Annotated in this window: 67 protein-coding genes, 12 tRNA genes and 1 other RNA gene; 28 read left to right on the forward strand and 52 right to left on the reverse strand. The window is 66.0% G+C overall.

Annotated elements, in window-relative coordinates:
* Positions 1 to 221, forward strand: a 221-nt coding sequence (locus AC5O77_RS11955) for an IS3 family transposase (RefSeq protein ID WP_494506876.1), incomplete at its 5' end; no start/stop codon positions are given.
* Here AC5O77_RS11955 and AC5O77_RS11960 read toward each other — a convergent pair.
* Positions 176 to 802, reverse strand: a complete 627-nt coding sequence (locus tag AC5O77_RS11960; protein WP_494506882.1) for an RHS repeat-associated core domain-containing protein — start codon at positions 800 to 802, stop codon at positions 176 to 178. The genes AC5O77_RS11955 and AC5O77_RS11960 overlap by 46 nt on opposite strands.
* An 803-nt stretch (positions 803 to 1,605) precedes the next feature.
* Here AC5O77_RS11960 and AC5O77_RS11965 point away from each other — a divergent pair.
* The 3 genes from AC5O77_RS11965 to AC5O77_RS11975 all read left to right on the forward strand — a co-directional run bounded on the left by AC5O77_RS11965 (position 1,606) and on the right by AC5O77_RS11975 (position 3,706).
* Positions 1,606 to 2,712 carry a DUF3667 domain-containing protein gene (locus tag AC5O77_RS11965; RefSeq protein ID WP_478058214.1) on the forward strand — a complete coding sequence of 369 codons (1,107 nt, stop codon included), beginning with the start codon at positions 1,606 to 1,608 and terminating at the stop codon, positions 2,710 to 2,712.
* A gap of 68 nt (positions 2,713 to 2,780) precedes the next feature.
* Positions 2,781 to 3,224 carry a hypothetical protein gene (locus tag AC5O77_RS11970; RefSeq protein ID WP_478058213.1) on the forward strand — a complete coding sequence of 148 codons (444 nt, stop codon included), beginning with the start codon at positions 2,781 to 2,783 and terminating at the stop codon, positions 3,222 to 3,224.
* A 38-nt stretch (positions 3,225 to 3,262) separates the two neighbouring features.
* Positions 3,263 to 3,706 (forward strand): GNAT family N-acetyltransferase, encoded by a 444-nt coding sequence (locus tag AC5O77_RS11975; RefSeq protein ID WP_478058212.1) that lies wholly within the window; start codon positions 3,263 to 3,265, stop codon positions 3,704 to 3,706.
* Between the two features lie 56 nt (positions 3,707 to 3,762).
* Here AC5O77_RS11975 and AC5O77_RS11980 read toward each other — a convergent pair whose 3' ends face one another.
* Positions 3,763 to 14,643, reverse strand: a complete 10,881-nt coding sequence (locus AC5O77_RS11980; RefSeq protein ID WP_494506877.1) for an autotransporter-associated beta strand repeat-containing protein — start codon at positions 14,641 to 14,643, stop codon at positions 3,763 to 3,765.
* A gap of 357 nt (positions 14,644 to 15,000) precedes the next feature.
* On the reverse strand, positions 15,001 to 15,318 hold the full coding sequence (locus tag AC5O77_RS11985) for a DMT family transporter (protein ID WP_010483859.1): 318 nt from the start codon (positions 15,316 to 15,318) through the stop codon (positions 15,001 to 15,003).
* Positions 15,319 to 15,618: 300 nt separating this feature from the next.
* On the opposite strand from AC5O77_RS11985, the gene ffs reads away from it, so the two are divergent.
* Positions 15,619 to 15,715: signal recognition particle sRNA small type (gene ffs, locus AC5O77_RS11990), an RNA gene on the forward strand.
* Between the two features lie 78 nt (positions 15,716 to 15,793).
* Here ffs and AC5O77_RS11995 read toward each other — a convergent pair.
* Genes AC5O77_RS11995 through AC5O77_RS12005 form a run of 3 tightly spaced genes read right to left on the reverse strand, consistent with a single transcriptional unit; the run spans position 15,794 to position 17,696 of the window.
* Positions 15,794 to 16,183 carry a nuclear transport factor 2 family protein gene (locus tag AC5O77_RS11995; protein ID WP_134951058.1) on the reverse strand — a complete coding sequence of 130 codons (390 nt, stop codon included), beginning with the start codon at positions 16,181 to 16,183 and terminating at the stop codon, positions 15,794 to 15,796.
* The gene (locus AC5O77_RS12000) at positions 16,180 to 16,947 is read right to left on the reverse strand and encodes an MBL fold metallo-hydrolase (RefSeq protein ID WP_478058210.1); all 768 of its coding nucleotides are present in this window, start codon (positions 16,945 to 16,947) and stop codon (positions 16,180 to 16,182) included. The genes AC5O77_RS11995 and AC5O77_RS12000 overlap by 4 nt, the downstream gene beginning before the upstream one ends.
* Positions 16,947 to 17,696 carry a 3-deoxy-D-manno-octulosonic acid kinase gene (locus tag AC5O77_RS12005; protein ID WP_049400634.1) on the reverse strand — a complete coding sequence of 250 codons (750 nt, stop codon included), beginning with the start codon at positions 17,694 to 17,696 and terminating at the stop codon, positions 16,947 to 16,949. The genes AC5O77_RS12000 and AC5O77_RS12005 overlap by 1 nt, the downstream gene beginning before the upstream one ends.
* Positions 17,697 to 17,716: 20 nt before the next feature.
* Between AC5O77_RS12005 and AC5O77_RS12010 the strand changes: the two genes are divergently transcribed.
* Positions 17,717 to 18,763, forward strand: a complete 1,047-nt coding sequence (locus tag AC5O77_RS12010) for a glycosyltransferase family 9 protein (protein ID WP_478058209.1) — start codon at positions 17,717 to 17,719, stop codon at positions 18,761 to 18,763.
* 18 nt (positions 18,764 to 18,781) lie between these two features.
* Here AC5O77_RS12010 and AC5O77_RS12015 read toward each other — a convergent pair whose 3' ends face one another.
* On the reverse strand, positions 18,782 to 19,186 hold the full coding sequence (locus AC5O77_RS12015; protein ID WP_046982834.1) for a DUF6165 family protein: 405 nt from the start codon (positions 19,184 to 19,186) through the stop codon (positions 18,782 to 18,784).
* Positions 19,187 to 19,663: 477 nt separating this feature from the next.
* Positions 19,664 to 19,754 (reverse strand) — tRNA-Ser (locus AC5O77_RS12020).
* Between the two features lie 164 nt (positions 19,755 to 19,918).
* Here AC5O77_RS12020 and AC5O77_RS12025 point away from each other — a divergent pair.
* On the forward strand, positions 19,919 to 20,623 hold the full coding sequence (locus AC5O77_RS12025) for a PP2C family protein-serine/threonine phosphatase (protein WP_478058208.1): 705 nt from the start codon (positions 19,919 to 19,921) through the stop codon (positions 20,621 to 20,623).
* A gap of 69 nt (positions 20,624 to 20,692) precedes the next feature.
* Here AC5O77_RS12025 and dnaQ read toward each other — a convergent pair whose 3' ends face one another.
* The 3 genes from dnaQ to AC5O77_RS12040 are packed head-to-tail and all read right to left on the reverse strand — an operon-like array spanning position 20,693 to position 22,539.
* The gene (dnaQ, locus tag AC5O77_RS12030) at positions 20,693 to 21,424 is read right to left on the reverse strand and encodes a DNA polymerase III subunit epsilon (RefSeq protein WP_279913910.1); all 732 of its coding nucleotides are present in this window, start codon (positions 21,422 to 21,424) and stop codon (positions 20,693 to 20,695) included.
* A gap of 4 nt (positions 21,425 to 21,428) precedes the next feature.
* Positions 21,429 to 21,881, reverse strand: coding sequence for a ribonuclease HI (gene rnhA, locus AC5O77_RS12035; RefSeq protein WP_032129326.1), 453 nt, complete (start codon positions 21,879 to 21,881; stop codon positions 21,429 to 21,431).
* Between the two features lie 13 nt (positions 21,882 to 21,894).
* Positions 21,895 to 22,539, reverse strand: coding sequence for a methyltransferase domain-containing protein (locus tag AC5O77_RS12040; RefSeq protein WP_049400387.1), 645 nt, complete (start codon positions 22,537 to 22,539; stop codon positions 21,895 to 21,897).
* 11 nt (positions 22,540 to 22,550) lie between these two features.
* Here AC5O77_RS12040 and gloB point away from each other — a divergent pair, with 11 nt between their 5' ends.
* Together gloB and AC5O77_RS12050 are read left to right on the forward strand one after the other, a co-directional pair.
* The gene (gene gloB / locus AC5O77_RS12045) at positions 22,551 to 23,315 is read left to right on the forward strand and encodes a hydroxyacylglutathione hydrolase (RefSeq protein ID WP_478058206.1); all 765 of its coding nucleotides are present in this window, start codon (positions 22,551 to 22,553) and stop codon (positions 23,313 to 23,315) included.
* Positions 23,312 to 24,511 (forward strand): lytic transglycosylase domain-containing protein, encoded by a 1,200-nt coding sequence (locus AC5O77_RS12050; RefSeq protein ID WP_494506878.1) that lies wholly within the window; start codon positions 23,312 to 23,314, stop codon positions 24,509 to 24,511. Before gloB ends, AC5O77_RS12050 begins: the two co-directional genes overlap by 4 nt.
* A gap of 190 nt (positions 24,512 to 24,701) precedes the next feature.
* Here the strand turns inward: AC5O77_RS12050 and AC5O77_RS12055 are convergent, their stop codons facing one another.
* From AC5O77_RS12055 to AC5O77_RS12135, 17 genes are all read right to left on the reverse strand, one after another.
* A complete protein-coding gene (locus AC5O77_RS12055) occupies positions 24,702 to 26,657 on the reverse strand; it encodes a peptidyl-prolyl cis-trans isomerase (protein ID WP_100437402.1) in 1,956 nt (651 codons plus the stop codon).
* 182 nt (positions 26,658 to 26,839) lie between these two features.
* Positions 26,840 to 26,916 (reverse strand) — tRNA-Asp (locus AC5O77_RS12060).
* Between the two features lie 106 nt (positions 26,917 to 27,022).
* Positions 27,023 to 27,099, reverse strand: a tRNA-Asp gene (locus AC5O77_RS12065).
* Between the two features lie 87 nt (positions 27,100 to 27,186).
* A tRNA-Asp gene (locus AC5O77_RS12070) sits at positions 27,187 to 27,263 on the reverse strand.
* Between the two features lie 85 nt (positions 27,264 to 27,348).
* Positions 27,349 to 27,425 (reverse strand) — tRNA-Asp (locus tag AC5O77_RS12075).
* Between the two features lie 26 nt (positions 27,426 to 27,451).
* Positions 27,452 to 27,526: transfer RNA gene (locus AC5O77_RS12080), tRNA-Val, on the reverse strand.
* Positions 27,527 to 27,537: 11 nt separating this feature from the next.
* Positions 27,538 to 27,810, reverse strand: coding sequence for an HU family DNA-binding protein (locus AC5O77_RS12085; protein WP_004146343.1), 273 nt, complete (start codon positions 27,808 to 27,810; stop codon positions 27,538 to 27,540).
* Between the two features lie 217 nt (positions 27,811 to 28,027).
* Entirely contained in the window at positions 28,028 to 30,478 is a 2,451-nt protein-coding gene (gene lon / locus AC5O77_RS12090) for an endopeptidase La (RefSeq protein WP_032129321.1), read from the reverse strand.
* 142 nt (positions 30,479 to 30,620) lie between these two features.
* A complete protein-coding gene (gene clpX / locus AC5O77_RS12095; protein ID WP_019336555.1) occupies positions 30,621 to 31,910 on the reverse strand; it encodes an ATP-dependent Clp protease ATP-binding subunit ClpX in 1,290 nt (429 codons plus the stop codon).
* A gap of 126 nt (positions 31,911 to 32,036) precedes the next feature.
* The gene (gene clpP, locus AC5O77_RS12100; protein ID WP_004146318.1) at positions 32,037 to 32,663 is read right to left on the reverse strand and encodes an ATP-dependent Clp endopeptidase proteolytic subunit ClpP; all 627 of its coding nucleotides are present in this window, start codon (positions 32,661 to 32,663) and stop codon (positions 32,037 to 32,039) included.
* 77 nt (positions 32,664 to 32,740) lie between these two features.
* The gene (gene tig / locus AC5O77_RS12105) at positions 32,741 to 34,036 is read right to left on the reverse strand and encodes a trigger factor (RefSeq protein WP_049400909.1); all 1,296 of its coding nucleotides are present in this window, start codon (positions 34,034 to 34,036) and stop codon (positions 32,741 to 32,743) included.
* A gap of 189 nt (positions 34,037 to 34,225) precedes the next feature.
* Positions 34,226 to 34,310: transfer RNA gene (locus AC5O77_RS12110), tRNA-Leu, on the reverse strand.
* Between the two features lie 139 nt (positions 34,311 to 34,449).
* Positions 34,450 to 34,815 carry a hypothetical protein gene (locus AC5O77_RS12115; protein ID WP_478058845.1) on the reverse strand — a complete coding sequence of 122 codons (366 nt, stop codon included), beginning with the start codon at positions 34,813 to 34,815 and terminating at the stop codon, positions 34,450 to 34,452.
* A 246-nt stretch (positions 34,816 to 35,061) separates the two neighbouring features.
* Positions 35,062 to 35,137, reverse strand: a tRNA-Lys gene (locus AC5O77_RS12120).
* Positions 35,138 to 35,336: 199 nt separating this feature from the next.
* Positions 35,337 to 35,412: transfer RNA gene (locus AC5O77_RS12125), tRNA-Lys, on the reverse strand.
* A 79-nt stretch (positions 35,413 to 35,491) separates the two neighbouring features.
* Positions 35,492 to 35,568, reverse strand: a tRNA-His gene (locus tag AC5O77_RS12130).
* A gap of 168 nt (positions 35,569 to 35,736) precedes the next feature.
* Entirely contained in the window at positions 35,737 to 35,961 is a 225-nt protein-coding gene (locus AC5O77_RS12135; RefSeq protein WP_149908921.1) for a hypothetical protein, read from the reverse strand.
* Positions 35,962 to 36,397: 436 nt separating this feature from the next.
* On the opposite strand from AC5O77_RS12135, the gene AC5O77_RS12140 reads away from it, so the two are divergent.
* Positions 36,398 to 37,318, forward strand: a complete 921-nt coding sequence (locus AC5O77_RS12140) for a hypothetical protein (protein ID WP_032129316.1) — start codon at positions 36,398 to 36,400, stop codon at positions 37,316 to 37,318.
* A gap of 9 nt (positions 37,319 to 37,327) precedes the next feature.
* Positions 37,328 to 37,819, forward strand: coding sequence for a hypothetical protein (locus AC5O77_RS12145; protein ID WP_162292252.1), 492 nt, complete (start codon positions 37,328 to 37,330; stop codon positions 37,817 to 37,819).
* 318 nt (positions 37,820 to 38,137) lie between these two features.
* Here the strand turns inward: AC5O77_RS12145 and AC5O77_RS12150 are convergent.
* Positions 38,138 to 38,214, reverse strand: a tRNA-Arg gene (locus tag AC5O77_RS12150).
* Between the two features lie 39 nt (positions 38,215 to 38,253).
* Positions 38,254 to 38,330: transfer RNA gene (locus AC5O77_RS12155), tRNA-Pro, on the reverse strand.
* A gap of 181 nt (positions 38,331 to 38,511) precedes the next feature.
* Here AC5O77_RS12155 and AC5O77_RS12160 point away from each other — a divergent pair.
* Positions 38,512 to 39,270: a Bax inhibitor-1/YccA family protein gene (locus tag AC5O77_RS12160; RefSeq protein WP_478058839.1), complete on the forward strand. Its 759-nt coding sequence runs from the start codon at positions 38,512 to 38,514 to the stop codon at positions 39,268 to 39,270.
* Between the two features lie 60 nt (positions 39,271 to 39,330).
* Here the strand turns inward: AC5O77_RS12160 and AC5O77_RS12165 are convergent, their stop codons facing one another.
* From AC5O77_RS12165 to grxC, 7 genes are all read right to left on the reverse strand, one after another.
* A complete protein-coding gene (locus AC5O77_RS12165; RefSeq protein ID WP_478058841.1) occupies positions 39,331 to 40,080 on the reverse strand; it encodes a sulfite exporter TauE/SafE family protein in 750 nt (249 codons plus the stop codon).
* A 25-nt stretch (positions 40,081 to 40,105) separates the two neighbouring features.
* The gene (locus AC5O77_RS12170) at positions 40,106 to 41,014 is read right to left on the reverse strand and encodes a LysR family transcriptional regulator (RefSeq protein WP_132809327.1); all 909 of its coding nucleotides are present in this window, start codon (positions 41,012 to 41,014) and stop codon (positions 40,106 to 40,108) included.
* A 53-nt stretch (positions 41,015 to 41,067) separates the two neighbouring features.
* A complete protein-coding gene (locus tag AC5O77_RS12175; protein WP_032129083.1) occupies positions 41,068 to 41,811 on the reverse strand; it encodes a cysteine hydrolase family protein in 744 nt (247 codons plus the stop codon).
* Positions 41,812 to 41,972: 161 nt separating this feature from the next.
* A complete protein-coding gene (locus AC5O77_RS12180; RefSeq protein ID WP_494506879.1) occupies positions 41,973 to 42,383 on the reverse strand; it encodes a hypothetical protein in 411 nt (136 codons plus the stop codon).
* A gap of 131 nt (positions 42,384 to 42,514) precedes the next feature.
* Positions 42,515 to 43,519 carry an isocitrate dehydrogenase gene (locus AC5O77_RS12185; protein WP_032129081.1) on the reverse strand — a complete coding sequence of 335 codons (1,005 nt, stop codon included), beginning with the start codon at positions 43,517 to 43,519 and terminating at the stop codon, positions 42,515 to 42,517.
* Positions 43,520 to 43,865: 346 nt separating this feature from the next.
* A complete protein-coding gene (locus AC5O77_RS12190) occupies positions 43,866 to 44,258 on the reverse strand; it encodes a carboxymuconolactone decarboxylase family protein (protein ID WP_004146041.1) in 393 nt (130 codons plus the stop codon).
* Positions 44,255 to 44,545, reverse strand: a complete 291-nt coding sequence (gene grxC / locus AC5O77_RS12195) for a glutaredoxin 3 (RefSeq protein WP_010483913.1) — start codon at positions 44,543 to 44,545, stop codon at positions 44,255 to 44,257. Before grxC ends, AC5O77_RS12190 begins: the two co-directional genes overlap by 4 nt.
* A gap of 142 nt (positions 44,546 to 44,687) precedes the next feature.
* On the opposite strand from grxC, the gene AC5O77_RS12200 reads away from it, so the two are divergent.
* The 8 genes from AC5O77_RS12200 (at position 44,688) to lpxH (ending at position 55,256) form a co-directional block, all read left to right on the forward strand.
* Positions 44,688 to 46,334: a M48 family metalloprotease gene (locus AC5O77_RS12200; RefSeq protein ID WP_032129079.1), complete on the forward strand. Its 1,647-nt coding sequence runs from the start codon at positions 44,688 to 44,690 to the stop codon at positions 46,332 to 46,334.
* A gap of 116 nt (positions 46,335 to 46,450) precedes the next feature.
* Positions 46,451 to 47,140, forward strand: coding sequence for a phosphate regulon transcriptional regulator PhoB (gene phoB, locus AC5O77_RS12205; protein ID WP_005408258.1), 690 nt, complete (start codon positions 46,451 to 46,453; stop codon positions 47,138 to 47,140).
* 106 nt (positions 47,141 to 47,246) lie between these two features.
* A complete protein-coding gene (phoR, locus tag AC5O77_RS12210; protein WP_494506880.1) occupies positions 47,247 to 48,578 on the forward strand; it encodes a phosphate regulon sensor histidine kinase PhoR in 1,332 nt (443 codons plus the stop codon).
* A gap of 4 nt (positions 48,579 to 48,582) precedes the next feature.
* Positions 48,583 to 50,670 (forward strand): polyphosphate kinase 1, encoded by a 2,088-nt coding sequence (gene ppk1, locus AC5O77_RS12215; RefSeq protein WP_032129077.1) that lies wholly within the window; start codon positions 48,583 to 48,585, stop codon positions 50,668 to 50,670.
* Between the two features lie 356 nt (positions 50,671 to 51,026).
* Positions 51,027 to 52,553 (forward strand): exopolyphosphatase, encoded by a 1,527-nt coding sequence (gene ppx / locus AC5O77_RS12220; protein ID WP_010483920.1) that lies wholly within the window; start codon positions 51,027 to 51,029, stop codon positions 52,551 to 52,553.
* Between the two features lie 223 nt (positions 52,554 to 52,776).
* Entirely contained in the window at positions 52,777 to 53,922 is a 1,146-nt protein-coding gene (locus AC5O77_RS12225; RefSeq protein ID WP_032129074.1) for a glycosyltransferase family 4 protein, read from the forward strand.
* On the forward strand, positions 53,903 to 54,442 hold the full coding sequence (locus AC5O77_RS12230) for a phosphatase PAP2 family protein (RefSeq protein ID WP_180838314.1): 540 nt from the start codon (positions 53,903 to 53,905) through the stop codon (positions 54,440 to 54,442). Before AC5O77_RS12225 ends, AC5O77_RS12230 begins: the two co-directional genes overlap by 20 nt.
* A 67-nt stretch (positions 54,443 to 54,509) precedes the next feature.
* Positions 54,510 to 55,256, forward strand: coding sequence for a UDP-2,3-diacylglucosamine diphosphatase (lpxH, locus tag AC5O77_RS12235; RefSeq protein ID WP_032129072.1), 747 nt, complete (start codon positions 54,510 to 54,512; stop codon positions 55,254 to 55,256).
* Positions 55,257 to 55,343: 87 nt separating this feature from the next.
* Here the strand turns inward: lpxH and AC5O77_RS12240 are convergent, their stop codons facing one another.
* Positions 55,344 to 56,597, reverse strand: a complete 1,254-nt coding sequence (locus tag AC5O77_RS12240; RefSeq protein WP_032129071.1) for a zinc-dependent metalloprotease — start codon at positions 56,595 to 56,597, stop codon at positions 55,344 to 55,346.
* A gap of 225 nt (positions 56,598 to 56,822) precedes the next feature.
* Here AC5O77_RS12240 and AC5O77_RS12245 point away from each other — a divergent pair, with 225 nt between their 5' ends.
* Positions 56,823 to 58,280, forward strand: a complete 1,458-nt coding sequence (locus AC5O77_RS12245; RefSeq protein ID WP_478058692.1) for a T6SS phospholipase effector Tle1-like catalytic domain-containing protein — start codon at positions 56,823 to 56,825, stop codon at positions 58,278 to 58,280.
* Positions 58,281 to 58,347: 67 nt separating this feature from the next.
* Here AC5O77_RS12245 and AC5O77_RS12250 read toward each other — a convergent pair whose 3' ends face one another.
* From AC5O77_RS12250 to AC5O77_RS12280, 7 genes are all read right to left on the reverse strand, one after another.
* Positions 58,348 to 59,172, reverse strand: a complete 825-nt coding sequence (locus tag AC5O77_RS12250) for a ferritin-like domain-containing protein (RefSeq protein ID WP_478058690.1) — start codon at positions 59,170 to 59,172, stop codon at positions 58,348 to 58,350.
* Positions 59,173 to 59,181: 9 nt separating this feature from the next.
* A complete protein-coding gene (purF, locus tag AC5O77_RS12255) occupies positions 59,182 to 60,648 on the reverse strand; it encodes an amidophosphoribosyltransferase (RefSeq protein ID WP_032129068.1) in 1,467 nt (488 codons plus the stop codon).
* Between the two features lie 30 nt (positions 60,649 to 60,678).
* Positions 60,679 to 61,458, reverse strand: coding sequence for a CvpA family protein (locus AC5O77_RS12260; RefSeq protein ID WP_049400926.1), 780 nt, complete (start codon positions 61,456 to 61,458; stop codon positions 60,679 to 60,681).
* Between the two features lie 46 nt (positions 61,459 to 61,504).
* Complete coding sequence (locus AC5O77_RS12265) at positions 61,505 to 62,533, reverse strand: SPOR domain-containing protein (protein ID WP_049400927.1); 1,029 nt, start codon at positions 62,531 to 62,533, stop codon at positions 61,505 to 61,507.
* An 81-nt stretch (positions 62,534 to 62,614) separates the two neighbouring features.
* The gene (gene folC / locus AC5O77_RS12270; protein ID WP_049400928.1) at positions 62,615 to 63,886 is read right to left on the reverse strand and encodes a bifunctional tetrahydrofolate synthase/dihydrofolate synthase; all 1,272 of its coding nucleotides are present in this window, start codon (positions 63,884 to 63,886) and stop codon (positions 62,615 to 62,617) included.
* A 41-nt stretch (positions 63,887 to 63,927) separates the two neighbouring features.
* Positions 63,928 to 64,572, reverse strand: coding sequence for a histidine phosphatase family protein (locus AC5O77_RS12275; protein ID WP_010483945.1), 645 nt, complete (start codon positions 64,570 to 64,572; stop codon positions 63,928 to 63,930).
* Between the two features lie 249 nt (positions 64,573 to 64,821).
* Positions 64,822 to 66,984: a S46 family peptidase gene (locus tag AC5O77_RS12280; RefSeq protein WP_049400929.1), complete on the reverse strand. Its 2,163-nt coding sequence runs from the start codon at positions 66,982 to 66,984 to the stop codon at positions 64,822 to 64,824.
* Between the two features lie 399 nt (positions 66,985 to 67,383).
* On the opposite strand from AC5O77_RS12280, the gene tdh reads away from it, so the two are divergent.
* Entirely contained in the window at positions 67,384 to 68,406 is a 1,023-nt protein-coding gene (gene tdh / locus AC5O77_RS12285; protein ID WP_478058686.1) for an L-threonine 3-dehydrogenase, read from the forward strand.
* A gap of 160 nt (positions 68,407 to 68,566) precedes the next feature.
* On the opposite strand, the gene AC5O77_RS12290 is transcribed toward tdh, so the two are convergent.
* Positions 68,567 to 69,262, reverse strand: coding sequence for a TorF family putative porin (locus AC5O77_RS12290; RefSeq protein ID WP_032129063.1), 696 nt, complete (start codon positions 69,260 to 69,262; stop codon positions 68,567 to 68,569).
* 206 nt (positions 69,263 to 69,468) lie between these two features.
* Here AC5O77_RS12290 and kbl point away from each other — a divergent pair, with 206 nt between their 5' ends.
* A complete protein-coding gene (gene kbl / locus AC5O77_RS12295; RefSeq protein ID WP_005408238.1) occupies positions 69,469 to 70,677 on the forward strand; it encodes a glycine C-acetyltransferase in 1,209 nt (402 codons plus the stop codon).
* Positions 70,678 to 70,761: 84 nt separating this feature from the next.
* Here the strand turns inward: kbl and AC5O77_RS12300 are convergent, their stop codons facing one another.
* The 4 genes from AC5O77_RS12300 to AC5O77_RS12315 all read right to left on the reverse strand — a co-directional run bounded on the left by AC5O77_RS12300 (position 70,762) and on the right by AC5O77_RS12315 (position 73,831).
* Positions 70,762 to 71,097, reverse strand: coding sequence for a hypothetical protein (locus tag AC5O77_RS12300; RefSeq protein ID WP_005412356.1), 336 nt, complete (start codon positions 71,095 to 71,097; stop codon positions 70,762 to 70,764).
* An 85-nt stretch (positions 71,098 to 71,182) separates the two neighbouring features.
* Entirely contained in the window at positions 71,183 to 71,992 is an 810-nt protein-coding gene (locus AC5O77_RS12305; protein WP_197616478.1) for a pseudouridine synthase, read from the reverse strand.
* A 20-nt stretch (positions 71,993 to 72,012) separates the two neighbouring features.
* Complete coding sequence (locus AC5O77_RS12310; protein ID WP_010483956.1) at positions 72,013 to 72,519, reverse strand: hypothetical protein; 507 nt, start codon at positions 72,517 to 72,519, stop codon at positions 72,013 to 72,015.
* 220 nt (positions 72,520 to 72,739) lie between these two features.
* Positions 72,740 to 73,831, reverse strand: coding sequence for an OmpA family protein (locus AC5O77_RS12315; RefSeq protein ID WP_010483958.1), 1,092 nt, complete (start codon positions 73,829 to 73,831; stop codon positions 72,740 to 72,742).
* 357 nt (positions 73,832 to 74,188) lie between these two features.
* On the opposite strand from AC5O77_RS12315, the gene AC5O77_RS12320 reads away from it, so the two are divergent.
* The 5 genes from AC5O77_RS12320 to AC5O77_RS12340 all read left to right on the forward strand — a co-directional run bounded on the left by AC5O77_RS12320 (position 74,189) and on the right by AC5O77_RS12340 (position 79,735).
* A complete protein-coding gene (locus AC5O77_RS12320) occupies positions 74,189 to 75,208 on the forward strand; it encodes a zinc-binding alcohol dehydrogenase family protein (protein WP_071229155.1) in 1,020 nt (339 codons plus the stop codon).
* A gap of 171 nt (positions 75,209 to 75,379) precedes the next feature.
* Complete coding sequence (gene yczE / locus AC5O77_RS12325; protein ID WP_494506881.1) at positions 75,380 to 76,009, forward strand: membrane protein YczE; 630 nt, start codon at positions 75,380 to 75,382, stop codon at positions 76,007 to 76,009.
* Positions 76,010 to 76,251: 242 nt separating this feature from the next.
* A complete protein-coding gene (locus AC5O77_RS12330; RefSeq protein WP_478058682.1) occupies positions 76,252 to 78,282 on the forward strand; it encodes an FAD-dependent oxidoreductase in 2,031 nt (676 codons plus the stop codon).
* Between the two features lie 298 nt (positions 78,283 to 78,580).
* Positions 78,581 to 79,039, forward strand: a complete 459-nt coding sequence (locus tag AC5O77_RS12335; protein ID WP_004154513.1) for a cell wall hydrolase — start codon at positions 78,581 to 78,583, stop codon at positions 79,037 to 79,039.
* A gap of 84 nt (positions 79,040 to 79,123) precedes the next feature.
* Entirely contained in the window at positions 79,124 to 79,735 is a 612-nt protein-coding gene (locus AC5O77_RS12340) for a glutathione S-transferase N-terminal domain-containing protein (protein WP_032130478.1), read from the forward strand.
* Positions 79,736 to 79,802: 67 nt separating this feature from the next.
* On the opposite strand, the gene AC5O77_RS12345 is transcribed toward AC5O77_RS12340, so the two are convergent.
* The gene (locus tag AC5O77_RS12345; protein ID WP_478058680.1) at positions 79,803 to 80,858 is read right to left on the reverse strand and encodes a suppressor of fused domain protein; all 1,056 of its coding nucleotides are present in this window, start codon (positions 80,856 to 80,858) and stop codon (positions 79,803 to 79,805) included.
* Between the two features lie 46 nt (positions 80,859 to 80,904).
* Positions 80,905 to 81,408, reverse strand: coding sequence for a hypothetical protein (locus tag AC5O77_RS12350; RefSeq protein WP_478058678.1), 504 nt, complete (start codon positions 81,406 to 81,408; stop codon positions 80,905 to 80,907).
* Between the last annotated feature and the right edge of the window lie 288 nt (positions 81,409 to 81,696).

Below are 81,696 nucleotides of genomic sequence, written 5' to 3' on the forward strand. Positions count from 1 at the left end.
GCGCCGTTGGACATTGCGGCGACAACGCCGCCTGCGAAGGCTTTTTTGGGCTGCTCAAGCGTGAGCGAGTCTATCGAACGAGCTACCCGACACTGGATGCAGCAAGAGCGGATGTGTTTGACTACATCGAGCGACGCCACAACCCAAGGATGCGGCGAAGGGTCGCCAGGCAGGATCAGAAGGTTGCAGCTCTTTTAGAACCGTCCGTGATATCGGGGTAGAACCCGGCTACAGCCTTTTCAGCCCGAGCGCCTTGCGCCGCGTTCTCGGCCATCCTGACGGCCTTGATCGTTGCCCCGGCGCCGCCTGGCACAAATGGGACAGCAGCTGCCAGAGAATCGACGGCCACGCCAATCGAATCAACGACACCTGCACCAATATTGCCTTCGCTAAAGTTTGAGTAGGCGCTGGTTGCCCCCAAGGTAATGTTCGCAACATCCCACACGGTTTCGACGATGCGACCGTCCGGATCTTTGAATTTGTATGGATTTCCGTTCGCATACCGATACCGATTGAACTGCCCCACAGGCTGCTCATACGCCGTCACCGGGTCTACGGACAGGAAGACACCCAACTGCGGATCCATATACCGCTGCTGCATGTAACTTAGCCCGGTAGCCGCATCACTCACATGTCCTGTGTATCCAGGCCCATCCGTGACCTGCCCACCGACCACCGCCCCATAGGGCTCATAGTCATAGCGCTTGATCACCTTGCCACTGGCATCGCTCTCTGCAACAACAGAACCGAGCGCATCGGTATGAATGTAAGTGACGGTCTGCGCGCTTACGGGCGGCACCATGGACAGCCCCACCAACAGCACACAGCAAAGCCAAGCACCAAGGGCCGTCAGCTGCCGAAAAGACCTCTTCCATTCCCTGAAGTGGGTAAGCCCCCCACCTGCCGCTCCGAACCTGCGCATCCTTCCTCTCCCTGAAAGAGCCTTCCAGCAAGGCTTTGCATTGATAGCACAGGAATGGGCTGGCCAGGTATCGCTGGACCACTGATGGCACAGTCGTTATCTGTGTTCCCTGCGCACCTCGAGAAGGCCCGTCCGACCTGAATGCCCTCAAAGATTCACTGCCGCCGTAGGGCACAGAATTCAATGTGCCATTCGACAGAGCGAACGGCTACAATGCCCGGGGCACAAAACAGGGCACACTCCCGGTTTGTGAATGCCAAGCGGTTCAAGGGGTTGGGTCGGACTCAACTGGATCCCCCTCTCTCCGCCAGACAAACGCAAAAGGGCCGCCCACAGGGTGGCCCTTTTGCGTTTGTCTGACGGATGGGATGGGTGGTGAGAAGCCACGCCGGGGTTCGACGGTTCTGCAGGAGCAGAACCGGACCGCCGCAGGCGGGTCCCGAGGCGCAACGCGCATCGGGATCGGGTGCATGGATGCACACGACAATCCCCCTCTCTCCGCCCCTGTCGGGGCAGCCCCTCAACAGAGGGACTTGTTCCTCCAGATCCATCAGTAGATCCACGCCACGCGTGGATGCTTTTGATCGCCTTACGCACGCTCGTTGGCACTCCAAAACAAAGCTGAACGAAACCTGAAAATTCGCTATCGTAGGCGCCTTCATCCGACGCCTGGCCCATTGCCCATGAGTTCGACCGACAGCGCTCACGCCGACTGCGAGAACTGCAACACCGCCCTGCAGGGCCACTACTGCCATCGCTGCGGGCAATCGGCGCACAACCCGCTCAAGCACGTGGGCCATGCCATCGAAGAAGTGTTCGAATCCTTCTGGCACCTGGACGGGCGCATCTTCCGCACGCTGCGCGATCTCTGGGTTCCCGGCCGCATCACGCAGAACTACCTCAAGGGCCGCCGGGTCGGATACGTGCAGCCTTTGCGGCTGTTCGTCATCCTCACCCTGTTTACGTTCTTCATCGGCAAACTGTTCGTGCACGTCGACGACATCCGCATGGGCGGAGGCAATTCGCTGTATGCCAAGTCCATCACCGTTGAACAGGTCGAGGCCGCACGCGCGAAACAGCTGACGATGATCGATCAACAGCAGGCCAGCTCACCTGCTACCGGCAACGCCGGCTTCGCCATGGCCAGAGCGGCGGTGAATGCGGCAGCCGCACAGCGCAAAGCCGAGCTCACCGGCGCCAGCAAGGAGGTCGCCACGACCGAGTCCGGCACCTTCTTCAACCACACCGTCAACGGCAAACCGTGGGACGCTGACACCAACCCCATCGTGGTGGCAGGCTGGCCCCGGTTCGCCAACAACTGGCTCAACAAGCGCCTGCACAACGGCAACGCCAACATCCAGCGCATGGGGGGCAAGACCGATCTGTACATGCAGGCGATCCTGACCGCATTGCCCGGTGCCCTGTTCTTCCTGATGCCGGTGTTCGCGCTGGTGCTGCGCATCGCCTACATCCCGCGGTCGATGGGCTATCTGGAACACCTGGTGGTGGCGCTGTACAGCCACTGCTGGCTGATGATGGTGCTGCTGGCAACCTTCCTCATCGCCGGCATCAGCAGCGCGCTCGCATCCCCTGCCTTCGCCGCCGCCAGCCAATGGCTGTATGCCCTGCTGTGGCTGGCGGTCCCGGTCTATCTGCTGTGGATGCAGCAACGCGTGTATGGCGGCAACAAGGCGCTGACCGTGTTGCGCTACCTTGCCATCGGCGGCGTCTACCTGTTCCTGGTGAGCTTCGTGGTGATGTATGCGGTGCTGGCGGGAATCTCGGCCTGAATGTCGCGAACGACCTTGAGCTACATCAGCAGCCGGTATTCAATTGCGCTCCCCTGAAGGAAGCCGCCATGAGCCAACGCCCAAACCTGATCGCAATTGAGCACGACGACTATCATGCGGAACACGTAGGACAGACCGCCGACGGAAAGCAGTTCTTCCTGACGACCCCCTTCGTCCCCAGCTCCAGCGAAGGCGGCGGCGAGTACATTGCGCTCTATTTGTTCGACAACGCTGGAAACCTGCTTGAGGCCCGCATCGACGAACTTGGCCAGCGTGCAACCATGGACCGGGCAGAACGCAGGCGCCTGTACGAGGCGCGCCTGCTTGAGCTGGGCGAGGTCACCTATCAGAGGATCAACGTCGCTCCATTTGCTCTGGAACGCTTTGGCACTACCTTCGGCCTCGTAGTGCGACAACCCGTTGAGAAGGACGACATCTGGGCGGTTGAAATGCAGCCGGGCAACTACATGGCTTTCTTCGAGCCGTGGGACAGCGGAATCTATGACACCTGATTTACGCCTTTGGGCCCCGGATTGAGAAACACAGCCCCATGAACCTCCGCCTCTACCGACCCGCAGATGCCAGCGCCTGCCTGTCGATTTTCGACAGCAACGTGCCCACCTACTTCGCGCCCGAAGAGCGCAGCGACTTTGAACGCTTCCTGCGTGAGCAGGCCATGGACTGCGCCTTCCAGGTGATCGAGCGCGACCACCACATCGTGGCCTGTGGCGGCCTGTCGCGACGCAGCGATGGTAGTGCCGGCTTCTGTTGGGGCATGGTGCAGCGCGCGCTGCACCGGCATGGACTGGGACGCGAACTGGCGCTGGCGCGCCTGCGCCAGGCCGAAGCGGATCCCTCGATCAATCGGGTCACGCTCAGCACCAGCCAGCACACCCAGGGCTTCTACGCTGGCCTGGGCTTCCAGGTGATACGTGTCGTGACCGATGGCCACGGTGCCGGGATTGACGCCGTGGAAATGGAACGGGTGCTGTAGCCTCCCGCAGCCGGTAGATCCACGCGGAGCGTGGATCTACCGCTGGCCCGCTCCCCTCAGAAACCCACGCGCAGGTTGATCTGCCCGCCGACGTCGCGGCGACCGTCGCCGTGCTGGCCCTGCACGAACATCGACAGCTGGCTGTTGCGGCCGAGCCCAACCGCCACGCCCAGCTGGCTGACCAGCGCGTTGCGTGCCATCACCGCGCTGTACACATCGAACGCATTGCCGCCGACCGCGAAGCGGTTGCGGCTGGCCACGTCGGTGTCACCCGAAGCATGCTGCCAGCCGAGGCCGACCGTCAGCTGTGCCGGGAAGCGCTCGCCGCTGCCCACGTCCCAGCGGCCCCGCACGCCCACGGTGCTGACATTGAGCGTGTCCTTGCCGCCTTCCAGCTCCAGCGCAGCAGTGCCGCCCTGCTCCACCGCGCGATCACTGTCGACCCAGTGCTTGGTGAACTGCACGTACGGCTGCAGCTGGGTCCTGCCGTGGGTCCAGGTCCAGCTGCCCTCCACCTGGGCGATGGTCACATCCGAGTCCTGGCGGCTGTACAGGGTCTGGCCCAGCAGCGGCACCTCACGCGTGGTGCGCGTGCGGTAGTCGCCGCGCGACACGCTGCCACCGACCGCAAAGCCGTTGTTCCATTGGCCCTGCGCATACAGGCCGAAGGTGTTGCCACGCAGGCGGGCGCGCGAGCTGCGATCGTACAGGCGCGTATCCAGCCGTTCGTTGCCGGCCGCTGCACCCAGCACCACGTGCTCGCCCAGCTGCCAGTCCACGCCGGCCATCAGCGCATTGCGGTTGGAGCGGATGTCGTCGCCGTTGCCATCACCATCCTGCCTGAACACCTTGCCGCTGCCGGCCAGCCAGGCCGAGGCACGCTCACCGCGCACGGTCGGCAGCTCACTGCCCAGACGCTGGCGGATACCCTCTTCCAGGTAATTGTCGTACAACAGCACCGCACGGCTGGCCGCATGCACTTCACCGGACAGCTGGTCGAAGGCCGCGCGCGCGGTACCCGCGTCATACATCAGCAGCGTGTTGTACAGGCTCAGCGCCGGACCACTCTGCGGCAGGCTGTCCAGCGCTGCGGCGGTGTTGTACTGGTTGCGCGTCTTCGCCGCCGTGGTGAAGGCTGCGGTCTGCGCCACATCGATCTGCAGATTGGCCGTGTTCGCCGTGTAGACCGGGGTGATGGTCAGGAAGGCCGACGGCGTCTTCGCCGAAGCGAACTGCCCGCTCACGCCACCGCCCGCATTGACCACGGTGTACTGCTGGCCCTGCTGGTAGCTGGTGCTCGGCGAGATGGTATTCACCTGCACGCTGCTGCCACCCACGTTGGCACTGCCACCCACCTGCACCGTGTCGCTGCCGGTGGCACCCAGATCGATGCCCAGCGTGCTGCCCGGCGACAAGGTCAGGTTGCCACCCACCGTGATCGTTCCGGTGCCATTGCCCGCACCGCTGCCATTGCCTGGGCCATTACCCGGCGACAGCACGCCGCCACTGGATACCGTCACGCCACCACCGGTACCCCCGATGGTGCCGGTGCCGGACAGCGTGGTACCGCTGCCGATGGTCCACTGGCCGCCGATGTTGCCGGTGACATTCAGGCCACCGCCGGTGACCTGGCCGGTGCCGCTGAAACCACCACTGTTGCCGCCGAGATTCAGCCCGCCCGGGCCGGCCTGCACGATGCTGCCACCTCCGCTGATGGTGCCACCCAGCGTGGTGCTGCTACCGGTGTTGATGATCAGCCCACCGTTGTTGGTGATGTTGCCGGTGATGGAACCGCCGGCCCCACCGTTGCCCACCTGCACGGTGCCGCCCGCATTGATGGTCGTGCCACCGGTATAGGTGTTGTTTCCGGTAAGCGTAATGGTGCCGTTGCCAGCCTGGGTCAGGCCACCGCTGCCACTGATGGTGCCACCCACGGTGGTGTTGCCACCGACGTTGAACACCAGGCTGCCGTTGTTGCTGACGTTGCCGGCAATCGACCCGCTCGCGCCGCCGTTGCCCACCTGCAGCGTGCCGCCGGTGTTGATGGTGGTGCCGCCGGTATAGGTGTTGTTGCCGCCCAGGATCAGCGTGCCGCTGCCGGCCTGGGTCAGGCCACCGCTGCCGCTGATGGCTCCGCCGACGGTGGTGTTGCCACCCACGTTGAAGATCAGGCTGCCGTTGTTGGTGACGCTGCCGCCAATCGCACCGGTCGCGCCGCCATCGCCCACCTGCAGGGTGCCACCGGCAGTGATGGTGGTCGGGCCGGTGTAGGTGTTGTTGCCGGTCACGGTCAGCGTGCCACTGCCGGCCTGGGTCAGGCCACCGCTGCCGCTGATGGTGCCGCCCAGCGTGGTGTTGCCCGCGACGTTGGACACAAGCGTGCCGTTGTTGGTGATGTCGCCGACGATCGAGCCGGTCGCACCACCGTTGCCCAGCTGCAGCGTGCCGCCGGCATTGATGGTGGTACCGCCGGTGTAGATGTTGGTACCGGTCAGCACCAGCGAGCCACTGCCCGCCTGGGTCAGGCCACCCGCACCACTGATGGTGCCTCCCAGCAGGGTGTTGCCAGCGACGTTGGAGATCAGCGAACCATTGTTGGTGATGTCGCCAGCGATCGAACCGGTCGCTCCACCATTGCCCACCTGCAGCGTGCCACCGGTATTGATGATGGTACCGCCGGTATAGGTGTTGTTGCCGACCAGCGTCAGCACGCCGGCACCGGCCTGGGTCAGGCCACCACTGCCACTGATCGCGCCACCGACCGTGGTATTGCCCGCCACGTCGAACACCAGGCTGCCGTTGTTGGCGACGTTGCCGGTGATCGCACCGGTCGCACCGCCATTGCCGACCTGCAGCGTGCCACCGGCATTGATGGTGGTACCGCCGGTGTAGGTGTTGTTGCCGGTCAGCACCAGTGTGCCAGCGCCGGCCTGGGTCAGGCCACCACTGCCGCTGATGGTGCCGCCCAGCGTGGTGTTGCCCGCCACGTTGGACACCAGCGCGCCGTTGTTGGTGATGTCGCCGACGATCGCGCCGGTCGCACCGCCATTGCCGACCTGCAGCGTGCCGCCTGCATTGATGGTGGTACCGCCGGTGTAGGTGTTGTTGCCGGTCAGCACCAGCGTTCCGCTGCCAGCCTGGGTCAGGCCACCGCTACCGCTGACCACACCGCCTACGGTTGCGATGGTGCCCAGGTTGTAGACCAGGCTGCCGTTGTTGGTGATGTCGCCCAGCACCGAACCGGAGCTGCCGCCGTTGCCGATCTGCAGCGTGCTGCCACCATTGATGGTGGTGCCGCCGGTATAGACATTGTCACCGCTCAGGGTCAGCGTGCCGGTGCCGCTCTGCACCAGGCCGCCGGTGCCACTGAGCACACCGCCGAAGGTGGTGCTGCCGTTGTTGCCGCCGGTGGTCAGGGTCGCACCACCCAGCACCACGCTGGATCCGGCTACGCCGGCCAGGCCACCAATGCTCTGGTTGCCACCGGCACTGATGTCCAGCGTACCGGCACCGGTCAGATTGACCGTGCTCGCACCCGACAGGGTGCCACCGGCCGCCACCGCCAGCGTGCCGCTGTTGATGGTGGTGTTACCGGTGTAGGTGCTGGCACCGCCCAGGGTGACCGTTGCTGCGCCATCCTTGAGCAGGCCGCCAGCGCCGCTGATAGGGCCGTTCAAGGTCAGCGCGTTGCTGCCGGCAAGGGTCAGCGTGCCGCTGGCCAGCTGCACGGTATTGGCCAGGGTCAGCCCGCTGGTGCCGTCCAGGCTGGCATTGCCGCCCACGGTCAGCGTGCCGGTTCCCAGTGCATTGTTGTTACCCAAGGCAAGGCCACCGGCGTTGAGTGCCACGCCACCGCTGAAGGTATTGCTGCCGGTCAGGCCCTGGATGCCAGCACCATTCTTCACCAGGCCACCGGTACCGGTAATGTCACCAGCGAAGGTCGTGTTTCCTACGCCATTGAGGGTCAGCGTGCTGCCGCCGAGCGCGACCGTACTGCCGGTAACACCGGCCAGTGATCCGATGCTCTGCGCACCACCGGCAGAAATATCGAACGCTGTTCCGGCGTTGGCCAGTGTCACCGCGCCATTCGCTGCCAGGCTTCCTCCGGCGCCAATCGCCAGCGTGCCCGCATTGATGGTGGTGCCACCAGTGAAGGTATTGGCACCGGTCAGGGTCTGGGTGCCGGTGCCTTCCTTGATCAGCCCACCGGTGCCCCCCACCGAACCACTGAACGTGCCATTGACGGGACCACCAATGGTCAAGGTGTTGCCGCCCAGGTTCACCGTGCCGTTGCCGATCAGGGTACCGAACTGCTGCGTGCCGCTGCCCGCCGACAGATCGAAGGTCGCACCACTGGCCAGGTTGACGATGCCACTGGCATTCAAGCTCGCGCCGGCGCCCAATGCCAACGTACCGGCATTGATGAAGGTGCCACCGGTATAGGTATTGGCACCGTTCAAGGTCAGCGTTGCCGCGCCCTCCTTGGTCAGCGAGCCGGTGCCACTCAGGCTGCCGTTGAGGGTGAGGTTGTTGCTGCCGAGCACGGTCAGCCCGGCGTTGAGGACGAAGTTGTTGGCCAACGTCACCGCAGTGTTCGAATCGAGCGTACCGTTGCCACCCACCGTTACCGCCCCGGTGCCCAGCGCAGCATTGTTGCCGACCACCAGGCCACCGGCATTGAGCGTTACACCGCCACTGAAGGTGCTGGCGCCGTTGAGGGTCTGCACGCCTGCGCCGTTCTTGACGAGGCCACCATTGCCGGTGATCGCACCGTTGAACGTGCTGTCTACCGTGCCACCCAGGGTCAGCGCGCTGCCACCGAGTGCCACCGTGCTGCCGGCCACGCCGGCCAGCGAACCGATGGTCTGGTTGCCCGCAGAGATATCGAGGGTACCGGTACCTGCCAGGTTCACCGCGCCGGTCGACGCCAGGCTGCCGCCAGCACCGATGGCCAGCGTGCCGCTGTTGATGGTGGTGCCTCCGGTGTAGGTATTCGCACCGGTCAGGGTCACGGTGGCCGCACCATTCTTGATCAGCTCACCGGTACCGGAAACCATGCCGCCCAGGGTCAGTGCATTGCTGCCCAGCAGGTTGAGGTTGGCACCTGATGCCAGCGTGATGTTGTTGGCCAGGTTGGCCGCGGTCGAAGCATCCAGCGTAGCGCTGGCCCCCACCGTCAGCGCACCGCTGCCGAGCGCGGCGCTGTTGCCGACCACCAGGCCACCGCCGTTGAGCGCCAGGCCGCCGTTGAACAGGTTGGCGCCGCCCAGCGTGAGGATGCCGGTGCCGTTCTTGACCAGGCCACCGGTGCCGGAAATCGCGCCGTCGAACACGCTGTTGCCGTTGCCGCCGAGGATCAGCGACTGCGCGCCCAGAGTGACCGTGGAGCCGGTCACCCCGGCCAACGAACCAATGGTCTGGCTGGCACCGGACGTCGAGATGTCGAAGCCGGTTCCCGCTGCGGTAAGTGTCACTGCACCGGTGGCCGCCAGGCTGCCGCCCGGACCGATCGCCAGTGTGCCGGCATTGATGAAGGTGCCGCCGGTGTAGGTGTTGGCACCGGTCAACGTCTCGATGCCCGCACCGACCTTGGTCAGGCCACCCGTACCTGCGATAGAGCCACTGAAGGTGCCATTGGTCGCACCGCCGACTTCGATCGAATTGGCGCCCAGGTTGACCGTACCGTTGCCGACCAGGGTGCCGAACACCTGCGTGCCACTGCCGGCCGACAGATCCAGCGTCGCGCCGGTGGCGAGGTTCACGGTACCGCTCGCCGCCAGGCTGGCACCGGCACCCAGCGCCAGTGTGCCGGCGTTGATGTTGGTACCACCGGTATAGGAGTTGATACCGTTCAAGGTCAGCGTTGCGCCACCATCCTTGGTCAGGCTGCCGGTACCGGAAATCACCCCGTTGAGCGTCAGCGCATTGGTGCCCAGTACGGTCAGGCCTGCGTTGAGCGCGATGTTGTTGGTCAGTGCTGCCAGGCCGGTGGTGTCCAGCGTGGCGGCACCGCCGACGGTCAATGCACCCGTGCCCAGCGCCGCGTCATTGCCGAGCACCAGCCCGCCAGCGTTGAGCGTCACGCCGCCGCCAAACGTGTTGGCGCCGGACAGCGTCTGCACGCCCGCGCCCACCTTGACCAGACCGCCACCACCACTGATCACGCCGTCGAAGGCGGCATTGCCGGCCGTGCCGAAGGTCAACGAATTACCGCCCAGCGCCAGCGTGCTTCCGCCCGCACCGTTGAGCGCGCCGATGGTCTGGCTGCTGCCGGCACCGGAGATATCGAAGCCAGCGCCTGCGCCCAGCGTGACATCACCCGCCGCGGCAAGGCTGCCACCTGTTCCCAGTGCCAGCGTACCGGCGTTGATGGTGGTACCGCCGGTATAGGTGTTGGCACCGGACAGCGTCAGCGTGGTGGCACCGTTCTTGATCAGGCTGCCGTTGCCATCGATCACACCCGACAGCGTCAGCGCATTGCTGCCCGGCAATGTCAGTGCGACACCCGAGCCCAGCGTGACCGCATTGCCGAGCGTCGCTGCAGCACCCGCATCCAGCGTGGTGCTGGTATTCACCGCCAGCGTGCCGGAACCGAGTGCGCCGTTCGCGCCGACCACCAGGCCACCACCGTTCAAGGTCAGGCCGCCACCGAAGGTATTGGTGTTGTTGAGCGTCAGCAGGCCTGCACCGTTCTTGATCAGGCTGCCGGCGCCCGCCACCACACCGCTGAGCGCGACATCGCTGCTACCACCCAGGGTCAGCTGGGTGCCCGCGCCGAAATTCACGGCGTTGCCCAGATTCAACGCAACCGTGCTGTCCAGGCTGACGTTGCCACCGATCCCCAGCGCGCCCGTACCCAACGCACCCGCATTGCCCAGCACCAGGCCACCCGCATTGAGTGCCACGCCACCGCTGAACGTATTGGCACCGGACAGCGTCTGCACGCCAGCACCGACCTTGATCAGCCCACCGCTGCCGTCGATGACACCGGCAAATGCGCCGTTGCTGGCCCCGCCGAAGGTGAGCGATTGCGCGCCCAGGGTCACCTGGCTGCCGGCGACGCCGTTCAACGCCCCGATGGTCTTGCCCGCCCCCGCTGCGGAGATGTCCAGTGCAGCACCGGTGCCAGCAAGATTCACCGCCCCGGCCGCGGCCAGGCTGCCACCTGCACCCAGTGCAAGCGTGCCGGCATTGACCGTAGCGCCCCCGAGGAAGGTATTCGCACCGGACAGCGTCAGCGTCGAGGCGCCGTTCTTGATCAGGCCACCGGCACCACTCACCACACCGCTCAGAGTGAGATTGCTGCTGCCCGGCAGGGTCAGCGTATTGGCGCCCAGGTTCACCGCATTGCCCAGCGAAACCGGCGCGCTCGCATCCAGCGAAACATTGCCGCCGATGTTCAGCGCCCCGGTACCGAGCGCACCGTTGGCGCCCACCGACAGGCCACCTGCATTCAATGCAAGACCACCGCTGAAGGTGTTGCTGTTGTTCAACGACAGCACACCGGTGCCGGTCTTGATCAGGCTGCCGGTACCCGACACCAGCCCGCCCAGTGCGACGTTCTGGTTGCTGGTCAGGCTCAGCTGCGCACCAGCGTCCAGGTCAATGGCGTTGGCCAGGTTCAATGCCACCGAACTGTCGAGGGTGGCGTTGGCGCCCACTGCAAGCAGACCGGTTCCCAGCGCGCCGGCGTTGCCCAGCATCAGGCCACCACCGTTGAGCACCAGCCCACCGGCGAAGTTGTTGGCGCCGTTGAGCGTGAGCGTGCTGGCGCCGTTCTTGACCAGGCCACCGGCTCCGGAAACCACCCCGCCAAGCGTGATCGCCTGCGAACCCGGCAGCGACAGCGCAGCCCCACTACCCAGAGTGACATTGTTGACCAGGTTCAACGCCGTGCTGCCATCGAGCGATGCATTGCCACCCACGCTCAATGCGCCCGTCCCGAGTGCACCGCTGTTGCCCAGCAGCAGGCTGCCGGCATTGAGGTTCAGGCCGCCGTTGAAGGCATTGGTGCCGTTCAAGGTCAGCAGCGAGGCACCGTTCTTGGTCAGGCTGCCGGTGCCGGTGATGTTGCCGCCCAGGGTGAGGTTCTGGCTGCCCGGCAGGGTCAGCACCGCGCCAAGGTTGATGGCATTGCCCAGATTCAGTGCTGCGGTTGCGTCGAGCAAGCCATTGCCGCTGACCGTCAATGCGCCGGTACCGAGTGCACTGCCGTTGCCCAGCAACAGGCCACCGGCCGCCAGGTTCAGGCCACCACTGAAGGTATTGGCGCCGCTGAGCGTCTGCGTGCCCGTTCCCTGCTTGACCAGGCCACCGGTACCGCCGATCACGCCGCCGAATGTCTGGTTGGTGGCATCACCGAAGGTGAGCGTGCTGCCGCCCAGCGAGAGGATGCTGCCTGCCGCACCGGACAGCGCACCGATGGTCTGGTTGCCGCCGAGCGAGATGTCCAGTTCGGCGCCGGCCCCCGCCAGGCTCACCGCCCCGGTGGCCGCCAGACTGCCGCCACTGGCCAGTGCCACCTTTCCTGCGTTTACGTTCAGACCGCCGGTGAATGCGTTGGCCCCACCCAGCGTGAGCGTGGAGGCGCCGTTCTTGACCAGGCTGCCGGTACCACCGATCACGCCGCCCAGCGTCAGCGCGTTGGAGCCCAGCACATTGAGCGAACCACCCACCCCCAGGTTGATGCCGTTGCCCACGGTCAGTGCCGAGCTGGCATCAAGCGTCACCGCGCCACCGACGTTCAATGCGCCGGTTCCCAGCGCACCGCCGTTGCCGAGCACCAGTCCTCCAGCCGTGAGCGACAGCCCTCCACCAAACGTGTTGGCGTTGTTGAGGGTCAAGGTGGCCGCGCCGTTCTTGACCAGGCTGCCGGAGCCACCGATCACGCCGTTGAAGGTCAATGCCTGGTTCCCGGACAGATTGAGGATGCTGCCCGCGCCCAGATTGACCGCGTTGGCGAGAGCGAGCGCCCCGGTGCCATCGAGAGACACGTTGCCGCCAACACTAAGTGTTCCAGTACCCAGCGCGCCTGCATTGCCCAGCAGCAGGCCACCGCCGTTGAGCGTGACGCCACCTGTGAAGGTATTGGCGCCCGACAGGGTCTGGGTACCCGTACCGACCTTGACCAGCGCGCCGCCGACACCGCCGATGACGCCGGAGAAGCTGGTGCTGGTGTTCAAGCCACCCAACGTGAGGCTGCGCGCGCCAAGGTTGAGCGCACCGGATCCGGCGAGTGAGCCGATGGTCTGGCTGGCCGCAACCGAGAGATCGAGGTTGGTACCTGCGCTCAGCGAGATCGCACTTGTCGGCGACAGGCTGCCACCGGCGCCCAATGCCAGCGCACCACCGGTGACCGCGAAGGAGCCCGTAAGCAGGTTGGCACCATTCAAGGTGAGGGTACCCGGACCCGCCTTGACCAGGTCGCCAGCGCCGGAGATCGAACCATTCAGGCCCAGCGCGTTGCTGCCCAGCAGGTTGAGCGTGCCGCCACCGTTGATGACGAGGTTGTTGCCCAGATTGAAGTTGGCCGAGGTATCGAGCGAAGCGTTGCCACCGACGGTCAGATTGCCGCTGCCGAGCGCACCGGCATTGCCGAGCACCAGGCCGCCGGCATTGAGGTTGACGCCACCGCTGAACAGGTTCGCACCGCCCAGGGTGACGATACCGGTGTTGTTGACCGTCAGCCCACCGGTACCGGATAGCACGCCACTCAAACCGAAGCCTTGAGCACCGCCCAGGTTCAACCCGCCATTGAGGGTGAAATTGTTGCCCAGCGACAGGCCTGCACCACTGGCCGCGATCGAGCCGCCAGTGACGGTAAACAGGCCGGAACCGAATGCGGCGTTGTTGTTGAAGTTCACCACGCCACCACCGAGGGTGATCGCGCCCGTGCCCGACCACGGCCCCTGCAGGTTCCAGGTGCCGCTGTTGACGGTGAGCTTCTGGAAGCCGATGTAGTTGGTCCAGCCGATGCTCGACGCAGGCCCGTTGTTACTGGCGTTGTCCTGCAGCACCAGGGTGTTGTTGGCGGCACCGGTGCCGATGCCTGCATCAACCGTGCCCGCCGCTGCGACCTTGACCCCGGTTACGCCGGCGAGCAGGCCTGCAGGTGCGCTACCGCCACCGGTAACCACGGTGGACCCTGCCACGGCAGTGAAAGTATTGCCGCCGGTGGAATCACCCAGATGCACACTGCCCGAGATCGTGCCCGAATTGGTGAACGTATTGCCTGTCGAAGCACCCAGGCCGACACGACCGGTGATGCTGCCACGGTTGGTCACGTTTGCCTGTGCTCCGCCATAGGTCACCACCGACGTCGCATCCGCAAGCTGCCCTATCCCCAGCAGCGACATTCCAATCGAACCATCATTGACCAGCGTGGTGGTCCCACCTGCGGCATTCTGCGCGGTGACCGCCTGGCCGCCGAAACCCAGCAAAGTGCCGATGTTGAAGATGCCCTTGATCTGGCCGCCAGTCTGGTTGTTGACCGTGATCGCGCTGCCACCGGCGGTGTTGTTGCCGACCACCAGGCCGGCCGCGGCCAGGCTGAGACCACCGGTCAGGAACGGATCGATCGTGCCGGCGTTGTTGACCGTGGTGTTGCTGCCGCTCAACGTCACCGCATTGCCGCCCAACAGCAGAGGCACGCTGAACACCGCGCCATTGGCGATGTTCAACGTCAGGCCGCTGGTCGGGTTGACGTAGTTGTTGATGTTGGTGGAGCTGTCGCAGTTGACGGTCGTGGTGCCGGTGCACGCTGCGAACGCCGAACCACTGGCCAGCGTGGCCGCCAGCGCGACCGCCAGCTGGTGCGCCCTCAATCGCGGCACCCGCCCTGCGCAGACCGCGCTTCCGCCGGGATTCTGGGTGACCTCCGAAGCAACCTGCATTACGCCGAGGGCGCGATTGAAAACCAGACGGTAAATGCGGTTCATCGGTAAATCTCCATGAAAAGACCGGATGGCACTGCAGGCAGGTTTTTTGAAGACAATGCGGCCCACCCCGGCTCCCGACACGGGAACAAGGCCTGGCGTCATTAACTTCTGAAAATCTTCACATCTTCACGCGACCGCACCTGGAGAAGGCAGGTCAACGTGTCCGTCAAGGCGAAAACTCCCCGATTTCGCATGACGAATGGCGGCACTGTGCGGCCGATGGCGCCAGCGGCATGTGAATCACGCTCGTTATTTTCATGACGCACGTCAAATAAAACGGGCGGACAAAATGGTTTTGCCGAAAATGCATACACCTGCAGCAGGCGGAGATTCCTTTCTCCGCCCAACTAAATGCATTCAGCTGCTCGAGAGTTTCATCAGCACCAGGCCGGAAACGATCAGCACCGCCGCACCGATCCGCATCGGGCTGACCTGCTCACCGAGGAAGACGATGCCGACCACGAACGCACCGACCGCGCCGATGCCGGTCCAGATCGTGTAGGCGGTGCCCAGCGGCAGGCTGCGCATGGCCACCGCCAGCAGCCAGAAGCTGGCGATCATGCCGATGATGGTGACCACGGTAGGGGTGAGCTTGGTGAAGCCTTCGGACTGCTTCATGGACACGGCCCAGACGATTTCCAGCAGGCCGGCGAACAACAGATAGATCCAGGCCATGACAGCCCTCCTCTTGGTAGGGCCAGGCCGTCCTGGTCATTGATTCCCGATGTGGGGGAGGTCGTTCCTCCTGGCCGGCATTCTAGCAACGCCGGTCGGCGCGGGGCGTTGCCGGCAGACGCGGGTTACAGCCGATTCAGTGCACGAAGCTGGCGTCGATGTACCTGCCTGCGCTATAGTTGCCGTCTGCCATCGGCCAGCCGATGTGCAGTCCGGCTGTGGTCTCCGGCGCATCGCGCGCTGCTTCCCCTGATCCGTGAACCGGCCGCCCACTGGGCGGCCAACGTCTCTATGGTGGCCCCGTCGGCCCCTCGCGACGCTAGGTCGAAAATCCCGCCAGGGCCGGAAGGCAGCAACGGTATCGATCGACGCGGGCGCCGAGGTCAGCCGGCGGGGCCATCGCCTTTTCGGGCGTGGCCCCACTTCTGGTAGCTGCCAATCTTGGTTGGCGCTTTTCGCCGGGCATGGCCCGGCGCTACCGCGCCTCAGGCGTGCCCTGGTGAAACACCACCCTCCATTCCTGCGCATGCCGTCGCCACAGCGAACTGCGCAACACCCAGCCCTGGGCCTGGCCATCAACGTGATAGCGGCTGCGGTAGCGCACCTGGGCCAGATCCTCGGCCAACAGCCACACCGCGTACTGTTCCGATTCGATCAGCACCTGCGCGCGCTCCAGCGGGATCTCCTGCAACGCCGCATCACGGCCGTAGCATTGCCCGGAACTGCCGATCTCGCTGAAATCCTCGTCCAGAAGTGCCGCCAGTTGCTCGCGATCGGCCCGCACCTGCGGCGCATGCAGCGCGCGTTCCAGCGCCTCCAGCTCGGCAGCCAGCGCCGCGTCGGCGGGCTGGCCAGCACCGCTCACGGCGGATCCTGCACCAGCACGTGCGCTGCAGTGGGGTTGGCCAGCGGCACGCACTGCCCCGGCTGCGCCACACGGTGCCCCCGCGCGGCCAGCGCCTGGCCGTCGGCCGCGCTCGCATAGTGGTAGAGCATCATCCGCGCCTGCAGTTCGACGCTGTACTCGCGCTCCAGGTCGTCCACGCCGGTGTGCGACGGGTTGCCGTGCAGGCCGCAGTCGTGCGCGATCAGTTCATTGTCGTTGGCGAAGCGGGCCAGCATCTCCGGAATCGGCCGGGTATCGCCACTCCAGGTCAGCGCACCCTGCAGGCGCAGGCCATAGGCCGTCTCCGGCCAGTGGTGGCGCACCGGGAACACTTCCAGGCGTACGCCCTCATGCCAGAACGCATCGCCCACCACGATCAGCTGGAACGCATCCCAGAAGTTGGCACCGCCCTCGGCCAACACGTTCGGGTAGTCCCCGATGCGCTTGTGCAGCAGCGGCACCACGGTGGCAGGCACATACAGGCGCACCTTGCCGCGCCGGTGCGCGTTGAAGAAGGTATCGACGAACAGGCGCTCGAAGCCCGCTACGTGGTCCAGGTGCACATGGGTGACGAACAGCGCCTCCGGCATGTGCCCGTAGTGCGCCTTGAACGCGGTCAGGCCTTCGCCGCCACAGTCGATGGTCAACCACGGCCGACCGTCCCGTTCGATCACCGACATCGGCGACCCCAGCTCGACCGCCGACGCATTGCCGACGCCGAGGAAACGCAACGACCAGTCCATCAGGTGCCCCGGTTCCAGGCCATGTCATAGGCGCGGCGCAGCCGCGCGTAATCCTTCTGCACGTCTTCCATGCTGCGCTCGCCGCGCAGCTTGATCAGCGAGCGCAGCAGGCGCTTGAGATTGCGTTCGCGCCAGGCGGTCGCCGGGATGCGGATCACCCCGCGGTCGAAGTCGATCAACCAGCCGTGGCCGTTGCCGTCGAACAGGATGTTGTGCGCATTGAGGTCGGCATGGTCCAGGCCGGCACGATGGAAGCGGGCGATCAGCCGCCCGGTCTCCTCCCACGGTGCGCCCCGGCCCGCGACCAGCGCGCGGTCGGCCAGCGAACGGACACCCTCGATCCGCTCCATCAGGATCGCAGCCCGGTAGCGCAGGCCCTCGCGCATGTAGAACGCCGCCAGTGGCCGGGGCACCGGCAGCTTTTTCTCGCGCAGCGCGCGCATCAGCCGGAATTCGGCGAAGCTGCGCGTCCGGTCCGCGCCCCGCCAGAGGTACTGGTCATGGCTGATCTTCGCCGCCAGGCCACCGCGCAGGTAGTGGCGCAGCACGCTGGCGCCGAACGGCGCATCGACGAACCAGGCGCTGCCACGACCGCCCTCGCCCACCGGCCGAGCCCTGCTGCCCCAGTGCTGGGGCGAGAACAGGCCGATCTCGGCTTGCCGCAGCCGCTCGCGGTCGAACAGAATGGCCCCGATGCCGCGACCCTCGCGGCATGGCGTCAGCGCTTCATTGGCGTCGAATGCGACCATTTCATTGAGTCTAACAACACATGGCATCAGCGTCCTCCTCCTTGTGCCTCCTGCGCCTGTCCGCACTTGGCGATGTCACCCACGTGGTGCCCCTGGTGCGCACCCTGCAGGCTGCGCGCCCGGATACGCCGATCCACTGGATCATCGACAAGGCCGGCCACAAGCTGCTCGACGGCCTGCCCGGTGTCACCTTCCATGCCTACGACAAGAAGAGCGGCATGGCCGGGGTCAAGGAACTGCGCAGGCAGCTGCCGCCGGGGCGCTTCGAAGCGCTGTTGCAGATGCAGGTGGCGTTCCGCGCCAACCTGCTGTCGGCCTTCATTCCCGCAGAGCGTCGCATCGGCTATGACCGCAGCCGCTCGAAGGACCTGCATGGTCTCTTCATCAACGAACGCATCCCCGACCGCCCCGGCATCCATGTGCTGGATGCCATCGGCAGTTTCTGTGAACCCCTTGGCCTGCGCCAGACCGAGGTCAGCTGGGACCTGGCGGTGCCACAGTCCGCGTATGAGTGGGCTGCCGCGCAATGGCAGGACGATGGCCGCCCGGTGTTGATGATCTCGCCCTGTTCCAGCCACGTGCGCCGCAACTGGTATGCAGACCGCTACGCCGCCGTGGCCAACCACGCCGCACAGCGCGGTTGGCAGGTGGTGCTGTGCGGAGGCCGCAGCGAACTGGAGCGCAGCATGGCCGATGCCATCCAGGCGCAGCTGCACACACCGGCGCTTGACCTGGTCGGCAAGGACACCTTGAAGCAGCTGCCGGCGCTGCTGGCCCGCGCCAATCTGGTGATGAGCCCGGACTCGGGCCCGATGCACATCGCCAACGCGATGGGCGCCAAGGTACTGGGCCTGCACGCGGCCAGCAACCCGAACCGCAGCGGTCCCTATTCCGACCGCCGCTACTGCGTGGACCGCTACGACGATGCTGCGCGCAAGTACCTGGCCAAGCAGGCCTCGGATCTGAAGTGGGGCACCAAGATCGAGTTCGACGATGTGATGGAACTGATCACCGTGGAAGACGGTATCGCTGCATTCGAACGCTACGTCGCCGACCACCTGGGGTGAGCGGCGGGCTGCCCCGGATTACGCGCGCTGCGCGTAATCCTGGTAGGACTTCTCTTCCACGTACGCCGAACCCAGCGCCAGGTTGATCGCCTTCTTGATGCGCGCGCGTTCGTCATTGCGCAGGTAGACGCTGCGCGCCAGATCGATGAAACCCTGGTCGAACGCCTGCGCCTTCTCTTTCAGGCGGATGTCGTCCTCGATGTCCCACAGCTGCTCGTTGACCGCCTTCAGCTCGGCACGCAGCTTGGCGATGTCCTTCACCGCCGCCGGGTGTGCCATCCAGGTCTGCTCCAGCGCCGACAGCTCTTTGCGCACATTGGCCAGCTTGCCCTCGTCACTGATGCGCTCGGACTTGATCTGCAGGATCGAGATCTTGTCCAGCAGCTCGCCGAAAGAAACGGGGACGAGGATTTCAGCGGTCATGGGAAAAAGCTCCAACAGGTGATGCAGGCAGTTTAACCCGCAGCTCGCGATGGAATGGGTAGATCCACGCCATGCGTGGATGAGCCTGCCAGCAGGAACAGCATCCACGCATGGCGTGGATCTACTGATGCACCTGCCCCGACAGCAGCGGGGAGAGGCCGGCAAAGGGAGGGGCCCACGCGTTGCGCAGCAACGTGTGGGCGATGCGCAGAGCGCGGTGCGTCCCCAGCCAGATCAGGATATGGTCACTACGGCGTGATTCCCGCCGCGCATCCACACATGGTGTGGATCTACTGATGCATCTGGAGGAACAAGCCCCTCTGTTGAGGGGCTGCCCCGACAGGGGCGGGGAGAGGCAGGCAAAGGGAGGGGCCCACAGGTTGCGCAGCAACGTGTGGGGCGACGCGCAGAGCGCGGCGCGTCCCGCGCCAGATTAAAGAAAAAGGGCTGCCTTTCGGCAGCCCTTTTTCTTTAATCTGGCGGAGAGGGGGGGATTCGAACCCCCGAGGCGCTATAAACGCCTGCCTGATTTCGAGTCAGGTACATTCAACCACTCTGCCACCTCTCCGGGTGGTCCCCGGCGGACCGGGGACGCGCATCATACGAGGAAGTGAGGCCGACGACAAGTCATTCCGGCCAACGAAGTGAAAATTTCCTGAGCGCACGCCTTGCCGGATGCGCGCAGCCACCCGATGATGCCTGTCTCCCCAGCAACACCCCGCCCCAGCGCCCATGATCGAATTCGGACACCTCACCCACCCCGGCATGCGCCGCGAGCTCAACGAGGACACCTACTACGGTGACAGCGAGCTGGCCCTGTGGCTGGTGGCCGATGGCATGGGCGGGCACGCCTGCGGTGAAGTGGCCAGCGCGCTGGCGCGCGAGACCATCGTGCGCGAGATCCGCCGCGGCGCGCTGCTGGCGCAGGCCATCCGCACCGCCGACGAAGAGATCATCCGTGCCTCGCGCCGGCGCAACGACACGTTGCCGATGGGCACCACCGTGGTCGCCGCACGGGTACAGGGCAACCGCTATGAAGTGGCGTGGGTTGGCGACAGCCGTGCCTACCTGTGGCGCGACGGACAGCTGGCCCAGCTCAGCCAGGACCACAGCGTGGTGCAGGAGCTGGTCGCGCAGGGCAACCTGACCGCCGAACAGGCGCGTGCGCATCCGCACCGCAACGTGGTCACCCAGGCGCTGGGCGTGACCGATCCGGCGCATCTGAACGTGGCCACCACCAGCGGCGAACTGCGCCCGGGCATGCAGCTGTTGCTGTGCAGTGACGGCCTGACCGAGGAAGTGGACGACCGCAGCATCGCGCGCACCCTCGCCTTCGAGGATGCCAGCGCACAGGAATGCGTGGACACGCTGGTCGCCGCCGCGCTCGATGGCGGCGGCCGCGACAACATCAGCGTGATCCTGGTGCGCTGCCACTAACCGGTAGATCCACGCCATGCGTGGATGCGGCGCTGCCGGCCTGTGGCCGGCACTACCCCATCCCAGGCATTACGCGCTGGCGGGCTCTTCCACCTTCGGACCATCCCACAGCGCGTGGCCAGCCTTCTTGCGCAGCCGCTCCAGCCGCGCCGCATGCGCTTCCAGCTCCGACGGCGTGGCCACCACGCGCGGGCGCGGCAGCAGCTTGCTGGTATCGAAGGCCTGCAGCGCCGCACCGGCACCACCGCCATCGTCATCGCCCAGACCGAAGCCGATTTCTTCCTGGCCCGAGGTCAGCGCGATATAGACGTCGCCCAGGATCTGCGCATCGAGCAGGCCGCCATGCAGCGCACGGTGCGAGTTGTCCACGCCCAGCCGCTTGCACAGCGCATCCAGCGAGTTGCGCTGGCCCGGGAAGCGCTCACGCGCCATCACCAGGGTATCGATCACGGCGCAGCGGTCGGTGATCTTCCCGTACTGCGGCCCCAGCAGCGACAACTCGTTGTCGAGGAAGCCGAGGTCGAACGCCGCGTTGTGGATGATCAGCTCGGCGCCATCGATGAAGGCCAGGAACTCGTCGGCGATCTGCGCGAAGTCCGGCTTGTCATCGAGGAACTCCAGGGTCAGGCCGGTGACTTCCTGCGCGCCCTGTTCGAACTCGCAGTCCGGCTTGATGTACTGGTGATAGTTGTTGCCGGTCGGGCGGCGCTTGAACAGCTCCACGCAGCCGATTTCGACGATGCGGTTGCCCTTCTTCCACTCCAGGCCGGTGGTTTCGGTATCGAGGATGATCTGACGCATGGGCTCAGTTTACCGGGCTGGCGTCGCGGATCTGGATCGCCGCGTTGCGGGCCAGCGTATCCACCCGCTCATTGTCCGGGTCGCCGGAGTGACCCTTCACCCAGCGCCAATCGATCTGATGCCGCAGCGTGGCCGCCTGCAGGCGCTCCCACAGCTCGCGGTTCTTTACCGGATCGCCGCCAGCCGTCTTCCAGTTCTTGCGGATCCAGCCCGGCATCCACTGGGTCAGACCCTGCCGCACATACTGCGAATCGGTATAGAGCACGATGTTGCACGGCTCGGTCAGCGACTCCAGCCCGGAAATGGCCGCCATCAGCTCCATCCGGTTGTTGGTGGTGTGCGCCTCGCCACCGCTCAGTTCGCGCTCGTGGCCCTTGTAGCGCAGCAGCGCAGCCCAGCCGCCGGGGCCGGGATTGCCAAGGCAGGAACCGTCGGTGTGGATTTCGATGGTTTTCAATACAACTCCAGAATCAGGTAGCTACGGTGCCGTGCCAGCGCACCGGCAGCGGTTTCGGCCCAGGCAGGGCCAGCGTACGTTTTTCCGCATGGAACAGGCAGGCCGCGCGCAGCGGCGCCCAACCTCCGGGACGACGGCTGCCCGCACCGCGCCAGAGCGGGCCCAGGTAACGCATATCGTCGCATTCCAGCCCATGACGGCCGAGCAGCAGGCGGATCCGCTGTGGCGTGCGCACCACCAGTCCATGCTGGCGCCATCGCGTGCGATACGGACTGAACGGATTGAGGCTGCTCAGCCACAGATGGCCGCCCGGCATCAGTACGCGCTCGCACTCGTCGAGCAGCCGGTCGGCATCGGCCGCGGTGACATGCTGCAGCACGATCGCATTGACGCTTTCATTGGCCAGCGGCAGCGGCAGCGCACAACGGGTGTCGCCGGCATAGCCCTGCCCCTGCCGGAACAGGCGCAGACCGCGTCCGCCCAGCTGTGCATCGTCCAGCCAGGCCGCACTTGGTGCGATCCACAGCCAGGGCTGCGCCGGCAGCACCGACAGCTGCGGCAGCAGCAATTGCCGCTCCAGCACGCGCAAGGCCTCCGCCGGTTCACTGTCGAACCACGGGGTCTGGCTCGCTTGACGGGTGCTCTGCAGCGCGGGCATGGTCCAATTCTATGCGACTGACTGCCCTGCCCGCATTTGCGGATAACTACATCTGGACGCTGATCGACAACGAGGGCGCTGCCGTGGTCGTCGACCCCGGCGATGCCGCGCCAGTGCTCGCGCTGGCCGATCAGGGCCTGCGCGTGGACACGATCCTGCTCACCCATCACCACGACGACCACATCGGTGGCGTGCCGGCATTGCAGGCGCGTTTCCCCGGCGTACGGGTCATCGCGCCGGTCGAGGAACGCATTCCCACGGCCACCGAGCGGGTCGGCGAAGGTGAACGCGTTCAGGCACTGGGCCGGACGTTCCACGTACTATCCGTGCCCGGGCATACCCGCAGCCACATCGCGTTTCACACTGCTGAACATCTTTTCAGCGGAGATTCGTTGTTCAGCCTGGGCTGTGGACGCCTGTTCGAAGGTACGCCGTCCCAGCTGCTGGCGTCGATGCGCAAGCTGGGTGCCCTGCCCGCGCAACTGCTGCTTTGTTGCGCTCATGAGTACACCGTGTCAAATGCCGTCTTCGCGCGGCATGTCGACCCCGCCAACGCTGCCCTGTGGCAGCGCCAAGAGGAGGCTTTGGCCATGCGCCGCGATGACCGTTCCACCCTGCCGGTAACCCTGGCCAACGAATTCGAATGCAATCCCTTCCTGCGTGTGCACGCTGCACCGATCCGTGCGACGGTGTCGGCACACCTGGGCCGTGACGTCGTGGACGACGTCGACGTGATGGCCGGTCTCCGGCACTGGAAAGACGGCTTCCGCGCATGATGCGCCGAAGTCTGCCGCTGGCCCTGGGCCTTGCCCTGGGGCTGGCCGGAACCGCGGGCGCACAGTCGCTGGGCGCCGGCATCAGCCAGAACCTGACCGCCGCTGCGGCGCTGCCGCTGGATCCGTCCGCGCTGCCTGCGCCCTCGGTGCGCAATGGCCAGGAGATCTTCACCAGCTTCCGCGACGGTCTGGCCGAGCCCAGCTGCGATGCCGAGGCTACCAGCCCGCGCTGGCAGAAGCAGTTCGCCCACGCCCCCTCGCGCCTGGCCAACCAGGATGACGATGCGCTGGTGCTGTTCGGCTATGTGGTCGAAGAGCTGCGCAAGGCGAACCTGCCCACCGAATTCGCGCTGATTCCGTTCGTGGAAAGCGGCTATCGGCCCAATGCCCGCAACGGCAGCGGCCCGACCGGCCTGTGGCAGTTCATCGCCACCACGGCGCGCAACCACCGCGTACCCATGGCCAACGGCTACGACGGCCGCCTGTCGGCGGTTGATTCCACCCAGGCCGCGGTGCGCTACCTGAAGACCCTGCACGGCATGTTCGGCGGCGACTGGCGCCTGGCCACCATGGCCTACAACGCCGGCGAGTACCGGGTACTGCAGTCCATGCGCAAGGCCGGCATGAACGCGCAGAATGCCAAGCCGGCAGCCCTGCCGGGGCTGTCGCCGGTTACCCATGCCTATGTCGAAAAGCTGCATGCCCTGGCCTGCGTGCTGGAAGACGTGGAGGACCAGCCTCGCGTGATGGCCTCGCTGGACCGCACCGTGCCGGTGTTGAAGGACCACACCCTGCCGGCCGGCACCAGCGTCCAGCAGTGGGCCGCACAGCGCGCCCTGGACCCCGCCAGGATCGCCCGCCTCAACCCGGCCCTGGCCGCCGGCAACCGCGCTTCGGGAACCACCCGGGTCCTGGCCCCGGTCTCGGCCGCCAATGCGACGGTGACGGAAGCCGCGTCCACGCTGGTGGCCAGCACCGCACCGGTTGCCACGACCACACCGACGCCGCAGATGGCCAAGACCGTGGCCGCGATCGCCGACCGCCCGCGCAGCCGCCGCCACACCGTGCGTGATGGCGAGTCGGCCTGGACCATCGCCCGCCGCTACGGCATGCCGGTAAAGGCCCTGCTGTCGCTGAACGGCCTGAGTGGCAGCAGCGTGCTGAAGCCTGGCGCAGTGCTGCGCGTCGAGGACTGACGCGCTCCAACCCCGCTGTATCTGCTCTTTGTAGAGTCGAGCGATGCTCGACTGCATCTGCACGACTCTACAAAAGGCGGTCGAGCAAGCTCGACCACTACCAAAGCTCAAGCGCGCCACAGACGACGCGAAGGCACAAAAAAAGGCCCGGCATTGCCGGGCCTTCTTCGATCCTGCCCCGCCGCGAGGCTTACAGGTTCTCTTCGGTGGTCTGGATCACGAACTTCCTGCGCATCGCCTCGACGTAGGCTTTGGCTGCGGCCATGCCGTCGATCTGGCTCAGCTGATCCTTGAGCTGCTTCTGCTGCTCGGCGGTCACTTCCTTGATGTCGCCCGGGTTGACCTTGTTCACTGCGAACAGCAGCGCGTGGCCGTTGACGTCGACCTTGCCGTAGCTCGGCTTGCCTTCCGCCGGCACCGGCGCACTGAAGATCGCGCGGTTGATTTCCGGGGTCGGCACCGGCTGGCTGCGCGGCAGGCCCGGCATCGGGCTCAACTGCAGCTTCTCGCTGGCGGCCAGCGACTGCAGGGTGGCACCGGCCTTCAGCTTGGCCAGCACGGCGTCGGCGGCCTTGTCGCTGGCCTGGCGCTGGCGGTCGGCGCGGATCGCGGCGATCACCTGTTCACGCGCCTTGTCCAGCGGCGTTGCCTGTTCCGGGGTATGCGCGGCAACGCGGATGACCACGCTGTGGTTGGTGGCACCACCCAGGGCGATCGGGTCGCTGGCAGTACCATCCTGCACCAGCACTTCGGAGAAGGCCGCACGCAGCACGGCCGGATCGGTGGCGATGCCACTGGCGGTTGCGCGGGTGATCGGGCCCAGGGTCTGCAGCGGCAGGTTCACTTCCTTGGCCGCAGCAGCCAGATCACTCGGGCTCTTGTTGATCGCATCGACCAGGTGGCCGGCCAGCTCGTTGAAGCCGCGCTCGCCGTCGGCCTTCAGCTGCTCGGCGGCCAGCGTGTCACGCACTTCCTCGAACGACTTGCCTTCGCCGCCACGCACCGCGGCGACCTTGATGACGTGGTAGCCGAAGTCGGTCTTGACCGGGCCGATCACGTCACCCGCCTTGGCGGCGAACAGGGCGTCTTCGAACGGCTTGACCATCGCGCCACGCTCGACCCAGCCCAGATCACCGCCCTGGTCCTTCGAACCCGGGTCTTCCGAATTGGCCTTGGCCAGTGCAGCGAAGTCGGCACCCGCCGCCTTGGCTTCGGTGGCGATCTTGTTCGCCTTGGCTTCGGCACCGTCACCGGTGATCAGGATGTGCGCGGCCTGGCGCTGTTCCGGCGAAGTAAACTTCGCCTTCTCGTCCTCATAGCGCTTGCGCAGGGTCGCTTCGTCGGCCGCGGTCGGTGCCGGCAGGTTGGCGCCATTGATCTCGACGTATTCCAGCGACACGCTTTCGGCCTGGCGGAAATCCTTGCCGTGGCTGTCGTACCACTGCTTGATCTGCTCATCGGTGACCGGCGCGGTATCGGCCGGAACCTCCGGCAGCGCGGCCAGTTCGACGTCGCGGGTCTCACCCAGCAGCTTCAGCAGGCGCTCGGTCTCGGCCTGGGTGACGAAGCCCGAATTCTGCAGGCCCGACGGGATCACCGACTGCTGCAGGCTCTCGCGCACCAGCTCCTGGAACTGCGTGGGGGTACGCGGCGGATTGCCACCGGCCAGAGCCAGGCGGTAGTTGTTCTCGTTGAACTTGCCGTTCGAATCGAGGAAGGCCGGGATGGTGGCGATGTACTCGCGCACCGCGCCATCGCCGATCACAACACCGGCCTGCTCGCCCACCAGGCGCACGACCTGCTCGTCGATCAGCTGATCGAGCACGGCCATCTTGTTTTCAGTGCTTTCGAACGCGCGCGGGTCGAAGTTCTCGCCCTGCTGCTGGCGCTCACGCATGCGCTCCTGCTCGAAGCGGGTGCGGAAATCCTGCGCGCTGATCTCGTGGTGCTGCCACAGCATGCGCACCGGCCACCACGACGGTGCCGAACGCCACCAGGTCGGAGGCGCGGAAACCTTGGCCACGTTCTGTGCGCCAACGCCACCCAGGTAGCTGTTGTCGATCACGAACAGGAACGGAATCATCAGCAGCCCCAGGATCACGGTGACGATCCAGCCTGAGGTCTTGTCGCGGAGTTTCTGCAGCATGGTGAGGAATCACAAGGCCTGATTGGCGAGCCCGGCAGTGTAACCCGCTTCGTCGCAGGGACCAAAAGCAGCGCCGGCGCGGCCTGCGCCGATCTCCGCGGACCTGTGCCGTCAGCACCTCGGCAGGCCTGCCGCAGGGCACAAAGAAAAAGCCCCCGGCTTGCGCCGAGGGCTTTTAAAGTTGGCGGAGCGGACGGGACTCGAACCCGCGACCTCCGGCGTGACAGGCCAGCATTCTAACCAGCTGAACTACCGCTCCGCGCTGAAACTTTGCAGGCGCCCAGTATATCCGAAGACTCCCTGGAAACCCAGCCCGATGAACACTTTTTTCAAAGTTTTTTCACAGGGACTTAAGAATTCTGCAATGGCGGAGCGGACGGGACTCGAACCCGCGACCTCCGGCGTGACAGGCCAGCATTCTAACCAGCTGAACTACCGCTCCGTTCTTGCAAAAACCTTTTCGCCTTCCTTCCGAACCTGTCGGTGAGAAGACAAGGCCCCCAGCTTTAGGCCGGGGGCCTCGATGTAGTGGCGGAGCGGACGGGACTCGAACCCGCGACCTCCGGCGTGACAGGCCAGCATTCTAACCAGCTGAACTACCGCTCCGTATTGTTGCTATTTCTTGTTTTCCCACCGGCCTGGACCGGGGAGAAAACAAAGCCTCCAGCTTTTGGCCGGAGGCCTCGTTGAATGGCGGAGCGGACGGGACTCGAACCCGCGACCTCCGGCGTGACAGGCCAGCATTCTAACCAGCTGAACTACCGCTCCACACTCAAACTTTTACCGCGGTGCTGTGGTGGGTGCTGAGGGTTTCGAACCCCCGACCCTCTCCGTGTAAAGGAGACGCTCTACCGCTGAGCTAAGCACCCCAGCGAGCCGCTTAGTTTACAGCATCCTTCAGGGCCTTACCAGCCTTGAACGACGGATTCTTCGAAGCAGCGATCTTGATGGTGTCGCCGGTCTTCGGGTTGCGGCCGGTGCGGGCAGCACGGTCGCGGACCTGGAAGGTACCGAAGCCAACCAGGGTGACCGCATCGCCGTCCTTCAGCGCCTTGGTGACGGCAGCAACGACGGCATCGACAGCGCGGCTGGACTCGGCCTTGGTCAGGTCGGCAGCTTCAGCAACGGCATCGATCAATTCGGTCTTGTTCATTCTCTACAACTCCTTTGGCGGTGGGTTCCGCTTATTCGACAGGGAAGCAACCGCACGCCTTCTGCATGCGGCCGCCATGTGGAAACGGTTCGCCGATTCAGTCATCGCTGACAGCGATCACTCATTCGCGAGTGCTGCTTTTATACCAGTGGCCCTACCCCCACGCAAGCTGGAAAGCCAGCAACGACGCGGGTTTCGGGCCATCGGACAGCGCGCGTCAATGCTTGACGCGCGCGCTTCCACTCGGTTTGGCCTTGCTGCGCACCGTGACACGCTGCGCACTCTTGCGCGCCTTCTTCGGTGCCAGCGGGCGCTCCAGCGCCAGGTCCAGGACTTCTTCGATGTACTTCACCGGCACGATCTCCAGATCGCGGGTGACGTTGGCCGGAATGTCTGCAAGGTCCTTGCGGTTCTCTTCCGGAATGATGACCGTGCGGATACCACCGCGCAGTGCGGCCAGCAGTTTCTCCTTCAAGCCACCGATGGCGGTGACACGACCACGCAGGGTGATCTCACCGGTCATCGCCACGTCGGCACGCACCGGCACCTTGGTCAGCATCGACACCAGCGAGGTGACCATTGCCGCACCGGCACTCGGTCCGTCCTTCGGCGTGGCACCATCGGGCACGTGCAGGTGCACGTCGTGCTTCTGCAGGAAGTCGCTGTCGATGCCGAAGCCGACCGCGCGCGAACGCACCACCGACAACGCCGCCGACGCCGATTCCTTCATCACGTTGCCGAGCTGGCCGGTCAGGATCAGCTGGCCCTTGCCCGGCACCAGCGTCGATTCGATCTGCAGCAGATCGCCACCGACTTCGGTCCACGCCAGGCCGGTGACCAGGCCGATCTCGTTCTCTTCCTCGGCGCGGCCGAAATCGAAGCGACGCACACCCAGGTACTTGTCCAGGTTCTTGCTGGACACGCTCACCAGCGCCTTGGACTTCTTCGCGCCCTTCTTCGCCTTCACCGGCTGCGGACCGGCCAGCGCGATCTCCTTCACCACCTTGCGGCAGATCTTGGCGATCTCGCGTTCCAGGTTGCGCACGCCCGATTCGCGCGTGTAGTAGCGCACGATGTCCTGGATCGCATCGCTGCCGATCTCCAGCTCTTCCGGCTGCAGGCCGTTGGCCTTGATCTGCTTCGGCACCAGGTAGCGGGTCGCGATGTTGAGCTTCTCGTCCTCGGTGTAGCCGGGGATGCGGATCACTTCCATGCGGTCCAGCAGCGGGCCGGGAATGTTGAGCGAGTTCGAGGTGGCCACGAACATCACTTCGGACAGGTCCAGGTCCACTTCCAGGTAGTGGTCGTTGAACGCGTTGTTCTGCTCCGGGTCGAGCACTTCCAGCAGCGCCGAAGACGGATCGCCACGGAAGTCCATCGACATCTTGTCGATCTCGTCGAGCACGAACAGCGGATTCTTGCTGCCGACCTTGTTGAGGTTCTGCACGATGCGGCCCGGCATCGAACCGACGTAGGTACGGCGGTGGCCACGGATCTCGGCCTCGTCACGCACGCCGCCCAGCGACATGCGCACGAACTTGCGGTTGGTGGCTTTGGCGATGGACTGGCCCAGCGAGGTCTTGCCCACGCCCGGCGGCCCGACCAGGCACAGGATCGGCCCCTTCATCTGCTTCACGCGCGACTGCACCGCCAGGTACTCAAGGATGCGCTCCTTGACCTTCTCCAGGCCGTAGTGATCAGCATCGAGGGTGTCCTGCGCGGCCTTCAGGTCCTTGCGCACCTTGCTGCGCTTCTTCCACGGCACGCCCAGCAACCACTCCAGGTAGTTGCGCACGACGGCGGCTTCGGCCGACATCGGCGACATCTGCTTGAGCTTGTTCAGTTCGTTGCGTGCCTTGGCTTCAACGGCCTTCGGCATGCCGGCTTCGGCGATCTTGCGGGCCAGCTCTTCCAGCTCGCCCGGTGCGTCGTCCAGGTCACCCAGTTCCTTCTGGATGGCCTTCATCTGTTCGTTGAGGTAGTACTCGCGCTGGCTCTTCTCCATCTGCGACTTCACGCGGCCGCGGATGCGCTTCTCCATCTGCTGCACGTCGATCTCGCCATCGACCAGGCCGACCAGCATCTCCAGGCGGTCACCCACGGCCAGCGTTTCCAGCAGGCGCTGCTTGTCGGCCAGGCGCACGCTGATGTGCGCAGCGATGGTGTCGGCCAGGCGTGCCGGCTCATCGATGCCCGACAACGTCTGCAGCAGCTCCGGCGGCAGCTTGCGATTGGTCTTCACGTACTGCTCGAACAGCGACATCAGCGAGCGGGCGATCGCCTCCACCTCGCGTGCTTCGCGCTCGTCGGTGGCGTCGATCTCCACGGCCTGCCCATGCAGCGAGCCGTTGCGCTCGTCGACGTGGGTGACCTGCACGCGCGACAGGCCTTCGACCAGCACCTTGATGGTGCCGTCGGGCAGCTTCAGCAGCTGCAGCACCTGCGCCAGCGTACCGACCTGGTAGAGGTCGGCCGCATGCGGGTCGTCGGTCTCGGCCGACTTCTGCGCCAGCAGCAGGATGCGCTTGTCCGATTCCATTGCCTGTTCGAGCGCGTGCATGGACTTGTCACGGCCGACGAACAGCGGGATGACCATGTGCGGGAACACCACTACGTCGCGCAGCGGCAGGACCGGCAGGTCGAGGGTTTCACTTGGGGAACGGGCCATGGGGGCTCCAGGGAAGGGGAAAACCGCCTCCGGGAGGGCATCTTCCGGAGACAAAAAAAGCCGATGGCCCCGTTATGGGGCCATCGGCTTTCAGATGCAAGGCATTCCTTGAAAATCCTTTCCAATCAACAACCTGGAAGGATCACTCGGCGCCTGCGGCCTTCTGTTCAGGGGCCGCCGGGGTCTGGTAGATCAGGTACGGCTCGGACTTGTGCTCGATCACCGACTCGTCCACCACCACCTTGCTGACGTTTTCCTGCGACGGCAGGTCGTACATGGTGTCCAGCAGGACCGATTCGACGATGGTGCGCAGGCCGCGTGCACCGGTCTTGCGCTTGAGCGCCTTCCTGGCGATGGCCGACAACGCGTCCGGACGGAACTCCAGCTCGACGCTCTCCATCTCGAACAGCTTCTTGAACTGCTTGGTGATGGCGTTCTTCGGCTCGGTCAGGATCCTGATCAGGGCCGGCTCGTCCAGCTCCTCCAGGGTCGCCACCACCGGCAGGCGGCCGACGAACTCGGGGATCAGGCCGAACTTGATCAGGTCTTCCGGCTCGACTTCGGCCAGCACCTTGCCCACTTCCTGCTTGCGCTCGCTGCTCTTCACCTTGGCGCCGAAGCCGATGCTGCCGACGTCGGTGGAACGGGCCTGGATCACCTTGTCCAGCCCGGCGAACGCGCCGCCGCAGATGAACAGGATGTTCTTGGTGTCCACCTGCAGGAATTCCTGCTGCGGGTGCTTGCGGCCACCCTGCGGCGGAACGCTGGCCACGGTGCCTTCGATCAGCTTCAGCAGGGCCTGCTGCACGCCTTCGCCGGACACATCGCGGGTGATCGACGGGTTCTCGCTCTTGCGCGAGATCTTGTCGATTTCATCGATGTAGACGATGCCCTGCTGCGCCTTCTCGACGTCGTAGTCGCACTTCTGCAGCAGCTTCTGGATGATGTTCTCCACGTCCTCGCCCACGTAACCGGCTTCGGTCAGCGTGGTGGCGTCGGCCATGGTGAACGGCACGTTGAGCAGGCGGGCCAGGGTCTCGGCCAGCAGCGTCTTGCCCGAACCGGTCGGACCGACCAGCAGGATGTTCGACTTCGCCAGTTCGACGTCGTCGTTCTTCTGCCGGCTCTCGATGCGCTTGTAGTGGTTGTACACGGCCACGGCCAGCGTGCGCTTGGCGCGGTTCTGGCCGATCACGTACTGGTCGAGGACCTCGAGGATCTCGCGCGGCTTGGGCAGCGAACTGCGCGCCGACTGCGCCTTTTCCTCAAGTTCCTCACGGATGATGTCGTTGCACAGCTCCACGCACTCATCGCAGATGAATACGCTCGGACCCGCAATCAGCTTGCGCACTTCATGCTGGCTCTTGCCGCAGAAAGAGCAGTAGAGGATCTTGCCGGTGTCCGTGGAACGACCTTGGCGGTCTTCGCTCATGCTTCGCTTACCCAGTTACCCCACCCGCTGAACGGGGGTTCGATTCGAGAATAGCACAGGGCCGAGGGGACACCAGTCCCGCCCGACCCTGCAGGAACGGGGCCTCCATGGCCCCGTGATGGCCGGTCAGCCGGCCTGGATCGACTCGTCCGGACGACGCTCCAGGACCTGGTCGACCAGACCATAGGCCTGCGCCTCGAAGGCGCTCTTGAAGTTGTCGCGCTCGGTGTCGCGGGCGATCGTCTCCAGCGACTGGCCGGTGTGCTTGGCCAGCACCTCGTTCAGGCGCGAACGCAGGGTCAGGATCTCACGCGCGTGGATGTCGATGTCGGTGGCCTGGCCCTGGTAGCCACCCAGCGGCTGGTGGATCATCACGCGCGAGTTCGGCAGCGCATAGCGCTTGCCGGCTTCGCCCGCGGCCAGCAGCAGGGCGCCCATCGAGGCGGCCTGGCCGATGCAGGTGGTGCTCACATTCGGCTTGATGTACTGCATGGTGTCGTAGATCGCCATGCCGGCGGTGACCACGCCACCCGGCGAGTTGATGTAGATGTTGATGTCCTTTTCCGGGTTCTCCGACTCCAGGAACAGCAACTGCGCCACCACCACGTTGGCCATGTGATCGTCGATCGGGCCCACGAGGAAGATCAGGCGCTCCTTCAACAGGCGCGAATAGATGTCGTAGGCACGCTCGCCGCGGCTGGTCTGCTCGACCACCATCGGAACCAGGTTCAGGGCTTTGGTTCGGTTGTCCATTACGTGAGGTACCTATCTTGGGGGGGCAACAACCCCGCGCCGGCAAAGGCGCGGGGCATCCGGTGATCCGCCCGGGCTTACTGGCGGATCGCGTCCTGGAACGACAGCTTCTCTTCGGTGTGCTGGGCACGCTCGGCGATCCAGTCGATCACCTGCTCTTCCATCACACGGTTCTGCAGGCCAGACATCAGCTGGGGGTCGTTGCGGTACATCTCAATGACCTGTTCCGGCTCTTCGTAGGTCGAAGCGATCAGACGCATCGTTTCGTTCAGGCGCTTGGCTTCCAGGCGCAGGTCGTTGATGCGGGCCACTTCACCGACCAGCAGGCCGACCAGCACGCGCTTGGCGGCCGCTTCCTTGAAGCCTTCGTGGGCATCGGCCGGGATCTCGCCGACGTTCTGGCCGTTGCGGCGGATCTGCTCGACCTGCTGGGCCAGCATGGCGCGGGCTTCGTTCTCGACCAGGCGCGGCGGCATTTCCACCGACGAGTAGGCGGCGATCAGCTGCTCGCCCACTTCGCGGCGCAGGCGGTTCATCAGAGCGCCCTTCAGCTCGCGCTCCAGGTTGGCGCGGATGTCGCTGCGGAACTGCTCGACGTCGCCGCCCTTCACGCCGAAGCTCTTGATGAAGGCTTCGTCGACCGCCGGCACGACCGGCTCGGACACTTCGGCGACCTTGACGGTGACCTGCACGGTCTTGCCTGCCAGCACCGGCACGCGCCAGTCAGCCGGGAACTCGACGTCCAGGGTCTTTTCTTCGCCCTTGGCCAGGCCGACCAGGCCCTTTTCGATGGTGTCGAACATCATGCCCTGGCCGAGCACGATCGAACCCTTCTCGGTGCCCTCGGCCGGCAGGCGCTCTTCGCCGGCCTGCGACCAGGTTTCCACCGCGACCAGGTCACCGTCCTGCGCGCCACGGCTGACCGGGGCCCAGGTACGACGCTGGTTCTGCAGGTTCTCGATCATCTGGTCGATGTCGGCGTCGGTGATCTCGGCGCTGTGGCGCACGACGGTCAGCTTGCTGACGTCGATATCGCCGAAGTCCGGCACCACTTCCACGGTGGCCACGAAGGAGAATTCACCCTCGTCGCCCTTGTCGATGCGCGGGCTGCCCACGATGCGCAGGTCGTGCTCGCGCACGGCGGCATCGAAGGTTTCGCGCAGCAGGCCGTCCAGCGCCTCGCCACGGACCTGCGCGCCGAAGCGCTGCTCGATCACCTTGGCCGGCACCTTGCCCGGACGGAAACCCTTGATGCGGGTGGTACGGGCGATTTCGCCCAGGCGGCCGACGATGTGGCTCTGCAGACGCTCTTCCGGCAGCGAGAAGCTCAGGCGGCGTTCCAGATTGCCGGTGGATTCGATCGAAGCTTGCATGTTGACTCCTGCCACCGGTGGCCCACGCCCCCGGCTCGATGATTGGGATGAAACGGTTGTAAGGACACGACGTCTGGGACGCGCCTGCTTGCCGCAGCCCTTTAGTTTCGCCCAATTCGGCCTGCACTGCCAGCGCGTGCCGGTCAAGGGGGCGCAGATGGCCCGATCAGGGCGGGGACAGGCCGGCACTGGTGCGAAAGGGGGGACTCGAACCCCCACGCCTTGCGGCACTGGAACCTAAATCCAGGGCGTCTACCAATTCCGCCACTTTCGCGTGGCCGGCTCAGGCGTTCATTGTCGCAGGCGGGGGCTGGAAGCGGAAGGCCTGCACAAAACTGAATCTGCCGCGATGCGCGCGGCCCCTGCATCGCTGCCGCCCCGGCGGGCGCACCACCCGCCAGGACGACTGCGGCTTACTGCTGCGGTACAGCGCGGGCCGGTGCCATGCCTGCATGTTCGGCGGGCGCCTCCCCCTTGCGGATCTCCACGCCCCCGTCATCGGTGCGCCGCAGAGCCACCGACTCCGGCATGGCCTTGCGCACATCCACCGAACCGTCCGCATTGCGCTGCACATCCACCGCGTCAGGCAGGACCTCCGCTTCCGCAGGCTGAGCCGGCTGCATCTGCATGGCGCCCCCCACCGGGCGCGCCGGAGTGCTCTCCGTGCCCGCATCGCGTTCAACGGTCTTCGCGGGATCATTGGCTGGTGCGCAGGCACCCAGCGCCATCAACGCGAAGGGAACCCACAGCGTGCGGTGCAATCGATTGATATCAGCCATCAACATCTTCCTTCGTGCATGCGCCATCGGCGCGGAAGATCCATTGGGTGCGATGCGGGACGCGATGCGGTGAGAAGCAGCGCACAGCATTGAAAACACTGATGACGCGTATGTCCCTGATTTCAGCATCGCTTCAGTAGATTCACGCCATGCGCCGTTTCAGCAGATCCACACCATGCGCGGATGAAGCGCAACCCGGCGTGCAGGCAAGAAAAAAGCCACTTGGCGAACCAAGTGGCTTTCGTCTGGTGGGCTGTCAAGGATTCGAACCTTGGACCTATTGATTAAGAGTCAACTGCTCTACCAACTGAGCTAACAGCCCGAAATCGGGGCGCGAATTATGACCTGATCCGCTCGGTGGGTGCAAGCACTTTTTTTCAACATCGTTGAAACCAGCACTGCGGTCCCGCTGCATTGCAGATCCACGGCCAAGCGGGGCTCTGCAACCTGTGATCCATCGAAACGATGGGAGTCACACTTATAAGAAAAAAGCCACCTGGGATACCAGGTGGCTTCTGTCTTGGTGGGCCGTCAAGGATTCGAACCTTGGACCTATTGATTAAGAGTCAACTGCTCTACCAACTGAGCTAACGGCCCGTGAAACTCAGACGCACATTGTAGCGTGCTTTCTGTTTATTGCAATACCGTTTCGGCTGCGCCGATGCGGTTGAATCAGTGGGGTGGCTGAGGGGATTCGAACCCCCGACCACCGGAATCACAATCCGGTACTCTAACCAACTGAGCTACAGCCACCACTGAAACTTTCGCTCCACCGCCGATGAGGCTGACGCTGGACCTTGATGCTTTGCTAGCGGGTGGAACCAGAAGTCCGTCCCCCGAAGCGAGTCCGGCATTTTCCGGGAGTCGCGAAGGAATTGCAAGCACTTCTTCACATTGATGTGCAGGGGCCGGAACAGGAGATCAATGCTGCTCCGCCGAGGTCACGCGCGCGATGTCCGCATGCCCATCCAGGAATGACAGCGTGGCCTCCCCTTTCGGCGTGACCTGCAGCTGCAGGCGTGGCTGGCCAGCTCCGTCGAGCAACTGAAGCATCACGTTGCGCGACTGCGTCCTGCCAAGAAGCACTCGACGGGTAATCGCTTGCACACCCTGCGCGTGCAAGCGCTCATCGTCGGCCCAGAACATCGGTCGCAACTGTCCATCGGCGACATCGTTTCGATCACATCGAACGACGTGTTGCGTTCGGCCGTCACCCCCATCAGCAGGCCAGCAAACGCCCGCAAGGCGACAGCACCGCGGCAGAAGGTAAGCCGCCGTTGGCGCCTGCGCCGCCGATGTACTTCGACCAGCACCTGCTTCACCTCACCCACGCCGTTCGAATCTGCATCCATCCCGAGCTAGAGAAGGCGCGTGCCGCACGCACCGGATGTCAGGCGCTGGCGAACAGCCCGCCCCGTCGTCGGGCACGCCCCGAGAGCATGAACGCTTAGTGAACAAATCGTGAATGAATCTCAAATAGGGATGGGGGAGATCCATTCATACAACGTTAGCTGCAGGACATGGAACGCAGGGCGCGCGTTTGCAACCATGCCGATTCCTGCAATGAAGGTGAGATCAATAGATGAGCAAGCGGCTAATCGGATTCGTCGCGCTGGCAGCCGTGCTGGCAGTGGCAGCCGTTGCAATGTCCGGCTACCGGCAGCAGGCAACTGCGGATGCCACGGCAGAGGAATCCGGGAAGAGTGGCAGCCTCGATGAACGGCCTGACCAGGGAAGGCAGCTTCCGGCGTCAGGTGCGGCGGCCGCGCAAAGGCTTGAGCGGGACAACAAAATCCCGCCGGGCTCGTACAAGGCCGTGGGCCCCAAGGCCTACGAAATCGTAAGAGGCAATGAGTTCCGGCCTCCCGGTGACGCGCTTGCCCACGTCAAGCAACTGATGCTGCGCTCCGAATCCGGAGATGCCACGGCAACCTACGAAATCTATCGAACCATCGAGCAATGCCAGACCTTCATCTCGGATCGCGCTGACAAGCTGGCGGATTCGGCCACCACGGTCGGGGCCGGCAACTGGTTCCTGGAGCGGTCGGAACGAATCCTCAAAGAGTGTGAGTCGCTGGCTCTGGATCAGGACATCTATCACGCCGATTGGCTTTCGAAGGCCGCCGCCATGGGCTCGCAGGAAGCGATGCGCGCCTACTCGCGATCGCCGGAGAAAGTCATCGGTTCGCTTGATGACGCAATCCGTGATCCCGCGGCGCTCGAGGCGTGGAAGGACACCGCCACCGGATATCTGCGCGAACTGGAATCACAAGGGAACGTCAATGTCATCAGCGACATGGCGATGGCCTACACCTATGGCGGCATCGTTCCTGCGGATCCCGTTGCGGCCCTGGCGTACACCCGCGTCCTCAACCGGCTGGACCCACGTTTTGCCACCACCAATGACATTGCCAACCATGAGAAAAACCTGAGCAGCCAAGAGAAAGAGAAAGCCCGCATTTCATCGAACGAAATCTTCAAGAACTGTTGCATCCCACGATAAGGACCTATTGTGAAAGCTAGACTGATTGGGATTATCCCTTCGCTTGGTAGAAACTCCATTCCCGCCATTGCAGGCGTGCTGCTGTTCATGGCGGCCGGGAGCCTTCAAGCGAAAAAGCTTCCTGGCGTCATCAACTGCACCGCCGGATGCACGCTGACAACCCCGTATCCCGATCCGGTGACCAACCAGCAGCTTTCCCAAGAGGTCCAGAAGCTCAATGACGGCCGGACCACGGTCTGGACTGCCCAGACGCGCGTCCAGACCGGCGATGTCCTGACCGTCTGTAACGGTATTTCCTGCGTCAACTACACGTGGCGAGGTGCAGGTTTCGACTCCGGCGAAGTGATTTCGACCGTCCTCCCGCCCAACTCCCGCGGCGGTGGTGGTGGCGGCGGCGGTGGCGGCGGTGGTGGCGGCGGCAGCGGCCCGATCAGCGGCGGCTGCCACGGCAACTGCGGCGGTGGCGGCAAGGTGCGAGTGGGCGAACTGGAACAGATGTGATCCATCCGGGGTGCACTCGACCAGAGTGCATCCATCGCGACATTGAAAAAGGCCAGCGCATAGCGCTGGCCTTTTTTCTTTGCCGGGTGCATTGCCCCATCCCAGGCGGCGCTGCTCAAGCACCTGCGGAGTGAGCCGATCGACGTCAGACGCCGGTCAACCGCAACCGGAATGACATCACGTCGTGCGACTGCACCCCATACAAAGGGCATCTTTCATCGGAAAAGAGGAAGGTGGAATGCTCGCCACCCAGGGTCGTGCAGCCATCGAATGGGAACCAATGTTCACGGATGTGAGCACTTAAACCATTGATTCCAATGGCGCGCCCGACAGGAATCGAACCTGTAACCGCCGGCTTAGAAGGCCGGTGCTCTATCCAGTTGAGCTACGGGCGCCCGAACCGGAACGGTGTCCAATCCGACGTGATGTGGGATTGGTCGGGGTAGAGGGATTCGAACCCCCGACATCCTGCTCCCAAAGCAGGCGCGCTACCAGACTGCGCTATACCCCGGTCTTGCAATCCCCCTCGGGCCATGCCCGGGGAGCTGGTTATTGTCGCCAAGCGCATTGGGAACTGTCAACGCAGGATGCGCAGATCCGGCGCCTGCCACAACGCCGAAAGCAGTCATCGGCTATGCTCACGCCCATCGGCCGGATGGCCGTCCTGACCTTCATTCGCACGGAGAACGCGTATGCGCAGCGGCAACCCGGCTCTTTCCGAGTCCACCTTCCTCGACCTCGCCAGTGGCTCGGTGGTGAGCAGCCCCGACCAGGCCATGACCCTCAACGGCACCGTCAACAAGACCGGTTTCCTGCTGCTGTTGACCGTATTAACGGCCGCTTTCGCCTGGAACCAGACCATCGGCGACTACGGCCAGGTCTTGCCCGGTGCCAGGCTGTATGCCATGGGCGGCGCCATCGGCGGCCTGGTGCTGGCGCTGATCACCGTGTTCAAGAAGGAGTGGTCGCCGGTCACCGCACCGATGTACGCGCTGGTGGAAGGCCTGTTCCTGGGCGCCATCTCGGCCGTGTTCAACGCCAAGTTCCCGGGCATCGTGTTCCAGGCGGTGCTACTGACCTTTGGCACCCTGTTCGCGCTGCTGTTCGCGTACCGCAGCGGCCTGATCAAGGCCACCGAGAACTTCAAGATGGGCGTGGTCGCCGCCACTGGCGGCATCGCCCTGCTCTACCTCGCCTCGTTCGTGCTGGGCTTCTTCAACATCGACGTGCCGGTGATCCACGACTCCGGCTGGCTGGGCATTGCTTTCAGCCTGTTCGTGGTGGTCGTGGCCGCGCTGAATCTGGTGCTGGATTTCGACTTCATCGAAACCGGTGTCGCCCAGCGTGCACCGAAGTACATGGAGTGGTATGGCGCATTCGGCCTGATGGTGACCCTGGTCTGGCTGTATGTTGAATTCCTGCGCCTGCTGTCGAAGATCCAGCAGCGCTGAGCCGAAACATGCCGTAGACGACAAAGGGCGCCCTTCGTGGCGCCCTTTGTCGTTCTTCCCTCAGCGCGCCAGCAGTACCGGCAGCGACGACGCCAGCAACGCGATGCCTGACGCGGTCAGCAGGCCCAGCACGACCTGCCGGAAGCGTGCCTCGCTGATGCCGATGTAGACCCGCGCGCCCAGCAGGGTCGGCACCAGCATGGCCGGTGCCACGATGGCGAAGTACGGCAACATCTGCCGGCTCACCAGGCCGCTGCCGACATAGGTGGCCATGGTCACCGCCAGCATCGCCAGGTTGAAGTTCTGGATGACCGCGCGCTGCTCGTCCTTGCCGAAGCCTCGCAGGGTGCTCCACAACGTCGGCACCGGCCCGGCAAAGCCGCCGATGCCACTGAGCACGCCACCGGCCATGCCAGCAATCGCATCACCGATACGGCCGCCGACGCGGACCGGAGGCAACGAGCGCGCCATCAGCATCACCGGGCACCACAGCGCCAGGAAGCCACCCAGCAGCGCCTTGAACCAGTCCATGTCCAGCCGTGGCAGCACCGTCACGCCCAGCGGAATGCCGGCCAGCCCACCCAGCACGAACGGCAGTAGCAGGCGCAGGTTGAAACCGCGGCGCACGGTGAACACTGCGACCAGCTGCCCGACCAGCGCACCAAACACCGAAAGCGTCGCCGCCAGCCGCGGCTCCAGTCCCCACGCCCAGAACGACATCGCCACCATGCCGAAGGCGAAGCCGGACAGGCCCTGCACGAATCCGGCGGCGATCGCGCCCAGCGCGACCAGCAGATACACCGACTCCATCACCACCTCGGTTGCTGCCGCGCGACTACCCCGCCGCGCCTACCTGTGCAGCGTAGTGCGCCGCAAGGTGCTCGACCAGCGCACGCACCTTCGGCGCCAGCGCCCGCGCGTGCGGATACAGCGCGAAGTAGCGCCGCTGTCCGGCGTGCCAGGCGGGCAGCACACGGATCAGGCGGCCGGCACGCAGGTCCTCCTGCACGGTCAGCGCAGTGAACAGGCTGATGCCCATGCCAGCCAACGCAGCGGCATACAACGCTGGCGTCGCATCCACCCGCAGGCGCTGCCCCGCCTCGATGCTCGCGGCGGCACCGCGTGGCCCCTGCAGCTGCCAGGGCGACATCGCCGCTGTGGGACTGAAACCCAGCAGCGTGTGCTGTGCGAGGTCCGAAGCCTGCCGGGGCAGACCGTGCCGCGCCAGATAGGCCGGTGCGGCGACCAGGATGCGTGGGCAGCTGGCCAGCTCGCGCGCGACCAGCTGGCTGTCCGGCAAGGAAGGCGCGATGCGCAGCGCCAGGTCGAAGCCGCCCCCGACCACATCAACCAGCTGGTCGTCGGCGGAAAGATCCAGCGTGACCTGTGGGTAGCGCTGCAGGAACGACGGCAACCAATGCGGCAGCTCCTGGCTGGCGACCACCTGCGGCACGCTGATCCGCACGGTGCCGCTGGGCTGTGCCTGCCCTGCGCGTGCGCGGTCATCCGCCTCCTGCAGGCGATCCAGCAGCGCTGCCGCCTCGCGGTAGTAGTCGCGACCGGCTTCCGTCAGTGACAGCCGGCGGCTGTTGCGATCGAGCAGTCGAACCTCTAGATGTTCTTCCAGCTGCCGCAGTTGCCGTGACATCGCCGAATGGGTGGTACCCAGTCGTTCGGCGGCGGCGGTGAAACTGCCTGCATCGACGATGGCGCGCAGCGCACGCAGGGCGGCGAAATGGTCCATCGGCGGGCAGCTCCAGGTGGCGGGGCCCGCGGCGTGCGGGCCCCGTCAGCTTATCAAGCGCCGTCGCCGGCCTTGCGCACCGGCAGTGCCAGGATCGCGTCAGTCGCCATGACATCGCCAAAGGTGTCCTCAATCTGCGCCAGCGAGGCGTCATGCAGCGCGCGATGACCGATGCGCTGGCCTCCGGCAAGATCCAGATCACGGCTGGCAGTTGCATCGGACGACACGATGACGCGGTAGCCACGCGGTGCCGCTGCGGCATCGCGGGCGGCACCTGCCACGCAGGCATGGGTCTGCAGGCCGGTGACGATCAGGGTGTCGATGCCGGCATCCTTCAGCACCTGGTCGAGCACTGCGGCCGAGTCACCGGCGAACACGCTGACGTTGTCCTTCTGCACCACGGTCTCGCCCTTGCGCGGCTGCAGGTCGCGATGGAAGGCGGCATTGACGCTGCCCTGCGCGAACAGCGGCGCACCAGCCGGCAACACGTGCTGCACATGGATCACGCGGATGCCGTGGGCATCGGCGAACTCGACCACCCGCTTCGCCTGCCGCAGTGCGGCCACGCCATCGGGGATGACCATGCGGCCACCGGCGAAGCCCGGCACAGCGCTGCCGTCGAAGTATTCGTTCTGGAAGTCGATCACCAGCACGGCGGTCTTCGCCGCATCCAGCGAAGCCACAACGGGTGCGCCAGCCATGTGGCGGATGGTGGGATGGGCCGGTTCGGCAGCGGTGACGGGGGTAACGGTGGCCATGCCGATCAGGCTGGCCAGACCAAAGGCGGTGAGGTTCATGTTCAAGCTCCTGTGCGGTGGAAAGTGGGCACATGATGCGGAGCGGATGGCGCACGAACCAGCCGTGTAGAAGCACATGATCTGTGCAAATTTCGCACAGAATGTCCTTGTAGCGTCGAGCCATGCTCGACTACGCAGGAGCAGTCGAGCATGGCTCGACGCTACTGGGCCAGCTTGACCCCATTGAGTCGCACGATCATCGCGTGGTCACGACCCAGCACCACTTCGGCGGTATTGCTGCCCGCGCGCACGGCACGTGCAAGGCCCGCCGGATACTTCACTGGGACGCCGGCCAGGGTCTGCACATGCTGGGCCGGAGAGATCCTGCTCCTGATCACGAACGCGGCACAGCTGCCTTCGAGCAGATACACAGGCGATCCTGCCGGAAATTCGATCAACCGCAGGATGCGCGCCTCGCCCTCCTGCATGCTGCGGAGGGGCGCCCCCTGCGTCCGCAGGCGGCGCAGCGCGCGCTGGGCGCGGGACCACGGCCAGTAGGAGATGGCGTAGATGGCCACGCCGACAGCATAGACGGCAACGGCCGCCACGACCCACACGGCCGCCTCAGGCATCTGAAAAAATCCTGTCGGTGAAAAACCGCAGTTGAAAACGCAGACGGGCCGTACAAGGACGGCCCGTCTTCAACGCATGCAGGCCCGGACTGGGCATCGCCGAGACGATCTCCAGCCGGAACGCCGGCCGCTTACAGGCGGCTGGCGATGGCCTGGGCAAAGCTCATGGTGGTGCCGGTGCCGCCCAGGTCGCCGGTCAGCGAATCCTTGGCTTCCATGGTCGCCACGATGGCCTTGCGCAGGCGCTCGGCATTTTCCGGCTGGCCGACATGGTCCAGCATCTGCGCCGCTGCCAGCAGCAGCGCGCACGGATTGGCCTTGCCCTGGCCAGCGATGTCCGGCGCAGTGCCGTGCACGGCTTCGAAGATCGCCGCGTCCTTGCCGATGTTGGCACCCGGGGCCAGGCCCAGGCCGCCGACGAGGCCGGCGCACAGGTCGGAGATGATGTCGCCGAACAGGTTGGTGGTGACGATCACGTCGAACTGTTCCGGACGCATCACCAGCTGCATGCAGCAGTTGTCGACGATCATTTCCTGGAATTCGATGTCCGGGTACTGCGCAGCCACTTCACGGGCGACATTCAGGAACAGGCCCGAGGTCGACTTGATGATGTTGGCCTTGTGTACGGCGGTGACCTTCTTGCGGCCGGTGCTCTTGGCCAGCTCGAAGGCGTAGCGCACGATGCGCTCGGAGCCCTTGCGGGTGATGCGGGTGCCGGAGAAGGCGGTCTCGCCGTCGGCCGACACTTCCTGGCCTTCGGCCAGGTAGGCGCCTTCGGTGTTCTCACGCACGGTGATCAGGTCGACGTTGTCGAAACGCGACTTGGTGTTCGGGAAGGTGTGGGCCGGTCGCACATTGGCGTACAGGTCGAAGTGACGGCGCAGGCTGACGTTGATCGAGGTGAAGCCACCACCGACCGGGGTGGTCAGCGGGCTCTTCAGCGCGACCTTGTTGCGCGCGATCGATTCCAGGGTCACCGCCGGCATCAGGTCGCCGTGCTTTTCCAGGGCCACCAGGCCGGCGTCGGCGTCTTCGTACTCCAGGCCAGTCTTGAGCTGGTCGAGCACGAACAGGGTGGCGTCCATGATTTCCGGGCCAATGCCGTCGCCGCGGATGACCGTAATTTTCTGCGTCATTGATCGATGTTCCGAACAGGGGGAAAAACGCCGTCCGGACGTGCCCGGAAACGCCGGCGCAAAGGAAGTTTCACCGGCAATTATGCCTTACCCGGCTCGGAGACCCCAAATAGGCAATTAGTCCGAGCCGGGTAAGGCAGAATTGCCCGCGCATTCTTCCTCTACCCCCGCCTGTCGGCGCGCCCCTTCAACAAGAAGGGGCTCCTGGGCTGTTGGATTGCGGGGAAGCGCTCGGTAGTGCCGGCCGCTGGCCGGCAACCTCGGCCATGTGGGGTTCACGGAATGCCGGCCAGCGGCCGGCACTACCGGGAGGGCCACAGGGCCCGGTTCCCGGCGCCCGTCAGGTTCAGTGCGCGTGCGCTTCCGGGGCGGCGGCGCCGCCTTCGAGCTGGTCGAGGAAGTCGACCGCGCGGCGCAGGTGCGGGATCACGATCGAGCCGCCCACCACCAGGCCGACCGAGAAGGTCTCGAAGAACTCTTCTCGGGTCACCCCGGCGTCCTTGCACTGGGCCACGTGGTAGCTGATGCAGTCGTCGCAGCGCAGCACCATCGAGGCCACCAGGCCCAGCAGTTCCTTGGTCTTCACGTCCAGCGCGCCGGCCTGGTAGGTCTGCGTGTCCAGCGCGAAGAAGCGGCGCACCACCTGGTTCGGCTCGCCCAGGATCCGCTCGTTCATGCGCTTGCGGAAGTCGGTGAACTCGGCGATGCGGTCCTTGCTGCCGTCGTCGGCCGCGCTCATGCCTGGCCCTGCCCGGCCAGCAGCGGCTCGAGCTTGCCTTCACGGTGCAGGGCCATCATGTCGTCGTAGCCGCCCACGTGGACGTCGCCGACGAAGATCTGCGGCACGCTGGTACGGCGGGTCTTGGCCATCATCTTCTCGCGCTCGACCGGGTCCAGGTCGATGCGGACCTCGGTCCACTGCTGGCCCTTGCTCTTCAGGAAGTTCTTGGCGGCCACGCAGTACGGGCAGACGGCGGTGGAATAGATGGTGATGGCGGGGGCACCGCCGGCGGTCTGGGCTGTCACGGGAAACTCCACGATGGATCGACGGTCTACATATGGTACCGGTGCGCTGGAATTTCCACGCCACGGCCGCAACACTGTGGATTAACGAATGGTTGCCCCCCACCCTGCCACGCTTGGCGCGCCCTGCCCGAGGACCCACTGCTTGCGAGCCCTGCTGCTGACTACCGCCGTCACCCTGGCCCTGGCCATGCCGCTCGCCCAGGCCCAGGAGAAGCTGCCCGACATCGGCTCCTCGGCCGGCGAGCTGCTGACCCCGGCCCGCCAGGCCGAGTACGGCGCGATGATGCTGCGCGAGCTGCGCAACTACGGCTACCTGCTGGATGACCCGCTGGTCAACGACTGGCTGCAGACCATGGGTACCCGGCTCGGCTCCAACAGCGACCAGCCTCGCCAGCCGTACACCTTCTTCGTGATGAAGGACCGCCAGATCAACGCCTTCGCCACGCTGGGCGGCTACATCGGGGTCAATGCCGGCCTGGTGCTGACCGCCGAGCGCGAGGACGAGGTGGCTGCGGTGCTGTCGCACGAAATCGCCCACGTCACCCAGCAGCACGTGCTGCGCGGGGTCGAGCGTGCCCAGCGCGACCAGATCCCGATCCTGCTCGGCATGCTGGCGGCGGTGGTGGCCGCACAGGCCAGCAACAGCACGTCGTCCGGCAACGCGACCATGGCCGCGATCAGCTCGGGCATGGGCCTGATGCAGCAGCGCCAGATCAACTACACCCGCTCCAACGAATCCGAGGCCGATCGCCTCGGCATCCGCACCCTGTCGCGCAGCGGTTACGACGTGGACGCCATGGCCGGCTTCTTCGAGCGGATGGCATCGGCGATGCGCGGCAACGAGGGTGGCTACAGCGTGCCCGAGTTCCTGCGCACCCATCCGGTCAACATCACCCGCATCAGCGAGGCGAAGGCCCGCGCCGACCAGATGAAGAAGGACACGGTGCTGCTGACCACCAGCACCCCCAGCGGCGAGCGCAGGGAGCGCGTGGACCCGGCCGATCCCAGCCTGGCCGAACCCCTGTTGCGCGGAACCAACCCGCTGCTGCCCAGCAGCGTGCTGCGCATCCCGATGGGCCAGCTCAGCCGCGGCGCCAGTGGCGACTTCGACTGGGCGCGCGAGCGCCTGCGCGTGCTCAGCGCGGATTCCACCCCCGAGCTGGAACGCGAGTATGCCGATCTGGCCAAGCGTCAGAAGGACGGCCTCAACGATGCCCAGCGCTATGGCCAGGCGCTGGCGGTGATGCGCAGCGGTCGCGCCGGCGCCACCCAGGCCCGGCAGACCCTGGCAGGCCTGCTGCAGACCCGCCCGGACAACCTGTGGCTGGCTCTGGGGCTGGGCGAGGCCGAATCGCGTGCAGGCCAGACCGCCCAGGCCAACAGCCGCTTCGAGCAGCTGCTGCGTCAGCACCCCAACAGCCGTCCGGTGGCGCTGACCTATGCCGAGATCCTGAACGAACAGGGCAGCCGCGAGGCGGGCCAGCGCGCGCAGGCCATGCTGCGGCCCCTGCTGTCGCAAAGCGGTAACGATCCGGTCTTCCAGCAGCGGTACGCCCGCGCCAGCGAGTTGGCCGGCGACAGCGTGCGTGCCAGCGAGGCCTACGCCGAGGCGGCCTTCCTCAGCGGCCGGCCGGAACAGTCGCTGATGCAGCTGCAGGCGCTCAAGCGCAACCCGGCGCTGGACTACGTAGGCCGGGCGCGGGTGGATGCGCGCATCGAGGCGATCACCCCCACCGTGCTGGAGCTGCGCCGGCAGGGCGTGCAGGACCCGGACCTGGACCGCCGCTGAGCGCTGCATGACCGGCCGATGGCAATCCCGAACGGTTCCGGCCAGGTAGTCACAAACATGTCATCAAACCGTAGTCTACTGGCACCACTCCAGTAACCGAGCCCTACGGTGTCCTCGTGCAGAAACGCATCCTGATCGTCGATGACGAGCCCGCGATCCGTGAAATGGTCGCCTTCGCCCTGCGCAAGGGCGATTACGAACCGGTCCACGCCGGCGACGCCCGTGAGGCCCAGACCGCCATCGCCGACCGCGTCCCCGACCTGATCCTGCTGGACTGGATGCTGCCCGGCACCAGCGGCCTGGACCTGGCCCGGCGCTGGCGCAAGGAAACCCTGACCCGCGAAGTGCCGATCATCATGCTGACCGCCCGCGGCGAAGAGAACGACCGCGTGGGTGGCCTTGAAGCCGGCGTCGACGACTATGTGGTCAAGCCGTTCTCGGCGCGCGAACTGCTGGCCCGCATCCGTGCGGTGATGCGCCGCGCCCGCGAGGACGACGAGGACGGCAGCGTGGCGGTCGGCCCGATCCGCATCGACGGCGCCGCCCATCGCGTGTTCGCCAACGACCAGCCGGTGCCGATCGGCCCGACCGAATACCGCCTGCTGCACTTCTTCATGACCCACCCGGAGCGCGTCTATACCCGCGCCCAGCTGCTGGACCATGTGTGGGGCGGCAGCGTGTACGTGGAGGAGCGCACCATTGACGTGCACATCCGCCGCCTGCGCAAGACGCTGGAACCGTTCAATGCCGAAAACATGGTGCAGACCGTGCGCGGCGCCGGCTACCGCTTCTCCACTGCTACCTGAGTCTCGTCGTGCCGGCGCCACGCACCTGCGGGTGCCGGCGCCGGCAACTCTGCTATAACCCTCGGTTCACCCCAGTGAACCGCCGCACCTCAACGACGAGATCGCAATGCCCCGCCACATCCGCTCTGCCTGGTTGAAGACCCTGGCCACCGTTGCCGCGGTACTGCTGTTCGCCGGACTGGTGGGGTGGTTCACGGGCCATCTGTGGTTGTGCATCGCGTTGGGCGCGCTGGCCACGCTGGCCTGGCATTACTGGCGCCTGCGCAGCGTGCTGCGCCGGCTGACCGCGCGCCAGCGCTGGGACACCGCAGAGGAAGGCACCGGCGTCTGGAACGAGCTGGACCGCCTGCTGTACCGCAACCAGGTGGAAATGCGCGTGCGCAAGCGCCGCCTGCTGGACATGCTGCGCAGCTATCGCGCTGCGGCCGCCGCACTTCCCGATGCGGTGGTGGTGCTGGACCGCAACAGCCAGCGCGTGCAGTGGTTCAACGAAGCGGCCACCGCCCTGCTCGGCCTGCATCACCCCGACGACCTCGGCGAAGCCCTGGTCGAACGCCTGCAGCCGATGCCGCTGGCGCACTGGCTGGCCGGCGGCCGCAATGCCGAGCCAATCCTCGACGTGCCTTCGCCGGTCGATCCGGCGATCCGCCTGAACCTGCGCCTGATTCCCTATTCGTCGGATTACTGGCTGCTGATCGCCCGCGACGTCAGCAAGCTGCTGCGCCTGGAACAGGTGCGCCGCGATTTCGTGGCCAACGTTTCACACGAACTGCGCACGCCGCTCACCGTGGTGCACGGCTATCTGGACATGATGGACCCGGAGGATTTCCCGGGAACCGGACCGATGCTGGAAGAAATGCGCAAGCAGAGCCAGCGCATGGCCCAGCTGGTGGAAGACCTGCTGACCCTGTCGCGCCTCGAATCGCAGGAACACAGCGAGGAAGAGACCGTGGCCATGCAGCCGATGCTGGCGACCCTGCGCCGCGAAGCCGAAGCGCACAGCCAGGGCCGCCACCAGATCAGCATCGACGACCTGGCCGGCGTTGACCTGCAGGGCTCGACCAAGGAACTGCACAGCGCCTTCTCCAATCTGGTCACCAATGCGGTGCGCTATACGCCGGCCGGTGGCCGCATCGCCGTGGAGTTCCGCCGCGAAGGCGACGGTGCCGTGCTGGCGGTGCGCGATTCCGGCTATGGCATCCCGGCCTCCCACCTGCCGCGCCTGACCGAACGTTTCTACCGTGTCTCCAGCAGCCGCTCCCGCGAAAGCGGCGGTACCGGCCTGGGCCTGTCCATCGTCAAGCACATCCTCGGCCTGCACCACGCACGGCTGGAGATTGAAAGCGAGGTCGGCAAGGGCTCGGTGTTCTCCTGCCATTTCGATGCCGACCACGTGCGCCCGCGCGAGTCCGCCCCCCTGACCCCCATCGAAGAATGACGCCATGAGCAGCCTCGGATCCCTCCCCCTCCCCGTGAGCCCGGACAACGATCCGTTGCGCGACCCGGCGCTGTACATCAACCGCGAGCTGTCGCAGCTGGATTTCAACTTCCGCGTGCTGGCGCAGGCGATGGACCCGCAGGTGCCGCTGCTGGAGCGCCTGCGCTTCATGTGCATCTCCTGCACCAACCTCGACGAGTTCTTCGAGATCCGCGCCGCCGCCGTACGCCACGCGCAGGAATTCGGCCTGCCGCCGGCGCCGGACGGGATGAGCCCGCAGGCCATCCTCAACGCCATCCATGACCGCGCCGCGGAACTGGTGGACCAGCAGTACCGCTGCTGGAACGAGACGCTGCGCCCGGCGCTGATGGACGCCGGCATCGGCGTGCTCGGCCGCCATTCCTGGACCGATCGCCAGAAGCGCTGGCTGCGTGCGTACTTCCGCAACGAGATCATGCCGGTGCTGTCACCGCTGGGCCTGGACCCGGTGCACCCGTTCCCGAAGATCCTCAACAAGTCGCTGAACATCGTGGTGGTGCTGAAGGGCACCGACGCGTTCGGCCGCGCCGGCCACCTGGCCATCGTGCGTGCGCCGCGCTCGCTGCCGCGCATCATCCAGCTGCCGGAGAAGCTCGGCGGTCCGCAGAACTTCGTGTTCCTGTCGTCGGTGCTGTCGACCTTCGTCGATGAGCTGTTCCCGGGCATGGAAGTCCAGGGGGCCTACCAGTTCCGCGTCACCCGCAATTCCGAGCTGGTGGTGGACGAGGAGGAAGTGGAGAACCTGGCGCTGGCGCTGCGCGATGAACTGGTCGACCGCGGCTACCGGCCGGCGGTGCGCCTGGAGATCGCGCAGGACATGCCACGCGACATCGTGCGCACCCTGCTGCAGAACTTCGGCCTGACCGAGAACGCGGTGTACCGCATCGACGGCCCGGTCAACCTCAACCGCATCATCCAGCTGTACGACCTGATCGCACAGCCGGACCTGAAGTACCCGCCGATGACCCCGCGCACGCTGCGCGACAGCGACGGCATCTTCGAGACAGTGGCGCGCCACGACCTGCTGCTGCATCACCCGTTCGATGCCTTCACCGCCGTGCTGGACCTGATCCGGCAGGCGGCGGTCGATCCCAACGTGCTGGCGATCAAGCAGACCCTGTACCGCACCGGCAAGGATTCGCTGATTGTCGATGCACTGATCCAAGCCGCACGCAACGGCAAGGACGTGACCGTGGTGGTCGAACTGCGCGCCCGCTTCGACGAGGAAGCCAACCTCGGCCTGGCTGATCGCCTGCAGGAGGCCGGCGTGCAGGTGGTGTATGGCGTGGTCGGCTACAAGACCCACGCCAAGATGCTGCTGATCGTGCGCCGCGAGGGCCGCAAGCTGCGCCGCTATGTGCACCTTGGTACCGGCAACTACCACAGCGGTACCGCCCGTGCGTACACCGACATCAGCCTGATCACCGCCGATGCGGACATCGGCAACGATGTGCACCTGCTGTTCCAGCAGCTGTCCGGGCTGGCCTCGAAGATGAAGCTCAAGCGCCTGCTGCAGTCGCCCTTCACCCTGCACACCGGCATCCTCGGCCGCATCGAGCGCGAGACGCGCATCGCCGCCGCCGGCCGCCCGGCGCGGATCATCGCCAAGATGAACGCCCTGAACGAACCGCAGGTGGTGCGCGCGCTGTACGCCGCCTCGCAGGCCGGCGTGCAGATCGACCTGATCATCCGCGGCGCCTGCACCCTGCGCCCGGGTGTGCCGGGCATCTCGGACAACATCCGCGTGCGCTCGATCGTCGGCCGCTTCCTGGAGCACAGCCGCGTCTACTGGTTCGGCAACGACGGCGCACCGGAGATGTACTGCGCCAGCGCCGACTGGCTGGAACGCAACCTGCTGCGCCGGGTCGAGACCTGCTTTCCGATCCTCGACCCGGAGCTGGCCAAGCGGGTCTACCGCGAGGTCCTGCAGAACTACCTGGACGACAACCTCAACGCCTGGGAACTGGATGCCGACGGCATCTACCACAAGCGTGCGCCCGCCCACGACGAGGCACCGCATTCTGCGCAGATGGCACTGATGCAGGGTCTGTAACCCGGTGTGTCGACCAAGGTCGACACCTACCAGGAGCGGTAGGCACCGATTTGGGGCTGGATAGGATCAGTGCCGACCAACGGTCGGCACCCACCATCAGATCGCAGAAATCTGTCGAAGGCGGGGTGGGTCCGGTTGAGGGGGCGTGAGCCGCATGGATGCGGCGACCGAGCTTACATGGACGTACTTGCAGCGTCCCCCTCGACCGGACCTACCCCGCCATCCCACGGATAGCCAGCTCTTGACGTTGACGTTGCCTCTGCAGGTGCAGGGCGCAGCCCAGCCGCACTCCCCTCTTCCAAAATGTGAAGGTCGCGCGGTGACGAGCGCACCGCCCCTTCGGCTAACATTCGTCCATGCCGCACACCACCACGACTCCGCCCGCATTGCAGGATGGCGACCTGCTGGCCGCCATCGACCTTGGCTCCAATAGTTTCCACATGGTCATCGCGCGCTACACGCTCGGCCAGCTGCGGGTAATCGACCGCCTGCGCGAGACGGTGCGCATGGCCGACGGCCTGGATGGCAAAGGGGGACTCTCCTCCGCTGCCCGGCAGCGCGCGCTGGAATGCCTGGCCCGCTTCGGCCAGCGCATCCGCAATGTACCGCCGCACCGGGTGCGCGCACTGGCCACCAACACCGTGCGCCAGCTGCGTTCACCGCAGTCGTTCCTGGTTCCCGCCGAAACCGCGCTCGGGCACGCCATCGAAGTGGTCAGCGGCCGCGAAGAAGCGCGCCTGATCTACCTGGGCGTGGCCCATGCACAACCGCCCAAGCCCGGCCAGCGCCGGCTGGTCATCGACATCGGCGGCGGCTCCACCGAATTCATCATCGGCATGGGCATGCAGACCCTGGAGCGCGAAAGCCTGCAGGCCGGCTGCATTGCCAGCACCCGGCGTTTCTTCCCCGGCGGCAAGCTGAGCAAGAAGCGCTGGAAGGACGCGCTGGCCGAGATCGGTCGCGAGTTCCAGCCCTTCGCCAGCAAGTACCGCGCGCTGGGCTGGCAGGAAGCGCTGGGTTCTTCGGGCACGCACAAGGCGATCAGCGAGATCTGCGCGACGATGAAGCTGAGCAAGGGCGCGATTACCGCCGAGGCCCTGCCGCAACTGCGCGACGAACTGCTGAAGGCCAAGAAGATCGACGACATCCAGTTGCCGGGACTGTCCAGCGACCGCCGCCCGATCATTGCCGGCGGCATCCTGGTGCTGGAGGCCGCCTTCCAGGCGCTGGGCCTGCAGAAGCTGCTGGTCAGCAAGGCCGCGATGCGCGAAGGCATCCTCTACGACATCGTCGGCCGCGCTGGCGAGAACGATCTGCGCGATGAATCGGTGTCCGCGCTCAGCCAGCGCTACGGCATCGATACCGTGCAGGCCGACCGTGTGCAGGACACCGCGCTGTCACTGCTGGAACAGGTGCAGGAACGCTGGCGGCTCGATGCCGACGACGCGCGCATGCTCGGCTGGGCCGCGCGCCTGCACGAGCTGGGCCTGATGATCGCGCACAGCGGCTACCACGTGCATGGCAGCTACGTGCTGGAACACTCGGATATCGCCGGTTTCTCGCGGCAGGAACAGCAGATGCTGGCCGCGCTGGTGCGCAGCCATCGCCGCAGCGTGACCAAGACCGCCTTCGACGCCCTGCCCGAGCGCCTGCTGCTGACCGCTCGCCGGCTGGCCGCCCTGCTGCGCCTGGCGGTGCTGCTCAATCGTGCCCATGAGGACGATCCACTGCCGGCGTTGGAACTGACCGCCGACGACAACCGCCTGTCGTTGATCGTGCCGCAGGCCTTCATTGATGCCCGGCCACTGCTGCGCGCCGATCTGATCGGCGAGACCGACGGCATCGCCGGGCTGGGCATCCAGTTCCGGCCCTTCGTAGCCTGAGGCTGCACTCGTTGTTCTCCTACTACGGTGGCTTCGACATCGGCCGTTTCATCTACATGAAATACCAGCAGCGCTTCTGATCCACGCACCGTACGCGTCACCCACCACGGCCCTTCCGGGCCGTGGTGGCACGCGGGCCCAACCCGCGTCATCTGGCGGTCGCAAAGCGGTCATATCGGCTACATCGCCAGGCCCGAGCATGCCGGAAACCCGGAGGCCCGCCATGCGCTATGCCATCGTCACCGAGACCTACCCGCCGGAAGTGAACGGCGTTGCCCTCACCGTGCAGGGCCTGGAGCAGGGACTGCGCAATTCCGGCCATGACATCGACCTGATCCGGCCACGCCAGACCAGCGAAGCACTGGACTCGGCACCGGGCACGCTGCTGGTGCCGGGCGCCGCACTGCCGCGCTACCCCGGCCTGCGCTTCGGCCTGCCTGCACCGATCAGGCTCAACCGCCACTGGCAGCAGCAGCGTCCCGATGCGGTCTACATCGCCACCGAAGGGCCGCTGGGCTGGTCGGCGCTGCGCACCGCGCGCCGCCTTGGCATTCCGGTCGCCAGTGGTTTCCATACCCGCTTCGACGAGTACCTGCCCGACTACGGCGTGGCCTGGCTGCAGGCTGCCGCGATGCGCTGGATGCGCCGGTTCCACAACCAGGCCGATGCAACCCTGGTGCCCACCCGCGAGCTGCAGCAGTTCCTCGGTGAACAGGGCTTCGAACGCGTGCGCCTGCTGGCACGCGCGGTCGACAGCCAGCAGTTCGATCCGGGCCGGCGCGACCCGGCGCTGCGCGAGGAATGGGGCGTGGACGGCAACGGCCTGGTCGCGATCCATGTCGGCCGCATCGCTGCGGAAAAAAACCTTGGCCTGGCGGTGAAAGCCTTCCGCCGCCTGCAGCAGATCCGACCCAAAGCCCGCTTCGTCTGGGTGGGTGATGGTCCGGCCCGCGAAAAACTGGCACATGAAAACCCCGATTTCATTTTCTGCGGCATCCAGCGCGGCGAAGCCCTGGCACGGCATTTCGCCAGCGGTGACCTGTTCCTGTTCCCCAGCCGCAGCGAGACCTTTGGCAACGTGACCCTGGAAAGCATGGCCAGCGGCCTGGCCACCGTCGCTTTCGACTACGGTGCGGCCCGCGAATACCTGCGTGATGGCGAGAACGGTGCGGCCGTGGAAAACGATGAGCAGTTCATCGAGGCAGCGGTGCAGCTGGCCGCCGATGATGCACGGCGCCGCGAATTCGGCAGCAGCGCCGCGCGTGCGATGAAGCGCCTGCATCCACAGCAGGTGGTTGCCGAATTCGATGCCCTGCTGGCCGAGCTGGCCCAGTCGCGGAGGAGCGGCCATGCGCACCACGCCGCTTGAGCTGCTGGCCGGCCGCGAGGCGCGGCTCTGCCGCAGGGCCAACCACTACTGCCGGCGTCGCCGCGTGCGTCGCCTGTTCTCGGTCATCAGCCGGCTCGGCGATGGCGTGTTCTGGTACGTGCTGATGGGCGCGCTGGTGGCGGTGGACGGCTTCGACGGACTGCGTGCATCGGTGCACATGGCCGCCACCGGCCTGGCCGCCCTGCTGCTCTACAAGGGCCTCAAGCGCTGGACACGGCGCCCCCGCCCGTATGCGGCCGATCTGCGCATCCGTGCCTGGGTGGCGCCGCTGGACGAGTTCAGCTTCCCCTCCGGGCACACCCTGCACGCAGTGTCGTTCACCATCGTCGCGCTGGCCTACTACCCGTGGCTGGCGCCGCTGCTGGTGCCGTTCACCTTCGGCGTCGCGCTGTCGCGGGTGGTGCTGGGCCTGCACTACCCGTCCGATGTACTGGCCGCCACCGGCATTGCCATCCTGCTGGCATCGGCCAGCCTGGCCTGGTTGCCGCTGCCGGTGTAGCCCCCGGGGTCAGATCCCTTCGGCAGCGCCGGGCCATGCCCGGCGGTGGATGCCCTAGAATGCCTGCATGACCACGTTGTTCATTTCCGACCTGCACCTGGACCCCAGCCGTCCGGAGATCACCGACCTGTTCCTGCGCTTCCTGCGCGAGCAGGCGCCCGGCGCCGATGCGCTGTACATCCTCGGCGACCTGTTCGAAGCCTGGATCGGCGACGACACGCCCTCGCCTGCTGCCGATGCGGTGGCCGACGCGCTGAAGGTACTTTCCGACAGCGGCGTACCGGTGTACTTCATCCGCGGCAACCGCGACTTCCTGCTCGGCGAAGACTATGCGCGCCGTGCCGGCCTGCGCATCCTGCCCGACCCGTGCGTGATCGAGCTGTACGGCCGCCCGGTGCTGCTGCAGCACGGCGACCTGCTGTGCACGGACGACATCCCCTACCAGCAGTTCCGCGCACAGACGCGCGACCCGGTCTTCCAGGCGCAGTTCCTGTCGCAGCCGCTGGCCGCACGCATCGCCTTCGCGCAGAAGGCCCGCGACGCCAGCCAGGCCCGCCAGTCGGAAATGAAGCAGGATGATCGTGCGCAGTTCGAGTCGGTAACCGACGTGTCACCCGCCGAAGTCGATGCCACCTTCGTGCGCCATGGCGTGGACACCATGATCCACGGCCACACCCATCGCCCGGCGGTGCACACGCTGCAGGCCGGTGGCCGCGCCTGCAACCGCATCGTGCTGGGTGACTGGTACGAACAGGGATCGGTGCTGCGCGTGGATGCCGGCGGCTGGTCGCTGGATACGCTCGCGCGCGAATGATGGATCGCGGGGTGCCAACCAAGGTTGGCATCTACCAGGGCAGGTGAACGCACCCGGGTAGACGCCGACCCCGGTCGGCGGTTGGCCTCAGCGGAAGGCCGCGATGGTGGCCTTGGTATTGACCAGCACGCGCTGGTTGTCGGCGGTGCTGGCATTGCCCATCGGGATGCCGTTGTAGTTGATGTTCGGGTTGGACCAGTAGTTCAGGCGCGGGCAGCCGGCCGAGCAGTCATAAGCCATGATCGTGCGCCAGCGCGAACCGGAGGACGGCTCGTAGCGATAGCCGTGCCCATAGGCATAGGGCGACGTGCTGGGATCACTGGCGATATCGTGCCGCGCACTCTGCAGGTGGCCGATCTCATGCGCGAAGGAGTAGTAGCCGGTCGCGCAGTCCCAGTACACCGCCGCGAACGCCGTCGATGCCGTCGAACCGATGCCCGAGGCCAACCCGCAGTAGCTCGTGTTGTTGATCAGCAGCACGCCGACATCGGCCGCAGTGTTGTTGCGGCTGGTGTGGATGCTGTCCATGTAGCCGTCGCTGGTGTTGCGGAAGCGGGTCAGGTCCGTGGTGAAGTTGCCGGATTCGGTGTAACTGGTGGTTTCATAGCCGGCCAGCTGCAGGGTGATGCCCACGTTGCTGTTGACGTAGCCCTGGTTGGATTCGGCCACCGCCAGCTGCACCAGCGACTGCATGTTGCCGCCATAGGCCGTTACCGCTGCATTGGTTGCCACCACCAGCACGCGGATGGTGGCCGGGGTACCGGACGAGGCCTGCGCGATGCCGATGCGGTCATTGTTGCCCATCGGGATTTTCGGCAGCTGGTTGTAGTCGGCCGGATGGTCGGCCGGCATCCGCGATTCATCCACTTCCACCAGTACATGGCGGTTGCCCAGCGGGCGCAGGCGATACAGCTTTCCGTCCTTGCGGATCGAACCGGTGAGGGTGTTGCCCGAACGCACCAGGATCACTGAATTACCAGGATCATCCTGGCCATTCGAAGTGGCGGCAGTCAGCCGATCAGACGGCGAGCGCAACTGGCCGTACCAGATGCTGCCGCCATCGGGCAGGGCTTCCACCTTGCTGCGCACCGCCTGCACGCGCTGGCCAAGCAGTTCGAACTCCAGCTGCGGCTGCGCAGTGGCAGCAGCGTCGACACGCACTTCCTGTACCGTCGCGGTGGACGGGGTGGCCAGCAGCTTGCCCAGCGCGGGCTCACTGTTTGCCGATGCGCGGCTGATGACTGTCACCGGCTCGAACAACGGTGCCGCATGCGCGGCCGCTGCCACCGACAAACCCAACACCAGGCCACCTGCCGCTTTGCCAATCGATCTGGACAACATTGCGTCGCTCCTTGAATGATGTGAACAGCGTTGATGCAGCACGCCCGGGTCTACCGGGTCTGGCCATCTGGCCTGCGCGGGTCGTGTGAATTCAATAGAAGATGGGAATGAAAATCAGGAACTGTGATCGACCGCATCTGCGTTAAGTAAGGTCAAAAGCGTCACTACACTTCGCCAATACACCGCTTTCGCGCTACCGTGACGCAGCCACGACGGGGAATGCACATGGCACCATCGCAGGACACGGACGAAGATGTCGGCTTGCTGCGGATCGGCCTGTTCTTCGATGGCACCCGCAACAACGCACACAACCTGGCACGCGGTCGCCCACAGGTTCCGCAGCCACGCCCGGCGCAGCTGCGCGCGGATGATGATTCGACCTACCAGAGCCGGCTGACCAGCAGCTACGACAACGGCCTGACCAACATCGCGCGCCTGCAGCAGCTGTATCTGGACAGCCGCCGCGATGCGATGGCCGCGCCTTCGCTGTCGATCTATGTCGAGGGCGTGGGGACCCGCGATGATGCCGATGACGATCTGATCGGACTGGCCTTCGGCATCGGTGCCAGTGGCGTTCGCGCGAAAGTGCAGCGCGCGCTGCAGGTGCTGCTGCCGGCGGCACTGGCCGAGCTGTCCGCGCGCTGGCAGCGACCGCTGCGTGGCGTGCAGCTGGATCTGTTCGGCTATTCGCGCGGTGCTGCCGCGGCACGTGATATCGCAAACCAGCTGCAGGCCTGGGACAGCGCGCGCTGGCGCCAGCTGCTGCAGGGCGCCGGCCTGCCCTGCACTGCGGACTTCGCCGCCGTCACGCCGGTGTTGCGCTTCATCGGACTGTTCGACACCGTGGTTGCAGTCAATGGTGGCCGCGCCGATGAACACCCGCAGCTCGCCCTGCGCAGTGGCATCGCGGCACACGTCGTGCAACTGGCCGCGCGTGACGAGCATCGCCAACACTATCCATTGACCAGCGTCGCGCCAACGTTCACCGAGATCGCCCTGCCCGGCGTGCACGCCAACATCGGCGGTGGCTACAACCAGCTGGAAGAAGGGCCCAAGCTGCTCAGCCGTCCACGCCGGCAGCAGCTGCGTCGCCCACCGGTTTCCGACTACCAGGTCCCTCCACTGGCGTTGCTGCAGGCCACCACGGCCTACGCCGAAACGCAGGCCGACGCCGAACGCTGGCGGCAGCAGCTGGGCGTGGGTGAAAAGGAGATCTGGGTGGACGTCTGGCACCAGTGGCAGCAGCAGCGTCGCGCCGGCAGCCGCAGCGTGCTGTTGTCGCCGGTGCTGTATGTGACCGCCGCGGTGGTGCTGCGTCGGCGCATCGACTGGCGTTACCAGCTGATCGCACTGCAGGTGATGCAGCAGCAGGCCATCGATGCTGGCGTGCAATGGACCGCCAATGCCGCTGGAGTTCCCGGCTGGGAACTGCCGTCCGCCCTGCAGCCGATCGCACGCCGACTGGTGGCCGGACAGCCACTGACGCAGACACAGGAGGCGCTGCTGCGACGGCGCTACCTGATGCAGTCGGCGCACTGGAACTTCGATGCACTGGGCGACACCGCACTGACCTATGCCGCCGATGCCGGGGTGAGCGAACTGCCCTACCGGCCAGGGCCCGGCCTGTTCTACATCAACCGGCCAACGGTGGATGGCAAGCGCGTGGTGTTGCCGAACGCATGAAAAAAGGGACGGAGGGGATTAAGTCGTTTGTGCCAAAAACGACTTAATCCCCTCCGTCCCCTTTTCTTCAACCGGCCTGTTCAATCAGGTTGGCCAACTCATCCGCATCGAACCCGGCCAGCAGGCGCGCTTCGATGTTGAATGGCCCATGCAGGTAGCCGCCGGCGTACTCCACCAGCAGTTCCTTGAAGCGCGCACGCGGCTCGACAGCGGCGCGGTCGCAGTACCAGCGGTACCAGCGCGAACCGGCAGCGACGTGCGCCACTTCCTCGCGCAGGATCACTTCCAGCACATCGGCGGTTTCGCCATCGCCGACATTGCGCAGCTTCCCGATCATGCCGGGCGTTACGTCCAGGCCGCGCGCTTCCAGCACGCGCGGCACCAGCGCCATGCGTGCCAGGCCGTCATGGGCGGTCTTTTCGCACATTTCCCACAGGCCGTTGTGCGCTGGGAAATCGGCATAGTCGTGGCCATGCACCTGCAGGCGTTCGCGCAGCAGCATGAAGTGCCGCGATTCGTCGTCGGCACAGCTGACCCAGTCTGCATGGAACGCCGGCGGCAGGCCACGGAAGCGGTATACCGCATCCCAGGCCAGGTCGATCGCGTTGAGTTCGATATGGGCGATGGCGTGGATGAAGGCGGCACGCCCTTCCACACCGCCCAGTCCACGCCGCGGCACTTCACGCGGATGCACCAGCACCAGCTGCGGCGGCCGGCCGGGCATCCGGATCGGCTCCGGCGGCGGTGCATCGGCCGCCACCTTCAGGCGGCCAGCACGGAACGCGGCGGCATGGGCCTGGGTCAGCGCCACCTTGCGCAGCGGGTCGGCTTCGGCCAGGCACTGCTGCGCAGCGCGCAGCAGGTCGCCACCAACGTCGGGTACATCGACCACGCCTGGACCTCAGGCGCGGCGCTTGTGCTTGGCGTCGTCCGAACGCAGCTGCTGGATGCGCTCGAAGTAGCCCGGCTCGATACCCGTCGGGTAGTGGCCGTTGAAGCAGGACGAATCGAAGTTGCGCAGCGCCGGGTTGCCCTCGCTCACCGCCGCTTCCATGTCTTCCAGGTCCTGGTAGATCAGCCAGTCGCAGCCCAGGTGGGCCTCGATCTCTTCCACGGTGCGGTTGTGCGCGACAAGCTCTTCGGCCGCCGGCATGTCGATGCCGTAGATGTTCGGGTAGCGCACCGGCGGTGCCGCGCTGGCCAGGTACACCTTGCGCGCGCCCGCATCACGGGCCATCTGCACGATCTGCTGGCTGGTGGTGCCGCGCACGATCGAGTCGTCCACCAGCAGCACCACGCGGTTGCGGAACTCCAGGTGGATCGGGTTGAGCTTGCGGCGCACCGACTTCACGCGTTCGCCCTGGCCCGGCATGATGAAGGTGCGGCCGATGTAGCGGTTCTTGATGAAGCCTTCGCGGTACTTCACCCCGAGCACGTTGGAGATCTCCAGCGCGGCATCGCGCGAGGTATCCGGGATCGGGATGATGGTGTCGATGTCGTGGTCCGGGCGCAGGCGCAGGATCTTCTCGCCCAGCTTGATGCCCATGCGCATGCGCGCCTTGTGCACCGAGACGTTGTCGATCATCGAATCCGGGCGCGCGAAGTACACGTATTCGAAGATGCACGGGGTGTGCTCGGCCGGCTCGGCGCAGATTTCCGAGAACAGCTCGCCACGCGCGGTGATCACCAGCGCTTCGCCCGGCTGCACGTCGCGCACGCGCTGGAAGCCCAGCACGTCCAGCGCGGCCGACTCGGAGGCGACGATGTACTCGTCACCTTCGGCGTGGCTGCGCTTGCCCAGTACCAGCGGCCGGATGCCATGCGGATCGCGGAAGGCGACCAGGCCCAGGCCCAGCACCACGCTGACCACCGCATAGCCACCCTTGCAGCGGCGGTGCACGCCGGCCACCGCGCGGATCGCGGCTTCCGGGCTGAGCTGGCGCTGCTGCTCCAGTTCATAGGCGAACACGTTCAGCAGCACTTCGCTGTCCGAATCGGTGTTGACGTTGCGGCGGTCCTGCTCGAACACCTGCTGGCGCAGCGCTTCGGTGTTGATCAGGTTGCCGTTGTGGGCCAGCGCGATGCCGTACGGCGAATTGACGTAGAAGGGCTGTGCCTCGTCCATGCCTTCCGAACCGGCGGTCGGGTAGCGCACATGGGCGATGCCGACGCTGCCTTCCAGGGTGGACATGGTGCGGGCATCGAACACATCGCGGACCAGGCCGGTGGCCTTCTGCACGCGCAGGCGGCTGCCGCTGGCGGTGGCGATGCCCGCCGCATCCTGGCCACGGTGCTGGAGAACGGTCAAGCCGTCATACAACTGCCCGGCGACGTTCTGGTTGCCGACGATTCCGACGATGCCACACATGGTGCGAGGTCTCCGCTGGGCTGTGCCCAGTTACAAGGAAGGTGGCCGTACCTGGCCGCGGTGGTCGCCGCGCGCGCGGTCGACGTTGGCCGGATCGCCCGGCTCGATACTGTCCGGCAGTGCAGGAGCGTCCGGGCGCACTTCGGCCGGATCGTAGGAATCGCCCTGTTCCGCTTTCGCAGGCCGCAGCCATCCGCTGCCTGCCACTACCTGGTTGAGGATGCCATTATCGCCTGCCGCGCCCGGCTTTCCCAACCCGGCGCCTGCGTTCTTGCCCAACTCCATCAATGCAGATGGGGACAGCGCGTCGGTCGGCAAGGCCTTGGGCAGCAGATCGGCCCCGGGAACCTCCCAGTGCGGCAGTTTGCTGTTCATCCAGGCCACGGTCGGGTTCAGCAACGGACGCACCGCCGAGCGCTGCCAGGAGGGTTCGGCGGTCAGCGGGGTGAAGCTGCCCAGCAGCAGCAGGACCGCGGCGATCAGGCCGCCTCGCACCGCGCCCAGCACCCCGCCCAGCAGGCGGTCCAGGCTGGTCAGCATGCTGCGGTGGACCAGGGCCTTGATGACCATGCCGATGACCGCGACCACGATCATCACGCCGATGCCGACCCCCAGGTAGCCACCGACGAAGTGTTCGCCACCGGGGGCCGCCGGCGCGGCCCACCAGTGGGCGGCATCATTGCCGAAGGCGAAGGCCGCCCACGCGGCCAGCAGCCACGACAGGGTGCCGATGACGATTCCGACGAAGCCGCGCAGCATCCCCAGCAGGGTCGAGGCGGCGATCACGATCAGCAGCACCACGTCGATCATGGCGCCCCGCTCCTTCGGCGGCGCTGGCAACGGGGCTGCGCGTGGGTCATGGGTGCGGTCGGACCATGCCGGCCACGCCAACCTTGGCGGCGACCTGCGCCTTCAGCTGCTCGGCGTCAGCGCGGTTGGCCACCGGCCCGACGCGGACGCGATGCAGGGTGCCCTTGTCCGTGCGCACCTGCTCGACGAAAGCGCTGAAACCAGCGGCACGAACCTTGTCGCGCAGGGCATTGGCATCGTTGGCCTGACCGAACGCGCCCAGCTGCACGGCAAAGCCGACGCCGCTGGCAGCTGGTGCTGCCGGTGTGGTCGGCGCCGTCGCCGGCTTGCTGGCGGTGGCCTCCGGCTTCGGTTCGGGCTTCGGCGCCGGCTTCGGCGGTTCCGGCTTGGCGGCCGGCGGCGCGGTCGCCGTTGGCGTGCTCGGCGGCAGGCTTTCGCTGCGGACCGGGTTGCCGCTGGCCGAGGGCGCAACAGCTGCGGACGGGGTGCTGGCGCTCGGCGCAGCCGGTGCCGGGGTGGCCGCAACCGGGGCACTGCTGCCGGCCGCCGCGTCCAGGGTGATCACTTCGGCCTTCACATCCGCACGGATCTTCACCGCCTGCAGGCGGGCCGCTTCGGCCTGGGCACGGTCGGCGTAAGGTCCAACGCGCACGCGCCATGCCTGGCGGCCGTTGATGGTGGCCGTTTCAGCGAAGCCCGGCAGCTGCGAGCGCTTCAGGTAGGCGATCACCGCATCGGCGTCGGCCTTGCTGCCGTAGGCACCGAAGGTGACCGCATAGTTGCCGGCGGCGACTGCCGGCGAGGTGTCCACGGTCGGCGGCGTAGCCGGCGTGGCAGCCTCCTGCAGCGGCTTGGCCTGCCCGGTCTGCAGGCCGGTGGCACCACCGGCCGGGGCGACCAGAGGCAGCTCACGGGTTTCGAACTGGCCATCGGCCGGCGCATCCGGCGCGGCGATCGGCACATTGGCGACACCGCTGTCGGGTGCGGGTCCCTTGACCAGCATCGGCAGGAAAATCACGGCCAGTGCCACCAGCACGATGGCACCAATCAGACGCTGTTTCAGAGGCGTATCCACGTGAGGCAGGCAACTGTCCGGAGATTGCCGTCGATTATACGGGTGCCGGACCGGCCGGCGTCGGCGTTGGCTGAACGCGGATCAGGCGTCGCCCTGCAGCCACTGCAGGGCCGCAGCGGCGGTATGGAAGGAGCCGAACACCAGCACCCGATCACCCCGCTCAGCCTGGGCCAGCACCTGCGCCAAGGCCTGTTCGACGCTATCGGCCAGCGGTGCCTTGGCCGCCACCGTACCGCTCAGGCGTGCCTGCAGCTGAGCGGCGCTCTGCCCACGCGGACCGTCCAGCCCGGCCAGGGTCCACTCGCCCACCACGTCCTGCAGGGCCTGCACCACACCCGCCGCGTCCTTGTCCTGCAACGCGGCGTACACCGCCAGGGTGCGGCCGGCTGACACTTCGGCCTTCAGCGCACGCGCCAGCTGGCCCGCCGCCTGTGGGTTGTGGCCCACGTCCACGCGGATCTGCACGCCGTCGCGCTCGAATGCCTGCATGCGGCCGGAGATACGCGCTGCTGCGATACCGGCAGCCCACGCCGCACGCGGCACCGGCTTGTCCAGCGCGCGCAGGGCGGCGATGGCAGCACCGGCATTGGCCAGCTGGATCGGGCCGGCCAGCGCCGGGGTCGGCAGCTCCATGCGCAGGCCGACGTCGCGCCAGCGCCAGCGCTGGGCGTCGATCGGCTCGTAGAAGTAATCGCTGCCGCCGCGGATCGCGTTGGCACCCACCAGATAGGCACGCGCCAGCACGCTGGACGGCGGATCGGTCTCGCCCAGGATCACCGGCTTCCAGCCACGGATGATGCCGGCCTTCTCGGCGCCGATCGCTTCGCGGTCCTCGCCCAGCCACTCGGCATGGTCGATGTCCACGGTGGTGATCACCGCCACGTCGGCGTCGACGATGTTGACCGCATCCAGGCGGCCGCCCAGGCCCACTTCCAGCACCGCCAGGTCCAGCCCGGCGTCGGCGAACAGCTGCAAAGCAGCGAGCGTGCCGTACTCGAAATAGGTCAGCGTGGTATCGCCGCGTGCCGCTTCGACGGCATTGAACGCAGCAACCAGCGCCGCATCGTCGACATCCTGGCCATCGATGCGCACACGTTCGTTGTAGCGCAGCAGATGCGGCGAGGTGTAGGCACCCACCTTCCAACCGGCAGCACGGCCGATGGCCTCGATGAAGGCCACGGTGGAGCCTTTGCCGTTGGTGCCACCGACCACGATGGTGCGCCCGGCCGGCGCGCCAAGACCCATCGCCGTGGCCACGGCGCGCACGCGCTCCAGGCCCATGTCGATGGTCGCCGGGTGCTGGCGTTCAATGTAATCCAGCCAATCGGCCAGGGTGGTCGGGGTGTTCGTCACGGCAGTGCTTCCAGCAGGTACAGGTGGTTCGGTGTGGCGGGTCAGAGTGCGCGGTGCTTGGCTTCGCCGAAGAACGGCGTGTGGTGGGCGCAGTCGTTCAGGCGCACCACTTCCAGGCTGTCCAGGTCGGCGCCTTCGAGCAGGTTGAGCGTGGTCGGCGCCTGGCGGAAGGTCCACAGGCGGGAAATCGGCAGGCCCAGCACCTTGCACAGGATCACGCGGTTGACCGCATCGTGCGCAACCACCAGCAGGGTGTCGTGCTCGCCGAGGCCTTCGGTGGCACGGGCCAGGCCACGCCAGCTGCGTTCCAGCACCAGGCGCAGCGATTCGCCACCGGGCATCAGCACGGTATCGGGCTCCTCGCGCCAGGCCTGCAGGCGCGACGGATCCTTTTCGTTGATCTCGCTGGCGAGCAGGCCTTCCCACTCACCGTGGGCGATTTCCTGCAGCTCCGGCTCGGTCAGCAGCATGTCGGCACGCGCGGCGCCAAGCGCCAGCTGCGCGGTGCGCTGCGCGCGCGACAGCGGCGAGGCGACGGCACGGGTGATGTCCACCGAGGCCAGGCGGGCACCCAGTGCCTGGGCCTGGGCTTCACCGATCGGCGAAAGCGGAATATCGATCTGGCCCTGGTAGCGGCCTTCGGCGTTCCACGGCGTTTCGCCGTGGCGGGCAAGCAGGATGCGCATGCGTGCAAGGGGTCCTGGGGGGAGGAGGTTTCCGCGTTTCGTTCACATCCTGTGAAGTACGCGGAACAGGGATGATACCTGTTCGGCGCACCCGGCCGGGCCGGGCATGAAAAAACCCCGCGACGTGGGTCGCGGGGTTTCGGAAACTCCGGCTATCTGGTCGAGGTTGCCGGCCAGCGGCCGGCACTACCATCGGTACAGGCAGTAGATCCACGCCATGCGTGGATGGACCGCCCCGAACCGCGAACCTTACTTGACCAGGTTCAGTTCCTTCAGCAGCTGCGGCGCCGGCGCCACTTCCTGCATGATCCACTGCATGTAGCGGCTGTCGACGGCGATCATGCGGGTCATCACCGGGTCGAACACCCAGTTGGAGCTGACCGATTCCCAGTTGCCATCGAAGGCCAGGCCGACCAGCTTGCCGTTGGCATCCAGCACCGGCGAACCGGAGTTGCCGCCGGTGATGTCCAGGTTGGACAGGAAGTTCACCGGCACCGAACCAATGCGCTTGTCTTCCAGGCCGCCGTAACGCTTGGCCTTGACCGCATCGAGCAGCGCCTTCGGCGAATCGAACGGATCTTCACCGGTTTCCTTCGCCGCCACGCCTTCCAGGGTGGTGAACGGGGTGTACTTCACGCCGTCCTTGCCATAGCCCATGACGTTGCCGAAGGTGATGCGCAGCGACAGGTTGGCATCCGGATAGACGAACTCGCCCTGGCTCTTCTTGTAGTCGGCCACGGCCTGCAGGTACAGCGGGCGGGCGGTCAGTGATTCGCCTTCGCGGATCTTCTTCTGCTCTTCCTGCTTCAGCAGTGCCGGCATGACGGCCACGGCGTACTGGATGGCCGGATCGCTGCTGGCTTCAAACGCGGCACGGTCGGCCTTGAACCACTTCAGGCGATTGTCCAGGCTGCCCAGCTCGGTGCCGCCCAGCTTGTTCACCAGCGACTTGACCGCAGCGGCATCGCTGCCGGCCAGCCACTTGTTCAGCACTTCGTTGTCGCGCTGCGCGGCCGGCAGGGCCACGTACTGGTCCAGCCAGTAGGTCTGCAGCTGCTGGTCCATCTTTGCCACGTAGCGACGGTCCATCTGCTTCAGGCCACCTTCAATGGTGGTCAGGTCGCGTTCCTGGTAACCGGCTTCGCGCTCGGCATCCGGCTTGCTGCGTTCGATCGACAGGCGGTACAGGGTGATCGCTGCGCCAACGGCCGAGGTGTTGTTGAACTGGCCGACGAACAGGTCGCGTTCGCGGGTCGACTTGCTGGTATCCAGATGCTTGAGCAGCTGCGCGTGGGCGGCCAGGGCCGGCTTGCCGGCAGCACCCTGCTTCTTCAGCCAGGCCAGCACGGCGGCTTCTTCAGCCTGCTTCTGGCCAGCGGCGTCGATGCGCTTGAAGCCTTCCAGCTGGCCCAGGTAGTTCTTGGCCACGTTGTTCATGCTGGCGGCGGTCGCTGCGTACTTCACCTTGACGTCGGCGTCGGCCTTGCCGGCATCGGCGATCATCTTCAGCACCGCGTTGTAGTGCTTGGCGATGGTCGGGTAGGTGAAGCTGGCGGTTTCGTTGAACTCACCGGCCAGTGCATAGCGGTTGGTGCGGCCCGGGTAGCCGGCCACCATCACGAAGTCGTCGGCGCCCAGCGGCTGGTCGGCGAACTTCAGGAAGTGCTTGGGCTGGTACGGCACGTTGTCGGCGGCGAAGGCGGCCGGCTTGCCGTCCTTGCCCACATAGGCCCGGTAGAACGAGAAGTCGCCGGTGTGGCGCGGCCACATCCAGTTGTCGACGTCGCCACCGAACTTGCCGACGCTGCCCGGAGGCGCGTAGACCAGGCGCACATCCTTGATTTCCATGTTGCGGAACAGGCGGTAGGTATTGCCGCCGGAGAAGCTGTACAGGCGGCAGCGGAAGCCGGCATCGGCTTCGCAAGCGGCGACCTGGGCCTTGTCGAAGGCGTCCAGCGCGCGGCTGCGGGCCAGCGGGTCGTTGCCGGCGCCGGCAATGGCGGCCTTGGCCTGGGCGGTGACGTCGGTGATCTGGTCGAGCACGAACACGCGGGCGTTCGGGCCGGCACTCAGTTCGTCCTTCAGGGTCGGCGCATTGAAGCCGTCCTTGATCAGGTTCTTCTGCGCGGTCGAATTCAGCTGGATGGCGCCATAAGCGCAGTGGTGGTTGGTGACCACCAGGCCCTGCGGCGAGACGAAGCTGGCGGTGCAGCCGCCGAGGGCAACGACGGCGCCCATCGGGTCGCCGGTCAGGTTGGCCAGCTGTTCCGGGGACAGCTTGAGGCCGGCCTTCTGCAGCGGGCCGGCGATTTCCGGCAGCTGCTGCGGCACCCACATGCCTTCAGCGGCATGGGCGACCTGGGCCAGCCCGAGGCTGGCGACGATGGAGAATGCAAGCAGGTTCGAGCGCATGGAGCGGCCCCTGGTAGTGGAACCTTCGATTGTAGCCCGCCGCCCTGCCCCGGCCCGAACCCCGGAAGTCATGGGCCTGCTTCTTGCTCTGCCACGCGCACGTCGGCCGCGCACACGGAAATCGTCCAGAGGGGGCGTGGTCATCCTGGACGGGACCGTTGGCGCCATGAATGGCGCCATCGAGCACCATGGAGGGGCTTTTGCGTGTCCTGGCCAGGGTGACCACGCCCCCTTTCCCGGATCAGGGAGGCGCCGCTGTTCGCAGCACGTTCGAAACGCCCGCCAACACACGCCTTTCGTTCCGCCACTGCACCCGCAGCGCAACATGGGAAATCCGCGCGGCACCCTATAATCCGCGCTTTCCCCCTGATGAGTTCCACCCCGATGGCGCAGCAAACGATGAAGGCCCTGGTCAAGCGCGAAGCGGCCAAGGGCATCTGGCTGGAAGAAGTTCCGGTTCCGACCCCGGGCCCGAACGAGGTCCTGATCAAGCTCGAGAAGACCGCGATCTGCGGTACCGACCTGCACATCTACCTGTGGGACGAGTGGAGCCAGCGCACGATCAAGCCGGGCCTGACCATCGGCCATGAGTTCGTCGGCCGCATCGCCGAGATCGGCCCGGGCGTGACCGGCTACGAGATCGGCCAGCGCGTCTCGGCCGAAGGCCACATCGTCTGCGGCCATTGCCGCAACTGCCGTGGCGGTCGCCCGCACCTGTGCCCGAACACCGTCGGCATCGGCGTCAACGTCAACGGCGCCTTCGCCGAATACATGGTGATGCCGGCCAGCAACCTGTGGCCGATCCCGGACCAGATTCCGTCCGAGCTGGCCGCGTTCTTCGATCCGTACGGCAACGCCGCGCACTGCGCGCTGGAGTTCAACGTGATCGGTGAGGACGTGCTGATCACCGGCGCCGGCCCGATCGGCATCATCGCCGCCGGCATCTGCAAGCACATCGGTGCGCGCAACGTGGTGGTCACCGACGTCAACGACTTCCGCCTGAAGCTGGCCGCCGACATGGGTGCCACCCGCGTGGTCAACGTCGCCAACACCTCGCTGAAGGACGTGATGAAGGAACTGCACATGGAGGGCTTCGACGTGGGCCTGGAAATGAGCGGCAACCCGCGCGCGTTCAACGACATGCTCGACTGCATGTACCACGGCGGCAAGATCGCCATGCTCGGCATCATGCCCAAGGGCGCCGGCTGCGACTGGGACAAGATCATCTTCAAGGGCCTGACCGTGCAGGGCATCTACGGCCGCAAGATGTACGAGACCTGGTACAAGATGACCCAGCTGGTGCTGTCCGGCTTCCCGCTCGGCAAGGTGATGACCCACCAGCTGCCGATCGACGACTTCCAGAAGGGCTTCGACCTGATGGAAGAAGGCAAGGCCGGCAAGGTGGTGTTGAGCTGGAATTGACCCTTCGGGTCAATTCCCCCGCAGGTTTCCTTATCCCCGCGCCGTCGGCGCGCCCCCTTGAACAACAAGGGGGCTCTCCCCCAGCCGGGGTAAGGCATGCGGCTGAAATTGAAAAAGGCGCCCATTGGGCGCCTTTTTCGTGGACATCAGCGAAGGCGCATCAGTTACCGATCGCGACGCTCAGCATCACGCGGCTGTGGGCCAGCTTGCCGGAGTTGTCGCGGCCGTTGCCGTCGGTGCCGTAGTAACCCAGGCCGACCTTGGCCATCCCGAACTGGCGCTCAACGCCGACATTCCAGTCGGTGTAATCCTTGGCGATGCCGTCTTCAAACGTGCTGCGGCCGACATTGGCATTCAGGGTGAAGTCCTTCGGCAGGCCCCAGCTGCCGCCCAGGCCGAAGTACCAGCCATCGGTGCTGCTGTTCCATACATCGTTGGTGTAGGCCACCGTCAGCTTGTAGGTGTCATCCAGCGTGGTGGTGGTGATCAGCTCGTTGTAGTTCTGGTGGCTGGACTTCAGGTAGGTGTAGCGGTTCAGCAGCACGTCGACGTTGACGCGCTCGGTGACGTCCACGCCGTAGCCGATCAGGTAGTCGACCTCGGTCTTCGGATCACCTGCACCGAAGTCCACGCCCGAGCCCCAGACGCCGGCATACAGGCCAACCGGGCTGGTGTAGGTGAAGCCAGCCTGCAGGGTCGGATCCTCATCGGTCTGCGACACACCACGGAACAGGTAATCGGAAACAGCGGTGACGTTCCAGCTGTACGGCGATTCGTTTTCCTGGGCGCTGGCGGCGAACGGGGCGGCCAGGGTCAGGGCAGCGGCAATGGCGAGGCAGGCACGGGCGTGCTTCATGAGCGTCTCCGGTGGGGGCGGTGGCGTGGAAGGCGGGGAGCGGGCGTAGCGGCCGGAGCGGGACAGCTCCGGTTCACGAATTTTTAACCAGTTTGCTATTGCGATGCAACATGTGCCGGCCGTGGCGATGCCCCATCCGGGCCGGTCGGCAAGCGGCGATGCCCGGTAGAATCAGCGGTTTCCCCGTTCAGAGCCGTGCCCACGCCATGACCGACGCCTCCTCCGCCCTGACCCGCCACTACGCCGAGGAACTGGACGCCATCCGCGCCCAGGGCCTGTTCAAGTCCGAGCGGATCATCACCAGCCCGCAGTCGGCCGAGATCACCCTCGAGGACGGCCGCAAGGTGCTGAACTTCTGTGCCAACAACTACCTGGGCCTGGCCGACCATCCGGACCTGATCCAGGCCGCCAAGGATGCGCTGGATACCCACGGCTTCGGCATGGCCTCGGTGCGCTTCATCTGTGGTACCCAGGACCTGCACAAGCAGCTGGAGAAGCAGATCGCCGACTTCTTCGGCAAGCAGGACACCATCCTGTACGCGGCCTGCTTCGATGCCAACGGCGGCCTGTTCGAGCCGCTGCTCGGCGAGAACGACGCGATCATTTCCGATGCGCTGAACCACGCCTCGATCATTGATGGCGTACGCCTGTGCAAGGCGAAGCGCTTCCGCTATGCCAACTGCGACATGGCCGACCTGGAAGCCCAGCTGCAGGCCGCCGACGCCGCCGGCTGCAAGACCAAGCTGATCACCACCGACGGCGTGTTCTCGATGGACGGCTTCATTGCGCCGCTGGACGAGATAACCGCGCTGGCGAAGAAGTACAACGCGCTGGTGCACATCGACGAATGCCACGCTACCGGCTTCCTCGGTGCCACCGGCCGCGGCTCGGCCGAAGTGAAGGGGGTGCTGGAAAAGATCGACATCATCACCGGCACCCTGGGCAAGGCCATGGGCGGTGCACTGGGCGGCTTCACCTGCGCCAGCGCCGAGGTGATCGAGCTGCTGCGCCAGCGTTCGCGCCCGTACCTGTTCTCCAACTCGCTGCCGCCGCATGTGGTGGCCGCCGGCATCAAAGCGTTCGAGATGCTGGCCGCCGCTGACGATCTGCGCGACACCCTGGTGGAAAACACCCGCTACTTCCGCGAAAAGATGGTCGCCGCCGGTTTCGACGTGAAGCCGGGCGTACACCCGATCAGCCCGGTGATGCTGTACGACGCACCGCTGGCGCAGAAGTTCGCCGAGCGCCTGCTGGAAGAAGGCATCTACGCGATCGGCTTCTTCTTCCCGGTGGTGCCCAAGGGCCAGGCCCGCATCCGCACCCAGATCAGCGCCGCGCACAGTCGCGAGCATCTGGACCGCGCAATCGATGCGTTCACCCGCATCGGTGTCGAGCTGGGCGTGATCAAGGGTTGATCCCCACCGGCCAAAGCGTGCCGACCAAGGTCGGCACCTACCAGGCGTGAGGGCGTGCCGACCGAGGTCGGCACCTTCCCGGCATCACTTCTTTTTCTTCTTGCCCTTCGGCTCGTCCTTGCTGGCCACCACCACCGGCTTGGCGGCAGCATCCTGGCCGTTGCCCTTGGCAACGCGGATGCCGTTGGCCTTCATCCAGGCGTCGAACTCGTCGGCGGTCATCTTCTTGTCGCCGTTGCTCATCAGGAAGCGGTAGCTGCCGCGACCATCCAGCTCCGGGGTCTTCACTTCCACCACCGGGGTCTCGGCCGGCGTTTCCGCCTTGGCCACCTTCTTGTGGCCACCACAGGCGGTCAGCAGCACCATCGGCAGCAGCAGGCCTGCGCAGCGCAGGGTTTGGTTGAGGGTCGGGTGGTACATGGGCAGGCTCCGTTCGGGAAATTCAGCAGCCAGACGCCCCCTACGCCTGGAACGGTGGCCGGCAACCGCCGGCCGCGGGCGATGATCAGCCCGGTGCAGCGGCCCCCAGCCGCTGCTGGTCACTGACCTCCAGCACCCGCCACTGGCCCTTGCCGAGATCGCCGAGCTGCAGCCCGCCGATCGCAACCCGGACCAGGCGCAGCACCTGCAGGTCGAAGGCCGCCAACAGGCGGCGGATGTGGCGGTTGCGGCCCTCGTCGAGGACCACCTCCAGCCACGCGGTCTTATCGCCGCTGCGCAGCACGCGCACAGCCTGGGCGACGAGGAACTCGCCCTCGTCGTCCACGCCGGCCTGCAGGGCCGCCAGCGTGGCGTCATCGGGCAGGCGGTCGACCTGCACGTGGTAGGTCTTGTCCGGCCCGGTCTGCGGGTCGGTCAGGCGCGCCGCCCACTGCGGATCGTTGCTGAACAGCAACAACCCTTCACTGGCCTTGTCGAGGCGCCCGACCGGCGCGATCCACGGCAGGCCGGCACCATCGAAGCACCGGTACACGGTATCGCGGCCACGCTCATCCTGCGCGGTGGTCACCACCCCACGCGGTTTGTTGAGCATCAGGTACAGGCGCTGCGGCGCGCCCATCGGCTGGCCATCGACCTCGATCGGCGGCGCCGGCTGCCCAATCGGGAATTCGGGATCCCGCACGATGCGGCCGGAGACGCGCACGCGGCCATCGGCGATCCAGCGCGCGGCCTCGCTGCGCGAACACACACCGGCCTTGGACAGCACGCGCGCCAGGCCATGACGGACACCGGCGGCTGTGGCAGCGGGAGTCGCACGCCCACGCGGTGCGTGGGAGCGGGCGGCGGGGGCGGCAGGTGGGCGGCGCGTGCGCAAGCCTCTGCTCCCCGCGGTGCTTACTTCTTGTCGACCGGCTTGGTCTCAGCCGGTGCTTCGGCCGGGGCCGGAGTGGCGGCCGGAGCCGGACGCGCCTTGACCACACGCACGCCACGCGCCTTCATCCAGGCGTCGAACTCTTCGGCGGTCATGCGCTTGCCGTTCTGGCTCATGTCGAAGCGCCAGGGCGTGTTGTCGAATTCGGTCTGCGGCTTGTAGGCCGCCGGATCGTTGGGCTTCACTGCCGGGGCGCTCGGAATGGCCTTGGCGATGTTCTGGCAACCATCGATGCGCAGGCGCTGCAGCACCTGGTCCAGCGACTGCGACGGATCGTAGTTGCTGCTCAGCACGCCGGCCGGCATGCCCAACTGGTTGCCACGGATGTAGAGCTCGTCGGCCACCGGCGCGATGGTCGTGGCCGGCAACGGCAGCGGCGAGGCGCTGGTGTTGACCGAGCAATCGACCGCAGCGTGGGCGGCGGGAACCAGAGCCAGCGCCAGGAAGGCGGCCGATGCAGAGCGCAGCATGAAGGGCATCCAGGAAAGGAAGTGACGCGGCGAGTTTAGCAATGCCGCGACAGCTTTCAAGCGCCACTTTCAATGAATACGGCAACTCATTGGTTTTACGGATAAAAACCCGACGAACGGTTGTTCCCGGACCGACGGACACGCGGATTCCGGGCTACGGAAACAACAAGACCCGGCCGAAGCCGGGTCCTGCTGTGTCCTACTGGCAGATCGTCAGAACTTAGTTCTGGACGTTCAGCTCGGTACGACGGTTCTTGGCGCGACCTTCCGGGTTGTCCGAACCATCCGGGTTGGTGTTCGGAGCAATCGGACGGCTCTCGCCGTAGCCGATCGGGCCGACCAGGCGACCGGCGTCAACGCCGTTCTTGGTCAGGTAGTTGTACACGGCGGTAGCGCGACGCTCCGACAGCTTCTGGTTGTAAGCGTCGGTACCCTTCGAGTCGGTGTGACCGGCAACTTCAACGCGCAGATCCGGGTAACGCTTCAGGATCTCGGTGGCTTCGCTCAGGATCGCCACGGCGTCCGGACGCAGGTTCGACTTGTCGAAGTCGAAGTTGACGCCCTTCAGGTCGATGGAGACCGGAACCGGGCAACCGTCCGGACCGATGGTCTGACCCGGCTGCGAGTTCGGGCACTTGTCGTCGCAGTTGTTGACGCCGTCACCGTCGTCATCCAGGTCGGCGCAGCTCGGGGCAACCGGAGCCGGAGCCGGAGCAGCCGCGACCGGAGCCGGGCCCAGCGGGATCACGACGCCGACCGAAGCCAGCACGTCACCGAACCAGTCTTCCTTCGGAGCGGCAACGCTCTGGTCGTCGAAGTCAGCGCGGTAGGCCACTTCGGCGCGGACAGCAACGCGCTTTTCGAAGGTGGTCTGCAGGCCGACGCCCAGCTTGGCGGCAACGTTGCCATCCTTACGCTGGCGCGGACCGTTGGCATTCAGCGCCGGGTACTCTTCTTCCGACTTCTGGTAGCCCAGGCCACCGACGATGTACGGGTTCCAGCCGCGGCCTTCCTTGATGAAGTGGCGACGCAGGTCCAGCGAGACGCCGTACTGCGACCAGTTCAGGTCCTTGTTCGAATCGAAGTTCGGGTTCTGATAGTTCAGCTCACCGTCCAGCGACCAGTTCGGGCTGATGAACTTGCCCAGGCCCAGGGTCACGAACGGAGCGTCATTGGTCAGACGGTCGCTGTCCTGGAAGTTGAAGCCGGCCGAACCGGTCAGGTACCAGCGGTCATCGAACTCCTGCGCCGAAGCTGCCTGGGCAAAAGCCAGGCCGCCCAGCAGCGCGGCAGTAAGGATCTTCTTGTTCATTGAGTACAGCTCCTATTTCGGGGGTATGAAACCGGTAGAGGCATGGGCCAGCACAAGTGCGTCGATGTACGACAGCCGATTCAGCACGCCACCGCCGCGAACATTATGCTCAGGCGGGTGAAGGCCATGTTAACAGTCCCGTAACATGTGAAGTGTTGCGCCCGACCGTCCGCCGGTCCGACGTTGAAACCCTATACAGGATGATGAAAATCCGCAAGACCCTCACGCTGCAAGGGTTTGACGGGGTTTAGGCGGGGAAAACGACATATTGCGCGGCGCGCTGCATCAAACGGTTCAGCGCGTCTGCGGAAACGTGAGGAACCTTATGATGGAGCCACGAACCCAGCCGGAGCCGTGATGAAAGCCGTCGCCCTGAGTCGTGAATCCGCCCCTGCCCTGTGCGATATCCACCTGCCTCCGCCGCTGCCTCCCCGGGGCCGTGACCTGCTGGTCCGGGTCGAGGCGGTTTCAGTCAACCCCGTCGATGGCAAGCAGCGTGCCAGCACGGATCCGGCCACGCTCCAGGCACCCCGCGTGCTGGGTTGGGACGCTGCCGGCGTGGTCGAGGCAATCGGCGACGAGGCGAGCCTGTTTGCCTCCGGTGACGAGGTTTATTACGCAGGCGATGTCACCCGCCCCGGCTGCAATGCGCAGTACCACTGGGTGGATGAACGCCTGGTCGCGCGCAAGCCAACCACGCTGGATTTCGCTGAAGCCGCAGCGCTGCCGCTGACCACGCTCACCGCCTGGGAGCTGCTGTTCGAGCGCATGCCGCTGCGGCTGGACGATCGCCGCCACGCCGGCCAGCACCTGCTGGTGATCGGCGGTGCGGGCGGGGTCGGCTCGATGGCAATCCAGCTGGCCCGCCATGCGGGTTTCGAGGTGATCGCCACGGCGTCGCGCGAGGCCTCGGCCGACTGGTGCCGGCAGATGGGTGCCCGGCACGTGATCGACCACCGGCAACCACTTCAGGCCCAGCTGCAGGCGCTGGGCATCGACACGGTGCAGGTCGCACTCAACCTGGCCGACACCGATCACTACTGGGACGAACTGGGCCTGCTGCTGGCGCCGCAGGGACATGTGGGCCTGATCGTCGAGCCGCGTGGGCCGCTGCGCATCGGCGATCCCTACAAAGCCAAGTGCATCGGCATCCACTGGGAGTTCATGTTCGCGCGCTCGCGCTTTGCCACTGCCGACTGCATCGAGCAGCACCGCATCCTCAGCCGCACGGCCAGCATGATCGATGCCGGCCAGCTGCGCGGCACCCTCAGTGAAAGCCTGGGCCCGATCAATGCGGCAAATCTGGACATCGCGCATCAGCGCCTGGCCAGCGGACGCACGGTGGGCAAGCTGGCGCTGGCAGGCTGGGGCGACTGAGCCAGGCTGGAACGCCGATGTAAAGCCGAGCCCATGCCCGGCCGTGCAGTCTGATCGTAGCGTCGAGCGTGCTCGACGACACTGTAGCGGCGGATTGGTCGGCATCTGTATCTATGGAAGTGACTGAATCGGGATTACGGTGGAAACAGATTCCTCTCCCCCGAGACCGCCATGCCCACCGCCCTGCCCTTGCGCCTGCTGCAACTGATCACCGGCCTGTTCCTGTACGGCTTCGGCGCCTCGCTGATGATCCGTGCGGCCATCGGCGTGGCGCCCTGGGATGTCCTGTCACAGGGCATCGCCGCGCAGACGCCGCTGTCGTTCGGCCTGGCGACCAATGTCATCGGCGCACTGGTGTTGCTGCTGTGGTGGCCGCTGCGGCAGAAGCCGGGTGTAGGGACCGTGCTCAACGTGATGCTGATCGGCCCCTCCGCGCAGTTCGGACTATGGCTGCTGCCGCCGGCCGTCGGCCTTGGCTGGCAGCTGGCGATGTTCTGCGCGGGCATGCTGCTGGTCGCGCTGGCCACCGGCCTGTACATCGGCGCCCGCCTCGGTCCCGGCCCACGCGATGGCCTGATGACCGGCCTGCATGCCCGCACCGGCTGGCCGATCTGGAAGGTGCGCAGCCTGATCGAAGGCAGCGTGCTGCTGCTGGGCTGGTGGCTGGGCGGCAATGTCGGCCTCGGCACCCTCGCCTTCGCCCTGCTGATCGGCCCGCTGTGTGGTGTCACGCTGGGCTGGTTCGGGATCGGTCGCACCCCGGTAGTGCCGGCCCCCGGCCGGCAGCCGCAAGCACCCTGATCTGCCCAGGATGCCGGCCAGCGGCCGGCACTACCGCCCCCGGAGTTCGGGGGCAGCGCCGCAGGCGCGGGGGCGTGGAGGCCGGTAAGTGGGGCCCGCGGTTCGCGCAGCGAATTGCGGGAGCGACAGCACGCATGTGCCGAGCGTACCCGGCCAGCGGCCGGCACTACCCAAAGGCCGGCCCTTGCCCCGGCCGCCGTTTCGCGGCACGCTTCGCGCTTCCGTACGCAAGCGTATCGACAATGTCGCCAGCCAACGAAAGCGCCTACCCCCATCTGTTCGCCCCGCTGGACCTGGGCTTCACCCAGCTGCGCAACCGCGTATTGATGGGCTCGATGCACACCGGCCTGGAGGATCGCGCCCGCGACTTCCCGCGGCTGGCGGCCTACTTCGCCGAACGCGCCGAGGGCGGTGTCGGCCTGATCGTCACCGGTGGCTTCGCGCCGAACGTGGTCGGCTGGCTGAAGCCGTTCGGCGGCAAGCTGTCCTGGCCCTGGGAAGTACGCCCGCACCGTCAGCTCACCGCCGCCGCGCACCAGCACGGCGCGAAGATCTGCCTGCAGCTGCTGCATGCCGGCCGCTATGCCTACCACCCTTTGTCGGTGGCGCCGTCGAAGCTGAAGGCACCGATCAACCCGTTCACCCCGCGTGCGTTGTCGGCCAGCGGCGTCGAGCGCCATATCGCCGACTACGCACGCAGCGCGAAGCTGGCCCGCGAGGCTGGCTACGACGGTGTGGAAGTGATGGGCTCGGAGGGCTACCTCATCAACGAGTTCATCGCCCCGCGCACCAACAAGCGCACCGACCGCTGGGGCGGCGATGCGAACCAGCGCATGCGCTTCGCGGTCGAGATCGTGCGCCGCATCCGCGAGGCCTGTGGCCCGGACTTCATCATCATCTACCGCCTGTCGCTGGTGGACCTGGTGGAAGACGGCAGCAACTGGGAGGAGATCCTGCAGCAGGCGCAGGCCATCGAGGCCGCCGGCGCGACGATCATCAATTCCGGCATCGGCTGGCACGAAGCCCGTATTCCGACCATTGCCACCTCGGTGCCGCGCGCCGCCTTCGCCGGGGTCACCGCCAAGCTCAAGCCGCATGTGAAGGTGCCGCTGGTGGCGACCAACCGCATCAACATGCCCGACGTCGCCGAGCGCATCCTCGCCAGCGGCGGTGCCGACATGGTGTCGCTGGCGCGCCCGCTGCTGGCCGACCCGCAATGGCCGAACAAGGCCCGCGCCGGCCGCGCCGAGGCGATCAACACCTGCATCGCCTGCAACCAGGCCTGCCTGGACCACGTGTTCGAGAACAAGCTGGCCAGCTGCCTGGTCAATCCGCGCGCCGCCCACGAGACCGAGCTGGTCTATCGCCCCACCGCCACGCCGAAGAAAGTTGCCGTGGTCGGTGCTGGCCCGGCAGGCCTGGCGTGTGCCACCGTCGCTGCCCAGCGCGGCCACCAGGTCACCCTGTTCGATGCCAACGAGGAGATCGGCGGCCAGTTCAACGTGGCCAAGCGCATCCCCGGCAAGGAAGAGTTCCACGAGACCCTGCGCTACTTCCGCCACACGCTGGCCGAAACCGGCGTGCAGCTGCGCCTCAGTACCCGTGCCGATGCCGCCACCCTGGCCGGCTTCGACGAGGTGGTGCTGGCCACCGGCATCACCCCGCGCAAGGTCGACTTCCCCGGCGCCGACCACGCCAAGGTGGTCAGCTACCTGGACGTGCTGCTGGGCCGGGTTGAAGTGGGCACCAATGCGGCAATCATCGGCGCCGGCGGCATCGGCTTCGATGTCGGCGAGTTCCTCAGCCACGCCGGTGAGTCCCCCTCCCTCGACCCGCAACGCTGGATGGCCGAATGGGGCGTGGACAGCGCGTTCGAGGCCCGCGGCTCGCTGGGCCGGCCCGAGGTCGAGGCGTCACCGCGTCGGCTCTGGCTGCTGCAGCGCAGCCCGGGCAAGCCCGGCGCGCGACTGGGCAAGACCACTGGCTGGATTCACCGCGCCACACTGAAGGCCAAGGGCGTGCGCATGCTCGGTGGCGTCGAGTACCTGGGCGTGGACGACGAAGGCCTGCGCATCCGCGTGGAAGGCAGCGAGCAGCTGCTGCCGGTCGACCACGTGGTGATCTGCGCCGGGCAGGAACCGAACCGTGCATTGCAGGCCGAACTGCAGGCCGCCGGCATCAACGCGCAGCTGATCGGGGGTGCCGATGTGGCCGCCGAACTGGATGCGAAGCGGGCCATCGACCAGGGCAGCCGGGTGGCCGCCGCGCTCTGATGAGCGCCTGAATGGGGGGCGGAATGTGATTTCCGTCACCCCTGCCGAACCTGAATGTCAAGCCGGGCGGTTCACGATGCGTTCGGCCATCCCCCCCTACCTTGCGCCATCTTTCCGCTCACCAGCCAGTTTCCGGTGAGCCGGCGCAGCCCCCTCGATCGGTACTGATCGTTTCTTTTGGGGCTGCCCACGGGGCGGCCCCGATGGCCGCCTCCCCATGACGCCAAGTCGTACCCCGCCTCCTGTCGCCCCCGCGGCCGGAACCGGAGCGTGCGGCCCACACGGAGCAAGGAGTTATATGAAACTGGCCTGGATTCTCTGGCTGTCGCAGTTGTTGCCGCAGCCGGCCGCTGATTCATTGTGTTTGAGCACCACCGTTTACCTGGAAGCCCGCGACCAGACCCTGCGTGGCCAGCAGGCCGTCGCCGAGGTCGCCCTGCGCCGCCTCGACAGTGGCCTGTGGGGCGACTCCATGTGCCAGGTGGTCACCGCGCGCAAGCAGTTCGCGCCGACCATCGTCTCCCCCGGCACCCAGCTGGGCAACGACGCGGCCTGGAGCGAGGCGATGAACGTGGCCTTCGACGCCGAGCGCAACTGGGCGCTGCCGGCCGGCGAGCGCCGCGAGATCGTGCCCGGTGCCAGCCACTTCGCCGCGCTGTCCATCGCCAGCCCGAACTGGCGCAATGCCTACCAGGTGGCCACCATCGGCGATCACACCTTCTATAAGGTGCAGAACCTCAAGCCGCGGCAGTCGTAACGATCCGTGCTGGCGGCAGCGTTGCCGCCCGCTGGCAAGCTCTGGGATAGTGGGCGTTTCCCGCCCGCATCACCTGGAGTTCCCATGAAGCTGTACAGCAAGCCCGGTGCCTGTTCCACCGCCGACCACATCGCCCTGCAGTGGACCGGCCAGCCGTTCGAGGTTGAACTGCTGAACAAGGACACCCTGAAGGGCCCGGAATTCCTCAAGATCAATCCGGCCGGTGCCGTCCCCGCACTGGTCGACGGCGACTTCGTGCTGCTGCAGAACGCCGCGATCATGGGCTATATCGCCGACAGCTTCCCGCAGGCCGGCCTCGGCGGCGACGGCAGCCCGCGCCAGCGCGCCGAAGCCACCCGCTGGCTGGCCTTCGTCAATTCCGATGTGCATCCGGCCTTCTCGCCGCTGTTCGCGCCGGGCAAGTTCATCGCCGACGAGAGCCAGTTCGATGCGATCCGCGCCGCCGCGCACAAGCGCCTGCGCGCCCTGTTCGAGACCGCCGACAAGCAGCTGGCCGACAAGCCGTGGCTGGCCGGCTTCCGCAGCTTCGCCGACCCGTACTTCTACATCACGCTGCGCTGGGCTGCTGGCACCAAGGTCGACCTGTCCGGCCTGGACAACCTGGCCGCCTACAAGGCGCGCATGGATGCCGATGCCGGCGTGCAGGCCGCGCTGAAGGCCGAAGGCCTGGCCTGATCCAGACCATGGGTCGGAGCCGTCTGCGCAGCAGACGGCTCTGCCCCCATCGGTGCAATCGCCACACTCAGCCGATCTGGCGGATCACTTCGCCCTTGGCATCGCGCAGGTAGGTCGGCACCACTTCGATGCGCAGCGCCGCCGCCACCGGGTAGATGCCGCGCTCGGCCCGCACGCCTGCCAGCGCCTGCAGTCCCGACTCGTTCAGTGCCCAGCGCGCGCTGTCGGCCGATACCTCGCCGGTTTCACCGCGCGCGGCCGGAATGAATTCCCACTGCCGCTCGCGGCTGACCAGTTCCAGCGATTTGCCGTGGCGCAGGCGCAATGGCAGCAGCTCGCACACGCTGGCCACCTGGCCCGCACCGAGCACCAGGGTGGTGACGCCCGCCTCCTGGCGCCAGTCCAGCGTCTCGATGAACAACATGCCGGTGCTGGAGCCCTCGCGCTCGCTGCCGGCCTGCACCTGTGCGGCGAGTGTCGGATCCTCCAGCAGGTTGCCGCGATGCAGGTCGCTGATCCACAGCGGCATCGCCGGTTGCAGCGCCTGCAGCACGCCGCGCGTTGACCAGCGCTTGACCGCTTCCATCTCCTCATCGGTCAGCCCGACCAGCTGCAGGAACTGCAGGTGGCCATTGGCGGTGTCGCGTGCGGGTAACTGCGGATCTGCGACGAAGGCCAGATGGCACAAGCGCGTGTTGGTCTCCAACGCGATCGGGCCGTTGGCGTTGAGGTGATGGCCATCCTCGAACACGTTGCCACTGCCGAACACATAGCGCGCAAGGTTCTGCAGCAGGTTCATCGGCCACACCGGCGGCGTGCTGCCGGCGTTCTCACCGGCGTCGGCAGCGAGGCGGAAGGTCAGCTCGAAACCATAGCCACTGGCGGTGGCATCACTGCTCTCCTTGGCGTACAGCTCGGAGAAGCCGTAGGTGATGTAATGCCAATGTGGTACCGGCGCATCCGCCCAGTACACGCTGATGCCATCCAGCGGATCCTGGCCACCGAGCGTGTACGGAAGCGCGGTGCCGAAGTGACGCGGTTCCTGCCCGGCATACAGCGGCGCCAGCGCCGCATTGATCGCGTCCCAGCCGGGGGTATCGGTGTCGTCGTGGTCGTCCTGCACGCGGGACTCCTTGTGGGGAAGTGAACCGATCACTTTACGCGGTGGCTCAGGCCTGCACGACCTCGCCGCCGCCATTGACCACGGCCGCCTGGGTCTCCTGCCACCAGCGCTGCGCCAATGCCGGGCTGCGCGCCTTGCCCACCGCCGCCAGCAGTTCCGGGCACAGGCGTTCCAGTGCCAGCGCATCGGTGCAGCGTTCGATCTTCAACTGCATGAAATAGCCCTTCAGGCCCAGATGCCGACGCACGGCCTCACTCATCGCGTCGTACAGCTGCTGGTACAGCGCCGGGTCCTGTTCACGGCCGGTGCTGATGCTGCGCGTCGGTGCGGTTTCGGCACTTCCGCCGATCACTTCAATCAGGCCCTGCGCGGCCAACTGCTCCAGTGCATCAGGCGGTGCCCGCAGGCCTTCGAACAGGCCGCGCAATTCAGTGTCATCGCGATGGCCGTCGACCATCAGCAGGATCGAACGCAGTGCTGCCGGCAGGCGCCGACCACGGTCTTCGATTTCCTGACGGCCAGCCGCCGTCTTGGCGTGCAGCAATGCCATTGCTTCCCCCTCCCTCGATGCGCAATGCCTGCGCGCCCTTGAGGGCACGCTCCCCTGTGTGCCATCCCCGGACGGCACGCGCCTTCCCCGGCGCGCACCGCGTGTTGCAGGTCGATGACAGGCCGAGCTTAGCGCAAGTGCTGCGGGTAGTGCCGGCCGCTGGCCGGCCACCCCCGGCGTGGTTGGGGGGGCGGGCCCCCGCCGGGCCCCCCCCGGGCACCGGCCCCAGCGCGGGGGCGCTCCCCCCCCCCCGGGACATATAACCCACGCTCCCAGCCCCCCAAAAAC

The organism is Stenotrophomonas sp. INTA L402-1, from assembly GCF_059295135.1.

Bases quoted from the DNA above. Each gene is read 5' to 3' on its own strand.
- AC5O77_RS11960 (WP_494506882.1), bottom strand. From the start codon at position 802: ATGGTGCCGCCCGTAAGCGCGCAGACCGTCACTTACATTCATACCGAT.
- AC5O77_RS11965 (WP_478058214.1), top strand. From the start codon at position 1,606: ATGAGTTCGACCGACAGCGCTCACGCCGACTGCGAGAACTGCAACACC.
- AC5O77_RS11970 (WP_478058213.1), top strand. From the start codon at position 2,781: ATGAGCCAACGCCCAAACCTGATCGCAATTGAGCACGACGACTATCAT.
- AC5O77_RS11975 (WP_478058212.1), top strand. From the start codon at position 3,263: ATGAACCTCCGCCTCTACCGACCCGCAGATGCCAGCGCCTGCCTGTCG.
- AC5O77_RS11980 (WP_494506877.1), bottom strand. From the start codon at position 14,643: ATGAACCGCATTTACCGTCTGGTTTTCAATCGCGCCCTCGGCGTAATG.
- AC5O77_RS11985 (WP_010483859.1), bottom strand. From the start codon at position 15,318: ATGGCCTGGATCTATCTGTTGTTCGCCGGCCTGCTGGAAATCGTCTGG.
- AC5O77_RS12000 (WP_478058210.1), bottom strand. From the start codon at position 16,947: ATGGACTGGTCGTTGCGTTTCCTCGGCGTCGGCAATGCGTCGGCGGTC.
- AC5O77_RS12005 (WP_049400634.1), bottom strand. From the start codon at position 17,696: ATGGTCGCATTCGACGCCAATGAAGCGCTGACGCCATGCCGCGAGGGT.
- AC5O77_RS12010 (WP_478058209.1), top strand. From the start codon at position 17,717: ATGGCATCAGCGTCCTCCTCCTTGTGCCTCCTGCGCCTGTCCGCACTT.
- AC5O77_RS12015 (WP_046982834.1), bottom strand. From the start codon at position 19,186: ATGACCGCTGAAATCCTCGTCCCCGTTTCTTTCGGCGAGCTGCTGGAC.
- AC5O77_RS12025 (WP_478058208.1), top strand. From the start codon at position 19,919: ATGATCGAATTCGGACACCTCACCCACCCCGGCATGCGCCGCGAGCTC.
- dnaQ (WP_279913910.1), bottom strand. From the start codon at position 21,424: ATGCGTCAGATCATCCTCGATACCGAAACCACCGGCCTGGAGTGGAAG.
- AC5O77_RS12040 (WP_049400387.1), bottom strand. From the start codon at position 22,539: ATGCCCGCGCTGCAGAGCACCCGTCAAGCGAGCCAGACCCCGTGGTTC.
- gloB (WP_478058206.1), top strand. From the start codon at position 22,551: ATGCGACTGACTGCCCTGCCCGCATTTGCGGATAACTACATCTGGACG.
- AC5O77_RS12050 (WP_494506878.1), top strand. From the start codon at position 23,312: ATGATGCGCCGAAGTCTGCCGCTGGCCCTGGGCCTTGCCCTGGGGCTG.
- AC5O77_RS12055 (WP_100437402.1), bottom strand. From the start codon at position 26,657: ATGCTGCAGAAACTCCGCGACAAGACCTCAGGCTGGATCGTCACCGTG.
- AC5O77_RS12085 (WP_004146343.1), bottom strand. From the start codon at position 27,810: ATGAACAAGACCGAATTGATCGATGCCGTTGCTGAAGCTGCCGACCTG.
- lon (WP_032129321.1), bottom strand. From the start codon at position 30,478: ATGGCCCGTTCCCCAAGTGAAACCCTCGACCTGCCGGTCCTGCCGCTG.
- clpX (WP_019336555.1), bottom strand. From the start codon at position 31,910: ATGAGCGAAGACCGCCAAGGTCGTTCCACGGACACCGGCAAGATCCTC.
- clpP (WP_004146318.1), bottom strand. From the start codon at position 32,663: ATGGACAACCGAACCAAAGCCCTGAACCTGGTTCCGATGGTGGTCGAG.
- tig (WP_049400909.1), bottom strand. From the start codon at position 34,036: ATGCAAGCTTCGATCGAATCCACCGGCAATCTGGAACGCCGCCTGAGC.
- AC5O77_RS12115 (WP_478058845.1), bottom strand. From the start codon at position 34,815: ATGGCTGATATCAATCGATTGCACCGCACGCTGTGGGTTCCCTTCGCG.
- AC5O77_RS12135 (WP_149908921.1), bottom strand. From the start codon at position 35,961: ATGTTCTGGGCCGACGATGAGCGCTTGCACGCGCAGGGTGTGCAAGCG.
- AC5O77_RS12140 (WP_032129316.1), top strand. From the start codon at position 36,398: ATGAGCAAGCGGCTAATCGGATTCGTCGCGCTGGCAGCCGTGCTGGCA.
- AC5O77_RS12160 (WP_478058839.1), top strand. From the start codon at position 38,512: ATGCGCAGCGGCAACCCGGCTCTTTCCGAGTCCACCTTCCTCGACCTC.
- AC5O77_RS12165 (WP_478058841.1), bottom strand. From the start codon at position 40,080: ATGGAGTCGGTGTATCTGCTGGTCGCGCTGGGCGCGATCGCCGCCGGA.
- AC5O77_RS12170 (WP_132809327.1), bottom strand. From the start codon at position 41,014: ATGGACCATTTCGCCGCCCTGCGTGCGCTGCGCGCCATCGTCGATGCA.
- AC5O77_RS12175 (WP_032129083.1), bottom strand. From the start codon at position 41,811: ATGAACCTCACCGCCTTTGGTCTGGCCAGCCTGATCGGCATGGCCACC.
- AC5O77_RS12180 (WP_494506879.1), bottom strand. From the start codon at position 42,383: ATGCCTGAGGCGGCCGTGTGGGTCGTGGCGGCCGTTGCCGTCTATGCT.
- AC5O77_RS12185 (WP_032129081.1), bottom strand. From the start codon at position 43,519: ATGACGCAGAAAATTACGGTCATCCGCGGCGACGGCATTGGCCCGGAA.
- AC5O77_RS12190 (WP_004146041.1), bottom strand. From the start codon at position 44,258: ATGAGCGCGGCCGACGACGGCAGCAAGGACCGCATCGCCGAGTTCACC.
- phoR (WP_494506880.1), top strand. From the start codon at position 47,247: ATGCCCCGCCACATCCGCTCTGCCTGGTTGAAGACCCTGGCCACCGTT.
- ppk1 (WP_032129077.1), top strand. From the start codon at position 48,583: ATGAGCAGCCTCGGATCCCTCCCCCTCCCCGTGAGCCCGGACAACGAT.
- ppx (WP_010483920.1), top strand. From the start codon at position 51,027: ATGCCGCACACCACCACGACTCCGCCCGCATTGCAGGATGGCGACCTG.
- AC5O77_RS12225 (WP_032129074.1), top strand. From the start codon at position 52,777: ATGCGCTATGCCATCGTCACCGAGACCTACCCGCCGGAAGTGAACGGC.
- AC5O77_RS12230 (WP_180838314.1), top strand. From the start codon at position 53,903: ATGCGCACCACGCCGCTTGAGCTGCTGGCCGGCCGCGAGGCGCGGCTC.
- lpxH (WP_032129072.1), top strand. From the start codon at position 54,510: ATGACCACGTTGTTCATTTCCGACCTGCACCTGGACCCCAGCCGTCCG.
- AC5O77_RS12240 (WP_032129071.1), bottom strand. From the start codon at position 56,597: ATGTTGTCCAGATCGATTGGCAAAGCGGCAGGTGGCCTGGTGTTGGGT.
- AC5O77_RS12245 (WP_478058692.1), top strand. From the start codon at position 56,823: ATGGCACCATCGCAGGACACGGACGAAGATGTCGGCTTGCTGCGGATC.
- purF (WP_032129068.1), bottom strand. From the start codon at position 60,648: ATGTGTGGCATCGTCGGAATCGTCGGCAACCAGAACGTCGCCGGGCAG.
- AC5O77_RS12260 (WP_049400926.1), bottom strand. From the start codon at position 61,458: ATGATCGACGTGGTGCTGCTGATCGTGATCGCCGCCTCGACCCTGCTG.
- AC5O77_RS12275 (WP_010483945.1), bottom strand. From the start codon at position 64,572: ATGCGCATCCTGCTTGCCCGCCACGGCGAAACGCCGTGGAACGCCGAA.
- AC5O77_RS12280 (WP_049400929.1), bottom strand. From the start codon at position 66,984: ATGCGCTCGAACCTGCTTGCATTCTCCATCGTCGCCAGCCTCGGGCTG.
- tdh (WP_478058686.1), top strand. From the start codon at position 67,384: ATGAAGGCCCTGGTCAAGCGCGAAGCGGCCAAGGGCATCTGGCTGGAA.
- AC5O77_RS12290 (WP_032129063.1), bottom strand. From the start codon at position 69,262: ATGAAGCACGCCCGTGCCTGCCTCGCCATTGCCGCTGCCCTGACCCTG.
- kbl (WP_005408238.1), top strand. From the start codon at position 69,469: ATGACCGACGCCTCCTCCGCCCTGACCCGCCACTACGCCGAGGAACTG.
- AC5O77_RS12300 (WP_005412356.1), bottom strand. From the start codon at position 71,097: ATGTACCACCCGACCCTCAACCAAACCCTGCGCTGCGCAGGCCTGCTG.
- AC5O77_RS12310 (WP_010483956.1), bottom strand. From the start codon at position 72,519: ATGCTGCGCTCTGCATCGGCCGCCTTCCTGGCGCTGGCTCTGGTTCCC.
- AC5O77_RS12315 (WP_010483958.1), bottom strand. From the start codon at position 73,831: ATGAACAAGAAGATCCTTACTGCCGCGCTGCTGGGCGGCCTGGCTTTT.
- AC5O77_RS12320 (WP_071229155.1), top strand. From the start codon at position 74,189: ATGAAAGCCGTCGCCCTGAGTCGTGAATCCGCCCCTGCCCTGTGCGAT.
- yczE (WP_494506881.1), top strand. From the start codon at position 75,380: ATGCCCACCGCCCTGCCCTTGCGCCTGCTGCAACTGATCACCGGCCTG.
- AC5O77_RS12330 (WP_478058682.1), top strand. From the start codon at position 76,252: ATGTCGCCAGCCAACGAAAGCGCCTACCCCCATCTGTTCGCCCCGCTG.
- AC5O77_RS12335 (WP_004154513.1), top strand. From the start codon at position 78,581: ATGAAACTGGCCTGGATTCTCTGGCTGTCGCAGTTGTTGCCGCAGCCG.
- AC5O77_RS12340 (WP_032130478.1), top strand. From the start codon at position 79,124: ATGAAGCTGTACAGCAAGCCCGGTGCCTGTTCCACCGCCGACCACATC.
- AC5O77_RS12350 (WP_478058678.1), bottom strand. From the start codon at position 81,408: ATGGCATTGCTGCACGCCAAGACGGCGGCTGGCCGTCAGGAAATCGAA.